This is a genomic window from Halomonas sp. E14, from assembly GCF_052568415.1.
Map to the genome: position 1 here is coordinate 2,076,070 of NZ_CP199423.1, position 115,343 is coordinate 2,191,412.

At 64.9% G+C, this 115,343-nt stretch carries 96 protein-coding genes and 1 pseudogene (2 of these 97 only partly in view); 41 read left to right on the forward strand and 56 right to left on the reverse strand.

Annotation, left to right across the window (positions count from 1 at the left end; genetic code table 11):
• Window positions 1-313, forward strand: partial view of an organoarsenical effux MFS transporter ArsJ gene (gene arsJ, locus ACT7B3_RS09745; protein ID WP_445157791.1) — the 3' portion only. It extends 896 nt beyond the left edge of the window; only the last 313 of its 1,209 coding nucleotides appear in the window; its start codon lies beyond the left edge, outside the window; it ends in the stop codon at window positions 311-313.
• Here the strand turns inward: arsJ and ACT7B3_RS09750 are convergent.
• Complete coding sequence (locus ACT7B3_RS09750) at window positions 285-959, reverse strand: TetR/AcrR family transcriptional regulator (protein ID WP_444679330.1); 675 nt, start codon at window positions 957-959, stop codon at window positions 285-287. The two genes, arsJ and ACT7B3_RS09750, sit on opposite strands and share 29 nt — an antisense overlap.
• Window positions 960-1,204: 245 nt before the next feature.
• Here ACT7B3_RS09750 and xdhA point away from each other — a divergent pair, with 245 nt between their 5' ends.
• The 4 genes from xdhA to guaD all read left to right on the forward strand — a co-directional run bounded on the left by xdhA (window position 1,205) and on the right by guaD (window position 7,505).
• Window positions 1,205-2,677 carry a xanthine dehydrogenase small subunit gene (gene xdhA / locus ACT7B3_RS09755; RefSeq protein ID WP_445157792.1) on the forward strand — a complete coding sequence of 491 codons (1,473 nt, stop codon included), beginning with the start codon at window positions 1,205-1,207 and terminating at the stop codon, window positions 2,675-2,677.
• Window positions 2,661-5,141: a xanthine dehydrogenase molybdopterin binding subunit gene (gene xdhB, locus ACT7B3_RS09760; protein WP_445157793.1), complete on the forward strand. Its 2,481-nt coding sequence runs from the start codon at window positions 2,661-2,663 to the stop codon at window positions 5,139-5,141. Before xdhA ends, xdhB begins: the two co-directional genes overlap by 17 nt.
• A complete protein-coding gene (gene xdhC / locus ACT7B3_RS09765; protein ID WP_445157794.1) occupies window positions 5,141-6,004 on the forward strand; it encodes a xanthine dehydrogenase accessory protein XdhC in 864 nt (287 codons plus the stop codon). The genes xdhB and xdhC overlap by 1 nt, the downstream gene beginning before the upstream one ends.
• A gap of 178 nt (window positions 6,005-6,182) precedes the next feature.
• Window positions 6,183-7,505, forward strand: coding sequence for a guanine deaminase (guaD, locus tag ACT7B3_RS09770; RefSeq protein ID WP_445157795.1), 1,323 nt, complete (start codon window positions 6,183-6,185; stop codon window positions 7,503-7,505).
• Between the two features lie 100 nt (window positions 7,506-7,605).
• On the opposite strand, the gene ACT7B3_RS09775 is transcribed toward guaD, so the two are convergent.
• Both ACT7B3_RS09775 and ACT7B3_RS09780 read right to left on the reverse strand, forming a co-directional pair.
• Window positions 7,606-8,094, reverse strand: a complete 489-nt coding sequence (locus tag ACT7B3_RS09775) for a hypothetical protein (protein WP_445157796.1) — start codon at window positions 8,092-8,094, stop codon at window positions 7,606-7,608.
• 280 nt (window positions 8,095-8,374) lie between these two features.
• The gene (locus ACT7B3_RS09780; RefSeq protein ID WP_445158866.1) at window positions 8,375-8,824 is read right to left on the reverse strand and encodes a GNAT family N-acetyltransferase; all 450 of its coding nucleotides are present in this window, start codon (window positions 8,822-8,824) and stop codon (window positions 8,375-8,377) included.
• A gap of 445 nt (window positions 8,825-9,269) precedes the next feature.
• On the opposite strand from ACT7B3_RS09780, the gene ACT7B3_RS09785 reads away from it, so the two are divergent.
• From ACT7B3_RS09785 to ACT7B3_RS09805, 5 genes and pseudogenes are all read left to right on the forward strand, one after another.
• Window positions 9,270-9,713, forward strand: a complete 444-nt coding sequence (locus ACT7B3_RS09785) for an SMEK domain-containing protein (protein WP_445157797.1) — start codon at window positions 9,270-9,272, stop codon at window positions 9,711-9,713.
• Window positions 9,714-9,846: 133 nt separating this feature from the next.
• On the forward strand, window positions 9,847-10,197 hold the full coding sequence (locus tag ACT7B3_RS09790) for a hypothetical protein (protein ID WP_445157798.1): 351 nt from the start codon (window positions 9,847-9,849) through the stop codon (window positions 10,195-10,197).
• 31 nt (window positions 10,198-10,228) lie between these two features.
• Window positions 10,229-10,465, forward strand: coding sequence for a helix-hairpin-helix domain-containing protein (locus ACT7B3_RS09795; protein WP_445157799.1), 237 nt, complete (start codon window positions 10,229-10,231; stop codon window positions 10,463-10,465).
• 200 nt (window positions 10,466-10,665) lie between these two features.
• Window positions 10,666-10,947, forward strand: a complete 282-nt coding sequence (locus tag ACT7B3_RS09800) for a hypothetical protein (RefSeq protein WP_445157800.1) — start codon at window positions 10,666-10,668, stop codon at window positions 10,945-10,947.
• Window positions 10,948-11,571: 624 nt separating this feature from the next.
• Window positions 11,572-11,805, forward strand: a pseudogene (locus ACT7B3_RS09805) (putative phage abortive infection protein); the annotation flags it as partial.
• Here the strand turns inward: ACT7B3_RS09805 and ACT7B3_RS09810 are convergent.
• A complete protein-coding gene (locus tag ACT7B3_RS09810) occupies window positions 11,719-14,469 on the reverse strand; it encodes a TrlF family AAA-like ATPase (RefSeq protein ID WP_445157801.1) in 2,751 nt (916 codons plus the stop codon). The pseudogene ACT7B3_RS09805 and the gene ACT7B3_RS09810 overlap by 87 nt on opposite strands.
• A 117-nt stretch (window positions 14,470-14,586) precedes the next feature.
• Entirely contained in the window at window positions 14,587-15,822 is a 1,236-nt protein-coding gene (locus ACT7B3_RS09815) for a hypothetical protein (RefSeq protein WP_445157802.1), read from the reverse strand.
• Between the two features lie 691 nt (window positions 15,823-16,513).
• Here ACT7B3_RS09815 and ACT7B3_RS09820 point away from each other — a divergent pair.
• The 3 genes from ACT7B3_RS09820 to ACT7B3_RS09830 all read left to right on the forward strand — a co-directional run bounded on the left by ACT7B3_RS09820 (window position 16,514) and on the right by ACT7B3_RS09830 (window position 20,942).
• Window positions 16,514-17,176, forward strand: coding sequence for a hypothetical protein (locus tag ACT7B3_RS09820; RefSeq protein WP_445157803.1), 663 nt, complete (start codon window positions 16,514-16,516; stop codon window positions 17,174-17,176).
• Window positions 17,177-17,184: 8 nt separating this feature from the next.
• The gene (locus ACT7B3_RS09825) at window positions 17,185-19,332 is read left to right on the forward strand and encodes a putative bifunctional diguanylate cyclase/phosphodiesterase (protein ID WP_445157804.1); all 2,148 of its coding nucleotides are present in this window, start codon (window positions 17,185-17,187) and stop codon (window positions 19,330-19,332) included.
• A 236-nt stretch (window positions 19,333-19,568) separates the two neighbouring features.
• Complete coding sequence (locus ACT7B3_RS09830; protein ID WP_445157805.1) at window positions 19,569-20,942, forward strand: NCS2 family permease; 1,374 nt, start codon at window positions 19,569-19,571, stop codon at window positions 20,940-20,942.
• A 49-nt stretch (window positions 20,943-20,991) separates the two neighbouring features.
• Here the strand turns inward: ACT7B3_RS09830 and ACT7B3_RS09835 are convergent, their stop codons facing one another.
• A complete protein-coding gene (locus tag ACT7B3_RS09835; RefSeq protein ID WP_444677596.1) occupies window positions 20,992-21,591 on the reverse strand; it encodes a sulfite oxidase heme-binding subunit YedZ in 600 nt (199 codons plus the stop codon).
• A gap of 31 nt (window positions 21,592-21,622) precedes the next feature.
• Complete coding sequence (gene msrP, locus ACT7B3_RS09840) at window positions 21,623-22,585, reverse strand: protein-methionine-sulfoxide reductase catalytic subunit MsrP (RefSeq protein WP_445157806.1); 963 nt, start codon at window positions 22,583-22,585, stop codon at window positions 21,623-21,625.
• A gap of 219 nt (window positions 22,586-22,804) precedes the next feature.
• Here msrP and ACT7B3_RS09845 point away from each other — a divergent pair, with 219 nt between their 5' ends.
• Window positions 22,805-23,809, forward strand: a complete 1,005-nt coding sequence (locus ACT7B3_RS09845; RefSeq protein WP_445157807.1) for a cytochrome-c peroxidase — start codon at window positions 22,805-22,807, stop codon at window positions 23,807-23,809.
• Window positions 23,810-23,887: 78 nt separating this feature from the next.
• On the opposite strand, the gene ACT7B3_RS09850 is transcribed toward ACT7B3_RS09845, so the two are convergent.
• From ACT7B3_RS09850 to ACT7B3_RS09875, 6 genes are all read right to left on the reverse strand, one after another.
• Window positions 23,888-24,883 (reverse strand): adenosine deaminase, encoded by a 996-nt coding sequence (locus tag ACT7B3_RS09850; RefSeq protein ID WP_445157808.1) that lies wholly within the window; start codon window positions 24,881-24,883, stop codon window positions 23,888-23,890.
• A gap of 42 nt (window positions 24,884-24,925) precedes the next feature.
• Window positions 24,926-26,644 carry a thiol reductant ABC exporter subunit CydC gene (gene cydC, locus ACT7B3_RS09855; protein WP_445157809.1) on the reverse strand — a complete coding sequence of 573 codons (1,719 nt, stop codon included), beginning with the start codon at window positions 26,642-26,644 and terminating at the stop codon, window positions 24,926-24,928.
• The gene (gene cydD / locus ACT7B3_RS09860; protein ID WP_445157810.1) at window positions 26,631-28,319 is read right to left on the reverse strand and encodes a thiol reductant ABC exporter subunit CydD; all 1,689 of its coding nucleotides are present in this window, start codon (window positions 28,317-28,319) and stop codon (window positions 26,631-26,633) included. Before cydD ends, cydC begins: the two co-directional genes overlap by 14 nt.
• A 3-nt stretch (window positions 28,320-28,322) precedes the next feature.
• Window positions 28,323-29,333 (reverse strand): cytochrome d ubiquinol oxidase subunit II, encoded by a 1,011-nt coding sequence (cydB, locus tag ACT7B3_RS09865; protein ID WP_445157811.1) that lies wholly within the window; start codon window positions 29,331-29,333, stop codon window positions 28,323-28,325.
• A gap of 3 nt (window positions 29,334-29,336) precedes the next feature.
• The gene (locus ACT7B3_RS09870; RefSeq protein WP_445157812.1) at window positions 29,337-30,749 is read right to left on the reverse strand and encodes a cytochrome ubiquinol oxidase subunit I; all 1,413 of its coding nucleotides are present in this window, start codon (window positions 30,747-30,749) and stop codon (window positions 29,337-29,339) included.
• Window positions 30,750-31,057: 308 nt separating this feature from the next.
• Entirely contained in the window at window positions 31,058-32,044 is a 987-nt protein-coding gene (locus tag ACT7B3_RS09875) for a calcium/sodium antiporter (protein ID WP_445157813.1), read from the reverse strand.
• Window positions 32,045-32,209: 165 nt separating this feature from the next.
• Between ACT7B3_RS09875 and ACT7B3_RS09880 the strand changes: the two genes are divergently transcribed.
• From ACT7B3_RS09880 to ACT7B3_RS09935, 12 genes are all read left to right on the forward strand, one after another.
• Window positions 32,210-33,550, forward strand: coding sequence for a PqiA/YebS family transporter subunit (locus ACT7B3_RS09880; protein ID WP_445157814.1), 1,341 nt, complete (start codon window positions 32,210-32,212; stop codon window positions 33,548-33,550).
• The gene (pqiB, locus tag ACT7B3_RS09885; RefSeq protein WP_445157815.1) at window positions 33,551-35,227 is read left to right on the forward strand and encodes an intermembrane transport protein PqiB; all 1,677 of its coding nucleotides are present in this window, start codon (window positions 33,551-33,553) and stop codon (window positions 35,225-35,227) included.
• An 87-nt stretch (window positions 35,228-35,314) separates the two neighbouring features.
• The gene (locus ACT7B3_RS09890; protein WP_445157816.1) at window positions 35,315-35,899 is read left to right on the forward strand and encodes a PqiC family protein; all 585 of its coding nucleotides are present in this window, start codon (window positions 35,315-35,317) and stop codon (window positions 35,897-35,899) included.
• A 172-nt stretch (window positions 35,900-36,071) separates the two neighbouring features.
• Window positions 36,072-37,379 carry a DEAD/DEAH box helicase gene (locus ACT7B3_RS09895; RefSeq protein ID WP_444677587.1) on the forward strand — a complete coding sequence of 436 codons (1,308 nt, stop codon included), beginning with the start codon at window positions 36,072-36,074 and terminating at the stop codon, window positions 37,377-37,379.
• Window positions 37,380-37,496: 117 nt separating this feature from the next.
• Entirely contained in the window at window positions 37,497-38,039 is a 543-nt protein-coding gene (locus tag ACT7B3_RS09900) for a hypothetical protein (RefSeq protein ID WP_445157817.1), read from the forward strand.
• Window positions 38,032-39,243, forward strand: coding sequence for an MFS transporter (locus ACT7B3_RS09905; RefSeq protein WP_445157818.1), 1,212 nt, complete (start codon window positions 38,032-38,034; stop codon window positions 39,241-39,243). The genes ACT7B3_RS09900 and ACT7B3_RS09905 overlap by 8 nt, the downstream gene beginning before the upstream one ends.
• A 243-nt stretch (window positions 39,244-39,486) precedes the next feature.
• Window positions 39,487-40,203 carry an ABC transporter ATP-binding protein gene (locus ACT7B3_RS09910; RefSeq protein WP_445157819.1) on the forward strand — a complete coding sequence of 239 codons (717 nt, stop codon included), beginning with the start codon at window positions 39,487-39,489 and terminating at the stop codon, window positions 40,201-40,203.
• A 4-nt stretch (window positions 40,204-40,207) separates the two neighbouring features.
• Window positions 40,208-42,571: an ABC transporter permease gene (locus tag ACT7B3_RS09915; RefSeq protein WP_445157820.1), complete on the forward strand. Its 2,364-nt coding sequence runs from the start codon at window positions 40,208-40,210 to the stop codon at window positions 42,569-42,571.
• Between the two features lie 15 nt (window positions 42,572-42,586).
• Window positions 42,587-43,789 carry an efflux RND transporter periplasmic adaptor subunit gene (locus tag ACT7B3_RS09920; RefSeq protein WP_445157821.1) on the forward strand — a complete coding sequence of 401 codons (1,203 nt, stop codon included), beginning with the start codon at window positions 42,587-42,589 and terminating at the stop codon, window positions 43,787-43,789.
• A gap of 77 nt (window positions 43,790-43,866) precedes the next feature.
• On the forward strand, window positions 43,867-44,919 hold the full coding sequence (locus ACT7B3_RS09925; protein WP_444677580.1) for an asparaginase: 1,053 nt from the start codon (window positions 43,867-43,869) through the stop codon (window positions 44,917-44,919).
• 92 nt (window positions 44,920-45,011) lie between these two features.
• Window positions 45,012-45,248 carry a DUF2789 domain-containing protein gene (locus ACT7B3_RS09930; RefSeq protein WP_445157822.1) on the forward strand — a complete coding sequence of 79 codons (237 nt, stop codon included), beginning with the start codon at window positions 45,012-45,014 and terminating at the stop codon, window positions 45,246-45,248.
• Window positions 45,249-45,394: 146 nt separating this feature from the next.
• Window positions 45,395-46,936 carry a sensor domain-containing diguanylate cyclase gene (locus ACT7B3_RS09935; RefSeq protein WP_445157823.1) on the forward strand — a complete coding sequence of 514 codons (1,542 nt, stop codon included), beginning with the start codon at window positions 45,395-45,397 and terminating at the stop codon, window positions 46,934-46,936.
• Window positions 46,937-47,021: 85 nt separating this feature from the next.
• Here the strand turns inward: ACT7B3_RS09935 and trhP are convergent, their stop codons facing one another.
• Window positions 47,022-48,437: a prephenate-dependent tRNA uridine(34) hydroxylase TrhP gene (trhP, locus tag ACT7B3_RS09940; protein WP_445157824.1), complete on the reverse strand. Its 1,416-nt coding sequence runs from the start codon at window positions 48,435-48,437 to the stop codon at window positions 47,022-47,024.
• 225 nt (window positions 48,438-48,662) lie between these two features.
• Between trhP and queC the strand changes: the two genes are divergently transcribed.
• The 4 genes from queC to ACT7B3_RS09960 are packed head-to-tail and all read left to right on the forward strand — an operon-like array spanning window position 48,663 to window position 51,164.
• Window positions 48,663-49,373 carry a 7-cyano-7-deazaguanine synthase QueC gene (gene queC / locus ACT7B3_RS09945; RefSeq protein ID WP_445157825.1) on the forward strand — a complete coding sequence of 237 codons (711 nt, stop codon included), beginning with the start codon at window positions 48,663-48,665 and terminating at the stop codon, window positions 49,371-49,373.
• The gene (gene queE / locus ACT7B3_RS09950; protein WP_444677576.1) at window positions 49,373-50,017 is read left to right on the forward strand and encodes a 7-carboxy-7-deazaguanine synthase; all 645 of its coding nucleotides are present in this window, start codon (window positions 49,373-49,375) and stop codon (window positions 50,015-50,017) included. Before queC ends, queE begins: the two co-directional genes overlap by 1 nt.
• Window positions 50,017-50,862 carry a 6-carboxytetrahydropterin synthase gene (locus ACT7B3_RS09955; protein ID WP_445157826.1) on the forward strand — a complete coding sequence of 282 codons (846 nt, stop codon included), beginning with the start codon at window positions 50,017-50,019 and terminating at the stop codon, window positions 50,860-50,862. Before queE ends, ACT7B3_RS09955 begins: the two co-directional genes overlap by 1 nt.
• Window positions 50,859-51,164 carry a YkgJ family cysteine cluster protein gene (locus ACT7B3_RS09960; protein WP_445157827.1) on the forward strand — a complete coding sequence of 102 codons (306 nt, stop codon included), beginning with the start codon at window positions 50,859-50,861 and terminating at the stop codon, window positions 51,162-51,164. Before ACT7B3_RS09955 ends, ACT7B3_RS09960 begins: the two co-directional genes overlap by 4 nt.
• A gap of 60 nt (window positions 51,165-51,224) precedes the next feature.
• Here the strand turns inward: ACT7B3_RS09960 and ACT7B3_RS09965 are convergent, their stop codons facing one another.
• Genes ACT7B3_RS09965 through ACT7B3_RS09975 form a run of 3 tightly spaced genes read right to left on the reverse strand, consistent with a single transcriptional unit; the run spans window position 51,225 to window position 56,322 of the window.
• Window positions 51,225-55,163, reverse strand: coding sequence for an AAA family ATPase (locus ACT7B3_RS09965; protein WP_445158867.1), 3,939 nt, complete (start codon window positions 55,161-55,163; stop codon window positions 51,225-51,227).
• A 31-nt stretch (window positions 55,164-55,194) separates the two neighbouring features.
• Window positions 55,195-55,830, reverse strand: coding sequence for a tRNA-(ms[2]io[6]A)-hydroxylase (locus ACT7B3_RS09970; RefSeq protein WP_445157828.1), 636 nt, complete (start codon window positions 55,828-55,830; stop codon window positions 55,195-55,197).
• Between the two features lie 51 nt (window positions 55,831-55,881).
• Entirely contained in the window at window positions 55,882-56,322 is a 441-nt protein-coding gene (locus ACT7B3_RS09975; protein ID WP_445157829.1) for a DUF1289 domain-containing protein, read from the reverse strand.
• Window positions 56,323-56,592: 270 nt separating this feature from the next.
• Between ACT7B3_RS09975 and acnB the strand changes: the two genes are divergently transcribed.
• The 4 genes from acnB (at window position 56,593) to ACT7B3_RS09995 (ending at window position 62,759) form a co-directional block, all read left to right on the forward strand.
• Entirely contained in the window at window positions 56,593-59,196 is a 2,604-nt protein-coding gene (gene acnB / locus ACT7B3_RS09980) for a bifunctional aconitate hydratase 2/2-methylisocitrate dehydratase (protein ID WP_445157830.1), read from the forward strand.
• Between the two features lie 382 nt (window positions 59,197-59,578).
• Window positions 59,579-60,181, forward strand: coding sequence for a porin family protein (locus ACT7B3_RS09985; RefSeq protein ID WP_445157831.1), 603 nt, complete (start codon window positions 59,579-59,581; stop codon window positions 60,179-60,181).
• A 121-nt stretch (window positions 60,182-60,302) separates the two neighbouring features.
• Window positions 60,303-60,791: a ribonuclease E activity regulator RraA gene (rraA, locus tag ACT7B3_RS09990; RefSeq protein WP_444677569.1), complete on the forward strand. Its 489-nt coding sequence runs from the start codon at window positions 60,303-60,305 to the stop codon at window positions 60,789-60,791.
• Window positions 60,792-60,863: 72 nt separating this feature from the next.
• Entirely contained in the window at window positions 60,864-62,759 is a 1,896-nt protein-coding gene (locus tag ACT7B3_RS09995) for a glycerophosphodiester phosphodiesterase family protein (RefSeq protein ID WP_445157832.1), read from the forward strand.
• 12 nt (window positions 62,760-62,771) lie between these two features.
• Here ACT7B3_RS09995 and ggt read toward each other — a convergent pair whose 3' ends face one another.
• A complete protein-coding gene (gene ggt / locus ACT7B3_RS10000; RefSeq protein WP_445157833.1) occupies window positions 62,772-64,601 on the reverse strand; it encodes a gamma-glutamyltransferase in 1,830 nt (609 codons plus the stop codon).
• A 103-nt stretch (window positions 64,602-64,704) separates the two neighbouring features.
• Entirely contained in the window at window positions 64,705-67,089 is a 2,385-nt protein-coding gene (gene ppsA, locus ACT7B3_RS10005; protein ID WP_445157834.1) for a phosphoenolpyruvate synthase, read from the reverse strand.
• A 257-nt stretch (window positions 67,090-67,346) separates the two neighbouring features.
• Here ppsA and ppsR point away from each other — a divergent pair, with 257 nt between their 5' ends.
• Complete coding sequence (gene ppsR / locus ACT7B3_RS10010; RefSeq protein WP_444677565.1) at window positions 67,347-68,180, forward strand: posphoenolpyruvate synthetase regulatory kinase/phosphorylase PpsR; 834 nt, start codon at window positions 67,347-67,349, stop codon at window positions 68,178-68,180.
• Window positions 68,181-68,182: 2 nt separating this feature from the next.
• On the opposite strand, the gene ACT7B3_RS10015 is transcribed toward ppsR, so the two are convergent.
• From ACT7B3_RS10015 to ACT7B3_RS10045, 7 genes are all read right to left on the reverse strand, one after another.
• Window positions 68,183-69,547: an O-antigen ligase family protein gene (locus ACT7B3_RS10015; protein WP_445157835.1), complete on the reverse strand. Its 1,365-nt coding sequence runs from the start codon at window positions 69,545-69,547 to the stop codon at window positions 68,183-68,185.
• A gap of 203 nt (window positions 69,548-69,750) precedes the next feature.
• On the reverse strand, window positions 69,751-70,956 hold the full coding sequence (locus ACT7B3_RS10020) for a CaiB/BaiF CoA transferase family protein (protein ID WP_445157836.1): 1,206 nt from the start codon (window positions 70,954-70,956) through the stop codon (window positions 69,751-69,753).
• 23 nt (window positions 70,957-70,979) lie between these two features.
• Window positions 70,980-72,161, reverse strand: coding sequence for an acyl-CoA dehydrogenase (locus tag ACT7B3_RS10025; protein WP_445157837.1), 1,182 nt, complete (start codon window positions 72,159-72,161; stop codon window positions 70,980-70,982).
• Between the two features lie 133 nt (window positions 72,162-72,294).
• Window positions 72,295-73,671, reverse strand: coding sequence for an MATE family efflux transporter (locus ACT7B3_RS10030; protein ID WP_445157838.1), 1,377 nt, complete (start codon window positions 73,669-73,671; stop codon window positions 72,295-72,297).
• Between the two features lie 69 nt (window positions 73,672-73,740).
• Complete coding sequence (gene mmsB, locus ACT7B3_RS10035; protein WP_445157839.1) at window positions 73,741-74,652, reverse strand: 3-hydroxyisobutyrate dehydrogenase; 912 nt, start codon at window positions 74,650-74,652, stop codon at window positions 73,741-73,743.
• A 65-nt stretch (window positions 74,653-74,717) separates the two neighbouring features.
• A complete protein-coding gene (locus ACT7B3_RS10040; protein WP_445157840.1) occupies window positions 74,718-75,854 on the reverse strand; it encodes an enoyl-CoA hydratase/isomerase family protein in 1,137 nt (378 codons plus the stop codon).
• Between the two features lie 32 nt (window positions 75,855-75,886).
• Window positions 75,887-77,053 carry an acyl-CoA dehydrogenase family protein gene (locus ACT7B3_RS10045; protein WP_444677516.1) on the reverse strand — a complete coding sequence of 389 codons (1,167 nt, stop codon included), beginning with the start codon at window positions 77,051-77,053 and terminating at the stop codon, window positions 75,887-75,889.
• 225 nt (window positions 77,054-77,278) lie between these two features.
• On the opposite strand from ACT7B3_RS10045, the gene ACT7B3_RS10050 reads away from it, so the two are divergent.
• The 3 genes from ACT7B3_RS10050 to ACT7B3_RS10060 all read left to right on the forward strand — a co-directional run bounded on the left by ACT7B3_RS10050 (window position 77,279) and on the right by ACT7B3_RS10060 (window position 80,980).
• Complete coding sequence (locus ACT7B3_RS10050; protein WP_444677515.1) at window positions 77,279-77,722, forward strand: MerR family transcriptional regulator; 444 nt, start codon at window positions 77,279-77,281, stop codon at window positions 77,720-77,722.
• Between the two features lie 92 nt (window positions 77,723-77,814).
• Window positions 77,815-79,503 carry an AMP-binding protein gene (locus ACT7B3_RS10055; protein WP_445157841.1) on the forward strand — a complete coding sequence of 563 codons (1,689 nt, stop codon included), beginning with the start codon at window positions 77,815-77,817 and terminating at the stop codon, window positions 79,501-79,503.
• Between the two features lie 130 nt (window positions 79,504-79,633).
• Entirely contained in the window at window positions 79,634-80,980 is a 1,347-nt protein-coding gene (locus ACT7B3_RS10060) for an aspartate aminotransferase family protein (protein WP_445157842.1), read from the forward strand.
• 72 nt (window positions 80,981-81,052) lie between these two features.
• Here the strand turns inward: ACT7B3_RS10060 and ACT7B3_RS10065 are convergent, their stop codons facing one another.
• The 4 genes from ACT7B3_RS10065 to ACT7B3_RS10080 form a co-directional block, all read right to left on the reverse strand.
• Window positions 81,053-81,631 carry a hypoxanthine-guanine phosphoribosyltransferase gene (locus ACT7B3_RS10065; RefSeq protein WP_445157843.1) on the reverse strand — a complete coding sequence of 193 codons (579 nt, stop codon included), beginning with the start codon at window positions 81,629-81,631 and terminating at the stop codon, window positions 81,053-81,055.
• 47 nt (window positions 81,632-81,678) lie between these two features.
• The gene (gene nagZ, locus ACT7B3_RS10070) at window positions 81,679-82,692 is read right to left on the reverse strand and encodes a beta-N-acetylhexosaminidase (RefSeq protein WP_445157844.1); all 1,014 of its coding nucleotides are present in this window, start codon (window positions 82,690-82,692) and stop codon (window positions 81,679-81,681) included.
• Window positions 82,693-82,800: 108 nt separating this feature from the next.
• Window positions 82,801-83,334: a L,D-transpeptidase family protein gene (locus tag ACT7B3_RS10075; protein WP_445157845.1), complete on the reverse strand. Its 534-nt coding sequence runs from the start codon at window positions 83,332-83,334 to the stop codon at window positions 82,801-82,803.
• 1 nt (window position 83,335) lies between these two features.
• A complete protein-coding gene (locus tag ACT7B3_RS10080) occupies window positions 83,336-84,004 on the reverse strand; it encodes a TetR/AcrR family transcriptional regulator (RefSeq protein WP_444677512.1) in 669 nt (222 codons plus the stop codon).
• A gap of 245 nt (window positions 84,005-84,249) precedes the next feature.
• On the opposite strand from ACT7B3_RS10080, the gene lexA reads away from it, so the two are divergent.
• Together lexA and dinB are read left to right on the forward strand one after the other, a co-directional pair.
• A complete protein-coding gene (lexA, locus tag ACT7B3_RS10085) occupies window positions 84,250-84,900 on the forward strand; it encodes a transcriptional repressor LexA (protein ID WP_445157846.1) in 651 nt (216 codons plus the stop codon).
• A 38-nt stretch (window positions 84,901-84,938) separates the two neighbouring features.
• The gene (dinB, locus tag ACT7B3_RS10090) at window positions 84,939-85,997 is read left to right on the forward strand and encodes a DNA polymerase IV (protein ID WP_445157847.1); all 1,059 of its coding nucleotides are present in this window, start codon (window positions 84,939-84,941) and stop codon (window positions 85,995-85,997) included.
• Between the two features lie 62 nt (window positions 85,998-86,059).
• On the opposite strand, the gene ACT7B3_RS10095 is transcribed toward dinB, so the two are convergent.
• Both ACT7B3_RS10095 and purU read right to left on the reverse strand, forming a co-directional pair.
• A complete protein-coding gene (locus ACT7B3_RS10095; RefSeq protein WP_445157848.1) occupies window positions 86,060-86,731 on the reverse strand; it encodes an energy-coupling factor ABC transporter permease in 672 nt (223 codons plus the stop codon).
• Between the two features lie 24 nt (window positions 86,732-86,755).
• A complete protein-coding gene (gene purU / locus ACT7B3_RS10100; protein ID WP_444677509.1) occupies window positions 86,756-87,610 on the reverse strand; it encodes a formyltetrahydrofolate deformylase in 855 nt (284 codons plus the stop codon).
• A gap of 231 nt (window positions 87,611-87,841) precedes the next feature.
• Between purU and ACT7B3_RS10105 the strand changes: the two genes are divergently transcribed.
• Complete coding sequence (locus ACT7B3_RS10105) at window positions 87,842-89,422, forward strand: ribonuclease J (protein WP_445157849.1); 1,581 nt, start codon at window positions 87,842-87,844, stop codon at window positions 89,420-89,422.
• Window positions 89,423-89,508: 86 nt separating this feature from the next.
• Here ACT7B3_RS10105 and ACT7B3_RS10110 read toward each other — a convergent pair whose 3' ends face one another.
• The 24 genes from ACT7B3_RS10110 to fliD all read right to left on the reverse strand — a co-directional run.
• On the reverse strand, window positions 89,509-90,210 hold the full coding sequence (locus ACT7B3_RS10110; RefSeq protein ID WP_445157850.1) for an RNA polymerase sigma factor FliA: 702 nt from the start codon (window positions 90,208-90,210) through the stop codon (window positions 89,509-89,511).
• A gap of 65 nt (window positions 90,211-90,275) precedes the next feature.
• The gene (locus ACT7B3_RS10115; protein WP_445157851.1) at window positions 90,276-90,686 is read right to left on the reverse strand and encodes a flagellar protein FlhE; all 411 of its coding nucleotides are present in this window, start codon (window positions 90,684-90,686) and stop codon (window positions 90,276-90,278) included.
• Window positions 90,683-91,261: a hypothetical protein gene (locus ACT7B3_RS10120; protein ID WP_445157852.1), complete on the reverse strand. Its 579-nt coding sequence runs from the start codon at window positions 91,259-91,261 to the stop codon at window positions 90,683-90,685. The genes ACT7B3_RS10115 and ACT7B3_RS10120 overlap by 4 nt, the downstream gene beginning before the upstream one ends.
• Complete coding sequence (flhF, locus tag ACT7B3_RS10125; protein ID WP_445158868.1) at window positions 91,262-93,511, reverse strand: flagellar biosynthesis protein FlhF; 2,250 nt, start codon at window positions 93,509-93,511, stop codon at window positions 91,262-91,264.
• A 12-nt stretch (window positions 93,512-93,523) separates the two neighbouring features.
• Window positions 93,524-95,605, reverse strand: coding sequence for a flagellar biosynthesis protein FlhA (gene flhA / locus ACT7B3_RS10130; protein ID WP_444677502.1), 2,082 nt, complete (start codon window positions 95,603-95,605; stop codon window positions 93,524-93,526).
• Complete coding sequence (gene flhB / locus ACT7B3_RS10135; RefSeq protein ID WP_445157853.1) at window positions 95,602-96,798, reverse strand: flagellar biosynthesis protein FlhB; 1,197 nt, start codon at window positions 96,796-96,798, stop codon at window positions 95,602-95,604. The genes flhA and flhB overlap by 4 nt, the downstream gene beginning before the upstream one ends.
• A gap of 192 nt (window positions 96,799-96,990) precedes the next feature.
• Entirely contained in the window at window positions 96,991-97,683 is a 693-nt protein-coding gene (gene cheZ / locus ACT7B3_RS10140) for a protein phosphatase CheZ (RefSeq protein WP_444677501.1), read from the reverse strand.
• Window positions 97,684-97,720: 37 nt separating this feature from the next.
• The gene (cheY, locus tag ACT7B3_RS10145; protein ID WP_444677500.1) at window positions 97,721-98,110 is read right to left on the reverse strand and encodes a chemotaxis response regulator CheY; all 390 of its coding nucleotides are present in this window, start codon (window positions 98,108-98,110) and stop codon (window positions 97,721-97,723) included.
• A gap of 62 nt (window positions 98,111-98,172) precedes the next feature.
• Window positions 98,173-99,879 (reverse strand): methyl-accepting chemotaxis protein, encoded by a 1,707-nt coding sequence (locus tag ACT7B3_RS10150; RefSeq protein WP_445157854.1) that lies wholly within the window; start codon window positions 99,877-99,879, stop codon window positions 98,173-98,175.
• A gap of 50 nt (window positions 99,880-99,929) precedes the next feature.
• The gene (locus ACT7B3_RS10155; RefSeq protein ID WP_445157855.1) at window positions 99,930-100,991 is read right to left on the reverse strand and encodes a protein-glutamate methylesterase/protein-glutamine glutaminase; all 1,062 of its coding nucleotides are present in this window, start codon (window positions 100,989-100,991) and stop codon (window positions 99,930-99,932) included.
• A gap of 178 nt (window positions 100,992-101,169) precedes the next feature.
• A complete protein-coding gene (locus ACT7B3_RS10160; protein WP_445157856.1) occupies window positions 101,170-102,036 on the reverse strand; it encodes a CheR family methyltransferase in 867 nt (288 codons plus the stop codon).
• A complete protein-coding gene (locus ACT7B3_RS10165; RefSeq protein WP_445157857.1) occupies window positions 102,033-104,216 on the reverse strand; it encodes a methyl-accepting chemotaxis protein in 2,184 nt (727 codons plus the stop codon). The genes ACT7B3_RS10160 and ACT7B3_RS10165 overlap by 4 nt, the downstream gene beginning before the upstream one ends.
• A gap of 133 nt (window positions 104,217-104,349) precedes the next feature.
• Entirely contained in the window at window positions 104,350-105,687 is a 1,338-nt protein-coding gene (locus ACT7B3_RS10170; protein ID WP_445158869.1) for a methyl-accepting chemotaxis protein, read from the reverse strand.
• 65 nt (window positions 105,688-105,752) lie between these two features.
• The gene (locus tag ACT7B3_RS10175; protein WP_444677497.1) at window positions 105,753-106,247 is read right to left on the reverse strand and encodes a chemotaxis protein CheW; all 495 of its coding nucleotides are present in this window, start codon (window positions 106,245-106,247) and stop codon (window positions 105,753-105,755) included.
• Entirely contained in the window at window positions 106,244-108,316 is a 2,073-nt protein-coding gene (cheA, locus tag ACT7B3_RS10180) for a chemotaxis protein CheA (protein WP_445157858.1), read from the reverse strand. The genes ACT7B3_RS10175 and cheA overlap by 4 nt, the downstream gene beginning before the upstream one ends.
• Before the next feature lie 40 nt (window positions 108,317-108,356).
• Complete coding sequence (gene motB / locus ACT7B3_RS10185) at window positions 108,357-109,304, reverse strand: flagellar motor protein MotB (protein ID WP_445157859.1); 948 nt, start codon at window positions 109,302-109,304, stop codon at window positions 108,357-108,359.
• A complete protein-coding gene (gene motA / locus ACT7B3_RS10190; protein ID WP_444677495.1) occupies window positions 109,301-110,173 on the reverse strand; it encodes a flagellar motor stator protein MotA in 873 nt (290 codons plus the stop codon). The genes motB and motA overlap by 4 nt, the downstream gene beginning before the upstream one ends.
• 172 nt (window positions 110,174-110,345) lie before the next feature.
• On the reverse strand, window positions 110,346-110,924 hold the full coding sequence (gene flhC / locus ACT7B3_RS10195; protein WP_445157860.1) for a flagellar transcriptional regulator FlhC: 579 nt from the start codon (window positions 110,922-110,924) through the stop codon (window positions 110,346-110,348).
• Window positions 110,925-110,927: 3 nt separating this feature from the next.
• The gene (flhD, locus tag ACT7B3_RS10200) at window positions 110,928-111,254 is read right to left on the reverse strand and encodes a flagellar transcriptional regulator FlhD (RefSeq protein ID WP_444677494.1); all 327 of its coding nucleotides are present in this window, start codon (window positions 111,252-111,254) and stop codon (window positions 110,928-110,930) included.
• Between the two features lie 321 nt (window positions 111,255-111,575).
• A complete protein-coding gene (locus ACT7B3_RS10205; RefSeq protein ID WP_445157861.1) occupies window positions 111,576-111,863 on the reverse strand; it encodes an EscU/YscU/HrcU family type III secretion system export apparatus switch protein in 288 nt (95 codons plus the stop codon).
• The gene (gene fliK / locus ACT7B3_RS10210) at window positions 111,856-113,154 is read right to left on the reverse strand and encodes a flagellar hook-length control protein FliK (protein WP_445157862.1); all 1,299 of its coding nucleotides are present in this window, start codon (window positions 113,152-113,154) and stop codon (window positions 111,856-111,858) included. Before fliK ends, ACT7B3_RS10205 begins: the two co-directional genes overlap by 8 nt.
• Window positions 113,151-113,534, reverse strand: a complete 384-nt coding sequence (locus ACT7B3_RS10215; RefSeq protein ID WP_445157863.1) for a flagellar protein FliT — start codon at window positions 113,532-113,534, stop codon at window positions 113,151-113,153. Before ACT7B3_RS10215 ends, fliK begins: the two co-directional genes overlap by 4 nt.
• A 1-nt stretch (window position 113,535) precedes the next feature.
• On the reverse strand, window positions 113,536-113,955 hold the full coding sequence (fliS, locus tag ACT7B3_RS10220; protein ID WP_444677489.1) for a flagellar export chaperone FliS: 420 nt from the start codon (window positions 113,953-113,955) through the stop codon (window positions 113,536-113,538).
• 58 nt (window positions 113,956-114,013) lie between these two features.
• Window positions 114,014-115,343 carry the 3' portion of a flagellar filament capping protein FliD gene (fliD, locus tag ACT7B3_RS10225; protein WP_445157864.1) on the reverse strand. Its footprint extends 98 nt past the window's final position, so the window shows 1,330 of its 1,428 coding nt (coding positions 99-1,428); its start codon lies off the right edge, out of view — the gene reads right to left on this strand; its stop codon occupies window positions 114,014-114,016.

A 115,343-nucleotide genomic window follows, 5' to 3' on the forward strand; every position in this document is an offset into this window, starting at 1 on the left:
GCTGATCGCGCTTGGCCTTCAGCAGCAGTGGCAGCCGCATGGGGTGCTGCTGGGCGGGCTGCTGCTGTTCGGGGCGGTGTTCGCGGTGAACTCCAGCCTGCATAGCTTCCTGATCGTGCGCATGGCGCGCTCGGACGGGGTCTCGCTGGACGTGGGCTTCTACTACATGGCCAACGCCATGGGCCGGCTGATCGGCACCCTGCTCTCCGGCTGGCTCTACATGACCGGCGGCCTCAGCGCCACGCTGTGGGTGTCGAGCGCCATGCTCATGGCGACGGTGGCGATCAGCCTGGCGTTGCCGAGGGAGGCTTGACCCCACACCCCTTGAGGATCACCTGGGTCAGGAACCGGGTGATCCGCTCCAGGTCGGCGTCACTGAGCTCCTCCTTTCCAGTGATGCCGAGCACCTGGGCCTGGAAGTCGGCGTAGTGCTGGGTGGCCGACCAGATCAGGAAGATCAGCCACACCGGATCGACCGGATCCATCAGGCCGCGCTCGGCCCACTGTTCGAAGACCTTGGCTCGGGTTTGCACCCACTCGCGCAGCCCACCGCGCAGGTAGTCCTGCAGGAACGGGGCGCCGCCGAGGATCTCCGCGGCGAAGAGGCGTGAACCTTCGGGGTGACGCTGCGAGAGTTCCATCTTGCTGCGAATGAAGGCTTCGAGCACCTCAGCCGGGTCATCCTCCACGCTGATATCGTCGAGCAGGGCGTTCCAGCGCGCCATCATGCGCTCCAGCAGCCGCACGTAGAGGCCCCGCTTGTTGCCCATGTAATAGAGCACGTTGGACTTGGGCAGCCCGGCCTCCTCGGCAATGGCCTGCACGCTGGCCCCGCGATAGCCGTACTGGGCGAAGACACGCTCGGCGGCTTCGAGTATCTCGCGCTCGTTGCGCTTGCGCGTGGCGCCGTTGCCATCGCTACCCGAACTGGGGCGGCACAGCGACTCGGTTTCAGACATATCGGACATCGGAACCTACCCTGGTGCGAAGGGAAGGCCAAAGAGTGCCTGAGCCCCTTCGCGCTGCCAATGGCGCTTTAGGAGAAAACGGGCGCGGCGCACCCCGACCAGGCAACCGGGTCTTGCAAAACAGTGGATCCTGGCCCAAGCTGATGACATCTTGACCACATGGTCAACACAAGACTTATTACGCTTCCCCGCAGGCCGTCAGGTCTAGAATCACAAGGTCAACAAGAGACAAGACGATGATCCACTTTCTGCTCAATGGGCAGCCACGCCAATGCGAGGCGCTGCCCGAAACCAGTGTGCTCGACCTGCTGCGCGAAACGCTCGGCGCTACCGGCACCAAGGAGGGCTGCGCCTCGGGCGACTGCGGCGCCTGCACGGTGGCCATCGGCGAACCCGGCCCCAATGGCGAGCTGCGCTATCACAGCGCTAACGCCTGCATCACGCCCGCGCACCAGCTCAACGGCCGCTACCTGGTCACCGTCGAGGGTCTTGCCCAGGGCGAAAAGCTGCATCCCGCCCAGGCCGCCATGGTCGCGTGTCACGGCAGCCAGTGCGGTTTCTGCACGCCGGGCATCGTGATGTCGCTGTTCACCCTGCACGAACAGCAGCGCCATACCCCCGCTCCCCTCACGCCGCAGCGCCTGGAAGCCGCGCTGGGCGGCAACCTGTGCCGCTGCACCGGTTATCGCCCGATCCGCGATGCCGCCCTGAGCATGAACCAGCATCCCGAGAATCGCCCGCTGTGGCTCGACGCCGCCGCAGAGACCCAGCCAGCAGAGCCCAAGAATGAGGCGAAGGCAGCCGATAACGACGCCGCCTTCCTGCAGCCCACCACGCTTGCAGCACTCACCGATTGCCTGAAGCGGCACCCCAAGGCGCGGCTCGTCGCCGGTGCCACCGACCTGTGGCTCGAATCGACCCAGCGCCTGGCGCGCTTCGAGCACGTCATCGACGTGACCCGGGTCGCCGAATTCAACGACATCGACGAGGCCACGCTGGAAGACGGCCGCAGCGGCTGGTGGATCGGCGCCGCCGTCACCTACTCGCGTCTCGAACCGCTGCTGGAAGCGCACTACGACGCCTTCGCCCACCTGCTGCACCGCCTCGGCTCCCAGCAGGTGCGCAACCGCGGCACCCTGGGCGGCAACGTCGCCAACGCCTCGCCCATCGGCGACACCCCGCCGGTGCTGCTGGCGCTGGGCTCGCGTCTGCGCCTGGTCGGCCCCGAGGGTGAGCGTGAATTGCCGCTGGACGACTTCTTCCTCGACTACAAGCGCACCGCGCTGCGCGAGGGCGAAGCCATTCGCGCGATCTTCCTGCCGCGCCCCGAGGCGGGCCAAACTCTCAAGGTGTGGAAGCTGTCCAAACGTCGTGAGGACGACATCTCGGCGGTGCTGGGCGCCTTCGCCTACCGCCTGGAGAACGGCGTGATGCGCGACGTGCGACTCGCCTTCGGCGGCATGGCGGCCATCCCCAAGCGGGCCGCCAATGCGGAAGCGGCCCTGAAAGGCAAGGCGCCGGACCTGGCGGCCTTCCAGGCGGCTCGCGAGGCCCTGTCGAACGACTTCCAGCCCATGAGCGACGTGCGTGGCAGCGCTCACTACCGCCGGCTCTCCGCCGCTAACCTGCTCGAGCGCCTGCGCCTTTCGATCGCCCAGGCCGACACCGACAGCCCCCGGGAGGTGATGCTCCATGCGTACGCTCACTAAGCTGAAGAAAAATGCCGACGACATGAGCGCGGACTCCGCCGTGGCGCGCGAGGAGCTCGAAGGCCGCATCAAAGGTGCCGCACCACTGGCCCGTGACACCGTCACGCCGGGTACGCATCCGCACTCTCGTGCCCACGAGAGCGCCATCAAGCACGTGACCGGCCGCGCCGCCTATATCGACGATCTCAAGGCGCCGGCCGATGCCCTGCACGTGGCGCTGGCGCTCTCGCCCGTGGCCCATGGCCGCCTGACCCGGCTCGATCTGGACAAGGTTCGCAGCATGCCGGGCGTGGTCGACGTGGTCGGCTTCCACGACGTGCCGGGACACACCGATATCGGCCCCGTGTTCCCGGGCGATCCGATCTTCGTCGAGGATGAGATCAGCTACGTCGGCCAGGTGCTGTTCGCCGTGGCCGCCGAGAGCCATCGCGCCGCCCGCGAGGCGGTGAACGCGGCCTTGGCCCAGGGCATCGCCGAGATCGACGAGCAGCCAGCCTGCCTCGATCCGGTGGCTGCCGCCGAGCGCGGCGAGTTCGTGCGCCCCACCCACGTGCAACAGAGCGGCGATTGGGAACAGGCCCTGGCCAGCGCCGCCCACGTGGTCGAGGCGGAGCAGTTCGTCGGCGGTCAGGAGCACTTCTATCTGGAAGGCCAGGCCTGCCTGGTGCAGCCCACCGAAGACGAAGGCGTGATTGTGCACACCTCCAACCAGCACCCCAGCGAAACCCAGAAGCTGGTGGCCGAGGTGCTGGGCATTCCGTTCCACGCCGTGACCGTGGAAGTGCGCCGCATGGGCGGCGGCTTCGGCGGCAAGGAAACCCAGGCCTCGCCCTGGGCCTGCATCGCCGCGCTGATCGCCCGGCGCACCGGCCGTACCACCCGCGTGCGCCTGCCCCGCGCCGACGACATGCGCGCTACCGGCAAGCGCCACCCGTTCCACAACCGCTACCGCCTCGGCGTGGATGAGCAGGGCGTGATCCAGGGCGGCGAGATCACCGTGATCGGCGACTGCGGCTACTCCCCCGACCTCTCGGACGCCATCGTCGACCGCGCCATGTTCCACAGCGACAACGCCTACTCCCTGGGCGAAGCCCGGGTGACCGGCCACCGCGCCCGCACCCACACCGCCTCCAACACCGCCTTCCGCGGCTTCGGCGGCCCCCAGGGCATGATGGTGATCGAGGCGGCGATGGACGACATCGCCCGGCGCATCGGCGAAGACCCGCTCACGGTGCGCAAGCGCAACTTCTACCGCCACGGCCGGCAGACCACCCACTACGGCCAGCAAGTGGATCAGATCAAGCTGCTGCGCGAGCTGGTCGAGCAGTTGGAAACCAGCAGCGAGTACTGGGCACGGCGGCGTGCCATCACCGAGTTCAACGCCGAGAGCCCGATCATCAAGCGCGGCCTGGCGCTGACCCCGGTGAAGTTCGGCATCTCCTTCACCGCCAAGCACCTCAACCAGGCCGGCGCCCTGCTGCACGTCTATACCGACGGCAGCGTGATGATCAATCACGGCGGCACCGAGATGGGCCAGGGCCTGCACACCAAGATCTGCCAGGTGGTGGCCCGCGAGCTGGGGCTCGACGTCGACGAGGTGCGCATCACCGCTACCCGTACCGACAAGGTGCCCAACACCTCGCCCACCGCGGCCTCCAGCGGCGCCGACCTCAACGGGCAGGCCGCCCGCGACGCCTGCGTGAAGCTCAAGCAGCGCCTGTTCGACTTCGCCCACGAGCACCTCTACAAGGATCAGGGCCTCGACCGCGAAGAGATGCGCATGGAAGCCGGCCACCTGGTGGCGGGCCACGGCGAGAGCGAGCGCAGCATTCCCTGGGGCGAGCTGGTCCAGTCCGCTTACCTCAACCGCATCTCGCTCTCCGAGAAGGGCTTCTACGCCACGCCGCTGATCCACTATGACCGTAACGTCGGCCAGGGCCGCCCCTTCTACTACTACGCCTTCGGCGCCGCTGTGGCCGAGGTCAGCGTCGACACCCTCAGCGGCGAGTATCAGGTCGACCGGGTCGACATCCTGCACGACGTGGGCGACTCACTGAACCCGGCCATCGACATCGGCCAGGTGGAGGGCGGCTTCATTCAGGGCATGGGCTGGCTGACCAGCGAGGAGCTGAAGTGGAACGAGGCCGGCCGGCTGATCTCCGACGGTCCCGCCACCTACAAGATCCCGACCTACGGCGATCTGCCGCCGGTGTTCAACGTCAAGCTGATGGAGGGCCACCCCAACTCCATGGCCAGCATCTACCGCTCCAAGGCGGTAGGCGAGCCGCCCTTCATGCTCGGCATGGCGGTGTGGTCGGCGCTGCGCGACGCCCTGGCCAGCCTGGCCGACTACGCCGAAGCGCCGCGACTCGACACCCCGGCCACGCCGGAGCGGGTGCTGCTGGCCGCCGAGGAGCTGCGCAGCCGCTACGACAGCGCGCAGCTGGAACGAGGCGCGCCGTAATGAACGCGCCACGGCCCACTCCCTGGCACGAAGCGCTGCACCGGCTGCAGCGCGAGGGGCTGCCCCACGCGCTGGCCACCGTGGTGACCAGCGCCGGCTCCACGCCCCGCGAGCCCGGCGCGCGCATGGTGATCAGCGAGAGCGACGTGTTCGACACCCTGGGTGGCGGCACCTTCGAGTTCCAGGTGATCGACGCCGCCCGCGAGAAGCTGGCACAGGGCGAAGCCGGCATGAGCCTCGAAGCCTTCGCCCTGGGCGGGCGCAGCGGCCAGTGCTGCGGCGGCTTCGTCAACGTGCTGCTGGAGGTGTTCCCCGGCAGCGCGGCTACGCTTGCCATCTTCGGTGCCGGCCACGTCGGCAACGAACTGGTACGCCTGGCCGCCCCGCTGCCCTGGCGTGTGCTGTGGCACGATAGCCGTGAGGGCGTATTCCCGGCCTGGACCACGGAACAACCACGCCTGGCCTGCCGTCACGCGCCGGATCCGCAGGCCGCTGTGGCGGCGCTCCCGGCAGGCAGCCACGCGCTGGTGCTGACCCACGATCACGCCGAGGATCGGGTACTCGTCGACGCCCTGCTCCAGCGGGACGACATCGCCTCCATCGGCCTGATCGGCTCCAAGAGCAAGTGGGCCAGCTTCCGTTCGCGGCTCACCGACGCCGGCCACGACGACGCGGCCCTGCCCCGGGTGCGCTGCCCCATCGGCCTGGCCAGAGGCCCGGATGGCGAACCGATCAGAGGCGGCGACAAGACGCCCTACGCCATCGCCATCGCCGCCCTGGCCGAACTGCTGCCGATGGTGGGCAATGCCGAACGCGCCGATCAACGCGGCCTGGCGCCGGCAGAACTGCGTGCCCTGTTCTAACAAACCGGTGCAAACAAATTTCCTGACCACGACGCTGGCTATCGGGCGCCGGGGGCAGGCCGAAGAGGAGGTCATTTGCCATGGATGGCAAATGTAGCGTCCAGGGAAGGATTCACAGCGCCTCCTCGCAGGCCTGCCGCCGGAACAGCCCGATGATTGCAATAAAAGAGCCCCAAACATGACGAGCAACGAATCCCGCGTGATACGCGCCGAACTGCTGAGCTTCGATGCCGACCCCGGCGAAGGCGACAGCCCCGCCGAAGGCAGCGTGCGTCACTACGCCGACGGCGCGCTGTGGCTGGAGAACGGCCGCATCAAGGCCATCGACGACTACGCAGCGCTGGCGCCACGCCTGCCCCAAGGCATCGAGACGGTGGATCATCGCGGCAAGCTGGTGATGCCCGGCTTCATCGACAGCCACGTGCACTACGTGCAGTTGGAGATCATGGCCTCCTACGGGCGTCAGCTGCTGGACTGGCTGAACGAGTACACCTTCCCCGAAGAGTGCGGCTTCGCCCAGCGCGAGCGGGCCGAGGTGATCTCCAACGCCTTCCTCGACGAGATGCTGCGGGTCGGCACCACCACCGCTCAGGTGTTCTGCTCCAGCCACCCCACCTCGGTGGAAGCCTTCTTCTCGGCCTGCCGCGAACGCGACCTGCGCATGCTGGCCGGCAAGGTGCTGATGGATCGCAACGCCCCCGAGGCGCTGTGCGACGACACCTACGGCGGCATTCGCGACACCGAACTGCTCATCGGCGAGTGGCACGGCAGAGGGCGCCTGGGCTACAGCCTGACCCCGCGCTTCGCCCCGACCTCCACCCGCCAGCAGCTCGACGCCACCGGCGGCCTGCTGCGCAACGACCCGAGCCTGTGGCTGCAGACCCACCTCTCCGAGAACCCCGGCGAACTCGACTGGGTGGCCGAACTGTTCCCCGAGAGCCGCGACTATCTCGAAGTCTACGAGCAGTCCGGGCTGGTCGGCCCGCGCAGCACCTTCGCCCACGGCATCCACCTCGACCAGGAGATGCGTTGCAGGCTGGCCGAGCGCGGCGCCAATATCGCCTTCTGCCCCAGCTCCAACATGTTCCTCGGCAGCGGCCTGTTCGACCGCCTGGCGGCACGCGAGGTCGGCCTCAACATCACCTACGCCAGCGACATCGGCGGCGGCACCGATCTCTCCGGCCTCGCCACGCTCAAGGCCGGCTATCAGGTAGGCCAACTGCGCGGCCAGCCGCTCACCGCCTGGCAAGGCCTATACGGCCTCACCCTGGGCAACGCCAAGGCGCTCTCGCTGGATGACAAGATCGGCCGCCTCGCCCCCGGCATGGAAGCCGACTTCGTCGTCATCGACCCCGACGGCTCACCGCTGCTTGGGCGACGTCACGCCCGTTGCAAAACCCTCGGCGAGCGCCTGTTCGCCCTGATGATGCTGGGCGACGACCGCAGCATTCTAGAGACCTGGGCCAGCGGACGCTGCCAGCACCAGCGCGACCAAGCCTGAAACGAAAATGGCGAGCGGTCCTCAGAATTCATGAGGACCACTCGCCACGATTTGAAATTCAGATGTAAAACCCAGCTTTGAAACCCACTGCTTCGAAGGCTCACCCCTCCCGCCGTACCTCCTCGCTATCCGGATCGAAGACCCAGCGCTCGCCACCCACCCGGAAAAGCAGCTCTCCGTTTCTCCATGCCAGCGCCTCGTAGATGCGCTCCTCGGGTGCCAGCTCGTCATGCTCGGGGCTGCGCACCGGCATGGCACTCTCCTCCACCGTTTCACCCAGCCGCTCAGCATCGACCACCGTCAGCGTGCGACCGCCCGCAGGGCCTTCCTGCACGAAAACCACCCGCCGCGAATCATCGCTCCACGGCCCAATGGTGATGTTGCCGCCGTACTGGAACGCAGCCGGCCTTGGCTGCCGCGCTTCCCCTCGTACAAGCCAGCCGGCACTGTGCGCCGCCCCCGTGGTGACCACGGCTAGCCAGACACCATCCGGCGAAACCGAGGCTTCCCGGAAGCGCTCCGCAGCACCAAACTCAGCCTGTTGATCCGCGCGAATGGTGCCCGGCACATCTTCCATGCTGAGCAGCACGGACCCATCCGCCGCACGGATCTCCTCGTCGCCTACCTCAAGCGGAGCAAGCGCCGCTTCGGATTCAGAGGTATCGGATGTTTCGGTCGTCGGCGGTGGTTCGCCATTCCCCGGCGACGGACAGCCGCTGAGCATGAGAGCAGCGGTTGCGATTGAGAGAACGAACGGGAGCCTACGTAGCGACATGAAGCCTCCTGATGCTGAATTGAATGCTTCATCTGCACGGTAGTGTAGGTGCTTGCGTACACCTGTAAGCCTTTGCGCCGGTTTTCAGCCGCTTCTAAGCACTAACCTCATCTATGTAGATGGTCATAAACACACTGTTCGGATCTTCCAGGTAGTCGCCAAATGGCGCACATGGAGCAAAGCCAAATGAAGCGTATAGCGCCCTTGCAGGCTGGAAGTACTCCATCGACCCTGTCTCTAAGCTAAGTTGACTATAACCGCTTGATTTTGCCTCACGCATCATGTGCGAAAGTAGGCGCGACGCAACGCCCCGACGCAGGTAGGGCTTTGCGGTCTTCATGGACTTTATCTCGGCGTGAGTTTGTGAAAGGCGCTTGAGTGCCCCAATACCGGCGAGCTCCGCCCCATCCCACATCGCCCAAAGGGTAACGTCCGGGCCACGTAGCCCATCGAGATCGAGTGCGTGACGGCTCTCCGGAGGAGCCGTCGGCGCCATTGACTCGAGGTGCTCTCGTATTAGCTCGATAACTTCTTGACTTCGCACGTCATCAACACGGATGACCAAGGTTGGTTCCTCGTGGGATTGAGGCTTAGCGCTGCCTAAGATAGTTCTGTACTGATATTCGATGCCTATATAATTGATTATTTAATGAGTTTTCTAGCAAACGATCCTTAAGGCCGAGTACCAACGATCAAGCCGTGCGGCGCAAACAAAGCGCAGCGTAGTTTTCGTCCTAACAAGCGCCTTGTTAGCCATTTGCCTCGCCCATGAACAGATCAATGTTTTCACCAAATGCTTCAGCCTCGTAGAATTCGAAATCCTCATACTTTCGCGAAAGCTAATTTGGCTCAAGGTTTTCGAATAGTGCATACTTTTCCGCGAGAGGTTTTAATTTATCTCCCCTCACGAAAGTGCACGGTGACCGATTTTCCGCCGCTTCGCGGCTCCAAACCGGCGCGTGAGCCGGGCGTAATATTCAAGGGGAAGCATGATCACGCGCGGACATCTCATCGGCAAAATTGTTGACGGACTAACCTCCATTTCTCAGCAGGTATCTACTCGGTGCCAACTGGGGCTTACAGACCTCAATCGCTATCCTGAGGATTTATTTAAGGACTATCTCAATGAGGCTCTGGCACTCTCGTTAGTGAATCTAAATGATGAAAGAAGTAATGAGCCGGGCCTAGATCTCGGCGATGAAGTGCCTTCTGTGGCTTTCCAGGTTACATCTACTAAGACCGCTCAGAAGGTCAACAAGACTCTTAAGACAACGTCAAAAAATCAGTTTGATGAAATTAACGTACTTGTTATCGGGAAAAAGCAAACATCGTATCAGTTGGGCCAATCGCTTATTCAAAGTCTTGCGTTCACGGAGGAAAATATTTGGGATATCGGTGATCTATGTAAAAAGACTATATCACCTTCCGCCTGATCGCTTGCAGGCACTTTACGAGCTAGTCCGCCGTAACTTGGCAAGAGTCCGAATCTAACTTGAGATACCTGACGAAGATGGCAATTTTTCTACGTCAATCGATTCCTATATTGAAAACATTCCGACACCACAAATGTCAGACTTCAAAAAGTATCAGGCCTATCAAAAGGAATGCGCAGAGGAATTCGAGCACTCGGCCAAAGAGGTAAAGGAGCATTTTCGGAAGTTTTTAAGGGAGCTTTCTAAGTTGCCTAGAACAATTCGAGAGTTTTATGCATTTCTGCTTGGACGCAGAGAAATGGATGATAAGAAGACCCCAAGTGGGTCTGGTCTTTATGAAAACTTTTGGTTTAACTACAACAAGCTTAAGCGGGTCTGCCGGTTTCCTGACTTGGACGATGAAGTGGTTTTGCTCAGGGAGCATGGGTTCGTAGATGTTGCTGCGCCCGAAAAATTACTCGCTGCGCTCCCAATTTTTCGGTGAGCAAAGCGTTATGTGGCTTAAGGGGGGCGGTATGGCATTCAGCGAGTCAGAAAAAAACGCTCTACTCGAAGTGAAGGGTGTTGGGCCTGCAGTAGTTAAACGTTTTGAGGAAATAGGGATAGATTCTTTTTATGAGTTGGCAAACTATGGGCCAAAAGAAATTTTTGAAAGAGTGGCGTCTATGTTCAGGACAACATGCTGGAAGAATAGCCCTCAAGCCTTGTCGGCGGTAAAGGCCGCAATAGAAAGGGCAAGGCTAGGTTTGTAGATGGCGGTGCGCTCACATAACAACGGCTGTGTCGTCCCTTCGGGGCTGGGACGGCCTTTCCGCCGCTTCGCGGCTACAAGTCCGCCCCAAAGCCGGGCGTTATGCGTACGAGCTTTGTACAGCCTTGAAATCTTCGAGTACCGTCCCCATGACAGAGCCTTAGGCGTCAATTCTGAGGCCTAAGGAACTGGAGTGGTCCAATGAAGAATCCCTTTGAAACTCAACAAACCCGCGCGAGGAAAGAGTTTAATGCTCTCGGTCGTGCAGAGAAAAATGGCATCACTGATGCGGAGCTTGTCAAGGAGATGACAGCAGACATGGCAAATCCTGACTCTGCTGAATCCATCATGCAAGCAGCTGCAGCTGTGATGTACATGAGAGGAGTGAAAGGCGGAGAGACTCCTATCACAGAAGCGACTAACCGTTGCATTAAGCGTAAAAGAAAAGCAGAGAAAGCTGGCTTGGTCGTTAATCCGGCCTAAGCTTTCTCAAACTTGAAAGCCCTGACATCTGGCTAATTTGAGTCAGGGCTTTTTGGGGACACGCTTCGTGCTCAGGGCATAACAAGTTAAAGCACGCGGGTATGGTAAAGCTGTCACCTTTTTGTTCCATAAAAGCCGCCAACTTCACCAAGCCGGTGTTTAAGGCGTTAAATGGCCAATATGAACATCGAAGCACTTAGGCGAACGTTGCAGGCATGGATCAATAGTGATTTTGTCTAAGGCGGGCTATCAGTGGAGCCCGGATGGTATGTTTTGTGGGGGGAAGATGAAACTGAAGAGTTCAACAGAAATTACCAGCTATCTCAGTATGCTCCATGGTTCAATCTTCGGCGGTGATGGCGGCTAGCAGAGCATAATAAATCCATTAAGCTGCAGAGTTTCGAGAATGGGCTTTCATTATGATTTCTCTGCGCCACGAAATAGTCAATGGAATAAATCTTAGCGTTAAAGGCGAAGTAAGATCGTCTGGACGAGACTGCTTGAGAGTTTTCTGCGAAAGATTATTAAAAGAATTCGCGCCAGCGTTGAGGGGCGATAATTAAAATTACAAAGACGCCCTTCTTTCTGGATATGCAAATTTTATGAAAAGCGCGTCATGAGTTAGATCGCTATTTAAGTAATATTTATCGGATACTGAAGTTTATAGAGAAAAGTGACGCCCCAAGAAAATCGGAATATTCAGGAATTCTTCGTGCTCAGTTATCCAATCCAGAGCTGGCCTTGTTATTCTATAGCAGTCGATTGTTAGCATTAAACATTGAACATTCGTTTGTATCGTTGTTGGAGTGCAGTTTCCCCCCCTTCCATAATTTCGCAAACATTCTTCCTGACCGTTGATTCTTGCAATGCACCAGTTGCTACTGGGTTTATTTGGCCTCTATCTTCTAGCGCAACAACATACTCTGAATCACCGTTTACCACTATATTAGGGTTGTGAGTTACGACAATTATTTGTCTCTCTGATTTGTTTTCATGTAGCTTCGAAACAATCAGACTAGTAATGAGACCGTTATCAAGATCATCTTCAGGCTGGTCTAAAACTAGAGGTTCAGTCCCATATGACAACAAAAACGACAATATGGCCGAAGCCTTTTGGCCAGCTGAACCTTGCGACACATCTTTAAACCTATTACCATCATTAAATTTTATGGTTAATCTATCTTCAGGGAACCAAGTATTTATTTGGTCAAAGATTTGTGGTTGTAAATTAGACAAAAATTCAGAAAATCTTTTCCCAATCTTTGTGCCTTGAATTTCCCCAGTCGTATAATTTGATACCTGGACTTTAAATTCATGAATTTTAGACAACCACGGCTCTAGACCATTTGAATCTTCATCCCCTGTAGTATGGGCCAATTCTTTATTCAGGTTGTAAAGGAAACCAGATTCGCGCTCCAAATCAAAAATATCTGCAGAAAATGCGCTATCTGAGCGCCCAACAACGCTTCTAAATGATTCTTCGATTTGATCTACATCTGAAAAAGGTGCCAAATCAACCTTAATAGACGAGTTACCGGCAATGTTTTGTCTCAAAAATTCTAATCGGCTTTTGGTTAGCTTTTTTCTACACCCAATTATTTCTTGATATGCCGAATTTATTAAAGAGTCTACTTCTGTTAATTGATAACTTACCAAGTCAATATTTTTTAGAGAATTTATAATGGTGTCTCGTTCATCAATTAGCTTTGCATAATCTGAAGGACTCTCAACCCCTTCTCTGCGCAAAGCATCAATTAGCTCATAATATTTATTATTAGCTTCAATATGGAGCTTGTTGAAGCCGGATTCACTATACCAGCCTTTGAATTGGTTTAGTTCATGTTCGAGTGAGACTGCGGCTTTCTCAATAATTTCTTTGAAATATAAAACTGAACTATTCAGGCTCTGTAATTTGGAAAGCAATTCTGCTTCTCTTGAATTTTGAATATCAAACGCACTTTCATCTATTGATGGAACAACAGTAGCGTTAGATGTCGACTCAACTTGGCGCTTTAAATTTTCGATACTCGTTTCATATTGAGAAACGATCTTTCTCTTCTCGCTATATGTTTGATAGCTAGTAAGAATTCCTGTATGACCAGATTTCTCTATTGCTTTTATCTTCTGCTCGACATCCGAAAGCTGTCCTAATAGCACATTTTTATTTGCCAACTTTGACTGCAGCTCTCTTTTTTGGCTGCACAAAGTTTGGAAATGGGATTTTTTTTCAGACCATTCCATTTTCCATTGCTGGAAACCGACGGTTGATGATTCATCAATTAACCGAAGAAGAGTGTTGGGTTTTTTAGCCAAATCGAATATTTGCTTCTGGCTGAATATCTTTATTGGGAATCGTGAGTGGGCTTCTCCCTCTTCTTGAACCCATTGCTGGCCATCATAACGAGAGATTGAAACACTCTCATTTTCCTTCGTCCAAATCAGTAAGTAATGAACTCCATCTCTAGTATAAATACAACTGATTTTCGTATTTGCGAGCATTACTCCTTCAGAGTCTCGGGATGCCGATATTTTAGTAAAACTTTCGAAAGACCTTCGTATCTCATTGTTTTGACTTAATTCATATAAGTCTCTCGCTCTATCCATACCTAATCTTATAAATTCAAGGACAGAGGACTTTCCACTACCACGCCCACCAATAATTGAATTTAACCATGGGTTAAATTCAACTGTTAGAGGGTTCGATCGTCCTGCATATTTGGCATTTTCTATAGTTACAGAACGTAAAAGCGTATTGGAAGAAGTATTTGGATTTTTTATTTCATTGTCTGAACGAATTATGGAAGATGAACCATCAACCAAGGCAAGCTTTAGCCCCTCTATAGAAGGGGTAGACATTTTCACCCATGTATAAGCTCTACCAATATCATTAGGGTGGTGAGCATCCGAGCCAATAACTGAAGGCAAATCCATACATAAATTTGTATATCTTGATAGAGGCGCGTCATCTCGTTCTTGGTCAGGAAAAATTATCTCAACTGCATTTGCATTCTCACAGACTTGCCTAATTGTATGAGAAGAATACTGCTGACAAAGTCCAGCTTTCATATCAATATGAGCTGGAACAGCAACACCACCTGCTGATATTATTTCTCTTATTACATTTTCAGCACTTTCTTCTGCTACTGAATCGCTATCCCCTTTTGTCCCTCGAAACTTCGACGCTCCGACAACGGCATTAATATCCGCTGATGTAACATGAGGATCAAAAATCCCCAAAACGTGTATATTTGAACTAGCAGTAATCTCAACACCAGGGAATACAAAAATTGAGTGACCTTCAGCTCTTAAGATTTCTGCGGCATCTTTGAGCCCATCAATCCAGTCACCCGAATTATGATCTGTAACTGCGACACACTCTATTCCCTTAGAGATATAATCCAGCAGCCATTCTCTAGGGGTCTTGGATGTTTTTAAACCACTGTCTGATTTACCATAATCAAAAGAAGCTGGTGTATGCGTGTGGAAATCGAACTTCCACCATCTTGCCCCGACAAATGCCATTATTTACATCCTTCCGTTCGATGTTATCTAGAGAGTGCTAACGCCAGCGTAACCCGCAAAGCCTGGAGTGCCCGAAGGGCACGGAATGGTTTGACGGGTTCACGCACTCGTTAGGTTTCACCATGATATGGCTAGCTCTTCACCAATAAGGTGTCTCTCAATCTCGCTTTGTAGCGGCCGGCGAATCTGCCATATCCGCTCGCGAATCGCTTTTTCAATTTCCTCTGGGCTATCAGGCGCTCTAGTCTTGCCGGCGCGGACCTCCCAAGAGAAGCACTGATACGGCGCAAAAACAATTTCATGCCGGCCGGGTCTGGACCTTACCAATCGCGGAGCGTCATCGGTGCCTACGTCCCCCTTCACCGTCACTCTGGCGTTCGATAAGGTGTCAGCGTCATAGGTAACAGTGACTCGAACCCTCGTTCCCTCGGCGATCTCGAAATCGCTGATACGCCAGGGAATTTCCGATCCAATCTTTTGAAGCAGCGCAAAAAAATTCCCCTCGACACCTCTATCCCTAATCGCGTCAAGTCGTTGCCTGTGATTCTTAACCGCGCTCAAGAAGTCTTCATCATTGAAGAAATCTGCGTCAATCACGATTCCGTGGCCGCTTCCGATGTGCTGCGACAGATCCTCTTCGTAAATCCGAAACGCTTCCTCTGGATCGGTTGAGCGGAGCATCTTCTGCATCGCTTCCAGAATTTCCTCAGCGTCAAAGACGATTCGTTGAAGCTTTTTCTTCTCGTCAAAAAAAGCCTTGCCGATATCCGAGTAATGATTGTCCAACGGAAGAAGCAAATCATGCTCGATTTGATCTGGACTGATCTTGACGTAACTGGTCGCACCTAGAAATCTACGGTTGGCAAGAAAATCCGCATTCTTTAGCGCATGATCGATGCGATCAAGTGCGCGGGTGTAGTCAAGGATTTCATGATTGCTTGAATCAAGAACAACTGACGCCTTAAGCTGGAACTTCGCCCTTCCTGACTTAAACTTCTCTGTCGCCATCTTTAAAAAGTCGTCGGACGAAAGCAGAAAACTTCTTGAGCTCGATTCCCTTCCAGTAAAGACGAGAAGAAAGAACTCTTTGTAGGCGTGCCCGTCCGCGTCGCAAAGATAGTCCTTGAATATAGAAAGGTACGTACTTCCATCCTGCACGTACTTAACCTGAACTACACCGAGCTTTGGAGGGGAACGGTCCATGAAATTTCGATCAGTAATACGACGCTGAATCAGATAGTCTGCACCATGAATGTCCACTGACCGCTCCAGCACCCAGAACCGCTCTAAAAGAAAGGCTCTCGCGCGTGCTTCACCGAGCACGCCGTTTTCCATTGAATTCAGTCCCGACATGGCAGCAACCCGCCCCCCATTAAACCTAACAGTGATTGGACTGCGCGTCCTGATATTGGATGAACACCCCTGCGTGTTCAATAAAATTATCTGACGCGCTTCATTTCTTCCAATTCATTGATTTTTCTTGAGCCGAAGTATAGCTCGGCCACCTATGCAGAATTCGCGTGCGCGCGCGATTTGTCGGAGCCAGTATACTGTATGCAGAATTTCTTATCTAAAGAAGTCAAATATAAAACTCGCATACCTGACCCCAAGCTCAGGAAGGTGAAAACGCTTTGCATGTAGGGGTTACGACGCGCGAACCGAGAAGAGCTGCGATGTAACGTATGTGCGCTGAACAAAAGCTTAGTTGGAGTACGTAGTCGCCGGACTGACCACGAACTCCAGTCACGCTACCGCCCTGCTGGCAAAACGGATGATGTTTCCCATCATCCCTAATGCGGCATCCCTGAGTACGTCTTGGTTACGTAAGCCATCTTCTGCGGCTTTTTTACCCAACGTAACCGAGAGAAACGTTGAGGGCAACGCCAACCAAAGCACGACACCAAGTCAGCACTATTGGCGCAAGTGCATCCGGCCATTAACTTGATCTAGATCAAGAAACCTCGTTGCCTATACCTAAGGTGGCTAGTGAGTATTAGATTTCTCATGCATATTGCATCATTACAAACGATAACCAGGGTCGTCCGTGCTCCCTCTGATCGCTCTGTTTCGACAGCCGTTGCTCTATTGCCGCCTGCCTTTGGCGTGCCTGCTGTGGCTTGCCAGCCTGTTCACCTGGGCGGATGAGCACGTGGCAGTCGAGCCCAGCGCCGAGCTGTTGGCTTCCCTGCACCAGGGCGGCTACGTGTTCTACATGCGCCATGGACCGACGGACACGACTCTTCCCGACCGGGTACCGGTCGACTTCGACGACTGCGCTACCCAGCGGCCCCTGAGCGACGAGGGCCGTGAACTCATGGCGACTGTCGCCGAGCACATGGCGCGGCACGCCTGGCCCATCGAGGAGCCCGTTCTCGTCACCCCCTTCTGCCGAACGCAGGAGACCGCGCGGATCCTGTTCCCGAACAAGCCCCAGCAGATCGATAAGCTGCTGCGCTATACCGCCGCGATGACGGACGACGAGAAGCGGCCTGTCATCGTGCATACCGGCAAGGCTCTCTCGCTGCCGGTCGAGGGCAGCGCCAACCGCATGATCGTGGCCCATGGCCCCAACCTGGCCGACCTGATGGATTACTTCCCAGCCGAAGGCACCCTGGTGATCTTCTCGCCGCTGGGTGAGGCGGGCTATCGCTACCGTGCCAGCATTCCACCGGAGCTGTGGCCATCGCTGGCCGACCAAGCACCGTAAGGTTGCCCATGAAGTCGAACCGTCCGCTCATCTGGATCTTTCTTCTGCCCACTCTGGTGGTGCTGATCCCTGCCCTGCTGTTCGGTCTTGCTGCGGTGCAGGTGCTCAAGGAGAGGATGAGTCAGAACCACGCCATACAGTCGGCGGACATCGCCGCTCTGCTGCAGGCCGCCAACTACACCCAGAGCCTGGACGAGCTACATCAGGGCGTAGTGGACATGCTGCAGCAGGCCGACCGGGGCGAGCTGTCGGCGCTTGCCAGCTATCGGCTGCATTCGCACTTCGTCAACGAGCTTGCCACCCTGGGCGGGCAGATACAGACGTTGACCGAAACGCCGCTGATGATCGATTTGAACCACGGCAGTGCCCAACATTTGCGCGAGGCCTTCGAGGGCTATCGGCGCTTCATCATCATGGCCGGCGACATCGCCACCGTGGATGCCACCCGGGCCCGACATTACCTGGACGAGGCACAGCATGAATTTCTGCGCTTCTCCATGCTCACGGGGCACCTTTCGTCCAAGCTGGCGCAGCGCAGCGGCGATCGCACCAGCGATGCCTATCAGGACACGCTTGGGCACTTCAACACGCTGCTGCTGTTTGGCGCGGCGATACTGGCCCTGATGCTGGTCGCCGCCTTTTACTCCGCCCGTATCCTGAATCGTCACCTGTTGATCATCGCCGAAGGGCTGCTCGCGCTTTCTCGTTTCCAGCGTGAAGTTCCCGAGCTGCCTGACGTTCAGCGCCTGGCCGAGCGAGGACGGAGTCAACTACAGCAGCTTGCCCTGGCGGTGCTGCGGCTGCGTGAAAGCGAGGCACGCCGACTGGTGGCCGAACGCAAGGCGCACCAGCTGACCCATTTCGATGGCCTGACGGAACTGCCCAACTGGCGCTTGATGAGCGAGCATCTCGCCCATTCACTTCAGCAGTGCCAGCGTACCGGGGAGTACGGAGCGCTGATCTATCTGGATCTCGATCTCTTCCAGCAGATCAACGACAGCTACGGCCATCGTGCCGGCGACCGCTTGCTGCGCGAGGTTGCCCAGCGACTGCGCACCTTCCAGCAGGAGGGGGTTATGGTCGGGCGGCTGGGCGGCGATGAGTTTCTCCTCATCATCGACTCCCTGCCCAAGCAGCCGGACAAGGCGGCCAATCTGGCGGAAGAGCTGGCCGACCGAATCCGGATCATCGTGGCCGAGCCCTACTCCATCGATGGGCTTCAGCACTTCCTCTCGGCAAGCCAGGGCGTGGCGATGTTCGACGGCTCGAGCGACGTCGAGACCCTGTTCAAACTGGCAGATGCCGCCTGTCACCATGCCAAGGTTGCCGGTCGTAACACCATTTGCTTCCATGACGATGCCACCCAGGCCCTCATGGAAGCGCGTAACGAAACCAGACGTGATCTGCGCTTAGCCTTGCAGCGTGGCGAGTTCCGCCTCGTCTATCAGCTTCAGTACGACGCCGATCGTCGGCCACTGGGGGCCGAAACGCTGATCCGTTGGCAGCACCCGTCTCGTGGCATGGTGTCGCCGGCGGAGTTCATCCCGCTGGCCGAGGAGAGTGGCCTGATCGTACCCCTTGGCGATTGGGTGCTAGAACAGGCGTGTCGGCAGCTGGTGGCCTGGCAGCAGCAAGCGACTACGGCGCATTTGACCCTGGCCGTAAACGTCAGCGCCCGCCAGTTCAAGGAGCCGGATTTCGTCGAGCGTATTCAGCGGGTACTCACCGCCACTGGCGCCAATTCCCACCGCTTGAAGCTGGAGCTGACGGAGAGCAGCCTGCTGGACGACGTCGAGGCCGGAATCGACAAGATGCGGCGCTTGAAGCGTCTCGGCATCCGGTTCGCCCTGGACGACTTCGGCACCGGCTACTCTTCGCTGCAGTACCTCAAACGGCTACCGCTGGATCAGATCAAGATCGACCAGAGCTTCGTCAACGACCTGCTGCTGAGCGGCGATGACATGGCCATCGTGCGGACCATCATCGCCATGGGGGTATCCCTGCAGCTCGAGGTGGTGGCCGAAGGCGTGGAAACCGGCCACCAGCTCGACTGGCTCATCGCGGCGGGCTGTCACGTGTTCCAGGGCTATTTCTTCTGCAAGCCGCTTCCCGTCGAGCAGCTCGTGTTGCCGCTCGTTCCGACCGCAGTGAACTGAGCCCCGGTCAGCGTTCCGCCCTCTTTCCAGCACTCCCCCTCCTCGTTGCCCAATTCAGCGCTTTCCTCCGAGCGTTGCTCTTCAAGGCATCGCCTGCGACAGCCCTACGACGTTAGTCGGCACCACCTGTCCAACCGGTCAGACATTGGCTAGGCTGAGGGTCGCGCATACCTGACCACCCGGTCAAATTCATGCCCGACGACAACGACGACATACCAACAACAATGGACGCTGCAATGGAACCGACCTCCCTGACAGACAAGGTGACGCCTCAACCGCGTGCGAACGAACTGGCGCGGGCGCGCTGGCTGGATGCCTACTTCGGCGTGACCCGGCGCGGCTCGACGCTCAGGACCGAGATCCTAGCCGGCATCGCCACCTTCCTGGCTTCGATGTACATCATCGTGGTCAACCCGGCGATTCTCTCCGACGCCGGCATCCCCTTCTCGGCGGCGCTGTCCGCCACCGTGCTGATCAGTTTCATGAGCAGCCTGGCCATGGGCCTGTATGCCCGCAACCCGATTCTGGTGGCGCCGGGCATGGGCATGAACGCGCTGTTCACTTACACCCTGGTGCAAGGCGCCGGGCTTTCCTGGGAAGTGGCACTGGGCTGCGTGTTCTGGTCCGGCGTGCTGTTCGCCACCCTGGCGATGTTCAACGTGCGCGAAGCGATCATCAATGCGATTCCGCCTTCGCTGCGCTATGCCATCACCTGCGGCATCGGTCTGTTCATCACCTTCATCGGCTTCAAGAACGCCGGTTTCATCGTCGGCAGCGACGCCACCCTGGTCACCCTGGGCAGCATGGACGCCTCGCTGATCACCTTCTTCATCGGCATGATGGCCACCGCCATCCTGGTGATCATGCGCTTCAACGGCGCGCTGATCCTGGGCATTGCGCTGACCACCCTGCTGGCCACGCCCATGGGGCGGATGTGGGGCGGCGACGTGGTGGTGGAGTGGAGCGGTATCGCCGCCTGGCCCGACTTCAGCGCGGTGATGCAGGTGGATATCTGGGGCGCGCTCAAGGTCGCCTACCTGCCGTTCATCTTCGTCATGCTGTTCACCAACTTCTTCGATGCGCTGTCGTGCTTCATGGCGCTCTCCGAGTCCGCCGATCTCAAGGACAAGGACGGCAATCCGCGCAACCTCAAGCGCTCCATGACCGTGGACGCCTTCGCCTCGATGATCGCCGCACCGCTGGGCACCAGCGCGGCGCAAACCTTCATCGAGTCCGGCGCCGGCGTGGCCCAGGGCGGGCGTACCGGCCTGGTGGCGGTCACCATCGCCCTGCTGTTCCTGCCGTTCCTGTTCCTCTCGCCGCTGCTGTCGCTGGTGCCCGGCATCGCCACCGCACCGGCCCTGGTGCTGGTCGGGCTGTTCATGCTGGCGCCGGTGAGCAAGATCGACTGGACGCAGTTCGAGCAGGCGTTCCCGGCCTTTCTGGCGATCATCCTGATGCCGCTGACCTACTCGATCACCCTGGGCATCGCCTTCGGTTTCCTGAGCTTCGTGTTGATCAAGCTGGCCACCGGCAAGCTCTACGACATCAAGCCGGCGATGTGGGTCTCGGCTGCGCTTAGCGTGGTGATGCTGGTTACTACGCACTAAGGGACTGAGCCTAAGAGACGAAGGGTGCGGGCACTTGCCCGCACCCTTTTCATTGGCGATGGATGGCGGCGTCGATGAGCCGGAACAGCACCAGCGCCGCCAGCGCGGCGGCGAAAAGCGTCGGCAGCAGGTAGTCGGCGCGGGTCAGGATCCAGAAATGCACCACGCCAAGCGCCGCCGCCACATAGACCAGGCGATGCAGCCAGTGCCAGGCCGTCCAGCCCATGGCCTTCCGCACACGTGCGAAGGAAGTAACAGCCAGGGGTACCAGTAGCAGCAGCGCAGCCACGCCGTAGCGAATGTAGGGCAGCTCGACCATTTCACGGCGAATCCACGGCCAGTCCCAATACTGGTCCAGCCCCATCCAGGCCAGCATGTGGGCCACCAACCAGAAGAAGGCCCACAGGCCGATCTGGCGGCGGGCTACCATGAAGCCGACCCAGCCGGTGAAGCGAAAGGCCGGGCTGAAGGCGATCGTGGCCAGCAGCAGGGTCAGCCCCGTCTTGCCGGTGAAGTGCACCACCGCCTCACCGGGCACGGCGCCCAGGTCTCCGTAGAACCATTGCCACCCCAGCCAGAGTGCCGGCAAGGCCCCGATGGCCAGCACCAGCAGACGAAAGATGGTGATGCGCGCGCGCCCGCTCAGCATGAGCTGACTCCACGCGAAGCTCGTCGTTTCATCAGTAGTGCTCACTCAGGTCCATGCCGGCGTAGAGCGACGCCACCTGCTCGCCGTAGCCATTGAACATCAGCGTTTGACGTCGCCCGCTCTCGCCGATCCTGCGCTCGCGGGCCTGAGACCAGCGTGGATGGTCAACCTGCGGATTGACGTTGGCATAGAAGCCATACTCGGCGGGGTTCTGCGCCACCCACGAAGGCGTGGGGCGTTCCTCCACCAGGGCGATGCGCACGATCGACTTGATGCTCTTGAAGCCGTATTTCCACGGCACCACCAGGCGGATCGGCGCACCGCTCTGGTTGGGCAGGACTTCGCCGTAGAGGCCGACGGCCAGCAGCGTGAGGGGATGCATCGCCTCGTCGATGCGCAAGGCTTCGCGATAGGGCCACTCGATGATGGAGCGGCGCTGGCCGCGCAGGTTGTCGGGGTCGTGGATCGATTCGAACACCACGTAGCGGGCGCGCGAGGTCGGCTCGTGGCGTTTGAGCAGGGCCGCCAGCGGAAAACCGATCCAGGGCACTACCTTCGACCACGCCTCGACGCAGCGCAGGCGGTAGATGCGCTCCTCCAGGTCCTGGTGCTTCAGCACATCCTCGAGGGCAAAGGTACCTGCCTTGTCCACTTCCCCTTCGATGGTCAGCGACCAGGGGTCGGTGACGAGCCGGTGCGCGAAGGTCTCGGGGTCGCGCTTGCCGGTGCCGAACTCGTAGAAGTTGTTATAGGTGGTGATGTCACGCAGCGAGGTCAAGGGCTCTCCGTTTGCCAGCGATACGCTGGGCAAGTCAGCGGCAAGGCTGGCCTGCAGCCCGTCGCGCCAGGCGCTGGCGGAAGGCGACCAAGCCAGCCCCGGCAGGGCCGCCGCCATCCCCAGGGCCGCCCCATGACGCAAGAAACGACGGCGTGACTCGAACAGCGCCCTGGGAGTCACTTCCGACTCGGGAATCCTCGGGTAACGATAGCGCACGGTACGGGCCTCCTCTGGCAGAGACAGAACAGGGAACACGAAAATCAGCGTAGTACAAGGGTTATGCAAACAAGCGTTATAAATACCGAAAGACATTTTGACACAGCTCAAACCCCACCCTATTCCGAGCATTCCACTTGGTTGATATGCGTCAAGCCAAAACCCTAAGCTTGCAGGGCAACAAGACCCTTATGCCTTAACTCCTGCTGGAGATTCGCCATGATTCAACACGCTCTTGCTCGACCGGCCCGTCTCGTCGCCGCAGTCTCTCTGGGCGCCGCGCTTGCGGTTTCGAGCGGCGTGGCTGCCGATGATGGCCTCGGTGACTATCGCGACCGCTTCGAACCGCTGCCCCACCTTCCGCCCATTCCGGCACACAACTCCTTGACCGAGGAGAAAGTGCAGCTTGGCAACATGCTGTTCTTCGAGCCGCGAATCTCCTCCAGCGGCGTCATTAGCTGTGCCACCTGCCACAACCCGGCGCTGGGCTGGAGCGACCGCATTCCGCGCGCTACCGGCCACGACGGCCAAATCGGCGACCGCAATACCCCCACCGTGCTGAACTCCGGCTTCCTCAACGCACAGTTCTGGGACGGCCGCGAGCCCGATCTCGAGGGCCAGGCGCTGGGTCCGATCCAGGCAGATATCGAAATGGCCATGGACCTCGATGCAGCCCTGGAGCGGCTCGAAGGCTTCGAGCTTTACCAGGAGAAATTCGCCGAGGCCTTCCCCGGTGAAGAGAATCCGATCAACAAGGAGAACCTGGCTCAGGCACTGGCCAGCTTCCAGCGCACGTTGAACACGCCGAATTCCCCGTTCGATCGCTACCTGCAGGGTGACATGGCGGCGCTCAACGACCAGGAGAAGCGCGGCATGCAGGCCTTCGTCGACACCGGCTGCATCGCCTGCCACAGCGGCCCGGCGCTCACCGACAGCAACTTCTGGGCGATTCAGGTGCCCGGCTCCACCGATGTGGGTCGCTTCGACGTGACCGGTGACGAAGCCGACATGTACAAGTTCCGCACCCCGACCCTGCGCAACGTGGGCGTGACCTACCCGTACATGAACAACGGCGCCACCGAGACGCTGGAAGAAGCCGTGGCCATCATGGGTCGCGAGATGCTGAACCGTGAGTTCGAGGACGATACTATCGCTGATATCACCGCCTTCCTGCACACCCTGACCGGCAAGATGCCCGAGTTCGAAGTGCCGGCGCTGCCTTAGGCTGGCCCAGTCGCAGGGACATTTGAAGGGAACAACAATAACGACACGCCCCCGGCACTCGCCGGGGGTATTTCGTTGTCAGACGCTGCTGGCCAGCTGGCGATGCAGCTCAAGGCGGCGCCTGTCGCTTATGAAGGCCGCCTCGATAGCCGTGCCGGCCAGCTGCACGAAGACCTCACGCGACCAGCCGAAGGCTTCGTGGCAGGCAAGGAAATTGGCCAGCATGCCGCCACCGAAGTAGGCGGGGTCGTCGGAGTTGAGCGTCACGCGCAGCCCGGCGTCAAGCAGCTGCGGCAGCGGGTGGGACGCGAGATCCTGCACAACCTTTAGGCGCACGTTGGAAAGTGGGCACACCGTGAGCACCACGCCCTCGTCACGCAGCCGGTTCACCAGTGCCGGATCCTCCAGACAGCGTACCCCATGGTCGATGCGACACACCTCGAGCAGATCGAGCGCTTCGCGGATATATTCCGGCGGCCCCTCCTCCCCGGCATGGGCCACCCGGGGAATGCCCAGCATCTTCGCGCGCCGGAACACTTCGGTGAATTTCGACGGCGGGTGACCCCGTTCGGCGCTGTCCAGACCCACGGCATCGAGCAGCTCCCAGTAGGGGGCCGCTCGTTCCAGCACCGCCATGGCCGCCTCGGCGGGCCGGTCGCGCAGGAACGCCATGATCATGGCGGTCGACATGCCCAGCTCGCGCTCGACCTCACGGCAGGCCAGGCCAAGCCCTTCCATCACCGTTTCCAGTTCGACGCCGCGGGCCAGGTGTGCCTGGGGGTCGAAGTGCATCTCCACATGCACCACGCCGTCGGCATGGGCACGGCGAAAGTAATCCATCGCCAGGTCATGGAAATCCTCTGCGCTCCTGAGCACACTCATGCCCTGGTAATAGAGATCGAGGAACCCCTGCAGGTCGTCGAATTCGTAGGCCGCCTTTACCGCCTCGACAGAATCGTAGGGCAGCGTGACACCATTGCGCTCCGCCAAGGTAAACATCAGTTCCGGCTCGAGCGAGCCTTCGATATGCAGGTGCAGCTCCGCCTTGGGCAGCCGCTGGAGGAAATCGCGCATGAGGTCACCTCGTTGCCGGTTTTCTTGTCATCCTGAGACATATCAGCGATTTGCGCAAACGGTCAGCTTTCCTGCCAGCAGGCGCACCTCGCGGTCGATACCGGGCGGGTCGATGCCGCCCGCACCGCGCTGATGGACCAGGTAGAGCACGGTTCGCCCCGTTAGCCAGGTATCCAGGTGCAGCGCCAGCCGCGCCGCGGTGGCGGCATCCAGGCCGGCGAACGGCTCATCGAGAATCACCAGCCCCGGGTCGCGCAGCCACAGCCGCGCCAGCGCCAGGCGCCTGGCCTGCCCGCCGGAAAGCGCGCGCCCACCCTCGCCTACCGGGGTCTCGAGCCCGGCCGGCAGTTCACGGGCCCATGCCGCCAGGTCCACCCACTCCAGCGCCTGCCACAGGCGGGCTGTGTCCGCCTCGGGCGCCGCCAGCCGCAGGTTGGCGGCCAGGCTGTCCTGGAACAGGTCGATACGCTGATCGAGCACCGCCACCCGCGCCCTCAGGTCGGGCTCCGCCACCCGCTCCAGCGCCACGCCCCCCAGCGTGATCGCACCTTTGGTAGGCGGCAGGCGCCGCGTGACGAGCGCGGCCAGGCTCGACTTGCCGGCACCCGAGGTGCCGGTCACGGCCACGCGTTCGCCTGCCGCTATCGCCAGGTCGATGCCCTGCAGCGCTGGCTCCAGGGCATCCTGATAATGCAGCGCAACGCCATCGAGCCCGAGTGCCAGAGGCCCTTGCGGCAAGGGCGAGTATGAGGCTTGGCCCTGCCGTGGCGCCGCCCGCTCCAGCCGGTTGAGGCGCTCAGCGGCGCCATAGGTAGCACCCATTTGAGTGAAGGCGACAGGCAAGCCGGCCAGGGCCTCGCCCACGGCCAGCACGGCCAGCGGCACCATGACCATGACAGCACCGCTGATGGCCTGCTGCTGCCAGGCCAGGGCGGCCAGCCACAGGCACAGCAGCATGCACAGACCCACCATGGCATTGACCAGCGCCATGCCCAGCCCACCCCGCCACCCCAGCCGGGCCTGGTCCCGCTGCAGCTGCGCCTCCTGCGCCAGCAGCGCCTGGCCGTGATGTTGCCGCGCATCGTAGGCCTCGAGTTCGGCCTGCCCCTGCACATGCTCGATGGCGAGGCTGCGCAGGCGCTGCAAGTGCGACACCTGGCGCCGGCTGGGCGCCATGCCCCACCAGGCCTGCCCGGCCGTCAGCCACAGCCAGGTCGGCCCCAGCAGCAGCAGCACGGCAAGCCCGGCGGCGGGTACCCACAGCGCCACGAAACCCGCCAGCAGCAGCAGCGCCAGTAGCGCCACCGCCGGCGGTGCCAGCAGGCGCAGATAGAGCGCGTCCAGCGTATCGATGTCTGCCGTGAGCCGGTTGAGCCAGTCGCTGGCGCGCTGGCGCTGCAGGGTGCGCGCGTCCAGCCTCGCCAGGGCGGCAAACAGACGGCCGCGCAGATCGGCCAGCAGGCGCAGCACCGTATCGTGGTTGTAGAGGCGCTCCAGGTAGCGCGCCACGGTACGGGTCACGGCGAACAGGCGGATGCCGCCTCCCGGCACGTAGACGTCCAGCCGCGCGGCGAGGCCGGCGGCCAACGCCAGGCCGGTCAGGGCACTGGCGGTGATGAACCAGCCCGATAGCGCCAGCAGGGCGATGGCGGAAAACAGCGTCAAGGCCAGCAACAGCACCCCGACGGCAAGGCGCCGACGGCGCTGTGCCAGCAGGCGCAGCCAGGGCGCCAGCGTGGTCGAGAGCCTAGGGTCCGCCATGGCCATCCTCCTGGCGCGGCAGCAGCCGGCCGGCCTCGAGCATGAGGTGCCGCGTCGCCAGGCCTTGCAGCGCCGGGTGGTGGCTGGCCACGACCAGCGTACGCCCGCGCCGGCGCAGCTCGGCGAGCGATGCAATCACCTGCGCCTGGGTGGCGTCGTCAAGGCTGGCCGTGGGCTCGTCGAGCAGCACCAGCGGCGCGTTGGACAGAAACACCCGCGCCAGCGCCAGGCGCTGGGCCTGGCCGCCCGACAGCCCGACGCCGCGCTCGCCTAGCGGCGTGGCCATGCCGTGCGGCAATGCCGCCACCAGCGGGCCGAGGCCGACCAGCGCCAAAGCGTCGCGCAACTGGGACTCGCTTGCATCGGGCGCTGCCAGGCGCAGGTTGTCGGCCAGGCTGCCGTGGATGAGCAGCGGGCGCTGGTCCATCCACGCCAGCGTCAAGCCGGTGCGCGCCTGGCGCTGGCCTTGGTTCGGCGTCACGAAGCCGGCCATCACCTGCAGCAGCGCCGACTTTCCGGCGCCCGAGGGGCCGGTGAGAAGCAGGCATTCGCCCTCCTGTATCACCAGGCTGAGCGGGCCAAGCACGCGCCCCCGTCCCGGATGCTCCAGCGTGATCTCGCTGAGTCTCAGCAGCGGACCCGGGGCGGCCAGCGTCACCGCGGCGGCAGGATTCGCCCTGGGGGTCTCGTTGAGGAAGGCCAGCAGCCCATCCGCGGCTCCGAGCGCAGCCGCCCGGTCATGATAGTGCTGGGCCAGGGTGCGCAGCGGCTGGAAGAACTCTGGCGCCAGCAGCAGCACCAGCAGGCCGCTGAACAGCGTCAGCGCCTCCGAGGGGCCGTAGTCGATGTAGCCCAGCAGCCCGAAGCCGACGTAGATCGCCACCACCGCGATGGCGACCGAGGCGAAGAACTCGAGCACCGCGGAAGAGAGAAAGGCGACGCGCAGCGTGCGCATGCTCAGGCGTCGGTAGTGATCGGCGGCCAGGTGCACGTCCGCGGTCGCCTCGCGGGTGCGATGGAAGAGCTGCAGCGTGGCAATGCCGCGCACCCGGTCGAGGAAATGACCTGCCAGCCGGCTGACCGCGGCGAACTGGTCGCGATTCAGACGCTCGGCCCCCATGCCGACCAAGGCCATGAACAGCGGAATCAGCGGCGCCGACAGCAGCAGGAACAGCGCCGCCAGCCAGTCGAGCCAGAACACCACGGCTAGAATCAGCAATGGAATGGCCACGGCCAGGCGAAGCTGGGGCAGGAAGCGCGCGAAATAGCCGTCCAGCGCCTCCACCTGCTCCACCAGCTGGCTGGCCAGGCTCGCCGAGTGGCGCTCGCCGGCACGCACCGGGCCCAGCGCCGCGAGATGCGCCAGCAGTTCACACCGCACCGCGTGACGAATGCGCAGGCTGGCCTGCTGGCCGGCTACCTCCTGTCCCCACTGGGCCAGGGCACGTACCAGCAGCAGCGAGACGATAGCCAGGAAGGCCCCGCTCAGCGAGGCAAGCTCGGCGCCATCGACCAGCAGCCGGCTGATGATCCAGGCCAGCCAGGCCAGCTGGGCGACCGTGGCCGCCCCGGCCGCCACCCCGCCCAGCCAGGCCAGCGCCAGCCAGCCCTGCTGCTTGGCGCCGTGCGCGGCAAGCCAGCCGCGCGGGGTGCGCTTCCCCGGTGATTCGCCCATGCGCTAGTGATAGCCTTCGCCGGCCCTCACCTTGCCGCGGAACACCCAATACGACCAGAACGTGTAGCCCAGCACGAAGGGCAGCACGAACAGCACCCCGATCAGCAGGAACAGCTGCGATTCTGGCGCCGAGGCGGCATCCCAGATGGTGTAGTTGGGCGGCACGATCCAGGGCCACTTGCTGACCACCAGCCCAAGGTAGGTGAACAGGAACATACCCAGCGTAGCCATGAACGGCAGCAGCTCGCGCTGGCGGCGCACCGACCAGAACACGCCGAACATGCATAGCAGGGTCAGGGCGGGGAGGATCCAGATCACGTGAAGGTGTCCGAACCAACGCTCCCATACCACATCGTTCACCAGCGGTGTCCATACGCTGATGATGGCGAAGATCACCAGCACCGCGATCAGCAGCGGCGTGGTCAGCTTGTAGGCCCAGGCCTGAATGTAGCCCTCCGACTTGAGGATCAGCCAGGTGGTGCCCAGCAGCGCATAGCCGAACATGATGCCGATACCGGTCAGCACTGTGAACGGCGTCAGCCAGTCGAAGGCGCCGCCGACGAAGACGCCGTTCTGGGTCTCGAAGCCCTGGATATACGTGCCGACCACGGCCCCCTGGGCAAAGGCGGCCACCGCCGAGCCGCCGCTGAAAGCAAGGTTCCACAGGCGCCGGTTGCGCCGGTCGCGCCGCGACTTGAAGCGCAGCTCGAAGGCCACCCCGCGAAACACCAGCCCCGCCACCATCAGGAACACGCCGATATAGAGCGCCGGCAAAAACACGGTGTAGACCAGCGGAAAGGCCGCCAGCAGCCCGGCACCGCCCAGTACCAGCCAGGTCTCGTTGCCATCCCACACCGGCGCGACCGTGTTCATCATCACATCGCGGGCATCCTCGTCCGGGGCGAACGGGAAGAGGATGCCAAGGCCCAGGTCGAAGCCGTCCATCAGCACGTACATCATGATGCCGAAGCCGATGATCAGCGCCCAGATCAGGGAGAGGTCGAACATTTCCATGGCTCAGCCCTCGCTCTTGGCAGGATTGTCGTCAAACGGCGTATGCGTGGCGGAGAAGGGCCGCTTGGGTGTCTCGAAGTCGTCGACCATCTTCTCCTCGTCCTTGGGCTGCATGCCGTAGCGAATGACGCGGGTCAGGTAGTAGGTGCCGGCATAGAAGATGATGGCGTAAACGCTGATGTAGCCGATCAAGGTGAACAGCGCCATGCCGCCGGTCAGCGAGGGCGTGACCCCTTCGGCGTGCGTCATGATGCCGTACACCAGCCACGGCGCCCGCCCCGACTCGGTGGTGATCCACCCTGCCAGCACGGCAATGAACGGCGTGACCGACATCAGCCGCAGCGTCTGCAGATAGCGGCGCGAGTGATAGAGCCTGCCGCCGCGGCGCAAGTAGAGCCCCACCAGCGAGACCGCAATCATCAGGAAGCCGATGCCGATCATCGTCCGGAAGGACCAGAACACCAGGGCCACCGGCGGCTGCTCCTCGGGTGGCGCCTCGAGTATCCCGGGTACCTCCCCGTACAGCTCATGGGTAAGGATCAGGCTTGCGGCGTAGGGAATGCCGATCTCGAAGCGGTTCTGCTGGGCGGCCTGGTCCGGCCAGGCGAAGACCAGGAAGGGCGCCCCCTGCTTGGTCTCCCAGTTGCCCTCCATGGCCGCCAGCTTGGTCGGCTGGTACTCCAGGGTATTGAGGCCATGCAGGTCACCGACGAAGGCCTGGGTCGGGGTCAGTACCAGCAGCATCCACAGGCACATGGAGAGCGCCTTGCGGTTGGCCTCGACGTCCCGGCCGATCATCAGGTACCAGGCGCTGACGCCCGCCACCACGAAGCCGCCGGTGATGAACGACGCCATTGCCATGTGCGCGAAGCGGTAGGGGAACGACGGGTTGAAGATCGCTTCCATCCACGAGGTGACGCGGAAGCTGCCATCGATGAAGTCGACCCCCGCCGGCGTGTGCATCCAGCTGTTGGCCGCCAGGATCCAGAAAGTCGAAATGAAGGTCCCCAGTGCCACCATGGAGGCGGCGAACAGGTGCACCCCTTGCGGCACGCGCCCGCGACCGAACAGCAGCACGCCGAGGAAGGCCGCCTCGAGGAAAAAGGCGGTGACCACCTCATAGCTCAACAGCGGACCAATGAAGTTGGCGCTGGCCTGAGAGAAGTTGCTCCAGTTGGTGCCGAACTGGAACGACATCACGATCCCCGATACCACCCCCATACCGAAGGCCACGGCGAACACCTTGGTCCACAGGTAAGCCAGGCGGTCCCAAGCGGGATTCTGCGTCTTGTAGAAGAGCGCATGCAGCACGGTGATGTAGGACGCCAGGCCGATGGTGAAGACGGGAAAGATGGCGTGGAACGATACGACAAAGGCGAATTGCAAGCGGGACAGGAGTAGGGGATCAAGCTCCATGACGTAATGCCTCTTGGCTGCCTAAGAGTTCACGTCCAAAGGGATGCGGGCGCACACATACAGGGGTGCATTGTTATGCCTGCGGCAGCGCTGCAAAGCGCTGCCGTGACGCATTCCTCCTCGGCACTTGGGTAGAGCCTAGAACAGAGCGCTATGCAAGGGATAGCTGATATACAAAACCCTACAATACGCTACCCAAACCAGGCTCCGAGACTACCGTGTCTTGTGCTTGTGATGTGCTTGAGCCGATCAAGCCTACTAGAGCGAAGCGCTCACGTCCTGTTATGACCTGTGACGTGTTGTCGCGTTCAACCCCCGCCAGGCCCTTGCAGCACCAGCCACACCATGTACAGCAGATAACTCACGAAGCCCAGCAGCAGCGCCCCGCCCTCCCAGCGGTTGATGCGCCCGGGGCGCCCTCGCCAGCCCAGGGCGAAAACCACCATCAGCGCCGTCATGACGGCCATGACGCTCCAGTCGCGCAGCAGCACCTCGCTGCCCACCTGGATCGGCTGGATCACCGCGGCCAGCCCGACCACCCCCAGGGTGTTGAACAGGTTGGAGCCCACCACATTGCCGACCACCAGGTCGTGCTCGTTGCGCCGCAGTGCGCTGAACGAGGAGGCCAGCTCGGGCAGCGAAGTGCCAATGGCCACCACCGTCAAGCCTATGATCAGGTCGCTCACGCCCAACCCCTGGGCAATCGCCACCGCGCCCCACACCAGGATGCGGGAACTCAGCACCAGCAGCGCCAGCCCTACCAGGGTCCAGACGATCCCTGCCCGCAGCGACATCGGCTTGGCATCAAGGCTCTCCTCGGTCTCGTCGGCCAGTGCATCGGGGCCGGAACGGCGCGCCTGGTGAATGCTGAGCGCGATGATACCGGCCAGCAGCAGCAGCAGCAGGCTGCCTTCCAGCCGGCCGATCATTCCTCCCCACATCAGCAGCGCGGAGAGCAGGGTGACCCCAGCCAGCAGCGGCAGCTCGCGGCGGATCACGCCCGAATGCACGGCCAGGGGTGACAGCAGCGCCATGAGGCCGAGAATTAGCCCGATGTTGGCGATATTGGAGCCATAGCCATTGCCCAGCGCCAGGCCCGGGTTGCCCTGGCCGGCGGCCAGGGCCGAAACCATCAGCTCAGGCGCCGACGTGCCGAAACCGATCACCAGCATGCCGACCAGCAGCGGTGAAACGCCCAGCAGGCGCGACGTAGCCGCGGCCCCGTCGACAAAGCGCTCGGCGCTCCAGACAAGCAGCACCAGACCCACTGCCACGGCCAGAAAGGGAAGCCACATGGTATTTCCTCGGGAACATTCAGGGGCGAATGTTTGTATATGGTAGGCGCGCCGTCAACGTGTCACACTTCAAGAAGGCGAGGAATGCCACACCTGACTGGGTCGCGTAACTCAAGTTTTTGGCATCCCAGCCATCACTTCCTTGGTTCGCAGGTACTATCGCTCGTGTCGAGGTCCACTTTCAACAGCTCCCCCCATGCGGCAACATCGCCGCCTGGTCGGGCACCTGCACAACGGCACAGCCGGCGACGTCTGCGCGCCTGCCATGAATGCGACCTGCTGGTGAAGCTGCCGCCACTGCGACCCGGAGAGCAGGCCAGCTGCCCGCGCTGTAGCCACACCCTGGTCAGCCGCCACCGACGACCGGCTCAGCGCAGCATGGCGCTGGCCCTCGCCGCCCTGATAGCACTGCTGCTGGCCGTGTCGTTTCCTTTCGTCAGCTTCAGCGTTGGCGGCTTCGGCAACCGCATCGAGCTCACCCAGACCGCCACCACCCTGATCGGTTTTCACCAACCGGTGGTCGCTATCGCCGTGATCCTGACCATCGCCGTACTGCCCGCCGTGTACCTGCTGGGCGTGATCTGGCTGCAGCTCGGCTTGCTGCAGCGCCGCCCGCTGCCGGCCAGTCGCGCCATCGCCCGCTCGCTCGCCCACCTCAACCCATGGATGATGGCCGATGTCTTCATCATCGGTGCGCTGGTCAGCCTGATCAAGATCGCCGGCATGGCGCAGATCGAATTGGGTATCGCCTTCTGGGCCTTCTGCGCCTTCGCCCTGCTGCTGCTGTTCACCATGCAGTCGATCGACGCCGACTGGATGTGGTTCTCGCTTGCCGGCGAGCCCCGGGCCCCGCAAGGCGCCCGCACCGGAGTCACTGCCGCCGAACAAGGCCTGACCGGCTGCCCTACCTGCGGCCTGGTCAATCGGCTCGACGCCGACGGGCATGGGCAGTGCGGACGCTGCGGCGAGCCCCTCCATACGCGCCTACCGCACAGCCTGCAGCGCACCTGGGCCTTGCTCGCGGCGGCCACGATCCTGTATATCCCGGCCAACGTCTACCCAATCATGACCACCACCAGCCTCGGCCATACCGCACCCTCCACCATCGTCGGCGGCGTGGTGGAGCTGATCCAGATGGGCTCCTGGCCCGTCGCCGCGGTCATCTTCGTGGCCAGCGTGATCGTCCCGGTCGGCAAGCTGGTTGCACTCGCCTGGCTGTGCCTGGTGGTAAAGCGCAGCAATGAACTCAACGCCACGAGCCGCACGCGGCTCTATCGCCTTACCGAATTCATCGGCCGCTGGTCGATGGTGGACGTCTTCGTCGTCGCCATCCTGGTCGCCTTGATACGGGCCGGCGCCCTGATGTCGATCACGCCCGGGCCCGCCGCCCTCGCCTTCGGTGCCGTGGTGGTGCTGACCATGCTGGCCGCCATGACTTTCGACCCGCGCCTGATCTGGGACTCGCCGCTGCCGCGCGAAGCCTCCTCCGTGCAAGGAACCCCCTGAATGAGTGCGTCACCTCGCGACCGAACCGACTCCCGCGACCTGCACCGGGCACGCGCCACGCCCCAGCGCCGCCTGTCGCCGATCTGGATCGTGCCGATCGTGGCCGTGCTGATCGGGCTCTGGCTGGTCTATGACAACTATCGCAGCCGCGGGCCACTGATCACCCTGACCATGAGCAACGCGGAGGGCATCGAGGCGGGCAGCACCCTGATCAAGACCCGCAACGTCGAGGTCGGTCGCGTCGCCAGCGTGCGCCTCTCCGATGACCTCAGCCATACGGTGATCACGGCGCGCATGGCCCCCGATACCGAGGCCATGCTCACCGAAGGCAGTCGCTTCTGGGTAGTCAAGCCGCGCATCGGCCGAGAGGGCATCAGCGGCCTTGGCACCGTGCTCTCGGGTGCCTACCTGCAGCTGGCGCCAGGGCCCGGCGAACCGGGCGTGCGTGACTTCCAGGTCAGCGACCTGCCCCCGGTGGCGCCCGCCGATGCCGCCGGGCTGCGCGTGAACCTGATCAGCCAGCTCGGCAATTCGCTGCGCCCCGGCGACCCGGTCTCCTACCAGGGCTATACGGTCGGCCGCGTGGAGGAGGTCAACTTCAACGCCGAGTCGCGCCGCATGCATCAGCGCATCTTCATCGAAAGCCCCTATGACCGCCTGGTAACCGACAGCACCCGCTTCTGGTCAGCCAGCGGCGTGGACCTGCGCCTGGACGCCAACGGCATCCGGGTCAACGTCGAGTCCCTGGAGGCCCTGCTGGGCGGCGGCGTCACCTTCGGCGTGCTGGAAGACCTGCCGCGCGGTGCTCCGGTAGAGAACGACGCCACCTTCAACCTCTACGCCGATGAAGACAGCGCCCGCCAGGGCACCTTCAACCGCTACCTCGAGTACGTGCTGCTGGTCGAGGACAGCGTGCGCGGCCTGGCCCGCGGCGCCCCAGTCGAGTTTCGCGGCGTACGCATCGGCACCGTCGCGGCCGTGCCCTGGCAGTTCACCGCCTCGCAGCCGGAAACCCGCAACGGCTTTGCCATTCCCGTGCTGATTCGCATCGAGCCCCAGCGGCTGGGGATCGAGAACCAGCAGGTCGACCTGCAAGAGTGGGACGAACGCTTCCTGCGCCTGTTCGGGGTCGGCCTGCGCGCCTCGCTGAAGTCGGGCAACCTGCTGACCGGCGCCATGTTCGTCGACGTCAACTTCCACCGCGACGAAGCCGACACCTACGTGGCCGAGACCTTCAGCGATCGCAGCGTCTTCCCCACCATTTCCGGTGGCTTTGCCCAGATCGAGGCCCAGGTCACCGCGCTGCTGGATAAGCTCAACGCGCTGGAGGTGGAACCGCTGCTGGCCGGGATCGAACGCAACCTGAACGCATCCGAGGCCATGCTGGATGAAGTGCGTCAGCTCAGCGGCTCGCTACACACACTGCTGGAGGACCCGGCCACCCGCAGCCTGCCCGGCAACCTGAACGCCACGCTGGCGGCGCTGCAGGAGACCCTGGCAGGGGTATCGCCCGACTCCAGCGGCTACCGCGAACTCACCGCGGCGGCCGAGCGGTTGGAACGGCTGATGCGCGACCTGCAGCCGGTGACACGAACGCTCAATGAGAACCCCCGTGCCCTGTTCTTCGACAGCCTGGACGCCGAAGATCCGCTGCCTAGGGCCCCGCGGCGCCCGTGAGCCATTCACTGAGCCATAGGAAGCAAGGAGAAATGCGATGACCCGATCCAGCGAAGGCTGTATTCGCCACCTTGAAGGAAGCAGCACATGAGGCCCATTCATTGGCTCAGCCTGGCAGCGGTCGCCCTGCTGAGCGGTTGCGCCAGCCCCTCTGCGCCTGCCGAACGCTTCATGCTGCCGGGCACCACCGCTACGGGCGTCGCCGCTGGCAATGTAGAGCAGGTGCTGGTCGTACAGCCGCCAAGGCTGGCGCACTACCTCGACGTCGACGGCATCGTGCTGCAGCTCGATGACATCACGCTGCATGCCGCCCGCCAGCACCTGTGGGCCGAGCCGCTGGGGCGTCAGCTCGAGCGCGGCCTGCGCGCACGCCTGGCCGAGCGTCTGCCCGAGACGCGCATCCTGCGCGACGACGGCGGCGCGGGGCAGCGCGGCGCCCTGCGCTTGCGCCTCGACGTGGATACCTTCCAGGGCCGCTACGACGGTGTAGCGGAGGCCGGCGGCCAATGGCAGATGCTCGATGACCAGGGCCAGGTGCTGGCAATGCAGCGCTTCCAGGTGCTGACCGAGCTAACCGATGACGGCTACCCCGCGCTGGTGCGCGCGTTGGGCCGCAGCTGGGACGGCGTCGCCGACGACATCGCCACGGCGCTGCGGCGCCTGCCCCGCTGAGGCGGGCGCCGCGGCAAAAAGCTGCAGCGCGAACAATAAGCTGGCATAATATCCAGACGCGGCGACTCGTGGTCCCTCCTGCCGCGCCCCTGAACCGATTTTTTTCACGCCTTGGCCCGGGACTGGTCATGGACTTTCCATGACAGGGCGAGGGCGTATCTGCGGAGACCGCATGACCTTTTCCGACCTCGGCCTGCGTGCCGAACTGCTCCGTGCCGTTGAGGCACAGGGCTATACCGTTCCGACCCCCATCCAGCGCCAGGCCATTCCCGCCGTTCTCAAGGGCGGCGACCTTCTGGCCAGCGCCCAGACCGGCACCGGCAAGACCGCCGGCTTCACCCTGCCGATGCTGCAGCGCCTTGCCGATGGCCCCCGCCCCGGCCCGCGCCAGGTACGCGCCCTGGTGCTCACGCCCACTCGTGAACTTGCCGCCCAGGTCGGCGAGAGCGTCGCCGACTACGGTCGCCACCTGACCCTGCGCAGCCACGTCATCTTCGGCGGCGTTGGCCAGCAGCCCCAGGTCGACGCCATCCGTCCCGGCCTGGATGTCCTCATCGCCACGCCGGGACGCCTGCTCGACCTGCATCAGCAGCGCCATGTCGACCTTTCCAAGGTCGAGATTTTGGTGCTCGACGAAGCCGATCGCATGCTCGACATGGGCTTCATCCACGACATCCGCAAGGTGCTACGGGTGCTGCCCGAGAAGCGCCAGAACCTGCTGTTCTCGGCGACCTTCTCCGACGAGATCCAGGCCCTGGCCGACCGCCTGCTGGATGCCCCGGAAAAGATCGAGGTGGCCCGCCGCAACACCACGGCCGAGACCGTCGACCAGTCGGTCTACCGGGTCGACCGGGAAAAGAAGCGCGAGCTGCTGGCCCATCTGATCAGCGAACACCGCTGGCACCAGGTGCTGGTCTTCACCCGCACCAAGCACGGCGCCAACCGCCTGGCCGAACAGCTCTCGAAGCAAGACATCCCGTCCATGGCCATCCATGGCAACAAGAGCCAGTCGGCCCGTACCCGAGCCCTGGGCGCCTTCAAGTCGGGCGAGCTTCAGGTGCTGGTGGCGACCGACATCGCGGCTCGCGGCCTGGATATCAGCGAACTGCCCTACGTGGTGAACTTCGAGCTACCCAACGTGGCCGAGGACTACGTGCACCGCATCGGCCGCACCGGCCGCGCCGGCAGCGAAGGTCAGGCGATCTCGCTGGTCTGCATCGACGAGCACGGGCTGCTGAAAGGCATCGAGCGGCTGATCAAGCGCGACCTGGACAAGCGCATCGAACCGGGCTTCGAGCCCGACCCGAACGCCAAGCCCGAACCGATCGAGAACGGACGCAACTCCCGCGGGCGCCGCAACGGCAACGGCGCCACTGCCGGCCAGGGCGCACGCCAGGGCCGCAGCGAGCGCAGTACCAACGACGGGGATGCCCGTGCCCCTCGCCGTCGGCGCAGTCGCGGACGCAGCCAGCGCGCTTGACCATGGCGCTTGGTTGCGGCACGCCGATATGGGAAGGTAGGCGGCTTATCGGTAAACGCTGAAGAAGGTGTCCGCCATGCAGGTGCTCGGATATGTCTCAGCCAAGGAGGGCGATTCATGTTGAGGTGGCTAACCGGAAAGCACCCCATTCCGGTCTGGGTGATCAAGCAGATTGATCGCGATCTGCTTCACCTGTGCGGCCAGGGCAGCGTGCTTCCCGAGACCAGACGCAGCGACGTGGTGGCCAGCCTTCACGAAGACCGCTACCAGGGTGCCGTGACGCTGGGCGGCAGCGGCCCGGTGCTCAATGCCCGGCTGTTCGCCGCCCTGGTGCCGGTGGAATCCCTAGCCCTGGAAACCCACGGCGAGGCCATGTGGCGCGGCAGCCGCTGGCTGGTATCCCAGGTACCCCAGCGCTGCTGGGCCTATGAGGGACGGCTGGTGGCCAAGCCGCCGCCCCCAGGGATCTCCGCACCGCTGGTCAGCGTGGAGGATGTCTCCGAGATCCGCCGCCAGGCCCAGGTTGCGGATGCCCGTGGCAACATCGCCTTTGCTCTACATGACGACGGGGAGCCCTCCCTGCTGGCGCCACGCGAGCCCACTGCGTCCCCAACCCGCCCATTCCCAGCCAAGCATGGAGATTGGCGCAATCATGACTGACGTGCGGCCCGACTCGCGGCGTATCCTGCTGTTCTTTTTCCTGATGGTGCTGGTCGGCCTCAATCTGCGCCCCGCCCTCTCCTCCATGGCGCCCCTGCTGCTGCGAATCCAGCAGGACACGGGGCTTACGCCGCTGGCGATCGGTGCACTGACGACCCTACCGGTGCTGTGCCTGGGCATCTTCGCTCCCCTCGCGCCTTGGCTGGCCAAGCGGCTCGGGGCGGAGAACACCCTGTCGCTGGCCCTCATCGCGCTCATTCTCGGCCTGCTGCTGCGCGGCGCCCCTTCCGTGCTCGCCCTGTTCGGCGGCATGGTGCTGGTGGGCGGCGCCATCGGCGTGGCCGGCACCCTGCTTCCCGCCCTGGTGAAGCGCGAGCTGCCGGCCGGCGCCGACCTCATGACCGGCGTCTACACCATGGCGCTGTGCCTCGGCGGCGCGCTGGGTGCCGGCCTGAGCATCCCCTTGGCCAACCTGCTGGGGTCCTGGCACCTCAGCCTGATGAGCTGGGCGCTGCTGGCGGCCATGGCGCTGCTGGCCTGGCGGCTCTTGATGCCGCGCACGCCGCAAGCCACCACGGCCGCCAGCAGCGCCGGTTCCATACGCGGCCTGCTGTCGCAGCCGCTGGCCTGGCAGGTCACACTGCTGATGGGCACGCAATCCTCGCTGGCCTACATCGTTTTCGGCTGGCTGCCTGCGCTGCTTCAGAAGCGCGGCTTCGGGGAGTCGGAAGCGGGCTGGTTGATGGGCGCCTCGGTCATGGTGCAGCTGATCTCAGCGCTGGGCGCTCCCTGGCTCGCCCGGCTGAGCCGCGACCAGCGACCGGCTCTGCTGCTGGTACTGGGCTGCATCGCCGCCGGCCTGTGGCTGCTGCTGCAGGGGCCGCTGGGCTGGCGCTGGGTCGGCGTTGTGTTGCTCGGGCTCGGCCAGGGGGGCAGCTTCAGCCTGGCCCTCAGCCTGATCGTGCTGCGCACGGCCAATTCGCGACTCGCCGGCAAGCTGTCGGGCCTGGCCCAGGGCGGCGGCTATACGCTTGCCGCCATGGGTCCGCTGGCCGTGGGTGTGCTGCTGCAACTCAATGCCGACCTCGGCGTGATCACCGCCGTACTGCTCGCGGTGGTTGCCGCCGCGGCGCTGCTGGCACTGTTTGCCGGCCGCAACCGCAGGCTCGACATCGACGACCAGGGGCGGCTGGTGACGCGCTAGGGGACCGACACCACGGACGCTTGGAGCGCTTGGAGCGCTTGGAGCGCTTGGAGCGCCACAGCCTGGCATGAGCTTCAGCCTGTCATCCACGCTGCGTTGATATAGGTCAACACCGACGGCCCGGCGCACCGTGCTAGGCTCAACACAAGCCTGGCTAGCGCGAAAATGGTCAGGCTCGAGCCTGGCCATCGGCAGATTTCGCCACGCCGCCACCGCCTTTCGGCACGACAACGCAGGGTCACCATGAGCGACACGCCAGTGCGGGTGTTCCAGGCCCGAGGCCTCAAGCGCTTTTATCGGATGGGCGACGTCACCATCCAGGCGCTGCGCGGCATCGACCTGGACCTGCATGCCGGAGAGCTGGTCGTGATGCTCGGCGCCTCGGGCTCGGGCAAGTCGACGCTGCTCAATATCCTGGGGGGACTCGACGTAGCCAGCGAAGGCAGCCTGCATTACCGGGAGCAGGCATTGACCCACGCCAGCCAGCGCCAGCTGACCGAATTTCGCCGCCACCATGTTGGCTTCGTCTTCCAGTTCTACAACCTCATCTCCAGCCTCACGGCACGCGAGAACGTCGCCATCGTCACCGATATCAGCCGCGATCCGCTGCCTCCCGAGGAGGCCCTTGCCATGGTGGGCCTCGAGCAGCGCCTCGACCACTTCCCCTCGCAGCTCTCCGGCGGGGAGCAGCAGCGGGTGGCCATAGCCCGTGCCATCGCCAAACGCCCGGCGGTCCTTCTCTGCGACGAACCCACCGGCGCCCTCGATTCGCGCACCGGCATCCGCGTGCTCGAAGTGCTCGAAGCGATCAACCGCACCACCGGCACCACCTTGGCGATCATCACCCACAACGAGGTGATCGGCGACATGGCCGACCGGGTCATTCGCTTGCGCGATGGCAAGATCGACGCCATGCATGCCAATGCCTTGCGCCGCCCGCCGGCCACGCTGCGCTGGTGAGCCAATGGCGACCCTGCACCGCAAGCTGCTGCGCGACCTGCTGCGCCTGAAGGGCCAGGCCCTCGCCATCGCTGCGGTGATCGCCAGCGGGGTGATGACCCTGGTGCTCTCGGCGACGACCCTGGAGTCGCTGACCCGCGCCCAGGAACGCTTCTACGCCGAGTACCACTATGCCGACCTGTTCGTCGACGTGAAGCGGGCGCCGCTGCGGCTGGTGGAGGAGCTGGCAACCCTGGAGGGAGTCAGCCGCGTGCTGCCCCGTGTGCGTGCACCGCTGCGCCTGAACGTGGCCGGCTTCGACGAGCCGATACGCGGCCTGGCCCTGTCGATCCCGGATGGGCGTCAGCCGCTGCTCAACCGGCTGCACCTGCTGGCCGGCAGCCTGCCGGAAGCCGGGCGTGCCGACCAGGCGGTGGTAAGCGACGCCTTTGCCCGCGCTCACCGCCTGCAGCCGGACGATACGCTCGTCGCGATCATCGACGGGCGCTACGCGCGCCTGCAGATCAGCGGCATCGCGCGCAGCCCGGAAGTGATCTACCAGGCAGCACCTACCGATCTGCTGCCCGACTACCTGCGCTACGCCACGCTGTGGCTGAACGAACGCGCCTTGGCCCAGGCCTTCGGCATGGACGGCGCCTTCAACCAACTGCTGGTCAGCGTTCAGCCCGGGGCCGATGTGGCCAGCGTCAGCGACCGGCTCGACGGGCTGCTGGACCGCTACGGCTCCACCGGCACCCAGACCCGGCACGACCAGCAGTCGCACCGTTTCCTCGAGGAGGAACTCAGCCAGCAGCGTGCCCAGGCCACCATCCTGCCCGCGATCTTCCTGACCGTATCGGCATTTCTGCTGCATGTCGTGATGGGTCGCATCATTCTCACCCAGCGCGAACCGCTTGCCATGCTCAAGGCCTTCGGCTACCGCAACCACGAGCTGGCGCTTCACTACGGGCTGCTGGCGGGCCTGATCGAGGCGCTGGGGTGGGCGCTAGGTGTTGCGCTCGGCGCCTGGGCGGCCAGCGGGCTCGCCGGGCTCTACGCCGACTATTTCCGCTTCCCCGCCATGCCTTTTCGCGTGCCCCCCTGGGCGCTGGCGCTCTCCTTTCTCGTCGCCGGCCTGGCCGCCCTGGCAGGCACCTGGCAAGCGGTGTGGCGCGCCGTACGAGAGCCGCCGGCCGAGGCAATGCGCCCACCTACCCCCCAGCACTTCCAGCGCACCTGGCTCGAGCGCTCGCGGGCCGGCGCACTGCTCAGCAACGAGGCGCGCATCGTGCTGCGCCACCTGCTGCGCCACCCGGGCAAAGCTCTGCTCTCGACCCTCGGCATCGCCCTGTCCGCCGGCCTGCTGCTGATGGGGGCCTACCAGCTAAGCGCGGTGGAACGCATGCTCGACCTGCAGTATGGCAAGGTGCTGCGCATGGACATGGAGCTCACCTTCAGCGACCCCACCGCCAGCCGTGCCGTAGGGGAACTGCATCACCTGCCGGGCGTGCTCGCCGTGGAGCCGTGGCGACGGGTCGCCGTGACCCTGCGCCACGAGCACCGTCACTACCGTACAGCGCTGCTCGGGCTACCGGCCGAGCCTGCGCTACGCCAGGTACTTGACCGCCAGGGCCGCCCCCAGCCGCTGCCGCACGACGGCCTGATGCTGACGCGCTTTCTCGCCGAACAGCTCGGCCTTGAGCTCGGCGATACCATCGAGGTAGAGGTGATGGAGGGGCGCCGCCAGCGTCTCAGCCTTCCGCTTGCGGCCATGGTGGATGAACCCATCGGAGTCGGCGCCTACCTGCCGCTGCCACGTCTCAATGCGCTGCTGGGCGAAGGGCCGACGCTCAGCGGGGTCTGGCTGCTGGTCGACAGCCGCGAGCGTGACGCTCTCAACGACGCCCTGCAGGCGATGCCGCGTGTGGCCGCCATCGGCGTACTGGCCGATGCCGAGCGCGGCATTCGCGAGTACATGGACGAGACCGTGCTCACCTTTGCCATGATCTTCGTTGCGCTGGCCGGCTCCATCGCCTTCGGCGTGGTATACAACAATGCGCGAATCGCCTTTGCCGAACGCGCGCACGAACTGGCCACGCTGCGAGTGCTGGGCTACACCCGCGGGGAGGTGTCGCGCATCCTGCTCGGTGAAATCGCCTTGCTCACCCTGGCCGCCATTCCGCTTGGCTGGCTTATCGGTGCAGGCTTTGCCCTGCTGCTCAACCAGGCCTTCAGCAACGACCTGTTTCGCATTCCCCTGGTCCTGACCCCCTACGCGTTCGGCTTTGCCGCCCTCGGCGTCATCGCCGCCTCGGGCATCGTAGCGCTACTGGTGGTACGGCGCCTGGGGCGGCTCGACATGCTTGGCGCCTTGAAAGCCGTCGAATAACGAGGAGTGCACCCCATGAATCGCTGGATTCCCCGCCTCGGTCTCACCCTCGTGACGATAAGCCTGGTCGCGCTGCTTGCCTGGGCACTATGGCCTACGGCCGTGCCCGTCACCACGGCTACCGTCGCCGCGGGGCGCTTTACCGAATCGGTAAGAGAAGAGGGCCGCACCCGGCTGCGCGACACCTGGCATGTCTCGGCACCGATCGCCGGCTTCCTGCAGCGCGTCACGCTCGAGGTCGGTGACCCCGTGGAAGCCGACGAGACCCTGTTTCGACTGGAACCAAGTCCGGTTCCGGCGCTGGATGCGCGCACCCGCCAACAGGCAGAGGACAGCCTTCAGGCGGCCCAGGCACGGTTGCGCACCGCCGAGGCCAACCTGGACACCGTGCGGGCCGACCGCCGCTTTGCCGAAGCGGAGTTCCGCCGCTACCAACAGCTGCATTCGCGCAACCTGGTCTCGACGGCCGAACTCGAGCAGCGGCGTAACCAGCGCGACCGCCTGGTGGCACTTGAAAACGCTGCCTCGTCGGGCGTCGAAGTGGCGCGCTTCGAAGCGGAGAGCGCACGCGCCCTGCTCGACGTCGCCAGCGGCCAGCGGATCGCCCCCGGCGATATTCCGGAGCTCGAGGTCCGGGCCCCTGTCTCGGGCATCGTACTGTCCCGCTATCGCTGCTGCGAAGGCAGCGTCGCCGCCGGCGAACCCATCCTCGAGCTTGGCCGCCCCAGCGACCTCGAAATCCAGGTGGACCTGCTCTCCATGGACGCCGTACGCCTGCGGCCCGGCATGCCGGTGCGGCTCACCGGCTGGGGCGGCGACGCCCTGGACGGCCAGGTGCGCCGAGTCGAACCGGCCGGATTCACGCGTATTTCGGCGCTCGGGGTCGACGAGCAAAGAGTTCCGGTCATCGTCGACTTCGAAGCGGACTTCACCCCGCAGGCGCATGGGCTTGGCAGCGGCTTTCGCATCGAGGCAGAGTTCGTGCTGTGGGAAGCCGACGGTATTCTCCAGGTACCCACCAGCGCCTTGTTCCGCCACCAAGGAGAATGGCATGTCTTCGCCATCGATCAAGGGCGCGCCTGGCGCCGCGCCGTGGTAATCGGTCGCCGCCAGGGACTGGTCACCCAGGTGTTGTCAGGCCTCGAGCCCGGCGAGCTGATCGTCAACCACCCTGGCGAGCGGGTCGACGACGGGGTGCGCGTCGCCCGTCAGGATTGAACGCAAGCGGGATGAGCCGAGGCGCCAGCACGGGTATCATGGCCGCCTCCCACTCCTTCAGGCACGAGGAAAGCCCCATGGCACCGCCCAGCACTCCCGGTCGCACTCTTCTGGTTCTCTACGCCGGCGGTACGCTGGGCATGCTTCCAAGCGCCCAGGGGCTTGTCCCCGGCAGCGACATCGAGGCCAGGCTGCGGCGAGCGCTGGCGACCCTGCCACCTTCACGCCAGGCGGCGCTGCCCGACTTCACCGTGCACGAGATGCCGCACCCCATCGACTCCAGCGCCGCCACGCCGTTGGACTGGCGCCGCCTCGGCGACGTCGTCGCTAAGGCGGTGGGAGACTATGCCGGCGTGGTGGTTTTGCACGGCACCGATACCCTGGCATGGACGGCGGCGAGCCTGGCCTACCAGTTACAGGGGCTCGACCGCCCCGTCGTAGTCACCGGCGCCATGCAGCCGCTTGAAGCCGAGGGCAGCGACGCCCGCGACAACGTGGAACTGGCGCTGCGGTTCGCCGGGCAGCCCCGGTTGCAGGAGGTGGCCGTGGCCTTTGCCGGTCGGCTGATGCGCGGCGTGCGCACCCGCAAGCTGCACAGCCAGGCCCCCGACGCCTTTGCGAGTCCCAACTACCCGCTGCTAGGCGAACGCGTCGGCGAAGATGCGGTGCTCTACCCCGGCCGCGGCCTGGAAGCGCAGCAGCGCGGTGCACCCCGCTTCGAACAGCCGGACTACGCCCCGCTTGCCCAGGGCGGCGTAGTGCGCATTGCCCTATGGCCAGGCATCCAGGCGTGGCAGCTGGCCGCCTGGCTGGGAGAAGCGCGGGTACAGGGCGCCCTACTGGAAGTGTGGGGAGGGGGCAATATAGCGCCCGACGAAGCGCTGCTCGGCGTGCTGGCGCAGGCCACGGGCGAAGGCAAGCTGCTTGCCGCCGTCAGCCAGTGCCCGGTCGGCGGTATTGCGCCAGGCCATTATGCCGCCGGCCAAGGCCTGCGACAGGCCGGGGTAATGTCGGCCGACGACATGACGCCCGAGGCGGCCATGACCAAGCTGATCCATCTGCTTGCCCAGCCCCTGCCCACGGAAGAGCGGCGCCGACGCTTCCTCACGCCCCTGGTGGGCGAGCGTTGAAACTAACGTTTGACGCCTCGCCCCCGAGCGTGGCGCAATGCCCTTCGTCAAGGTCTACGTTAATGGCATGCCGACTTGCAAGGAGCGATCACATGGAACAACCCGTGCATCGATTCAGCGAACTCTTCGAGCAGCTGGGCCTCCCCTCCGACGCAGCATCCATCCAGACCTTTATTGAGCAACATGCCCCCCTGCCGGATACGCTGGCGATCTACCAGGCCTCGTTTTGGAACCGGGCCCAGGCCGACTTCCTGCATGCCGCTCTCGAGGAAGACGCCGACTGGGCAGAGGTCGTCGATCACCTCGACGCCTCCTTGAGAAAACGCTAGCCAATCAGTCACTCGCGCGGTTTCGTTCTGATAGGATAGGGCGCGGGGATAGGATAGCGTGCGGGGGTAGCTCGTAAACCACATGGACAGAAACCATCATGTCGTTCGATAGGACGTCGTCCGCTCCAGCGGCCCAACAGGGAAATGTGCCCACCGACCTGCCCCCCCTGCCGGAAGGCCTGCGCGAGCGGCTGTTGCACTGCCGCAGCCTGCCCAGCCTGCCCGCCGCCGCGCTCAGGGTGATCATGATCGCCCGCTCTCCAGAACCCTGCCTGACCGACTTCGCCAAGGCGATCGAACAGGACCCTGCGCTGACGCTGCGTCTGATCGGCCTGGCCAACAGCGCGCTCTATGCCAGGGGTGGAAGCCCGGTGGCCACCAGCCGCGATGCCGTGTCGCGAATCGGGCTCGATGCCACCCTAGCTACCGCCATGAGCTTCGGTCTGCCCCGCACCCATTCGGGGCCGCTGGAGTACGACTACTTCTGCCAGCGCGCCATCATTGCCGCCACGGCCGCCCAGCAGCTGGCCCAATCGCTCTGCCCCGGCGACGCCGGTTCGCTGTTCACCGCCGCGCTGCTGCAGGATATCGGCATCCTCGCCTTCGAAGCGATTGATGGCGACAGCTATGCCGAACACATCCCCGGGCTGCGCGACCACGCAGCTCTGCGCGACGCCGAACAGCTGCGCTATGGCTGCGACCACAGCGTGGTGGGCGCCTGGCTTGCGGCCAGTTGGGGCGTGCCTCTTTCCCTGGCCGTTGCCATCCACGAAAGCCACGGCCCACTGCGAGACGGCGACCCCAGGCGCCTGTGCCTACGCCTTTCAGGACTGATCGCCGACTTCTGGCTCTCTCACGAAGCTGCCGGCCGGCTGAGCAAGCTCATGCGTCGCCTGGCCGCCCTGGAAACACTCGATATCGCCATGCTGGTCTCGGTGGTGCAGGCGCTGGAGCAGCGCCTGCCCACCATGGCTCGGCTGTTTGAGATCACCGCGCCCCCCGAGCGCGACAGCACGCTGCTGCTGGCGGAAGCCAAGGAGCTGCTGTTCCAGCAGAACCTTAACCTCAGCACGCGCCTTGCCGAACAGCAGCAGGAGCTGGAGACGCTGCAGGCCCGCCATGCCGAAATGGACGAGCAGCAGCGCCTCGATCACCTGACCCGGCTGGCCAACCGCGCCTGGCTCGAGCAGGAGCTGACGCGTCAGTTCGACTGCGCCAGGCGGTGCGCGCACCCGCTGTCGCTGATGTTCATCGACCTCGACCACTTCAAGCGCATCAATGATCGCTACGGCCACCGCTTCGGCGATGAAGTCCTGGTACGCTTCGCCACGGCCCTGGCGTCCATGGTGCGGGAGCATGACCTCGCCGGTCGCTATGGCGGAGAAGAGTTCCTCATCATCATGCCCAACACCCGGCACGGCCAGGCGACCGCACTAGCCAATCGCATTCGCCACTACCTGGCCACCCAGCCGCTGGCCAAACCGGAAGGCGAGCCGCTGTGCGTGACCGCCTCCATCGGCATCGCCTCGCTGGACGAAGGGCGTGGCTTCCTCGACGCCAAGGCCATGATCGACGCTGCCGACCAGGCCATGTATGGCATCAAGCACAGCGGGCGCAACGGCGTGGGTCACCATGCGGGTTCCGCCCCGCCACTGTCGGACACGCCGGCCCCCGGCACGTCTCCCTAGTGCTACTTAGATACGACGGGACAGACACGACGGGCGGCCACTGGCCGCCCGCATTTCATAAGCATATGTTCATCGAAACGTTTCGCTAGCCCCGCAGGTCTCGCATCAGCAGGGCAAACTCGATGCGCTCAGGCGCAATGGCCTCGCCGGGCACCGGAATGCGCACTACGTGGCCCGAGCCGGGCGCGACCTGCACGGCCTCGCCCTGCTTGTTCTCGATATGTTCGAGGGTGAAGCGCCGGTTGCCACCGGGCAGCATCAACTCCACGCCGTCACCTACCTCGAAGCGATTCTTGACCTCGACTTCCAGCACACCTCGTCCCGAATCGTAGCCGATCACCTCGCCGACGAACTGCTGGTGCACGCCCACTGAATTGCCACGCTCGTAGTTCTGATACTCGTCGTGGACGTGGCGACGGTAGAAGCCCTCGGTGTAGCCACGGTTCGCCAGGTTGTCGAGCTCGTCCATCAAGCGCATGTCGAAGGGGCGCCCGGCCACGGCGTCGTCGATGGCGCGGCGGTAGACCTGTGCGGTGCGTGCCACGTAGTAGTGCGACTTGGTGCGACCCTCTATCTTCAGCGAGGTCACGCCCATCTCGGTGAGCCGGGGCACATGCTGCACGGCGCGCAGGTCCTTCGAGTTCATGATGTAGGTGCCATGCTCGTCTTCAAACACCGGCATCAGCTCGCCGGGGCGAGTGGCATCCTCGATCAGCGCAGAGAGCTCGTCCTGCCCTTCCACGCCGCCGGCCGTCGCGGTGCTGTAGTTCGCGCTGCCGCTGCCCGATGCAATCAGGCCGCCCTGGCCCGGCGTCCACACGCCGCTTCCCGCATGAGCCGCCGCGGAGTTGGCCGGCACCAGGTCGCCGGTCTCGTCCTGGGCTGCGGCCACGGTGTTGTACTGCCAGCGGCAGGCGTTGGTGCAGGTGCCCTGGTTAGGGTCGCGGTGGTTGAAGTAGCCGGAAAGCAGGCAGCGGCCCGAGTAGGCGATGCACAGCGCACCGTGCACGAAGGTTTCGATCTCGAGATCGGGGCATTCGGCGCGAATCTCGGCAATCTCCTCAAGCGACAGCTCCCGCGACAGGATGATGCGGCTGATCCCCTGCGCCTGCCAGAATCTGGCCGCCGCCCAGTTGACCACGTTGGACTGCACCGACAGGTGGATCACCTGCTCGGGCCAGCGCTCGCGCACCATCATGATCAGCCCCGGGTCGGACATGATCAGCGCATCCGGCCCGGCCTCGATCACCGGCTCCATGTCGCGCAGGTAGGTCTTGAGCTTGCTGTTGTGCGGCGCGATGTTTGACGCCACGTAGAACTGCTTGCCCCGCTCGTGGGCATAGGCGATGCCGCGATGCAAATTGTCGATCTTGAAGTCGTTATTGCGCACACGCAGGGAGTAGCGCGGCTGGCCGGCATAGACGGCGTCGGCACCATAGGCAAAGGCATAGCGCATGTTCTTGAACGTCCCCGCCGGGGAGAGCAATTCGGGAGCTTTCATGGGTCACCGTTGTCAGGACGATGGCACGCTCGGCACTTCTGGGGTGGCGTATGCGCTCGGCAACGTCAGGAAGCGCCCTGGTGCAGGCAAGAGGGGCGAAAAGTCTAGCAACTACGGCAGAGCCTGGCCAGCCTTCGCCCCAGCCGGTAGACTGGCCGCGCCGGACCGGATCCCGGTGCCTCGCCCAGGCGAGACCTGACAAATTCTCCGCGACAGAGCCCCAGCATGAGCCAACCGCACTCCCCCGCCACCGTGGTGATCTACTCCGGCGGCATGGACTCCTATACCGTGCTTCACCGCGCCCTGCGCGAAGGACTCGCGGTGTCCGCCCTTTCCTTCGATTATGGCCAGCGCCACGCCCGCGAACTGGAGGTAGCCAAACGCGTTTGCGGCAGGCTCGGCGTCGCCCATCAGGTTATCGACATCCGCGCCATTCACGGCCTGGTCGACGGCTCAGCGCTGACCGACCCCAGCCGCGAGCTGCCCGACGGCGAATACGGCGAGGAGAACCTCACCGCCACCGTGGTGCCCAACCGCAACATGATCCTGCTCTCGCTGGCCATCGCCAAGGCGGTGAACATCGGGGCGTGCCGCGTCGACTACGGCGCCCACGGCGGCGATCACGTGCTCTACCCCGACTGCCGGCCCGCCTTCGTCGAGGCGATGAATGCCGTGGCGGCCATCGCCAATTTCGAACGCGTCGAGATCCACGCTCCCTACCTGCGTTCGACCAAGGCCGAGATCCTGGCCGACGGCCTGGCCATGGGCCTCGACTACGCCGACACCTGGACCTGCTACCGCGGCGACCCCTTGGCCTGCGGGCGCTGCGGCAGCTGCCGCGAGCGCCTGGCCGCCTTCGCCGCCAACGGGGTGGTCGACCCGCTGGCGTATGCCAGCGATGCTCCGCGCCCCGATGTCGCCGAGGACGACGCCTGATGTACCACGTCAAAGAAGCCTTCTACACGCTGCAGGGGGAAGGGGCGCAAACCGGGCGCGCCAGCGTGTTCTGCCGCTTCACCGGCTGCAATCTCTGGTCGGGACGCGAGGCGGACCGGGAACGCGCCGCCTGTCGTTTCTGCGACACCGACTTCATCGGCACCGACGGTCAGAACGGCGGCCGCTTTGCCAGCGCCACGGCACTGGCCGAGCACCTCACGGCGCTGTGGCCCAGCGCCTGCGGCGTCGCCACGCCCTACGTGGTCTTCACCGGAGGCGAGCCGCTGCTGCAGCTCGACGCCCCGCTCATTGCCGCCATGCATGCCCGAGGCTTCGACGTGGCGGTAGAAACCAACGGCACCCTGCCCGCACCAGCGGGCATCGACTGGCTCTGCGTAAGCCCCAAGGGCGATGCACCGCTGGCCCTGAGTTCGGGCGATGAGCTCAAGCTGGTCTACCCCCAGCGGCAGGCACCGCCCGAGCGCTTCGCGGAGCTGGAGTTCAAGCACTTCTTCCTGCAGCCCATGGACAACCCCGCCGCACCGGGCTCCCGCGAACACCTGGAAGCCACCCTGGCCTACTGCCTGGCGCATCCGCAGTGGCGCCTTTCGCTGCAGACCCACAAGATCACGGGGATCGACTGATGACGCTATTCGTCAACCGGCTGAGCCAGCTCGACGCGTCGCTGTGGTGCCCGCAACGCGGGCTGATCGGTGTCAGTTGGCTGGTCGATGTCGAGCTGGATGGTGAGCTCGGTGAGGACGGCATGCTGTTCGACTTCGGCCTGGTCAAGCCGTGGATCAAGTCGCGCCTCGATGCCGGTGCCGATCACACCCTGCTGGTGCCGAGCCATGCGCCCGGGGTCACCATCAGCGAATGTAGCGAAGGGCTCAGCGTTCGCACGCTGCTGCCCTACCCCATGGAGGTGCGCGCGCCGCGGCAGGCTTTTACCCTACTGCCCTGGGCGGAGATCACCCCGCTGCGGTTCGCCAGCTTCCTGAGCCGCGAACTGATGAAGCGCCCTCCTTCCCGGGTCAGCGACCTGCGCCTGCGGCTGCGCGAGGAGACCATCGAGGGCGCCGTCTACACCTATAGCCACGGCCTCAAGCGACACGCCGGCAACTGTCAGCGCATCGCCCATGGCCATCGCTCGCGGCTGCATATCTGGCAGCGCGGCGAACGCTGCCCTGCCCTTGAGGCTCGCTGGGCAACTTGGCTAAATGATCGCTACTTGATCGACCAGGCGGACTTGGCGCCCCAGGCCGAGCAGGAGTGCCGCCACAGCCTGACCAGCCGCTATCGTGCCGAACAGGGTCGCTTCCATCTGCGCCTGCCCATGGAACGCTGCATCGTGATGGACGTTCCCACCACGGTCGAACACATCGCCGCCTGGCTGGCCCGCCGGATCGCCGAGGAGACCGGCAGCGCGACGCGGGTCCAGGCCTTCGAAGGTATCGACAAGGGCGCCATTGCCGAGCACAAGCCATGACCTTCGTTAGCACCGCCCAGGTCGAGTCTGGCGAGTCGTACGCCACTGTACCAGGCTGCCGCCCCGGCTGCGGCGCCTGCTGCATCGCGCCCTCGATCAGCTCGCCCATCCCTGGCATGCCGTCTGGCAAACCCGCCGGCATGCGCTGCCTGCAGCTCGATGCCGATAACCTGTGCCGACTGTTCGGCGCCCCAGAGCGGCCCGAGGTGTGCCGCCGTTTCGACTATGACGCCGAACTGTGTGGCACCAGCCAGGGCGATGCCATGCAGCGCATTGCCCTGCTGGAAGCCGACACCCGGTAAGCCACGGCGGCGCCGATTGACCTTCGCCAGGATAGGCATTCGGCGAGGCGTATCCTTCGACTAGGAGCCGTCCACCGTCAGCCGCCCTTCTGCACCCACCGCCAAGACCTCGCGCCGATCCAGCAGCATGCGCCAGCGCACCAGCACAGGCGCATCGCTGTGGCTGACGCCGTTCAGCAGACGCCGGAGCTGCTCGCGGGCCTGTTCGTCATGCTCGTCCACCAGGGTCAGCCAGGCCTCCAGCGCGCACAGCTCCTGGTGCAGGTTGTCGTGCTGGCGGGAGCACTCCAGAGCCTGCTCCACCAGCCGGCGCACCTCGTCACGCGAGCGCCCAAGGCGGTGCCGCACCTGGGCCAGCTGCACCGCCAGCTCCGGCACGAACAGCGTGCTGCGCTCGCGGGCGATCAGCAGCGATTGATCCAGGTAGTCCTCGGCGCGCACCAGCTCGCCCAGGGCGACGCAGGCGTCGCTGAACCACAGGATCGGCCGGTGGTAGCGATCCCTGCCGGTGATCTCGCCCAACTCCTCGACCGCCAGCTCGACCAGCGCCAGGCCGTCACGGTCACCCGACAGGGCCCGGCGCCAGCCGAGGATGCCCTGGGCCGACACTTGCCACAAATGCAGGTCCGGCGTTTCAGTCAGCGTCACGGCCTGCTCGGCGCGCCGTGCCGCCAGGTGGACGTGACCGAGCTGGCGATAGAGCGCCGCCGCGAACAGCAGGGCCATGGCCAGCGAGCTGGGGTGGCCGATCCGTTCGGCCAGGCGAATGGCCGCCTCGACCTGCTGCTCGGCGCGCCGATAGTCGCCGCGCAGGCAGACGGCCCAGCCCTGGAAGCAGGCGGCTGCGACCTGGGGATGCTCCGAGAACGGCAGCCATTCGATCATCATCGGCTGCTCCAGCGGCGCGATCTCGTCGAGGTGATCAAACGCCTGGCCGATGCGCCCGGCCCAGTATTCACAGTTGGCACGCGCATAGTCCGCCAGCCGGCGATAGCGAGGGTCTTCCAGACGGCTGGCGATGGCGGCCAGGCTGGCGGCCAGCGAGAACGCATCGGCATGGGCATGGCGCTGGCTGCAGCCGACCCATAGCCCCCACTTGACCAGAAAGGCCTGTTCCAGATCCTCGGCCTCCTCGGCCTGGCAGCCTTCGTGCTGCACCAGCAGCTCGCGGGCACGCACGAAGCTTTCGTGGGCCGTGGGCGAGCCATGGCCTTCCAGGGCGAAGGCGGCCTGGCCGCGCACCGTCAGCAGGCTGATCTCGCGTTCGGCCTGGTCCTCCACGTGGCGCAGGCTGGCCAGGCCGAAGTCGGCCATCTTCAGCGCCGTGCGGTTGGCGCTCACCTTCAGCGCTTCGCGTGCCGCCAGTTCGAAGTAGCGCGCGCCGCGCGCGTAGTGTCCGCTGCGCCGCAGATGCGTGGCAAAGTCGCCCGGATGGCGGCTGATCCAGGCCGGGAAGCGCTCCTCGATCAGGCTCACCACCTGGCGGTGGATACGCACCCGAACGTCGCGCGGGCAGGAGAGATAGGCCGCTTCCTGCAGCAAGAGGTGGCTGAACTGGAACTCGCGGCTGTTACCCTCACCGCCGGCGGGCTCGATGATTTCGAGCCGACGCATCTGCTCCAGGGCACGGTTGAGCGAGGCCATTTCCCAGCCGCTGCACTCGGCGAGGAAATCGAGCCGGAAACGCCGGCCCAGAACGGCGGCAACATGGGCGACCTCGCGATCACCGTCGAGCTGGTCGATGCGCCCCGCCAGCAGTCCCAGCAGCCCCCGAGGCAGTTCATCGAGGTGCACGCTGCGCCCCTCGCGACGATCCATCTCCAGGCGGCGGCAGATCTCCTGCATGTAAAGCGGCACGCCGTCGCAGCGCTCGATGATCTGGCCGCGCAGCCGTGGGCTCAGGTGCAGCCGATAGCGCCTGGCCAGCTGCGACAACAGCCGCGACGACTGCATGGCGTCGAGATGTCCCAGCGAGAGCTGCTGATCCCAGTGCAGCCGCGTCGGCAGCGCTTCGCGCCCATGATGGCTGGCCACCAGCAGGAAGGCACAGTTGATCGGCAGCCGCGCCTGCAGCCCGGCCAGTACTCGGAACGAGGGCTCGTCGAGCCACTGCAGGTCGTCGATCATCAGCACCAGAGTGCGCTCCATCGCCTGGCGCTCGATCACCCGGCACAGCAGCGCCACGACCAGTTCGGCGGCCTCGCCGCTCTTGGCCAGCCGCGACACCTCAGGCGTCTCGCGCACGCCGAGCGCCTCTTCCAGCAGTGCAAACTGCTCCTCGCTCAGGGAAAGCTCGGCCGACTCCTGCAGCAGCCCACGCAGGCGCTTGCTGTTCAGCTCACCGCCCAGCCGCCAGCGCAGCAGCGTGCGCGCCACGCCATAGGGCTCCAGCACCGAGAGCCGCGTGGTGGGTTGCCAGCAGATGGCGGCATCACGGCTCAGCTCCAACTGGCGGAAGCCGACCATCAGGGCCGACTTGCCCATGCCCGAGGCGCCGCGCACCAGTACACTCTGGCGCAGGCCGATGCCCGCCCTCGCCAGGGCGTCGCGCAGCGTGCGCAGCGGCCCTTCGCGTCCCACCAGGCTCGGCGGCATGGCGTCGCGGCCACCTTCGTTGTGACCCAGCACCAGGGCACGCAGGCGCACCCGGCCATCGCTCGCCACCAGCCGCGATGAAAGGCGCGGCTGCAGGTCCAGCGCTGGCGGCATGTGCTGGCTGGCCTCCTGGGAGATCACCAGCTCGCTGCCCTCGGCGGCGCTCATCAATTCCAGCGAGCCCTGGGTTACCTGGCCCAGCGGGTCGACCAATTGCCGCTCAGGCAGGTACACCACCCGTCCGCTGTTGAGACCGGCCGCCAGTTCAATGCGCGGTGGCTCCTCGGCACCGGACCAATGGCGGGCCACCTCGTCGGGCAGCACACGACGGCAGTGCTCGTAGAGGGCCACCAGCTCGGCCAACTGGTGCGCCGGCCCATGGGTACCGAAGCAGGCCAGGCCCAACCCCCCGGTGGCACCCGGCAGCCAGAAGCCGCCCAGGTGATGACACTGCTGCTCGAGCCAGCGCATCAGCTCGATCTGCAGCGCCAAACAGGCGCGGGTCTCGTCGCGCGCGGAGAAATCCCCCTTCACCCGCAGGCGGATGGCCATCACCGAAAGCTGGCGCTGCTCGATCTCATCTTCGCGCAGCGGCGAGCTGCCTGCTGCCAGGGTGCGCGAGAAGGCCCCCTGGGGCGAGAGGCGCTGCAGGTCTGGGCTGCCGTCGGACCAGTGGCGCGCCAGTTGGAGGAACACCGGTTCCGGCTGCTGACCGGAGAGCGCCAGCAGCTGCAGGTAGGCGTTGTACTGCTCGTGGGCGGCCGCCAGCTGGCCCTGCTCGGCCAACTGGCGAACCAGGCGCTCGTGGAACGGGCCGTAGCCGGAAAAGCGGCTGACCAGCGCCTGCAGCAGGTCGACGGGCACGTCGTCGTGCTGGTCCAGCACCTCTTCGGCGAAGCGGATCACCCGCTGCCGCCATTCGTTGCGCAACTGCACCAGCCAGCGCTGGAACTCCGTGCACGCGGGCAGCTGCAGTTCCTCGACCAGATCGCCGCGATAGCGCTTGAGCAGCTTCTCCAGGGTCGCAACATCGCTCGGCGCGTCGAGCAGCTGCTGCAGCTCGTGGAGGTCGAAGCGCCAATTGTCGGGCTTGCGAAAGGCGATGGTCTGGCGCGACACCACCAGCACACGCTCCGCCTCTTCGCCCAGCGATTGCCGCAGGCAGTGCAGGGCGTGGCGCAGGTTGGTGCGTCCGGAGGACAGGCCCTGGTCGGGCCACAGCAGTTCCGCCAGGCTCGCCCGATTGACGGGCTGGGTGTGCAGCAGCAGATAGACCAGCAAGGCCTTGACCTTGTCGTAGCTGAACTGCGTCAGTAGGTCATCGCCGAGCATGAGGGAAAACTGGCCGAACAGCGCCAGGTGGTCCCAGTCGCTGTCAGGTTTCTCTACGGTAGCGTCCTGCATCATGTAACCCTGCGTGGCGAGGGTGGCACCCTCAGACGGGTACACCACTATGGAAACGAAACGCCTCATCCGGCGCGACGATCAGTTCAGCTTCCCGCTCAGCGAAAAAGGCTACCCGGTCGTCGATAGGCTCAGCTGCGACGTGTCGCGCCAACATTATGTAATCTTCGTAATGACGCCCTTCCGACTTAACCAGAGAGCGATAGAACTTGGCAAGCTCGTCGTCCAGGTGCGGTATCAGGCGGGCGAAGCGCTCGCAGCTGCGGGCTTCGATGAAGGCGCCGATAATAAGAATATCGACGAGCCGCTCGGGTTCTTGAGGCCGAAGATGCCTGCGCAGTCCTTCGGCATAGCGCGAGGCGCTCAGGTGGCGGTAGGCAATGCCGCGCGCCTCCATCAGTTTGACCACCTGCTCAAAATGCAGCAGCTCCTCGCGGGCCAGCTGGGACATCTTGGTCAGCAGCAGCGGCTGGTCGACGTAGCGATAAAGCAGGCTCATGGCCGTCGAGGCGGCTTTCTTCTCGCACTGGGCGTGGTCGATCAGCAACAGCTCCGGATTGTCCAGCGCCCAGGCCACCCAGGCATCCGGCGTGGGGCAGGCAAGAAAGGCAAGCAGATCCGCCGGTAGCAGGGAATCGCGACTCATCATATCCGGGGTGTCGTGCATAGGGTCTCACTCGGTTCAGGCAACGAGGCAGAGAGGGCGCAGCCGGACCTGTCAGCGGATCGGGCCAGGCGAGCCTTGACGCAAGGCTTCCTGCAACAAGGCCTCGCTCAGGCGCTCGTGCAGCTCGACGATGCTCCAGCTCGCGGCGTCTCCCCGGGCCTGCAGGCCATAGCGGGACAGCGTCTGCATCCGACCGCGCCCGACCCGCAGCAGTTCGATGGCTCGGGAAAGCGGCGGCTGTTCGGGCCGAAAGCGCACTCGGTGTTGCGTCATCTGCGCCGTGAGGCGCTCGGCATCGACGATACGCAGGTACCTCGCCGCCACCTGCTCGCGCAGCCCATCCAGCTCGAGCATGCGGGCACTGCGCTGCTCGCTGGTCATGGCAAACCAGCCGACGATATCGGCATCGCTACGCTGGCACCCGCGACAGATCGGATCGCCCAGGGTCGTCGAGCAGAGCCCGACGCAGGGTGAGGAAACACGCTCGCTCATGGCATCACCGCGCCCTTCTGCTTCGTACTTTTTCATGGGCAACCTATGTTAACGCGGGGCGCGGGCGGAGGCACGCTGTAGCCGAGCAACATCGCGACGACCAAAGTTCAAGGCAGCGGAACCGGGGCCCAACTTAACATTGTCGACAGTTTGCCGTAGAATCGCGCCACCCAGTGACTACGGTTGTTTCCCCAACCAAAGCGGTAATTTCGCGGATGTTCATCGCCGTATCGCGCCGCTTTGGGCAACACACCAGATGAGGGCCCCAACGTGCTTGAAGCCTATCGCCAACATGTCGAAGAACGCGCCGCCGAGGGCGTCCCGCCGAAGCCCCTGAATGCCGAACAAGCCGCCGCGCTGGTCGAGCTGCTGAAGGCCCCGCCCGCTGGCGAAGAGGAATTCATCCTTGACCTGCTGACCAATCGCATTCCCCCGGGCGTCGACGAAGCCGCCTATGTGAAGGCCGGTTTCCTCACCGCCATCGCCAAGGGCGAGGCAGCGTCTCCGCTGGTCGACAAGGTGCACGCTGTCAAGCTGCTGGGCACCATGCAGGGCGGCTACAACATCGCCACCCTGGTCGAGCTGCTCGACAACGAGGCGCTGGCCAAGGAAGCCGGTGAGCAGCTCAAGCACACCCTGCTGATGTTCGACGCCTTCCACGACGTGGAAGAGCGCGCCAAGAACGGCAACGCCGTGGCCAAGGACGTCATGCAGTCCTGGGCCGAGGCCGAGTGGTTCCTGTCCAAGCCGGCACTGGCCGAGAAGATCACCCTCACCGTGTTCAAGGTGCCGGGCGAAACCAACACCGACGATCTTTCCCCCGCGCCCGACGCCTGGTCGCGCCCCGACATCCCGCTGCACGCCAACGCCATGCTCAAGAACGAGCGCGAAGGCATCGTGCCCGAAGTGCCCGGCACCACCGGCCCGCTCAAGCAGATCGAAGAGGTGAAGGCCAAGGGCTTCCCGGTCGCCTACGTGGGCGACGTGGTCGGCACCGGCTCCTCGCGCAAGTCGGCCACCAACTCCGTTCTGTGGTTCTTCGGCGACGACATCCCCAACGTGCCCAACAAGCGCGCCGGCGGCTTCTGCTTCGGCGGCAAGATCGCGCCGATCTTCTTCAACACCATGGAAGATGCCGGTGCCCTGCCCGTCGAAATGGATGTCTCCAAGCTCGAAATGGGCGACGTGATCGACGTCTACCCCTACGAGGGCAAGGTGTGCAAGCACGGCACCGATGAGGTGCTGACCACCTTCGAACTCAAGACCCAGGTGATCCTCGACGAGGTGCGCGCCGGCGGACGCATCCCGCTGATCATCGGTCGCGGCCTGACCGGCAAGGCACGCGAGTCGCTGGGCCTGCCCCAGTCGGACGTGTTCCGCCTGCCCGAACAGCCCAAGGACACCGGCAAGGGCTTCACCCTGGCCCAGAAGATGGTCGGCAAGGCCTGCGGCATGGAGGGCGTGCGCCCGGGCATGTACTGCGAGCCGAAGATGACCACCGTGGGCTCCCAGGACACCACCGGCCCGATGACCCGCGACGAGCTGAAGGACCTGGCGTGCCTGGGCTTCCAGGCCGAGCTGGTGATGCAGTCGTTCTGCCACACCGCCGCTTACCCGAAGCCGGTCGACGTGGAAACTCACCACACTCTGCCCGACTTCATCATGAATCGCGGCGGCGTTTCGCTGCGTCCGGGCGACGGCATCATCCACAGCTGGCTCAACCGTATGCTGCTGCCCGACACCGTGGGCACCGGCGGCGACTCGCACACCCGCTTCCCGCTGGGCATCTCCTTCCCGGCCGGCTCGGGCCTCGTCGCCTTCGCCGCCGCCACCGGCGTGATGCCGCTGGACATGCCGGAGTCGGTGCTGGTGCGCTTCAAGGGCAAGCGCCAGCCGGGCGTCACCCTGCGTGACCTGGTCCACGCCATCCCCTACTACGCCATCAAGCAGGGGCTGCTGACCGTGGCCAAGGCGGGCAAGAAGAATGCCTTCTCCGGCCGCGTGCTGGAGATCGAAGGGCTCGAGGATCTCACCGTCGAGCAGGCCTTCGAGCTCTCCGACGCCTCCGCCGAGCGCAGCGCCGCGGGCTGCACCATCACGCTGTCCGAGGAGAGCGTGGCCGAGTACCTGAAGTCCAACATCACCCTGCTCAAGTGGATGATTGCCAACGGCTACGGCGACAAGCGCACCATCTCGCGCCGCATCCAGGGCATGGAGGAGTGGCTGGCCAACCCGAGCCTGATGCGTGCCGACGCCGACGCCGAGTACGCCGAGGTGATCGAGATCGACCTCGAGGAGCTCAAGGAGCCGGTACTCTGCGCGCCGAACGACCCGGACGACGCCCGCCTGCTGTCCGAAGTGGCCGGCGAGAAGATCGACGAAGTCTTCATCGGCTCGTGCATGACCAACATCGGCCACTTCCGCGCCGCGGGCAAACTGCTCGAGAAGCAGCCGGCCGGCAGCCTGAAGACCCGCCTGTGGCTGGCACCGCCGACCAAGATGGACCAGCACCAGCTGACCGAGGAAGGCTACTACGGCATCTACGGCCGCGCCGGCGCACGCATGGAAATGCCGGGCTGCTCGCTGTGCATGGGTAACCAGGCCCGCGTTGCCGCCAAGAGCACCGTGGTCTCGACCTCCACCCGCAACTTCCCCAACCGCCTGGGCGACGGCGCCAACGTCTACCTGGCCTCGGCGGAGCTGGCGGCGGTGGCCGCGGTGGAAGGCCGCCTGCCCAGCGTCGAGGAGTACCAGCGCTACATGGGCGAATTCGACGCCATGGCCGGCGAGATCTATCGTTACATGAACTTCCATGAGATCGAGGAGTATCAGAACGCCGCTTCCAACGTGATCCCGGTCGCTCAGGAAGCCTGAAACCCGATCTTGATTGAATCAAGCTCGACTCCGATGCTCGCAACATCGTAGGCGCCTGGCCTCCAGGCGCCGGAGCCGATGAACGAAGCGCCCTCTCGCAGGGCGCTTTTTTTGGTTCTATACAGGGCACGTTATTGTTTTCCTTCCGGACCCGACGTGGGCGGTTTCGCCCGCTGTCGCTCGGCCCACTACCTTTGGTTACGCGCCCCGGCTTGAGCGGCCAGCGCCGCCCGGCTAACTTTAAATAACCAGCATGAGCATGAATAACAGTGACATGAATGACAGCGTCATAAATGACAGAATCATAAATGACAGCGACATGGGCTCATGCAAAAAACGAAAAGGGACATTTCGTCAGCAAAGGGATTCAAGGAGCATGCTCATGACCATTCGCCTCTTGCTCACCGCTTCATTTACCTGCGCTGCCCTGGTGGCGGCCGGCAGCGCCATGGCCGGCTCACCCCACGAGCGCTACGCCTACCTGGGCCTGGGCACCGGCTTCAGCTCACTGGAGAACGACCGCGCTGAGGTAGACAACTTCATCGAGAGCGGGGCGCGTCATTTCAGCATCGATGACAACGACAACGCCTGGAAAGGGTTTGCCGGGTATCAATTCAACCGCTATGTGGCGGCAGAGATCTTCTATGCCGACCTTGGCCGCGTGCAGCTGCGCGGACGCGATGGCGGCAGCGCCGATCTCGACTCCACGGCGTACGGCGCCAGCCTGGTGGGCCAGCTTCCGGTTACCTCCTGGTTTACCCCCTTCGCCAAGGTCGGGGCGGCCAGTTGGGACACGACGGTCACCGGCAACTTAGGCGATGAAAGCCTGGAGCTGCGCGATCAGGATGGCTTCGACCCCGTCTACGGGCTCGGCGCCCAGTTCAATTTTCACCCGGTGATGCTGCGCGCCGAGTACGAGCGCTACGATTTCGACAGCGACTACACCATCGATTCCTTTACCGCGTCCGTAGGATTGCGCTTCTAGCCCATCACCCCACGCCACCGACGCCGTCACCACGGCGTCGTCCTGCGACGAATCGACGAGCGCCGGGCCCGCTGAGCGTGTGGCATCATGCCAGCACCCTTCAACGGCAAGGAGCCCGGCAATGAGCGCCATCATCACGCCCGATATCTGCGATGCCCACCCCGAGGTCAAGGTCCTCGATCCAATCTTCGTCAACTACGGTGGCCGCGAGGCCTTCTGCGGCCCGGTGCGCACCGTCAAGTGCTTCGAGGACAACTCGCTGGTCAAGGAGGCGGTCGCCGAGCCCGGCGAAGGCGCCGTGCTGGTCGTGGATGCCGGGGGCTCACAGCGCTGCGCCATGCTGGGCGACATGCTCGCCGAGCAGGCCGCCGACAACGGCTGGGCCGGCGTGGTGATGTACGGCTGCGTGCGCGACGTGGACGTTCTGGCCGACACGGATCTCGGCGTGCAGGCCTTGGGCTCGCATCCGCGCAAGAGCGACAAGCGCGGCGAGGGCCAGCGCGACGTGGCAGTCACCTTTGCCGGCGTGACCCTGCGTCCGGGCCAGTGGCTGTATGCCGACAACAACGGCATCGTGGTAGCCGAGGAGCGCCTCGCCCTGGAAGGCTGAGTCCAAGCTGTGAGCGAGGGGGTGGCACCCGCCCCCTTGCCTGCGAGAGGCGCTCGGTGCCACCCTAAAGGCATGACATTTCATCCGCTTTCGCCATCGACCCTGGGCCTGGAGCTGTTGCGCAGCCTGCGCGAACACGTCCGACCGCTGCTGGCCTACCACCTGTTCTTCACCCTGCTCGCCTCCAGCCTGCTGCTGCCAGCCATCGCCTGGACGCTGACCGGTCTGCTTGCTCGCTTCGACCGCCCCGTGGTCACCAATGCCGAGCTGCTCTCGCTGCTGCTCAGCCCGGCGGGCCTGCTCTGGTCCCTGGCGGCCATCGCCCTGGTGTTTCTCGTCCTGTACCTGCAGCAGGCCGGGATGATCCTGGTGGCGGTGAAGCGTCGCGACAACCACTACCGGCTGGCCTTCATCGCGCTGTGGCAAAGCCTGCGACGCCTGCCCGCGCTTGCCGGACTGATCGTGCTGCAGGTGGGCAGCCATCTGCTCCTGCTCGTACCGGTAGTGGTGCTGCTCGGCTGGCTCTACGAACTGATCGTTGGCGGGCTCGACCCCTACTATGTCATGCGCATGCGCCCGGCCGCGCTGTGGTACTACCTCGGCGTGGCGGTACCGCTCGGCCTCGGCTGGGCGGCGCTGGCCGGCGGGCTCTATGTGCGCTGGATTCTGGCGCTGCCGGTAGCAGTGCTGGAAGCCCTCCCGCCACTGGCCGCCCTGCGCCGCAGCGGCGAACTCACTCGCGGCCAGCGCGGCAAGGTCGCGCTGGTAGTGCTCTCGCTGCTGTTGCTGATCCTTGCCCTGCCCTTCGGCGCCGGCCTGCTGTTCGACCGCATCGTGACACCTATGCTGTGGTGGCTGCCGGAACGCAACGCGGTGCTGATTCCTGCCATGCTGGCCTACGTGACCGGCTACGTGCTGGTCACCCTGGCCATCACCTTCGTCGGCATCGCCGCCAATGCCCTGCTCTCGGCGTGCCTGTACCTGCACCTGGCCCACCGCGAGCCGCGCCCTGCTCCGCCGCCGCCCGATGCTCACCCGGGCCGACTCGCCTGGGGCATCGAACTGGCCGTGTTAGTGTTCGCACTCAGCCAGGCGTGGTTGATCGTCAACAGCTTCGAGCTGCGCGACGAGGTGACCAACATAGCCCACCGCGGCAGCTCCATGGCCGCGCCCGAGAACACCCTGCCCGCCATCGAACAGGCCATTCGCGATGGCGCCGACTACGTCGAGATCGATGCACGGCTGACCGCTGACGGGGCGGTAGTGCTGTATCACGACCGCAGCCTGCAGCGGCTGACCGGCGACCCGCGCAACGTGCGCGACGTGCCGCTGGCCGAGCTTCGTGAGTTCGACGTAGGTAGCTGGTTTGGCGACGCCTTCGTGGGCGAGCGGATCGCTACGCTCGATGAAGCACTGGCCGCGGTACGCGGGCGAAGCGCGCTGATGATCGACCTCAAGCCCGACCCCGGCGCCGAGGCCGCGCTGGTCGAGGGCGTGCTCGCCGCGCTGCACCGCGAAAGCGAGGCGCGACAAGCCTGCCTGACACGCGGCGAGGCAGCGCAGCTTGCCTCTCGCTGCGGTGACCCCGACGTGGTCGGCGAAACCCGCCTCGCCATCATGTCACCGGCCGTGGTGGACATGATCAAGGCGCAGGAGCCGGAGCTGCGCGTGACGCTGCTGGCCCAGCTAGTGATGCCGGGCACGCTGGATCGTCGCCGCTTCGATGCCCTGGGGCTGCGCCACAATCGCATCAGCGAAAACGAGATCCGCCTGGCCCGCCAGCTCGGCTACGAAGTGCACGCCTGGACGGTGAACGACCGGGCGCGCATGTCGCAGCTGATCGACCTCGGCGTCGACGCCATCATCACCGACTACCCGGACCACCTCGCCGAGCTGCTCGATGAACGACGCGAGCTCAGCGATGGCGCCCTACTGCTGGTCAAGCTGCGCAACTGGCTTCGGCGGTGAGGCGCAAAGGCGTCAATCGCCCATCACCACGCCTTCACGGCGCGGATCGGCCCCGCCGAAGAAGCCCTCTTCGGTACGCTGGATGGCCTGCAGCCCGCTGGTCAGCTCACGCTCGCTGACCTCATGACCGCGTGCATTGAGCGCGTCGATGAGCTCTGCCGGGAAGCGACCCTCTTCCACATAGGCCGGACCGCCCAGGGTGATGGCATGGGGCAGGTTCAGGGCTTCCTGGGCATTGAGCCCCCAGTCGAGCATCGCCACCAGGGTCTTGGCGGTGTAGTGGATGATGGCAGCTCCGCCCGGAGAGCCCAGGCTAGCGACCAGTTCATCACTCTCGCGGTCGAACACCAGCGTCGGGCTCATGCTCGAGCGCGGCCGCTTGCCGGGCTCCACGCGGTTGGCGATGGGCGTGCCGTCGGCATCCAGCGGGCGGAACGAGAAGTCGGTCAGCTCGTTGTTGAGCAGATAGCCTCCCGCCAGGCCGGTACCGCCGTCGGCCAGCATGCGCGATCCAAAGGCCGCCTCGATGGTCGTGGTCATGGCCACGGCGTTGCCCTCCTCGTCGATCACGCTGATGTGGCTGGTACCGTATTCCGGTTGGGCCGGCTGAATGGCCCAGGCCGCATCCTGCCCGCTGGGCCGGCCAGGCTTGGCAGCGTCGGGGCCCATGCTCTCCTCGCCGATCAGCTCGGCGCGGCTGGCCAGGTAGGAGGGATTGAGCAGGCTTTCCCAACTGCCACCGGGGGGATCGACGAAGTCCGGATCGGCGATGTACATGCCACGATCGGCAAAGGCCAGCCGCGAGGCCTCAAGGAACTGGTGCAGCCACTCTTCGCTGGGGTGGTCGTCGACCAACACTTCGTCCACCCCGGGCAAGTGCTCGAGCATGCCGAGGATCTGCATGATGGTGAGATGGCCCGACGAAGGCGGCGGAAAACCGCAGACCCGGTAGGCCTGCCAGTCGGTACACAGCGGGGCGCGCTCCTTGGCCACGTAGGTGGCCATGTCCTCCAGGCTGATGGCGCCGGGCCGACGCGGGTGGTTCTGCACGCGCTGCACGAGATCCTCGGCAATCGCTCCGGTGTGCATCGCCTTGCTGCCATGCTCGGCGATTTCACGCAGCACGGCGCCGAGCGCCGGATTGCGAAGCTGTGCCCCAGCCGCCAGCGGCTCACCCTGGTCATCGTAGTAGAAGGCACCGCCCAGCGGATCGTCGCGCAGCCGTTCTTCGGCCGCCAGGCTGGTATGGAGCCGCGGGCTAACCTCGAAGCCCTCCTCGGCCAGGGTGATCGCCGGGATGAACAGCTCCCGCCAGGGCAGCTTGCCGTGACGCTCGTGGGCCATCTCCAGCATACGCACCGTGCCAGGCACACCAACCGAGAGGCCACTGGCGGCGGCTTCGAGGAACGCCAGGGGCTCGCCGTCGCCATCGAGGAACAGCGATTCACGTACGGCCCTTGGCGCCGTTTCGCGGCCATCGTAGGCTGCCACGTCACTGCCGTCGTAATGCATCAGGAAGGCACCGCCGCCGATGCCACTCGACTGCGGCTCGACCAGGGTCAGCACCATCTGCACGGCGATGGCGGCATCCACCGCCGAGCCGCCTGCCTTGAGAATCTGGTAGCCCGCGTCGGTGGCAAGAGGATTGGCGGCGGCCACGGCAAAGCGCTCGGTGGCCCAGCCCGGTTTGTCGGTGAAGCCCGAGGCGGTTTCGGGGGCGATGGCGGGAGCTTCGTACTGAAAGGTGACGTCGGCTTGCGCCAACCAGGGCAAACCCACTATGACGAGAGACGTAGCGCTGGCTAGCCAGCGACGGCGAAATGAAACTGAACGGTGGTCCATCAGAAGTCCCTCGGTAACTCCATGTAAGAGGCTATAGCATAGGCGAAAAAAAGCCCGGTTGACGACCGCCAACCGGGCGACTATGTAAAACTGCGTAACCGAATTAGCCGAGGGTTTCGCCGGCGAGCATGAACCAGGTCTCCAGCACCGCATCAGGGTTCAGCGAGACGGAATCAATTCCCTGCTCCATCAACCACTTGGCGAGATCCGGGTGGTCGGACGGCCCCTGGCCGCAGATGCCGATGTACTTACCCTGGGCACGGCAGGCTTGGATCGCCATGGCCAACAGTTTTTTAACGGCCGGGTTTCGCTCGTCGAACAGGTGCGCCACGATGCCCGAGTCGCGATCCAGTCCCAGGGTAAGCTGGGTCAGGTCGTTGGAGCCGATGGAGAAGCCGTCGAAGTACTCAAGGAACTCGTCGGCCAGCAGCGCGTTGGCCGGCAGCTCGCACATCATGATCACCTTGAGCCCCTTGACGCCGCGCTCGAGGCCATTGGCGGCGAGCAGCTCCACCACTTCCCGCGCTTCTTCGGTGGTGCGCACGAACGGCACCATGATCTCAACGTTATCGAGGCCCATTTCGTCGCGCACCCGCTTGAGCGCCTGGCACTCCAGCTCGAAGCAGGGGCGGAAGGCATCGGAGATATAGCGTGACGCCCCGCGGAAGCCGAGCATCGGGTTCTCTTCGCCCGGCTCGTAGAGCTTGCCGCCGATCAGGTTCTCGTACTCGTTGGACTTGAAGTCCGACAAGCGCACGATCACCCGCTCGGGATGGAAGGCGGCCGCCAGCGTGGCGATGCCCTCGACCAGCTTGTCGACGTAGAAGCTCACCGGGTCGGCGTAGCCGGCCGTGCGAAGGTCGATGGTCTGCTGCAGCTCCAGCGGCAGGGTGTCGTATTCCAGCAGCGCCTTGGGGTGCACGCCGATCATGCGGTTGATGATGAACTCCAGGCGCGCCAGGCCAACACCGGCATGGGGCAGCCCGGCGAAGCTGAAGGCGCGGTCGGGGTTGCCGACGTTCATCATGATCTTGAAGGGGATTTCCGGCATGGCATCGACGCTGGTCACGCGGCGGTCGAACTCCAGCAGGCCCTCGTAGACATGCCCGGTGTCACCTTCGGCACAGGAGACAGTGACATCGCGGCCATCCTCGAGCAGCTCGGTGGCATCGCCGCAGCCGACCACGGCCGGAATGCCGAGTTCACGCGCGATGATCGCCGCATGGCAGGTACGCCCGCCGCGATTGGTGACGATGGCCGAAGCGCGCTTCATGATCGGCTCCCAGTCGGGGTCGGTCATGTCGGTCACCAGCACGTCGCCCGGCTTGACCTTATCCATCTCCTCGGGCGAGAACACCAGCTTCACCGCACCACGGCCGATACGCTGGCCGATGGCCCGGCCAGCCACCAAGGTGCGCCCCTTCTCCTTGAGGTGGAAGCGCTCCAGCTTGCCGCCCTCCAACTGGGAAACCACGGTTTCCGGCCGCGCCTGGACGATATAGAGCTCGCCGTCGTCGCCATCCAGCGCCCACTCGATATCCATCGGGCGAGCGTAGTGCTGCTCGATGGTCATGGCCTGGCGCGCCAGTGCCATGACCTGATCGTCGTTGATACAGAAGCGGCCGCGATCCTTCAACGGCACGTTGACGGTGGACACCGACTTGCCCGCGCTGGCGTCTTCGCCATAGACCATCTTGATCAGCTTGGAGCCGAGGTTGCGGCGCAGTACTGCCGGGCGCCCGGCCGCCAGGGTAGGCTTGTGGACGTAGAATTCGTCGGGGTTGACCGAACCCTGCACCACCGTCTCGCCCAGGCCCCAGGAGGCGGTGACAAACACCGCATCGGGATAGCCCGACTCGGTATCAAGGGTGAACATGACGCCGGAAGCGCCGGTTTCCGAGCGCACCATCTTCTGGATGCCGGCCGATAGCGCCACGTTCTCATGGGCGTAGCCGCGGTGGACGCGGTAGGAGATGGCGCGGTCGTTGAACAGCGAGGCGAACACCTCGTGAACGGCACGCTTGACGTTGTCGAAGCCTTCGATGTTGAGGAAGGTTTCCTGCTGACCGGCGAAGGAGGCATCGGGCAGGTCTTCCGCGGTCGCCGAGCTGCGCACCGCCACCTTGAGATTGGGATGCTGGCTGGCCAGCGCCTCGTAGGCCGAGCGCAGGTGCGCCTCGAACGCAGGGGGCAGCGGTGTATCGATGACCCACTGGCGGATCTCGGCGCCGACGCGTGCAAGTTCCGTCACGTCATCAACGTCTAGCCTGGAAAGGGCCTGGTTGATGCGCTCGTTCAGCCCTTCGTGAGCGAGGAATTCACGGTAGGCATGGGCAGTCGTGGCAAAGCCGCCGGGTACGGTGACACCGGCGTCCGACAGGTTGGAGATCATCTCGCCCAGCGAGGCATTCTTGCCACCCACGCGCTCCACGTCATCCATGCCGAGTTGGTCGAACCACAGGATGTAATCTTCTACATTACCTTCCACAAATCCCCCTTGACCTTGCCATGGCCTTGATCGTCGATGCCTGAGTGACAGGCAAGAAATACAATGCTCGTCACCTTACCCGCCTGCGTCCATATTCGCCATTGGTCTAACATCGAAGTCAGTGGAGGATTTTTACAACAGTCGCCCGTTTTGCTGCGTTTCTGTAGTTTGCCGGGGCATTCGCCGCCTCCCTTCCTTGCCCCGGGCCCCGGCAGGCTGGAAAATATGCCCCACGACGCCAAAGGAAATCGCCCATCATGCCCCGCACCGCCTTCTTCATCTCCGACGGCACCGGCATCACCGCCGAGAGCCTCGGCCGCAGCCTGCTGGCCCAGTTCGAGAACATCGAACTGCGCATGCTGACCAAGCCATACATCGATACGCTCGAGAAGGCGCGTGCGCTGGTCGACATCATCGAATCCACCGCCCAGCGGGACGGCGAGCAGCCGATCATCATCGATACCATCGTCGACGAGTCGATCCGCGAAGTGATTCGCAGCGCTACCGGCTTCAAGGTCGACATCTTCTCGACCTTCCTCAAGCCGCTGGAGCAGGAGCTGGGCAGCCATTCCAGCTACAGCGTGGGGCGCACCCACTCGATCGGCCAGGACGAAGTCTACATGGACCGCATCCACTCCGTGCACTTCGCCCTGGACAATGACGACGGCGCAAGAACACACCAGTACAGTCAGGCCGACGTGATCCTGATCGGCGTGTCACGCTGCGGCAAGACGCCCACCTCGCTCTACCTGGCGCTGCAGTTCGGCATCCGTGCGGCCAACTATCCGCTGACCGAAGACGACCTCGACGAAGACGGCGTGCTCAAGCTGCCCAAGGCCCTGGCCCAGTACCGCCACAAGCTGTTCGGCTTGACCATCGACCCGAGGCGCCTGGCCGCCATTCGCCACGAACGGCGGCCCAACAGCCGCTACAGTTCGCTCGACCAGTGCACTCAGGAAGTGGAACAGGCGGAGGGGCTCTATCGGCAGATGCACATCCCCTTTATCGATACCACGCGCTTCTCCATCGAGGAGATCTCCACCCGGATGATCGCCGAAACCGGCCTGAGCCGCCGCTTCTCGCCCCGCTGAGCTCAGGCAGGCGGCACGCCGGGCTGCACTGCGGCCCGGCATAGCCCTTCGTAGCGGTGCAATACCGCCCAGCACACCACGCACAGCCCCAGGTAGCCACTGAGCCCACGCGCGTCGCGCAGCATCGACTGGGTGAGGCCGAAATCAATGAAGGCCACTACCACCATGACCCCGGCCGCCCCGAGCACCCGCACGCCGGGGTCGACGTGCGCAGCGTTCAGGCGCCGCCAGAAAAGCACGAAGGGCGCGCCGTAGAGCAGCAGCAGCGTAGCCAGGCCCAGGCTGCCACGCCGGGCCGCCGTATCGATGAGGTCGCTGTGCAGCTGGTCGTAGCGCGCAATGCCCGGATGGAAGCTGCCCGCTTCCACCCACTGGTCCCGCTGACGCTGCAGCCGCTCCTCGCCCCAGCCCACCAGCGGCCGTTCTGCGAACAGCGCCACCCCCGCCCGCCACATTTCCAGACGCGCGCCGATGGAACCACGGCGTGAATCCTCCTGCCAATACTGCTGCGCGTTGACGACTGCCTTCTGCAAGCGATCGACCACGCCACTCTGTGGCAGCAGTGCTACGGCGAGCAGCAGGCCCACCAGCGTGGCCGCGATGGCGTTGAGGGTACGCGGCGGCACCAGCGGACGTGCGGCGCGATATACCAGCAGCAACATCAGCGGTGCCGCCATCCAGCCGCCGCGGGTGCCGGACAGCAGCGAACCGAGCATTCCCGCCACGCCCGCCAGCATGGCCCCGGCCAACAGTAGCGGACGACGGTATTCGCGGTGGCGTATCAGCCAGAGCGCCCCGAGCAGCGCCAGACCACCCAGCAATAGTGACAGGTTGCCGAAGGGAATGGCGTTCATGCCATTGCTGGCACGAGCCTTGCCTAGCACGAGACGCTCATGCATGGCGATACTGCCGGCCCCCAGCGCACCACAGCTCACGGCCAGCCATAGCAGCCGCGGGCCCGGCGTGAACGTCCTGAGCGCCACCAGCAGCAGGCAGGCCAGCAAGGGCCAAAGCGGCAGCAGCACGCCTTCGCTCCCGCGGCCCACCGGCCAATGGCCCGAGCGCCAGACGTCCAGCCACCAGAGCCCCCCGTAGGCAGCGAGTGCCATTAGCAGCAGGCCATCCTCGCGGTCGAGTTCTAGCGGGATGTCGCCATGAGCCCATGCCCACACCGCCAATGGCAGCAGGGTGGCCGCCGCCAGCAGTGGAAAAGTCGCATAGGCGGAAGGCAACACAAGAAGAAAGGCCAGGAAAGCAAAAACCCAGCCCCCCGCCAACAGGCGCGACCATTCGATCCTGGGAACGGCGGAATTGGAGGAAACGGGCAGGAAATCTTCCCACCAGAGAGAGCGATCGACAGCAGCCATGACGTACCTGGTAAGGACCCGAGACAGGAAAGAACGTAGCGCTCCCTGCTGCCGTTCGGGCGCAGCATATCATGGGTTCAGACCAGGACGGGCATGCCAGTGGCAGGCGGGAAAACTCACTCCCCTGGCCATGCCGTAAGCATGCCCTGGCGCGGTCCAAATTGCTGCCCGACAAGCGACTGGTGTTTCACGCCGCAACCCTATCAGCGCACCACGCCCTCACGACGCAGCCGAGCGATATCAGCGGCGCTAAGCCCCATCTCGGCGAGTATCGTATCGCTGTCCTGGCCCAGCCGGGGCGGCGCGACGTCACTGACAGCAGCCTGGCGGTCGAAGCGCAGCGGGCAGGCGACCTGCGGCACGTCGAGGTCGCCGCGCCTAAGGGTGCGACGCATTTCACGATGCTTCACCTGCGGGTCGTCGAAGACCTCGCTGAGGGTATTGATCGGCCCGGCAGGGATGCCACGGGCCTCGAGCTCGGCCAGCCAGTCGTCACGCCGGCGCGTGAGCAGCACGGCCTGTACCATCGGTACCAGCACATCACGGTTACCAACGCGCGCCGCGTTGGTCGCATAGGCCGGGTCGATGGCCCACTCAGGATGCCCGAGCAGCTCGGCCAACCGCGCAAACTGGCCGTCGTTACCGACGGTGAGCACAAGGTGGCCATCGGCGCAGGCAAATGCCTGGTAAGGCACGATGTTGGGATGGGCATTGCCATGTCGCTGGGGCGAGACACCGCTGACCAGCGTATTGAGCGCCTGGTTGGCCAGCGCCGCCACCTGCACGTCCAGCAGCGCCACGTCCACATGCCGCCCTTCCCCGGTGCGCTCGCGTTCATGCAGCGCGGAAAGCACGCCGATGGTGGCGTAGAGCCCGGTCATCACGTCGGTAATCGCCACCCCGGTCTTCATCGGCATGCCGTCGGGCTCGCCGCCGATGCTCATCAGTCCACCCATGGCCTGGATCATGAAGTCGTAGCCGGCGCGGTGGGCATAGGGGCCATCCTGGCCGAAGCCGGTGATGGAGCAGCCGATCAGCCTGGGGTTCAAGGCCTTGAGGCTGGCGTAGTCGAGCCCATACTTGGCCAGGCCGCCCACCTTGAAGTTCTCGAGCACGATATCGGCCCCTTCGGCGAGCCGGCGTACCAGCGCCTGGCCTGGCTCGGTGGCGATATCGAGGGCCAGCGACTGCTTGCCGCGATTGGCGCACAGGTAGTAGGCCGCCACCCGTTCGGCGTCATCGTCGCCGGCCAGCCACGGCGGGCCCCAGCCACGAGTGTCGTCGCCGCGCTCGGGGTGCTCGATCTTGATCACCCGCGCCCCCAGGTCGGCGAGCAGCTGGCCGGCCCAGGGGCCGGCCAGCACGCGCGACATGTCGAGCACCACGATACCGTCGAGCGGTCCGCTCATGGTTGCACTCCTTGTCGCCCGGTTCAGTTGACGAATGACTGGATGCCGGTCTGGGCACGGCCGAGGATCAAGGCGTGCACGTCGTGGGTACCCTCGTAGGTGTTCACCGCCTCGAGGTTCATCACATGGCGAATCACATGGTACTCGTCGGCAATGCCGTTGCCACCGTGCATGTCACGCGCCACACGAGCGATATCCAGGGCCTTGCCGCAGTTGTTGCGCTTGATCAGCGAGATGGCTTCCGGCACCAGCTGGCCCGCGTCGATCATGCGGCCGACCCGCAGCGCGGCCTGGAGGCCCAGGGCGATCTCGGTCTGCATGTCGGCCAGCTTCTTCTGGATCAACTGATTGGCGGCCAGCGGGCGGCCGAACTGCTTGCGGTCCAGGGTGTACTGGCGCGCGGCGTGCCAGCATGCCTCGGCGGCGCCCATGCTGCCCCAGGCGATGCCGAAGCGGGCCCGGTTGAGGCACGAGAACGGGCCCTTGAGGCCGGTCACGCCCGGCAGGCGCTGCTCGTCGGAAACTTCTACATCCTGCATGGCGATCTGGCCGGTGATGGAGGCGCGCAGGCTGAACTTGCCCTCGATCTTGGGTGCCGAAAGCCCCTTCATGCCCTTCTCGAGAATGAAGCCGTTGATCACGCCCGCGTCGTCCTTGGCCCACACCACGAAGACGTCGGCGATCGGCGAGTTGGTGATCCAGCTCTTGGTGCCATTGAGCCGCCAGCCATTCTCGGTGCGGGTGGCGCGGGTGGTCATGCCGCCGGGATCAGAGCCGTGGTCCGGCTCGGTGAGGCCGAAGCAGCCAACCCACTCGCCCGTTGCCAGCTTGGGCAGGTACTTTTCGCGCTGGGCTTCGCTGCCGAAGGCGTGGATCGGGTACATCACCAGGCTCGACTGCACGCTCATGGCGCTGCGGTAGCCAGAGTCGACTCGCTCCACCTCGCGGGCGATCAGACCGTAGCTGACGTAGTTCATGCCGGCACAGCCGTAGCCGTCGATGGTGGCACCGAGCAGACCCAGCTCGCCCATCTCGTTCATGATCTCGCGGTCGAAATGCTCGTGGCGGTTGGCCTCGAGCACGCGCGGCAGCAGCTTCTCCTGGCAGTAGTCGTGAGCGGTCTGGTGGACCATGCGCTCGTCTTCGTCGAGCTGGTCGATCAGGCGGAACGGGTCTTCCCAAGTAACGGGGGTGATCTGAGTCATCGCGGCTCTCCTGGTGGAATTTCTACATTTTGAACGAATGTAGACCAACGCCACTTCAATGCCAACCCCTCGCACACCTTTTTCTGCCCTTCTTTACGCTTCCAACCCGCCAGGCTGCCTCAAACCTGCGCCTTCAACCAAGGCGCACGCCATCGAGGCGCCGGTGAAGGAGGCGCCACGCCACCAGGCCCACCAGCACGTTGGCCACGAACAAGCCGATGAATACGCCTTGCGGCCCGCCCAGCGTGCCGCCCAGCCAGGCCAGCGGAACCGTGAGCAGGAACAAGCGAATCACCGAGAGGCGCATCGCCCGGCCAGGTTCATGCAGGGCATTGAGCGACGAAACTGCCAGTATCACCACGCCCTGCGCACCCAGCCCCAGCGGTACCCACCACAGGAAGCTGCGCAGCACCTCGCCCATGGCCGCACCGTCCGCGTAGCTTGCCACCAGCCACGGGGCAAGGGCCTGCAGCAGCAGCCAGATCAGCAGCTGCCAGGCCAGCACGAAGGCGAAGCAGCCGACGATGGCGCGGCGCACCCGCTCATGCTGTCCCGCGCCGTGGTTCTGACTGACAAGGGGTGGCAGGGTCATGGAAAGCGCCAGCACGCCAATCTGAGCAATGGCATCGATACGCGTGCCCACGCCATAGCCCGCCACCGCATGATGACCATGTTCCGCCACGATGCGCGTCACCAGCGCCACGGCCAGCGGCGTGAATACGCTGGTGACGGCGGCCGGTATGGCAATGCGCGACAGCTCGCGCCACGAGGCCAGCAGCCCGCCCAGGGTGAGGTGGCGCAGGTCGAGGCAGTCACGCAGCTCACGCTGAAAGAACAGCGCCGCCGTCATGGCGCCCCAGCTCAATACCGTGGCCAACGCGGCACCCTGCACACCCAGTGCAGGAAACGGGCCCACACCGAAGATCAGCAGCCAGTCGAGCAGGCCATTGAGCAATGCCGCCACCGCCATCATCAGCCCGGGGATCAGCGTATTGCCCTGTGCGCGCAGCACGCTATTGAGCACCCGCGGCACGATCACCGCCGCCGCGCCCAGGTACCAGATGCCCATGTAGTCGCGCACATGAGGCATCAGCGCGGCATCGGCCCCCAGCAGGCGAAACAATGGCTCAAGCGTGGCCAACCCCAGCACGCTCAGCATTACGCCGACCGCCAGCGCCAGCAGGGCGGCATCGGTCGCGCGCCGCCGCACGGTTTCGATATCCCCCTGGCCCAGGCGCCGCGCCACGACCGCCGAGGTGCCGATCCCCAGGCCAATCGCCAGGCTGATGACGGCAAATACCACCGGGAAGGTAAAGGACACTGCCGCCAGCGGTGCCGTGCCCAGCCGAGCAATGAACCAGGCATCCACCAGGTTGAAGCTCAGCATCGCCACCATGCCGCCGGCCACCGGCAGACTCTTGCGCCAAAGGGTCAGGGCAATGGGGCCTTCGAGAAGCTCGCGGCGCAGAGGGCGCTGGGGGGCGCGCCCGGCATTGAGGGGGTTGGTCATGAAGCCTCGGCGAGCAGAAACGGGCACTGGATTGTGCCCGTTTCGATTGCACCTGCCAAAACGCCTTGGCTAAGTGCGCTCAGGGGCTTCACCCGCTCGGTAGAGCTTCTGGATGCTGGAGAAATCCAGCCCGCCGTTGCCTTGGGCGGCATGCAGGGCGAATAGGTTGCGCGCCTGGGAGCCCATCGGCACCGCGGCCTTGCTGCCCAGCGCCAGCTCCCAGGCCAGGCCCAGGTCCTTGGCCATCAGGTCGGTGAAGAACCCGCCCTGGTAGTCGCGTGAGGCGGCGGAGCCTTCCATCACCCCGGGCCAGGGGTTGTAGACGTTGAGCGCCCAGTTGCCCCCGCTACTCTGCTTCATGATCTCGGAGAGCACCCCCGGTTCAAGCCCGTTCTTGACCCCCAGCGCCAGGGCTTCCGCCGTGCCGCTCATGAGGATGCCAAGCAGCATGTTGTTGCAGATCTTGGCCACCTGCCCCGCGCCGATCTCGCCGGCGTGGAAGATGTTCTTGCCCATGGCTTCCAGCACCGGGCGCGCCTGCTCGAAGCCGGCCTGGCTGCCGCCGACGATGAAGGTCAGGGTGCCGGCCTGGGCGCCGCCTACCCCGCCCGAAACCGGCGCATCGAGGTAGGTCAGCCCGCGCTCGGCGGCCGCCGCACCTACGCTGCGCGCATCGTCCGGCGAGATGGTGGAGGCATCGATGATCAGCGGCTTGCCTTCGAGGGCGTCGAACAGCCCCGGGGAGTCGTCACGGCCCAGATAGAGTCGGCGCACATGCTGCCCGGCAGGCAGCATGGAGATGATGACCTCGGCGCCGTTGACGGCGCTCTGGGCGCTGGCGCAGGCGTGGGCTCCGGCCTCCTCCAGGCGCTTCATGGCGGCATCGACCAGATCGAAGACACTGACGTCGTGACCGGCCTTGACCAGGTTGATGGCCATGGGCGCCCCCATGTTACCCAGGCCGATAAAGGCGATTTTCATGCAAGCTGCTCCTGTTTGTCGTTGTCGAAGTTCCATTGGCAGGGATGCGCGGCGGATGCGCCGACCTATCCAAGGTCGCGCAGCGGGTGCTCGTCATCGCGCCAAAGCGGCACCATCATCGCCTGCAGGTCGGCCTCGGGCACGCTGGCCACGTCGGCATGCCGCCAGCGCGGGTTCTTGTCCTTGTCGATGAGCAGGGCGCGCACGCCTTCGGCGATGTCGCCCTCGCGGCAGCACTGAACGGAGAGGTTCAGCTCGTCACGGAAAGCCTCGGCCAGGCTGGTGTGACGATGGCGCTCCAGCATGCGCCAGACCAGGTGGGCACTCAGCGGGCTGCCAACGGCCAGGCGCTCGCGGTTGGCACGCAGCCAGGCGTCGTCGCGGTCATCAGCAAGAATCGCCTCCACCGCCTGGGTCACATCGGCCGTGCCCACCAGACGCTGCAGGTGGTCGAGGTGCGACCACACCTGGCCGGAGGGCGCGTGCGAGCGATCCTCGAACGCTGCAAGCGCGCTGCTCACCCCGGCGCGCAGTTCTTGCGCGCTGCGCTTGCCGTAATCCGCGCCGGCCAGGGCATCGAGCAGCGCGGTTCGCCGTTCGCGCGGTACGAAATGGTCGGCCATGCCCAGGTCCAGCGCATCGCGGGCATTGAGCTGGGCGCCGGTCAGCCCCAGGTAGGCGCCCACGCCGCGCGGCATGCGGTTAAGAAACCAACTGGCGCCGATGTCCGGGTACAGGCCGATGGAGATCTCGGGCATGGCGATGCGGCTGGTCTCGGCCACTATGCGGTGGGAAGCCCCGGCCATCAGGCCCAGGCCACCGCCCATGACGATACCGTCGCCCCAGACGAGGATCGGCTTGGGGTAGGTATGGATGCGGTAGTCGAGCCGATATTCCGTGGTGAAATAGGTTTCAGCGAACAGGCTGTCGCGCCCGCTGCCGCGATTGTCGCCCTCCTCGGTCATGGAGCGATAGAGAGCCACGATATCGCCGCCGGCGCAGAAGGCTTTCTCGCCCGCGCCTTCCAGCCATACCGCAACAATACTGCGGTCGACCGCCCAGGCGTCGAGCTTGGCCGCCAGCTGCCGGGCCATGTCCAGCGACAGCGCATTGAGCGACTTCGGGGCGTTGAGGGTCGCCACACCCACCCGACCACCGTCGGAGGTGGAAAGCTCATCGAAGATGACCGCCAGATCCGTCATGCGTTTGTTCTCTCCCGATTGGTTTGCCCGCATCATTGCAGCGCTTCGATCACACCATCGGCCAGCAGGCGGCGCGCCACGATGACGCGCATGATTTCGTTGGTGCCTTCAAGTATCTGGTGCACGCGAGTATCGCGCACCAGGCGCTCCAGCGGGTACTCCTTGATATAGCCATAACCACCGTGGAGTTGCAGCGCCTCGTTGCACACCTGGAAGCCTATGTCGGTGGCATGTCGCTTGGCCATGGCACAGTAGGCGGTGGCCTCGGGGTCGCCCTGGTCGAGCCGCCAGGCGGCATGACGTACCATCAGGCGCGCTGCGGTAAGCTCCGTGGCCATGTCGGCCATCTTGAACTGCAGCGCCTGAAAGTGCGACAGCTCGCGGCCAAACTGCTTGCGGTCGGCCAGGTAGTTGCGCGCCAGGGTCAGGGCCTGCTGGGCCGCCCCCAGCGAACAGCTGGCAATATTGAGCCGGCCGCCGTCTAGCCCCTTCATGGCGAAGCGGAACCCCTCGCCTTCGTTGCCCAGGCGGTTGCTCACCGGCACCCGGACATTGTCAAAACTGATCAGCCGCGTCGGCTGGCTCTTCCAGCCCATCTTCTCTTCGTTCTTGCCGTAGCTGATGCCCTCGGCATCGGCCGGCACCACAAACGCGGAAACTCCTGCAGCGCCGCTGTTCGGCTCACCGGTACGCGCCATCACCACCAGTACCTGGGTAGCGCCGGCGCCAGAAATGAACATCTTGGAGCCGCTGATTAGGTAGTCGTCGCCCTCGCGCACGGCGCGGGTGCGCAGGCTGGCGGCATCGGAGCCGGCACCGGGCTCGGTCAGGCAGTAGGAGCCCAGCAACTCGCCCGTCACCATGGCCGGCACGTACTGCTCGCGCAGCGCCTCGTCGCCCCAGGAGGCAATCATCCAGGTGACCATGTTGTGAATGGTCAGGTAGGCCGTGGTGGCGATGCAGCCCTGCGACAGCTGTTCGAAGATGAGCGAAGCGTCGAGCCGGGTGAGGCCCAGCCCGCCGTACTCCTCGGGGGTATAGATGCCGAGAAAGCCAGTCTCGCCGGCGCGCCGAATCACGTCCACGGGGAAATGGGACTGCGCGTCCCAGTCGGCGGCATGCTCGGCAAGCTCGGCCTTGGCAAAGTCCGCTGCCGCCTGGACCAGCGCCCGCTGGTCGTCGTTCAGGGAAAAATCCATCGTGGTGTCCTCTTGTAGTTGGTGATGGGCGCAATCGACGAACCCAAAGACAAGGCGGCTCGCGTCGCGGGAGAGCCCCGCAATGCCGACCAACCTAGCACTTGCTAGGTTTTAGCGCATACCTCCCTTGGTCGACAACCACTTTACGTTAACGTCAACGTCGTCTAGTGTTGCAGGCAGTTGGAGGGAGCCCGCGTCGCGGCCCGACTAGACAGGAAGACAATGATGACAACAACAGAGCCGGAAACCAGGCCAACAGTCAATGGCAGCCATCCTCTCCCTCGCCAGCGCCGGAACTACTCCATCGGTGAGCTGGCCAAGATGTTCGAGGTTACCCCGCGCACCATTCGCTTCTATGAGCAGGAAGGCCTGCTGGCGCCCGAGCGGCGCGGCCAGACACGTATCTATCACGAGAAGGACCGAGTCCGCCTGAAGCTGACGCTGCGCGGCAAGCGACTGGGCTTCTCGCTCGCCGAGATTCGCGAAGTCATCGAGATGTACGATGCCATGCCCGACGGCAACTGGCGGCAGCTGCAGCGGCTGTTGGAAATTCTGGCCGACAAGCGCGCCAACATGGAGCGCCAGCTCGAGGATATTCGCCTGATGCAACGTGAGCTCGACGACGTGGAAGCACGCGCTCGGGACGTCCTCGAGCGACTTCGCCGCTAGCCATACGTTTGCCATTTTCCGCGCCACTGTCTCAACAGCTATCGCAACAACTATTCGCAACAACAACTTGCTACAACACGATGGGTATCACGATGACACGCCAACACGTCCTCAACAGCTATGTCAGCGGCATCAGCGACACGCCGCTGAAAGGAGAAACCATCGGTGATTGCTTCGACGCCACCGTCGCCCGCTTTCCCGACGGCGATGCCCTGCTGAGCCTGCACCAGGGCCTGCGCTACACCTGGAAGGAGCTGCAGCAGACTGTCAACCAGGCGGCGCGCGCCCTGCTGGCCCTGGGTGTAAGGAAAGGCGACCGGGTCGGCATCTGGTCGCCCAACTGCGCCGAGTGGACCATTACCCAGTTTGCCACGGCGAAGATCGGCGCCATCCTGGTCAACATCAACCCCAGCTATCGCACCCACGAGCTGGAGTACGCGCTGAAGCAGTCGGGCACCTCAACGCTGATCCTGCAGGGCAAGTTCAAGACCTCCGACTACGTGGCCACGTTGGCAGAGCTGGCGCCGGAGCTGCGCGACGGCGCCCCGTCCACCTTCTCGGCGGCCAAGCTGCCCGAACTCAAGCGCGTGGTATGCCTCGACGCCGAGCGTGCGTTGACCGGCATGTTCAGCTGGCAGAGCCTGCTGGCGCATGCCGACGAGGTTTCCGAAGAGCACCTGGCCGAGATCCAGGCCACGCTGCAGTTCGACGAGCCGATCAACATCCAGTACACCTCGGGCACCACCGGCGCGCCCAAGGGCGCCACCCTGTCGCACCACAACATCCTCAACAACGGCTTCTTCGTCGCCCGCACCATGGGCTTCACCGAGAAGGACCGCCTGGTAATCCCGGTGCCGCTGTATCACTGCTTCGGTATGGTGATGGGCAACCTGGGCTGCGTGACCCACGGCGCCACCATGATCTACCCGGGCGACGGCTTCGACCCGGAAGCAACGCTCAAGGCGGTATCGGACGAAAAGGCCACCGCGCTCTACGGCGTACCGACCATGTTCATCGCCGAGCTGGAGCACCCCAATTTCGCCCAGTACGACCTCTCCACCCTGCGCACCGGCATCATGGCCGGTTCGATCTGCCCCATCGAAGTGATGCGCAAGGTGATCGACAAGATGAACATGCAGGACGTTACCATCTGCTACGGCATGACCGAGACCAGCCCGGTCAGCACCCAGACCCAGACCGATGCTCCGCTCGACAAGCGCGTGACCACGGTGGGCACCATTCACCCCCACCTGGAGGTGAAGCTGGTCAGCCCCGAAACCGGCGCGGTGGTGCCGCGCGGCGAGACCGGCGAACTGTGCACCCGCGGCTACAGCGTGATGCTGGGCTACTGGAACAACGAGGAAGCCACCGCCAAGTCGATCGACAGCGCCGGCTGGATGCACACCGGCGACCTGGCCACGATGGACGAAGAGGGCTACATCGCCATCGTCGGGCGCATCAAGGACATGATCATCCGCGGCGGCGAGAACATTTACCCGCGCGAGATCGAGGACTTCCTCTACACCCACCCGGCCGTGTCCGACGTGCAGGTCATCGGCGTGCCCGATGAAAAGTACGGAGAGGAAGTGATGGCGTGGGTGAAGCTGGCCGAAGGCCAGAAGCTCAACGCCGACGAGCTAAAGGAATTCTGCAAGGGCAAGATCGCCCACTACAAGATCCCCCGCTACGTGAAGTTCGTCGATGAGTTCCCGATGACTGTCACCGGCAAGATCCAGAAGTTCAAGATGCGCGAGGAAGCGACCCACGAGCTGGGCCTGTAATCCCGCGTCATCCCGTCGGCTTGACCCAGAGCGCCCCTGCCCAGGCAGGGGCGCTCTGGTTTCGTTTGGCGCCCACTCGATATAGGCTGTAGCAAGATATTCAACACTCGTTGCCAATGGAAGGTGTGCCATGTCACAACCACAACAGCCCAAGACAGCCGCCGGATTGAGCCAAGCACAGCTGGACGCCTACTGGATGCCCTATACCGGCAATCGCCAGTTCAAGCGCGATCCACGCATCATCGTGAGTGCCCAAGGCAGCTATTTCACCGATGCCGCGGGTCGGCGCATTTTCGACGGGCTCTCCGGCCTGTGGACCTGTGGTGCCGGCCACTGTCGGCCGGAGATCACCGAGGCCGTGACGCGTCAGCTCCAGCAGCTGGACTATTCACCGGCCTTCCAGTTCGGCCACCCCAAGGCCTTTGAGCTGGCCCACCGGATTCGCGGCCTGATGCCCCAGGGGCTCGACCATGTGTTCTACACCGGCTCCGGTTCGGAGAGCGCCGATACCGCACTGAAGATCGCCCGCGCCTACTGGCGCAAGAAAGGCAAGCCAAGCAAGACCAAGCTGATCGGCCGCGCCAAGGGCTATCACGGGGTCAACTTCGGCGGTATCAGCCTGGGCGGCATCGGCGCCAACCGCACACTGTTCGGCCAGGGCATCGACGCCGACCATCTGCCCCATACCCTGCTCAAGGAGAACGCCTTCACCAGAGGCATGCCCGAGCGCGGCGCCGAGCGGGCCGAGGAGCTGCAAGAGCTGATCGCGCTGCACGACGCCTCGAACATCGCCGCGGTGATCGTCGAGCCGTTGGCCGGCTCGGCCGGGGTGATTCCTCCGCCCCAGGGCTACCTGCAGCGACTGCGCGAGATCTGCGATCAGCACGATATCCTGCTGATCTTCGACGAGGTGATCACCGGCTTCGGCCGCATGGGCGCCATGACCGGCGCCGAGGCGTTCGGCGTGGTGCCGGACATCCTCAACGTGGCCAAGCAGCTGACCAACGGCGCGGTACCCATGGGCGCGGTGATCGTGCGGGGTGAGATCTACCAGACCTTCATGGAACAGGGCGGCCCCGACTACATGCTCGAACTGCCCCACGGCTACACCTACTCCGGGCATCCGGTGGCCTGTGCCGCGGCGCTGGCCGCACTCGACGTGCTCGAGAACGACCGCCTGATCGAGCGCGTGCGCGAGATGAGCCCGGTCTTCGAGGAGACCCTGCATGGGCTCAAGGGCACCCGCCATATCAGCGATATTCGCAACTACGGACTGGCCGGGGCGCTGCAGATCGAGCCCTACCCCGGCGAGCCGGCCCGCCGTCCCTTCGAGATCGCCATGAAATGCTGGGAGAAAGGCTTCTACGTGCGCTACGGCGGCGACACCATCCAGCTCGGGCTGCCCTTCATCGTCGAGCGCGACGAGATCGACCGCCTGGTCAATGCGCTGGGCGACGCCATCGGCGAGCTGGACTGAGCGCCCACGCCGCTAAAACGCCACAAGCCAGGCGATAGACGCCTGGCTCGTGCAGTCTGGCTGGACGCCGAGCTACAAACCCTTGGGGGCAAAGATCCCCGGCGCGTTGCGCCAGTAGCCCTTGTAGTCCATACCGAAGCCGAACACGTAGCGATCCACCACTTCGAGGCTGCAGTAGTCGGCCTTGAGGCCCGGCACCGCCTTGCGGTCGTGCCGCTTGTCCACCAGCACAGCGGTGGAGATGCTCGCTGCACCCGCCTCGCGGCAGTAGGCAAGAATAGCGGCAAGCGTTGCCCCCTCGTCGAGGATATCGTCGACGATCACCACATGGCGACCCGCCATGGGAATTTCCGGCGACACGCGCCAGAACAGCTCGCCGCCACGCAGGCCGCCGCGATAGCGGGTTGCGTGAAGGTAGTCCACCTCCAGCGGGAAGCCGAGCCGGGTCAGCAGGTGCCCGGTGGTGATTAGCCCACCGTTCATCACGCAGTAGAAGACGGGCAACTTGTCACCCAGGTCGGCGGTAATCTCGGCGGCCATGCGATCCAGCGCTCGCTCGACCTCTTGCTGGGAGATCAGGCAGTCGGCGGTCTCCATGACATCGCGCATGGTCGCCAGGGATTGATGAAAATCGGCTTCGAGTTTCGGCATGTGGGGTGTCAACACCAATGGCAAAGGGATAACGGAAATTGCGAGGCTCAGCTACCGGCCAGGGCTTCGAGGCGGGCATGCACGCGGCGCCAGCGCCCCAGCGCCTCCAGGGCATCGAGCTCCGGGCGGGCACGCCCATAGCGCAAGCGCGCCGCGGGGCGGGTGGTTCGCCCGTGGCAGGCCTCCAGCGCCTCCAGCGCCGCCGCGCGGTCGTTGCAGACCAGCACCATGTCGCAGCCGGCCTCGAGCGCCGCCAGGGCGCGCTCGCCGGGCTGGCCGGCGTATTCGGCACCGGCCATGCCCAGGTCGTCAGAAAAGAGCGTGCCCTTGAAACCGAGATTGTCACGCAGCATGTTTAGCCAGCTCGGCGAGAAACCGGCCGGCCGGGGATCGAAAGCGGGATAGACCACGTGCGCTGGCATGACGCCGTCGAGGCGAATGGCCAGTTGGGCGAAAGGCACCAGGTCGTGCTGGCGCAGCGCCTCCAGCGGCCGCTCGTCGACGGGCAGTTCCAGGTGGGAGTCGGCGGCCACGCCACCATGACCGGGATAGTGCTTGCCCACCGCGGCCATGCCCGCTTCGTGCAGGCCGGCAATGAAGGCGCCCGCCATGGCGGCCACCGCCTGCGGGTCGGATGAAAAGCTGCGATCACCGATCACGCCGGAGATGCCGGTGTCCACGTCGAGCACGGGGGCAAAGCTGAAATCGAGGCCGCAGGCGGCCATCTCCATGCCGAGCAGCCAGCCGGCATCCAGGCACAGCCGTAGGGTATCCTCGGGTGCCGCGGCGTAGTCACGGCCAAGCTTGCCCATGGGCGGCAGGCGCGTCACGCCTTCGCGCAGTCGCTGCACCCGCCCACCCTCCTGGTCGATGGTCAGCAGCAGCTCGGGGCGCAGGGCGCGGATCGTTGCGCACAGTTCACGCACCTGGCGGGCGTCGACGACATTGCGGGAAAACAGGATCACCCCGCCGACTTCGGGGCGCAGCAGCAGCTCACGCTCCTCTCCCGTCAGTTCGGTGCCTTGCAGGTCCAGGATCACCGGACCGAGAGTCTGCGTCATGATCGGATTCCTTGGGCCAGAAGGAGGGTGATTCTAGACGAAAGTCGGCGATGACGACAGCCGCCGACCCGGCGGCAGGCGCAAAGACTGCGCCAGGTCAACCGAGCTTCAGGCCTTGGACGGCAACGCGTGCAGCCATACCGGGGTTCCCGGTGGTGCCAGGGCGAACACGCGCAGCAGCGCTTCATCGCGCAGTCGCACGCAGCCATGCGAGCGAGGCACGCCCATGGGCTGGTCGGGCGGAGTACCGTGGAGATAGATGTAGCGCCGCTGGGAGTCGACCGCCCCGCCGCGGTTGCTGCCGCTTTCCAGCCCGCACAGCCAGAGGATGCGGGTCAGGATCCAGTCGCGCCCGGGATGCGCCGCAGCCAGCTCGGCGGAATAGGTCTCGCCGGTGGGCCTGCGACCGCGAAACACCGCACCCACCGGCTGGTCGCCACCGATCGCCGCGCGCACATAGTGCCACCCCAGCGGGGTCTGGCCGCTGCCCTCCTGCTGCCCCGTTCCTGCCAGGGCCGTCGAGACGGGCCAAGCTTCCAGGCGCTGCTCGCCACGCCAGCAAATGAGCTGCTGACGCGTCACGTCGATTTCGAGCCACACCCCCTCGGCGGGGGGAAGTTCGGCAAGCCGTGGCGTACGCACTTCAGCTCGCCTTGGCCGGCTGCAAGGCGGGCGGAGGCGGCAGCGGTGCATTCATGGCGGCCACCACCACAGGGCGCAGGCGGCGAATCAGGTCGCGCACGGTAACGTGCTCGTCATAATCCTTCTCGGCGATATCGCGCAGGGCATCAAGCCCCGACAGGGTGAAGATCACCGTGCCCAGCATGAAATGCAGCCGCCAGAAGCGCTCACCGTCGGGCAGCTCGGGCGTGGCCCGCCGCACCAGGTCGGTGAACCGCGTGAAGACGCTACCGTACTCATCCTGGATATAGCGCCGCAGGTGACCCTGCGCCTGGCTGTAGGCAAGCCCCAGCAGCTTCATGAAGACCTTGAGGCTGTGCTTCTCGGCCGGCACCTCCAGCACGGTACGCGCCATGGTTTCCAGCAGCTCCTCGAGCGGAATCACGCCGCCTGAATGGCGCTGCTCGAGCTCATCCAGGGCATGGTGGAAACGCACCGTAAACGGGTCCAGGTAGCGCGCGAAGACCGCCTGGATCAGCGCCTTCTTGGAGCCGAAGTGATAGTTGACCGCCGCCAGGTTGACGCGCGCCTTGCTGGTAATAGTGCGCAGCGAGGTTTCGGCGAACCCGCGCTCGGCAAACAGCACTTCGGCGGTATCGAGGATGCGTGTGACGGTATCGGTTTGAGCCATGGGCGCGACCTGCCAGAAACAGTTGTTTTAAACATTACAAAAGTCTACGGCAATGCCTTCAATCTCTCAATGTCTATCCTTCCCATCTCGTTTAAAACGCTGCATGAGAACGCTGCTGGCTAGGAAACCGTTTTTTACTGGATAGACTTCCATGCTGTATACTTGAACAATACGCCATGCTCGGACCGCCTCGCCGGTCGGGCCAACGCCAGACCTCTACCGCCAGACCTCTACCGGGAGCGCTCATGACCCGCCCGCTTACGCCGCGCCAGCAGAATGTCTATGACTTCATCGTCAAGACGATGAACGAGTTTGGCTACCCGCCGACCCGCGCCGAGATCGCCAAGGCGCTGGGGTTTCGCTCGCCCAACGCCGCCGAAGAGCACCTGCGCGCACTCGAACGCAAGGGCGTGATCCGGGTGATCCGCGGCACCTCGCGGGGCATTCGCCTGCCGCTTCAGGAAAGCGAGCCCAGCACCGGCGCCTCCCCCGCCAACGAGGGCCTGCCCATCATCGGTGAAGTCGCGGCCGGCAGCCCCATCCTGGCGGCAGAGCACATCGACCGCTACTGCCCGCTTCCCCCGGACTATTTCACCCCTCGCGCCGACTATCTGCTGCGGGTGCGCGGGCTTTCGATGAAGGAGATCGGCATCCTCGAAGGCGACCTGCTCGCCGTGCATCGCACGGAGCGGGTACGCGACGGGCAGATCGTGGTGGCCCGGCTGGACGACGAAGTCACCGTGAAGCGCTTCCATCGCAGCGGCTACCGGGTCGTGCTGGCCGCCGAGAATGCCGACTTCGCGCCCATCGAGATCGACCTGCGTCACCAGGCGCTGGAGATCGAAGGCATCGGCGTCGGTGTCATTCGCGGCGGCAGCGGCCAGGCGCTCGGCTAAGCGCCGGCTGCGCCCGGCAGCGAGTTTCGTCACTTCGGATGAACCGCAAGATTCTGCATGCCGACTGCGACTGCTTCTATGCCGCGGTGGAAATGCGCGACAACCCCGCGCTTCGCGAAGTGCCGCTGGCGATCGGCGGTAGCGTCGAAGGACGCGGGGTGATCGCCACCTGCAACTACCCGGCGCGCGCCTTCGGCATCCATTCCGCCATGCCCACCGCCAGGGCCCTGCGCCTGTGCCCCCAGTTGACCCTGCTGCGCGGCGATTTCGAGCGCTATCGCGAGGCGTCGCGCCAGATCCAGGCCATCTTCCACGAGCTGACGCCCTGGGTGGAGCCGCTGTCGCTCGACGAAGCCTTTCTCGACGTCACCGAGGTGGCACGTTTTTCAGGCAGCGCTACCTGGATGGCGCGCTGGCTGAAGGAGGAGTGCCTCAGGCGCGTGGGGATCACCGTTTCGGTGGGCGCGGCACCGTCGAAGTTCCTGGCCAAGATCGCCAGCGACTGGGAGAAGCCCGACGGCCTGACGGTCATCGCTCCCAGCCAGGTCGACGAGTTCGTGCAAGCGCTCCCGGTGACCAAGCTTCCCGGCGTTGGCCCAGCCACGGCCAAGCGCCTGCAGGCGATGGCGATCGCCACCTGCGACGAGCTGCAGCGAGTGCCGCTGGAGTACCTGCTGCAGGAGTTCGGCAAGTATGGCAAGCGCCTGTACGAGCTGGCCCGGGGTATCGACGACCGGCCGGTTCGCATTGAACGCGAGCGCAAGTCCGTCAGCGTGGAAACCACTTTTGCCACTGACCTACCCGACCTGGACCACTGCCACCGCGAGCTGGCGCCGCTGTGCGAGCGTCTCGAGGCCAGGCTGGCGCGCCACGGCAACCCGCCCATCGCGGGCACCTTCGTCAAGGTGCGCTTCGATGACTTCTCGCTGACCACGCTCGACGCCCGCGGCGGCTGGCCGTGCCTGGCCACCTATGCTGCGCTGATGGCGCAGGCCTGGGCCAGGCGTGAACGGCCCGTGCGCCTGCTTGGCGTAGGCGTAAGGCTGGTGCCGGACGATGCGCGGCGCCAGCTCACCCTGCCGTTGGCGGAAACCTGAGCCCCACCCGGCATCGACTGAGCCCTACTGGGTCGAATCAGCCTTACGGGGGTCGAGCAAGCTTACTTGGTATCGATGTAGCGGTGTCGGTCGAAGGTCGCCACCCAGCTGGGGTGATAGACCATCAGGCAGCTGAGCAGCATGCCGGTAAGGAAGGCTTCCGACGGCATCAGCAGCGGCAGGAACAGCATGTATTCGCGAGCCAGATGGATCGCCTCGGGGTCCGTCGCCCCCAGCATGATGAGCGCCACACCCGCCAGCCCGGTGCCCAGCGTGGCCAGGGCGGCGCCGAAGAAGCCGCAGAGAAACAGGAACACCATCAAGTTGTCCGGAAGGTAGCGATCCACCAGGCGCCACACGGATACCACGATCGTCACCGGGATCACGCCGGTCAGCAGCACATTCACGCCCAGGAGCTGCCACTCCGCCTTGCCGAGTGCCACCAGCGCCAGGTTGGCGGCCAGGTTGGTCAGAAGCGCCAGAGGCGCCTTGAAGAGCAGCGTCAGCAAGGCCGTGAGCATGAGGTGCAGGGTCAACCACTCGACCGACTGGGCCCGCAGCTGCCACAGCAGCACCACGATCAGCGTGGCGGCCAGCCAGCGGTGCTGCAGGCCGCGATCGTCGAGCAGCGCCCGCCATGGCCGCTGCGCCAGGGCCAGCAGCAAGGTGGCGAGGGACACGGCCCCGCACGCCAACAGCAGCCAGGGTGCCAGGATCAGTGCGGAGAACGACATCGGCAGCGCTTCCCTTGCGAAGGGTCAGGCAAAGACGACGGTCTTGTTGCCATGGATGATGACCCGGTCCTCGAGATGCCAGCGTAGCCCGCGCGCCAGCACCGCCTTCTCCACGTCGCGTCCGAAGCGCACCAGGTCCTGAGGCGTGTGGCAGTGGCTGACGCGATGGATATCCTGTTCGATGATCGGTCCGGCATCGAGTTCCTCGGTCACGTAGTGGCAGGTCGCACCGATCAGCTTCACGCCACGCGCATAGGCCTGGTGATAGGGACGCGCTCCGACGAAGGAGGGCAGGAAGCTATGGTGGATGTTGATCACCCGGCCGGCATAGCGCTGGCACAGGCGGGGCGGCAGGATCTGCATGTAGCGCGCCAGCACGATAACGTCGGCCTGCAGCGCTTCGACCTGCCGCTCGACCTCGGCAAAGGCGGAGGACTTGTCGTCCGGCACAACCGGAACGCAGTGATAGGGCAAGCCATGCCACTCCACCAGGCCGCGCATGTCGTCGTGATTGGAGATCACCCCCACCACATCGCCATCGAGCTCGCCCGCCGTCCAGCGGTAGAGCAGGTCCACCAGGCAGTGCGACTCACGCGACACCATGATCACCACGCGCGGCCGCCGCCGGGTATCGCGCAGCGCCCAGGTCATGTCGAACTCGCGGGCGACCGGTGCGAAGGCGCTCTCCAGCTCCTCGGCGGTCATGCCGATGGAGTCGGCCAGGATCTCGTAGCGCATGAAGAAACGCCCTGCTTCCAGGTCGGAATGCTGGCTGGCTTCGGTGATGGAACCACCGTGGCCGGCGATGAAGCCGGAAACACGCGCCACGATGCCGCGGCGGTCGGGGCAGGAGACGACAAGACGATAGAAATGGGACATGGGAACCGTAGACGACATAGCGATAAGTGGGTGCGCATTGTAGCGAACTGGACCGCACGGAACACGCCCGTATCGCCGAACGTGCATTGTGATGGGTCGGGCCGTTCCCGTATAGTGAAGGCAACTTTGTCCGGTCCTGATTTGCCGATGCTCTCTTCTCGCGCCACCATTCGTCCTCGACAACACCTACCGCTGTATTTTCTGCCGCTGGGCGGCTGCGGCGAAATAGGCATGAACCTGAGCCTATATGGCCATGGCGGTGAGTGGATCGCGATCGACTGCGGCATGATGATCCGCCAGGACCTGCCCGACAGCCCGCTGCAGGTGCCCAGCCTCGACACGCCTGCCGCGCTCGGCATCACGCCTTTGGCGCTGTTCATCACCCACGGCCATGAAGATCATATCGGCGCGGCGGCCTGGCTGTGGCCCAAGTGGCAGTGCCCGATCTACGCCACGCCGCTGGCCGCCGGGCTGCTGCGCAACAAGTTCACCGAGCGCGCCCTGGCCACCGAGGCCATTCGGGTGATCGAACCCGGAGAAGCCATGGAGAGCGGCCCCTTCACGCTGCGCTACCTGCCGCTGACCCATTCGATTCCGGAAAGCTGTGCGCTGCTGATTGCCGCGGGCAACCGTCGCGTGCTGCACACCGGTGACTGGAAGCTCGACCCCGAGCCCTTGATCGGCCACTCCGTCAAGGGCTCGCTGTTTCGCGCCCTGGCGCCGGTCGACCTGGTCGTGGGCGACTCCACCAACGCCCCCCTCCCCGGCCATTCGCGCAGTGAAGGCGAGGTGGCCAGGGCGCTGGAGCAGCGCCTGGCCCAGTGCGCCGGGCGGGTGGTGGTGACCTGCTTTGCCAGCAACCTGGCCCGGGTGCTGGCCATTGCCCTGGCAGCCGAGCGCTGCGGGCGTCGCGTCAGCCTGATGGGGCGCGCCATGGAACGCATGGTGGCCACCGCCCGCGGCCTTGGCTACCTCGACGACATGCCGCCTCTGGTGCCGGTCAGCGACCTGGGCTACCTGCCGCCCGAAGAAGTGCTGGTAATTGCCACCGGCAGCCAGGGCGAGCCGCGCGCCGCGCTCAGCCGCATGGCCAACGGCCGCCACCACAGCCTGGAGCTGGGGGTCGGCGACACCGTGATCTTCTCGGCCAAGGCGATCCCCGGCAACGAGCCGCAGATCGAGCGGCTCAAGCACGGCCTTGCGCGTCTAAGCGTGACGATCTGGGATGAATTCAACCATCCGGAGCTGCATGCCTCGGGCCATCCGTCGCAGGAGGAGCTGCGCACCTTCTACGGCTGGCTGCAGCCTCGCCTGCTACTGCCCGTGCATGGCGAACACACCCATCAGGAAGCACACCGCCAGCTGGCGGCGTCGCTGGGTATCGAGGCTCCCCTGTCGCCGGTCAACGGCGACCTGATTCGCTTCGACGCCGACGGGCTGACCCTGGAGTCGCGCCACCCGCAGCGCCCCTGCATCGTCAATCAAAACGCCATCACTCCGCTGCCCGGCCTGTCGGAGCGCGGCTCCTCACGCCACGGCACCCTCTACCTGGCGATACCCGTGGCCGCCTCGAGCCCCGGCTGGACCCGCATCGGCCGGCTGATGCTGGATCGCCACGGGGTTGGCGCGCTGGATGAGGAGAGTTTCGTCGATTGGCTGGACGAGCAGCTGGAGACGATCGAGGCCGACAGCCTGGCCAGGCTGCGCCTCGCGCTGCAGCCGCTGATCACCGCCTGGCTGGCGGAGCACCTGCGCCACCTGCCGGACGTCCATCTCCAGCTGATGGCGGTAGAGCCACCGGGCCTGCGCTGACCGGGTGGTGGGTAACCGGCCAAGGTCTGCTCGGTCATGGCGCTTACGGGCAACAGGCAACGCAGGGGAGAGACGGAAAGGCAGCGCTAGTCGTCGGCCAGGCGCGCTCTTAAGCGGCTGACCGCCTGGCTGTGCAGTTGGCACACCCGCGACTCGGTGACCCCCATCACCACGCCGATCTCCTTCAGGTTCATCTCTTCCTGATAGTAGAGCGCCATCAGCAGCTTCTCCCGCTCCGGCAGCGCCTCGATGCCCTTGACCAGCTGGGCACGCTTCTGCTCGTCGACCAGCTGGTGGTAGGGCGTGTCCCGCGAGGTATCCTCCATGCCGGGCTCTACCCCCTCGGCCAGCAGCACCTCGAAGGGCAGCAGGTGGCCGCTGTTGGTGTCGCTGAGCAGCTGGCGATAGGTCTCAAGCTCCATATCCAGCTCGTGGGCGATCTCGTGCTCTTCCGCCGCCCTGCCCAGCCGCTGCTCGAGGCGGCGCACCGCCTCGTCCAGCGTGCGCGCATTGCGCCGCACGCTGCGCGGCAGCCAGTCACGGCCGCGCAGCTCATCCAGCATGGCGCCACGAATGCGCTGGTTGGCGAACGTGGCGAAGGTGGCGCCCTGCGAGGCGTCATAGCGCCCCATGGCCTCCAACAGGCCGACGGTGCCGGCCTGAATCAGGTCATCCAGTTCCACGTTGGCCGGCAGGCGTACCTGCAGGGCCAGCGCCTGGCGCCTGACCAGCGGCAGGTACTCTTCCAGCATGTCCGTCTGTGCGATCTTGCCTCGTGCTGTGTACATGTCCTTGCTCCCGCGGCCGTCAGCCCTCTTCCACGGTAGGATTGCTGAGAATCCGATGGCACCCGTCAGCGCCGCTCATGATCGACGATGACCTGTAAGCCCTGCAGGGTGGCGATGCGTTGCCGCGCATCCTGCAGGGAAAAGTGAAAATGCAGCGCGGCGTCGGCGGGCAGTCCGGCCAGGGCCTCGCTGTGCCCGCGCGCCCCAGGCAGGCGCATGCAGGTATCCGGGTGACACAGCCAGGCATCGACCGCCGCTCCCGGCGGGGCCTGGTACTGCCAGCCGATCCGGCGAATCACCTGGCCCTGCGCCAGGGCAGGGCTCGGCGGCTGCAGCGCGGCCGAAGCGATCTGGCGATCGGCCATGGCCACCTGCACCGCTGGTGCCGTGGCCACCCAGCTTCCCGCCGCCTGGACGCTCGACGCCTGGGCGGCAACCAGCCCCACAAGTGCAGCAAGGACGAGGCGGCGGCTCATCGCGCCAGCACCAGCAGGTCGACATCGAGATAGCTTGCCGCCACATGGCGCAGGTTCATCAACAGTCCCTTGCGACCCACGTGAGGGGGGTGCACGGCCAGCAGGCGCTGCGGCCCGCCCTGCTCCACCACCTGGCGCAGCTGGCGAAACGCGCGGCGAAAGGCGTCAAGATCGTCCTCGACCCACAGCGCCCAGTGCGGCTGCTCCATGGCCAGCACCGGCAGGTGCGGGCTGGTAACGGGCAGCGCTACGATGCGCCAGCTGGCCGGATCGCCCACCCAGCGTCGCCCCTCCTTCGCCCAGGCTTCGAGCAGCTGGGTGACCCGCTCGGTCTGGCCCACCGAGGCGCCGGGCAGCCCGAGCACCATCAGGGTACGCACCGCACCGGCCGATGGCGGCGCGACGCGCATGGGCGCAGTGGCTGGCGTGGACGGCGCAGGACGCGCCTTGGCCGGCGCCCCCCCGCCTTCGGTCGCCAGCTGCAGCAATGCCTCGGCGATGTGCATCGGGCACTCCCCCGCTGGCGCCGAGGACGAGACCCATTCGCGCAGGCCCGCGGCCTGATCGGTTCCCATCTAGCCTGTCTCCCTCTCGCCAAATCCCAGTTGTCGAATCGCATCGCGGATCAGGAACAGCTGTACCAGGGCGCCAAGCAGGGCGCTATCGCGGCGTCGCTGACGCCCACCGGCCAGCCCCAGCAGTTCGGCACGCAGGTCGCGTGCCGAGTCATCTTCGACTAGGTCCAGCTGAAGGGCCACGGTGGCCAAGCCGCCCGCCAGCAGCAGCCGCAGATCGGCACGCACCTCGCCGAGTTCGGCCGGCGTCAGCTGCTGCCAGGCACGCCGGGCCAGCTGGGGCAGCGCATCGCTCTGCAGCTGGGTCACCAGCAGCGGCTCCAGGTCGTTGCCCAGGCGGGCCGGCGCCAGCCAAAAGCGCCGGGCCAGCAGCTGGTCGTTCTCGCCATCGCGCAGCTCACCCAGCCAGGCCTGGGCCGTTAGCTCGTCGCCGCGGCGCCCGCTGCCCTTCAGCGCCAGCGTCACCGGTAGCCGAGCCAAGTGCAGGCGGCAAGGCGCCCCGCGATAGCGGCTGTCTCTTTGCGCCATCGGCTCCCCCAACCCGGCAAGTGCCGCAAGCGGCTGCTTTTCGCCCGCGTAGACGACGCGCTGCCCCCCACGCACCAGGCTGCACCAGGCCAGGCCTTCGCGTTCCAGCCAGGCACCGGCTTCGGCATCCGGCAGGCCACGCAGCAGGTGCAGTGAAGCTCCCTGGGCGCGGGCAGCGGCCAGCCGAGCCTGCAGACCCGGCGGCTGGCGGTGCTGCAGCCAAGGCAGGGCCGACCAGGCACCATCGTGGTCGAGGGCCACATCCGGCATCGCCCAGGCCTCACCCGCCACCTTGGCCCGCTCGCTCCACATCACGCCCAACGGGTGCAGGGGCGAGGGCTTGGCACACAGCGCATCGAGGCGCTGCTGCTGCACCGAGGGCGGCAGGCCGAGCAGATCCCACCCCGCTTCCAGATGTTCGAAGCCGACCAGGCGACGACGCAGTTCACGCAGGATCACCGCAACCCGCCGGCCCTGGCTCAACAGGCCGTACTGGCGCGTGGCGGCGGGCGCCGCTGCCTGGCGGCTGCCCGCCCCCCGCACCGGGCGGCGCTGGCTCAGGGCCAGGTGCACCAGCGAGTCGGGGGCGGCCAGCGACATGTCTTCCGGCACACGCTGGCCGTGGGAGACGAACAGCAGCCGCAGCCCGTGACGCAGGATGATGTCCAGCACCGGCCCCAGTCGGCCCGCCTCATCCTGCTTGGTGATGATGCAGTCGGTGAGCTCCGCGCCGGCCGCCTGGGTAGCCTGACGGTAGCGCACGACCACTTCCTCAAGGGTTTCGGGCTGGCTGGCGGCGTTGAGCATCAGCACCAGGCGCACCGGCGTGCTGGCGCCGCGCAGGTGCGAGACTTGCTCGATCACGCGCTGGTCGCGCTGGCTCATGCCGACGGTGTCGATGATGACCCAGGACTTTCCGCGCATGCGTTCGAGCAAGTCGGACACCGGCTGGTCGGCGTTCAACGCATACATGGGCACATCGAGAAGGCGGGAGTAGATGCGCAGCTGCTCGTGCGCACCGATACGGAAACTGTCGGTGGTCACCAGCGCCACCGGGCGAGTACCGTGACGCTTGACGTAGCGTGCCGCCAGCTTGGCCGTGGTGGTGGTCTTGCCCACCCCGGTCGGCCCGATCAGCGCCACGATGCCGGCATGGTCGAGAAACTCTCCCTCGTTGCCCAGGGCATGCAGCCTTTGGACCAGCTGGCGCTGCAGCCAGGCCTGAACCTGGTCGTTCGCGGCACCATCCAGGGCCAGCTCCTCGGGCAGCGTGGAAACGAGCTCGGCCGCCAGCGCGGCGGCGAAGCCCGCCTCCTCTAGCTGGCGCGCAAGCGCGTCTCGGCACGTCTCTTGTTCCCCCGCCGGGCCCTGGCCGCGGGTCAGCAGCGCGCGCATGTCGCGCATTTCCTCGAGCAGCCGCGCGCTCATCGCCTCGAAGGCCTGGGCTGGGTCCTGGCCGGGCGATGTCGCTCCAGGCGACATCGCGCCGGGCTGAACCGTGCCCACCTGGGTCGAAGCACCCTGCGCCTGGCGCGGCGTCGCGGAGGCAGTCGACGTGGCGGGCCGCGCCGGGGCCTCCGGCTGAGGCGTACCCGATTCCGCCATGGCCAGGATCTCGACCCCCTGCTCGACGCGGCGATTGGCCAGGATCAGGGCTTCATCGCCCAGGGCCTCGCGCACCTGCCGCATCGCTTCCCGGCTGTTGGCTCCAACGAAACGCATCACACTCATGGTTTACCGCCCTCCTACCCAGGTCGAGACACGCAGCGTCCGGTCATCGGGAATTTCCGCTTGCGACATGACCACCAGATGACGCAGGCGACGGCGCAGGAAGCGCGCCAGCAGAGGGCGCAAGCTGTGCTGTACCACCATGACCGGCGGTTCGCCGCTCGCCTCGTGGCGCTCCAGCGCCTGCTCGGCCTGGCTCATCAGGGTCTCGGCCAGACCGGGCTCCAAGGCACCGTTGCCGTTCATGGCCTGCATCAGCACCTGCTCGAGCTGCGCCTCGAGGCCGATCACATTGAGCGTGTCCTGGCCGGAGAACCACTGCTGGGTGATCGAGCGGCCCAGCGCCATTCTCACCAGCGCCGTGAGTTCACTGGCATCCTTCTGCACCGGCGCGTACTCGGCCAGGCAGTCGAGGATGGTGCGCAGGTCGCGGATCGAGACCTCCTCTTCGAGCAGGTTCTGCAGGATACGCTGCAGCACAGTGAGGCTGAGCGACTTGGGCACCACGTCATCGACCAGCGACTTCTGCTCTTCGCCAAGCTTGTCGAGCAGCTTCTGCACCTCCTGGCGGCCGAGCATCTCACCGGCATGGCGGTGCAGCAGGTGGTTGAGATGGGTGGCAATGACGGTGCCGGCATCGACCACGGTGTAACCGTAGACCTGGGCATGCTCCCGCTGGCCGGCATCGATCCACACCGCCGGCAGGCCGAAGGCGGGGTCCGCGGTGGGCGTCCCCTGCAGCTGGCCGGTAACCTGCCCCGGGTCAATGGCAAGCCACTGGCCGGGATAGGCTTCGGCGCGCCCGATCTCCGCCCCCTTGAGTGAGATCACATAGGTATTGGCGCCCAGCTCGAGGTTGTCGCGGATATGCACCACCGCCGGCAGGAAACCGACCTCCTGGGCAAACTTCTTGCGCACGCTCTTGATGCGCCCCAGCAGCTCGCCCTCCTGGCGCTGGTCGACCAGCGGAATCAGCCGGTGGCCCACTTCCAGGCCCAGCGTATCGACCAGCTGCACGTCGTCCCAACTGGCCTCGGGGGCCACCGGCTGTGGCGGCGGCTCGGCGCCAATCTCCTGCTCCACCAGCCGCTGCTCCTTCTGCCGCGTCAGCATCCAGGCCAGCCCGGCCAGCAGCCCGGTGAAGATCAGGAACACCAGGTTGGGCATCCCGGGCACCAGGCCCAGCAGCCCCATGACCATCGCCGCCAGGATCATCACCTGCGGATTGACGAACAGCTGGCTGATCATCTGCTGGCCCACGTCCTGCTCGGTGTTGACCCGCGATACGGTCACACCTGCCGCGGTCGAGATCACCAGCGCGGGAATCTGCGCCACCAGGCCGTCGCCGATGGTCATCAGGGTATAGGTCTTGGCGGCATCGCCAAAGCCCATGCCGTGCTGCAGCATGCCGATCAGCAGGCCGCCGATCACGTTGACTACCATGATCACCAGGCCGGCCATGGCGTCGCCGCGCACGAACTTGCTGGCACCATCCATGGAGCCGTAGAAATCGGCCTCCTGGGCAACTTCGGCGCGGCGCTTGCGCGCGTCCTCCTCGCCGATAAGCCCGGCATTGAGGTCGGCATCGATGGCCATCTGCTTGCCCGGCATGGCGTCGAGCATGAAGCGTGCGCCCACCTCGGCGATACGCCCGGCCCCCTTGGTGATGACCATGAAGTTGATGATGACCAGGATCAGGAACACCACGAGGCCGACGGCGAAGTTGCCGCCCACCAGGAAGGTACCGAACGCCTCGATCACCTTGCCGGCGCTGTCGCCGCCCTGGTGGCCCTCCATCAGGATCACTCGCGTGGAGGCCACGTTGAGCGACAGGCGCAGCAGCGTGGTGAACAGCAGCACGGCCGGGAAGGCAGCGAAGTCCAGCGGCTTCTCGGTGAACATGCTGACCAGCAGCACCATGATCGCCAGCGCGATGTTGAAGGTGAACAGCAGGTCGAGCGCGAACGGCGGCAGCGGCAGGATCATCATGGCCAGGATCATGAGGATCAGGATCGGCCCGGCCAGCAGCTTCATGCGTACATCGCCCATCCAGTCACGGCGACCGATGAGATGGCTCAACGACTTCATTCTCGCGCCCCGCTAGTTGCCGCCGGCCCTTGGGGAGCATCCCCAGGCGGCGTGCCGCCCGCCGGCACATCCATGCTCGGCGGTATGGGCAAGTCTTCCGGCATCGGTGGCACTTCGCCTCCCTCCTTGGCCACATGCTTGAGGCGGAAGGCCCAGGCCAGCACCTCCGCCACGGCGGTATACAGGTCGAACGGGATCTCCTGGTCGAGATCCACGTGGTGGTACAGAGCACGCGCCAGCGGCGGGGCCTGCAGCAGCGGCACCCCCGCCTCCTGGCCGAGTTCGCGGATGCGCGCCGCCACCAGCTCAGTGCCCTTCGCCACCACGCGCGGAGCGCCCATGCGCTGCTCGTCATAGCGCAGGGCCACGGCATAATGGGTCGGGTTGGTAATGATCACGTCGGCCTCGGGTACCTTGCTCATCATGCGGTTGCGGGCCATCGCCTGCTGCTGGGAACGGATTCGCGCCTTGACGTGCGGATCGCCCTCCGACTCCTTGTGCTCACGCTTCACTTCCTCCTTGGACATGCGCAGCTTCTTGCTGTGGCTCCACAGTTGGTAGGGCACATCGATGAGGATCACCACCAGCAGAGTGAGCACCATCAGGCCGCAGGCCTGGGCTGCCATCATCAGCGCCCGGGCCAATGCCTGGGTGGTGGGCTGATCCATCAGCGACAGGTACTCGCCGCGATGAACATAGAGGTAGGCCATGCCGACACCGCCGATCAGCGTCGACTTGGCCACGGCCTTGAACAGCTCCACCAGCGCCTGGGTGCCGAACATGCGCTTCAGCCCCTTGAGGGGGTTGAGCTTCGACAGCTGGGGCTTGAGCGACTTGGCCGACATCAGCCAGCCGCCGAGCATCACCGGCGCCACCAGCGCCACCAGCGTCAGCAGCAGGAACAGCGGCAGCATGGTGATCAGGGTGCGCTGCCCCAGGTCGAGCACCTTCACCAGCATGGGGCCAGTTTCAAACGCCTGGCGGCGCTCGAACAGGAAGGCCTGCTCCATCACCAGTCCCAACTGGTCGTAGAGCATCGCGCCCATGGACCACATGCCCACCACCCCGCCAAGCAGCAGCATGAAGGTGGTCAATTCACGGGAGCGCGCCACCTGCCCCTCTTCCCGGGCCTTCTCCAGCCGGCGTGGCGTCGCCTCTTCCGTCTTTTCCTGATCGCTGCTTTCGTCGGCCATGGTTCCCGGACATTCCTCTGCACGGTGGCCATTGTGGCGTCTCGGGGCCGAGCGCCATACGCCAAAAAGCGCCGATGATCGTGGCTTTATCACCACGACCATCGGCGCCGAAGGCATATCTTGGCGCTGTGTTAACCGGCGTCAGCCCACGGTCGCGTGCCAGGCCGAATGGCCAGGCACGCGGCGGGCGGCCTAGAAGCCGAGCTGGTCCAGCAGGTCGTCTACCTGGTCCTGGCTGCTGACCACATCGGCCCCTTCGGGCTTGATCTGCGGGCCGTTGAGCAGATCCTCGCGCTTGCGTGCCTGGGACTCGCGCTGGTCGTTGGCCTGGCGCTGCATCTTCTCGCGCTCTTCGCCATCAGGCACGTTGTCGATCAGCACCTGCACCAGCTGGTTCTCGATCTCACGAATCACGTCCATCATCTTCTTGATGACCTGGCCCGTCAGATCCTGGAAATCCTGGGCCATCATGATCTCGAGCAGCTCCCGCTGGGTGGCCTGGGCCTTGTCCGGCACTTCGGTCAGGAAGGAGCGGGTCTCCTTGACCAGCTCCCGTGCCTCATCGAGCTCCTTGGGCGCGGCGAACCACTCGGCCCAGCGCTTGTCGAGCGCCTCGGCCTCGCTGCTGAGCTCGTCTTGCAGCGGCTGCGCCCGGTCGATGGCGTTCAGCGCCCGGTGCGCCGCCTGCTCGGTCATGCTGGCCACATAGTTGAGCCGGTCGCGAGCATCGGGAATCGCCTCGGCGGCCTTCTCGATCTCCTTGTCCAGCCCCAGCTCGCGCATGCTGTCTCGTAGCATGCGCGTCAACTGCCCAATGCGTTGGACCAGATCTTCGCCAGCGGCGCCGTGTAACTTACCCCCGGTGGGCTGCTCGTTTACGCTCATCTTGTTCACTCCTCTGCAAGCGGGCGCCCCGCCGGCTTCACTTGCCCAGTTTTTCGAAGATCTTGTTGAGTTTTTCTTCCAGCGTGGCGGCAGTGAACGGCTTGACGACGTAACCGCTGGCACCGGCCTGGGCGGCGGCGATGATGTTTTCCTTCTTGGCCTCGGCGGTCACCATCAGCACCGGCAGGTCCTTCAGGGCGGCATCGGCGCGAATCTGCTTGAGCATCTCGAGGCCATCCAGGTTCGGCATGTTCCAGTCCGACACGACGAACTCGAAGGAGCCGGAACGCAGCTTGTTCAGCGCCTCCTGTCCATCCTCCGCCTCTTCCACGTTGGTGTATCCCAGTTCCTTGAGCAGGCTCCGAACGATCCGGCGCATGGTCGGAAAATCGTCGACCACCAGAAAGCTCATGTTCTTGTCAGCCATCAGGTTTCCTCTTCTTTCGTCTTACAGGGTTGGACTGGCGGCAGCGCTGTTGCCGTCCTGCTTCAGAACGCTTCCCACTCCCCTTCCGCCGTGGCGGCGTCGCGCCTGCTGCGCGGCTTGGGGTCGATCTCGCGCGGTGCCGGTGGGCGTGCACCTTGGGTTGTCGGGCCTGCCAGGGCCGGCGCGTCGTGACGCCCGGCCGCATGCGATTCAACGGCCAGGCGGAACACCGCCACGGCCTGCTCCAGCCGGCTGGCCTGCTCCTCGAGCGAGGCCGCCGCCGCGGAAGCCTGCTGAACCAGCGCGGCATTCTGCTGGGTGACCTGGTCCATCTGGCCCACGGCCTGGCTGACCTGCTCGATGCCGTCGCTCTGTTCCTGGGAGGCCGCGGAAATTTCATCCATGATGTCGGTGACACGGCGCACCGAGACCACCACCTCTTCCATGGTCTGCCCCGCCTGCTGGGCCAGCACCGACCCTTCCTTGACCTGGGCCACGGAGCCCTCGATCAGCGTCTTGATCTCTTTGGCCGCCGTGGCGCTGCGGCTGGCCAGGTTGCGCACTTCACCCGCCACTACGGCGAAGCCACGTCCCTGCTCGCCGGCCCGCGCCGCCTCCACCGAGGCGTTCAACGCTAGGATATTGGTCTGGAAGGCGATGGAGTCGATCACGCTGGTGATATCACTGATCTTCTGCGAGCTGGACGAAATGGCGCTCATGGTCGCCACCACGCGGCCCACCACTTCGCCGCCGCGCTCGGCGGTGGTGGAAGCCTCCAGCGCCAGGCCGCTGGCCTGGCGGGAATTGTCCGCGTTCTGGCGAACCGTGGCGGTGATCTGCTCCATGCTCGCGGCAGTTTCCTCGAGCGAGGCGGCCTGTTGCTCGGTGCGCGAGGAGAGGTCGTTGTTACCGCTGGCGATCTCCCGCGTACCGACATGGATAGAGGCGCTGCTGTCGCGCACCTGGCCGACGATGCGCACCAGGCTCTGCTGCATGTTGCGCATGGCATTGAACAGCTTGCCGAGCTCGTTGCGGCTGCCCTCAGGGATACGCACGGTCAGGTCGGCCTTGGCGATGGTCTGCAGGTGCGTCACGGCGGAGTTGAGCGGGCCGATGACGGTAACCCGCAGCCCGGCATAGACCAGGCCCAGCACAACGATGGCCAGCACCAGCGCCGCCAGTTGAATCCATCCGAAGCGAGTAGCCTGGGCCTGGAAGGCGTCGGTCATCGCCTGGCCGGAATCGAAGCCAAAGAAGACAAAGGCGGTCATGCTCTCGTCCAGCGCCTGGCTCGGCGCCAGCAGGCTGTCGCGCAGGCTGCCGAAGCGCGGCGTGTTGAGCTGGTCGAGCGCCTCGTGCTGCTCGCGCGACAGCGCCAGGACGGCGCGGAAACTGTCGATGAGGGGCACGGCCAGGGCCTCGGCCGCCTCGGACTTGGGCGCCTCGATGAAGTTGTTGAGGCGCGCTTCCGCCCGCTGCAAGCGGTCGAGCGCCACGTCGAGCTGACGATTGGCCTCGGCCATGCGGCCCAGCATGATCTGGTTGGAGGCGATCTCGAGGCTGACCCGGGCCACGTTGAGCAGCGCATCGCCACGATTGATCTCATTGAGCTGCTGCATGCTGATGCGGTTCAGGTCGGCCATCACACGGTCGGCGTTGCGATCCGACAGCATGGACAGCGCCGCCACCAGGCTGATCAAGGCGGCAAAGCTGAGCAGTGCCGCGATCACGGTGACATGGATACTGAGATTGCGAACCAGGCGGTTCATGTCAGGAGCTCCCATTTTATCGAGACGTGAATTCGTCTTCTGCTCTTCCGTCAGACTCGCTGCGCCCGACCGGACGCCGCCACCAGCGCCATTAGGCGCTCGGGGATGTCGTGCAGGCTGACGACCTCACCGGCGCCACCCACGGCGATGGCCTCCCGCGGCATGCCGAACACCACGCAGCTCGCCTCGTCCTGGGCCAGGGTGGCCGAGCCGGCCTGGCGCATCTCGAGCAGGCCCGCTGCGCCATCCTTGCCCATGCCGGTTAGGATCACCCCGATGGCATTGCGGCCGGCCTGGGTGGCGGCCGAATGAAACAGCACGTCGACCGAGGGGCGGTGGCGATTCACCGGCGGCCCGTCGTCCAGGCGCGCCACGTAGTTGGCACCGCTGCGCGCCAGCTTCAGGTGCGCATCGCCCGGGGCGATGTAGGCGTGCCCCGGCAGCACGCGCTCACCGTCGCTCGCCTCTTTCACCGTCAGGCTGCACAGCCGGTTCAGGCGCTCGGCGAACGACCGCGTGAACCCACCCGGCATGTGCTGGGTGATGAGAATGGCGGGGCTGTTGGCCGGCAGCGGCTCCAGCACGGCACGAATCGCCTCGGTGCCCCCGGTGGAGGCACCGATGATGATCAGCTTTTCGCTCGACATCAGCGGCGCCTTGAGCTGCGGCCGGGGCGAAGCTTCGCTGTGGCGCACCTGGCGCGGCCGCGACTTGGCCGCGGCGCGGATCTTCTCGGCAATGTCGTTGGCGTACTCCAGCATGCCGCTGCGAATCCCCAGCGACGGCTTGGCCACGAAGTCCAGCGCGCCAAGTTCCAGCGCCCGCAGCGTCACCTCCGAGCCGGCCTGGGTCAGCGAGGAGACCATCAACACCGGCATGGGGCGCAGGCGCATCAGCCGTTCCAGGAAGTCGAGGCCGTCCATGCGCGGCATCTCGACGTCCAGGGTCAGTACGTCGGGGTTGTGCTGCTTGATGAGGTCGCGTGCCACCAGGGGGTCGGGGGCGACGGCCACCACCTCCATGTCCGGCTGCGAATTGATGATCTCGGTCAGCAGATCACGAATCAGCGCCGAATCATCAACGCACAGCACCTTGATCTTGTTCGATCCCAAGGCAAGGCCTCCTTGTTTGAGAATCGCTTGTCGCGGCCCAGGCCGACAATCCATAGGCACACCATCGGCCTGGGCGTAAAAAACTTTAATGTCCACGGGAGTTTTTGCTGGCTGCCCGAGCGCGCCCGTTCCATGCAGGCGAACGGCCAACCCTCGCTCAGCGAGGTTCGGGCGTCGCCTACGCCAGGGTGTAAACGGTCTGGCCGCGCAGGCGAACCACCTTGCTGATGTAGGAGAAGTTCTCCGAATGGCCGGCGAACAGCAGGCCGTCGGGCTTCAACAGCGGCGCGAAGCGCTCAAGGATTCGCGCCTGGGTCTGCTTGTCGAAATAGATCATCACGTTGCGGCAGAAAATGGCATCGAAGGGGCCCTTCACGGGCCACGTCGACGCCAGCAGGTTCATCGGCAGGAACTCGACCAGCGAGGCCACCTCAGGGCGCACCCGCGCCAGCCCCTCATGCGGACCGCGGCCCTTCTGGAAGAACTTCCTGATGCGCTCCTCCTCGAGCTTGCGCACCTGCTCGAGCGGATAGATCCCCGCCCGTGCCCGCGCCAGCGCCTCGGTGTCGATGTCGGTTGCCACCACCCTAGCGTCCGCGACCCGGGAGCCGAGCGCCTCGTGCAGCGTCATGGCGATCGAGTAGGGCTCTTCCCCGGTGGAGGCCGCCGCGCTCCACACCCGCACCGGCCCAGTGACCTTGCGTACGTGCTCGGCCAGCAGCGGGAAGTGGTGGGCCTCGCGGAAGAACGCGGTCAGGTTGGTGGTCAAGGCATTGGTGAAGGCTTCCCACTCACGGGCATCGGGCTGCTTGGCAAGCCGCGCCAGGTAGTCGCTGAAGCGCGTCATGCCGTGATGGCGCAAGCGCTTGGCCAGGCGGCTGTAGACCATTTCGCGCTTGTGCTCGGCCAGCACGATCCCGGCCCGCTGGTAGATCAGCTGGCGGATCTTGCCGAAATCCTCATCCGTCAGGATCAGGTCGCGCTCCAGCTGACCCAATCCCGACCATTGCCCGGCATCAGTGCCGGGCTCGTCTCGTGGCGTCAAAATGTTTCCCACTCCTCATCATTCACCCTGGCGGCCCTGGCCGGTGCTCGCCTGGCAGGAAGCGGATCCCCATGGCGGGACATGGCATGCTCCGCACCGGCACGGCTATCGCGCGCCGCCTCGGCGGGCGAAGCCAGTGCCTCGACCCGCTCCTGGCCCGCATCACGCAGGCGGAACGCACGAATGGCCTGCTCCAGCAGTTCGGCCTGGCGCCGCAGGTCGCTGGCCGCACGAGCGCTGTGCTGCACGCGCTCGGCGTTCTGCTGCGTGACCTGATCCATCTCGGTGATCGCCTGATTGATCTGGCCGATGCCGCTGCTCTGCTCTTCCGACGCCGCCGTGATCTCGCCCATGATGTCGTTGACTCGCGCCGACGCCGCGACCACCTCGGCCATGGCGCGCTCGGCACGCTCGACCTGGCTCGCCCCCTGCAGGATCTCGTCGGCCGAACCATCGATCAGGCGCCGAATCTCCTTGGCAGCCTCCGCGCTGCGTCCGGCCAGGTTGCGCACCTCGCCCGCCACCACGGCGAAGCCGCGCCCCTGCTCGCCGGCTCGCGCCGCCTCCACCGAGGCGTTGAGCGCCAGGATGTTGGTCTGGAACGCGATGGAGTCGATGACGTTGATGATCTGCTTCATCTTTTCGGCACCCGCCGTGATGCGCTGCATGGTCTCGACCACACCGTGCATCAGCTCACCGGTCTCCTGAACGCGCCCGGCGTTGTCGAGCGCAAGCCCGCTGGCCTGCCGGGCGTTGTCGGTGTTCTGGCGCACCGTGGCGGTCATCTCTTCCATGCTCGAGGCCGTCTGCTGCAGCGAGGCGGCCTGCTGCTCGGTGCGCGAGGAGAGGTCCTCGTTGCTCTGGGCGATGGCGCGGGTGGCGGGAGTGACCACGTCGATGCCCTTGCGAATGGTATCGGTGGTGCTGTAAAGGCTCTTGCGCATCGTATCCAGGGCACGCAACAGGGCGCCGATCTCGTCGTGGCGGCGCTGCGGCGAACTCACCGCCAGGTTGCCCGTCGCGATCTGCAGCGTGAAGGCTTCGGCCTCCCTCACCGGTCGTATGACGGCACGCAGCGTCCAGAAGCCCAGCAGAAACAGGAACAGGATGCTCCCCGCAACGGCGATGGCCTGGCCCATGAGCATGGCCAGCTGGCCGCGCTCGGCCTGCACGGCCAGCTGGTTAGCAAAGACCAGCTTGCCTTCGATCAGCACGTTGATACTTTGGCTGATGGCGTTGGCCTCGGGCCGCAGCACCTCGTTGTAGGCTTCGTAGGCGACGAAACCGCTGCCGTTGAGCAGCGCATCCATGGCCGGCTGGATGCCTTGTGCGATGGCTCTATCGAGCTGCCCCGACAGCTCGGCTACCGAGCCTTGCTGCGCTTCTTCGCCGGCAAGGAAGCGCTGCCAGGCGTCCTGCATCGTTTCGACGACCTCGTCGACCTCCTGCGCCAGGGCATCCATCTGCTCGGGGCGCAGCGAGCGCGGATTGCGCACCGGACGCTCGAGATCGATCATCAGCTGGCTCAGCAGCTGGTCGATACGCTGCAGGTTGGCGATGTCCTGCACCCCGTTGACGTTGAGTTGCTGGACCCGTTCGCCGGACACCTTGAGCCCGTAGAATCCGACGCCGCCGCTGAGCAGCAGCAGCAGCACCGGCACCACGGTCATGGTGATCAGCTTGGCGCGCAGGGTGCGCACATTGAGGCGTGCCAGCCAGCCCAGCGGGCCACGACGCACCAGGCGCCCCTGGTGAAGGGCCGTGCTGCCGCGGCCGTCGCGCAGCTGGCGGTAGGCCCGCTCCGCGGCGGCCACTTCCTCCGCAGTCGCGACCGTGCGCACCGAGGTGTAGCCATGGCACACCTTGCCCTCGAGGATCGGCGTCACCGTGGCATGCACCCAATAATGATCGCCGTTCTTGCGCCGGTTCTTGACCACACCCTGCCAGGTGCCGCCGCGCTTGATGGTCTGCCACAGATCCGCGAAGGCCTGCGCCGGCATGTCGGGATGGCGGATCAGGCGATGCGGCGCGCCGATCAGCTCATCGAGGTCGTAGCCGCTGACCTCGACAAAGGCCTTGTTGGCATAGGTGATGCGCCCTTCCAGATCCGAACGAGTGATGAGCAGATGCTGCTCGTCCAGCGAGTATTCGCGCTGTGTTACCGCCTGATGGTCACTCATTGTCTTGCCCCCCTGGCCAATGCCCCATGCGATGCCTGCGCGGCCGTGCAGCCGCAAGCAGGTCGCCTGCCGTTCTTGTTGTATCGTCTTGTCGTGCTGCCTTGTCGTTTCACCTTGGATGCAGTCGCCCGCTTCAGAACGAAGCCCAATCCTCTTCCTGGGCCTGGCGCCGGACGCCGCCGGACGCACCGGCTGCCGGCTCGCTGCGCCGGGATGCCGGCAGCGGGTCCTGTTCACGTGAGGGCAGCGCCGCCTTCGCCTCAGGACCGGCCGGCGTCGGCGAGGCCTGGCCCGCCAGGCGGAAGCGCAGCACCGCTTCGCGCAGGCGCGACGCCTCCGCCTCGAGCTGGGTCGCCGCCGTGGCCGCCTGCTCCACCAGCGCCGCATTCTGCTGCGTCACCTGATCCATCTGGGTCACCGCCTGGTTCACCTGACCGATGCCGTTGCTCTGCTCCTGCGAAGCCGAGGCGATCTCGTCCATGATGTCGCTGACGCGCTGCACGGCCGCGACGATCTCCCGCATGGTCTGGCCCGCCTTGTCGACCCGTGCGGTACCGACATCGACCTTTTCCAGCGACGCCTGGATCAGCGTGCGGATCTCCCCGGCCGCCCCCGCACTGCGCCCCGCCAGGTTGCGCACCTCCTGGGCCACCACCGCGAAGCCGCGGCCGTGCTCACCGGCCCGCGCTGCTTCTACCGAAGCGTTCAGGGCCAGGATGTTGGTCTGGAAGGCGATGCTGTCGATCACGCTGATGATGTCCGACATGCGGTGGGCACTGGCGTTGATGTCGTGCATGGTCGCCACCACCTCGCCGACGACCTCCCCCCCCTGGACGGCGGTACGCGACGCCTCGGCGGCAAGCTGGCTGGCCTGGCGTGCGTTGTCGGCGTTGTGCTCCACGGTCGAGGCCAGCTGCTCCATGCTGGAGGCGGTCTCGGCCAGGGAGGCGGCCTGCTGCTCGGTGCGCGAGGAGAGTTCGCCATTGCCCTCGGCGATGTCCTGGGCGCCCAGGAAGATGCCTTCGCTGCTGCGGCGCACCGTACCGACCGTGCTGGAAAGCCCTTCCTGCATGTGCTTGAGGGCGGTGAACAGGCGGCCGATCTCGTTGTTGCCGCGGTTCTCCACCGGCTGCGCGAGGTCGCCCCTGGCCAACCCTTCGAAATAGCCCACCAGCCGCGCCAGCGGCTGCAGTACGTTGGCGTTGATGCCCCACACCACGACCAGCATCACGCCGACCGACCCCGCCAGCACGGCCACGATGCCCAGGCGCATCCTGTCGGCCATGAGCGTAAACGACGCCAGATACGACGCGCCCGAGTCGCCGGCATGAGGCGCCATGGCGGTAACCGCCTCGCCGCCCAGCCTCAGCGCATAAAGCCCCAGCAAGCTGAGCGCCACGATCATGCCGCCGAAGAACAGCAGCACCAGAAACCAGCTGGCCCGTACGGTCAGGTTGTCAAGAAGCTTCATCATTTACCCATATTCCCCATATCGGCCTGCAACGCACTGAACACGCTGGGTTGCTTCGCCGCGCGTCAGTCGGCGACCTGTTCGACGAGTTCCATTTCATCGCTGGTTAGCAGCTTGTCGATGTCGACGATCACCAGCATGCGGTCGTCGAGGCTGCCAAGCCCGCTGAGGAAATCCGACGACAGGGTGACGCCGAATTCGGGCGCCGGCTTGATCTGGTCCGGCGACAGCGTCATCACGTCGGAAACCCCGTCGACGACGATGCCGACCACGCGATCCTCGACGTTGACCACGATCACCACGGTCTGACCGCCGTACTCGACCTTTTCTAGGTGGAACTTGATGCGCAGGTCGACGATCGGCACGATCACGCCGCGCAGGTTGGTCACGCCCTTGATGAAGTCCGGCGCGTTGGCGATCCGCGTGACGTTCTCATAGCCGCGAATCTCCTGCACCTTGAGGATATCCACGGCGTACTCTTCATCGCCCAGCGAGAACACCAGGAATTCACGATTGTGGGCTTCGGCCGCCACCAGGGCCGCGTCTGACGACTGTTTCATGGCGTTGTCTCCAGCGTTGTGTCGGATAGGGCTTCTATAGGGGTGAGGCTGCGCTCGGGCCGACGCTTCTCCTTCTTGGCCCGGCTCAGCCGGTGCAGGCCGGTAATGTCGAGGATCAGCGCCACGCTGCCATCGCCCAGGATGGTAGCGGCCGATACGCCCGGCACCTTGCGATAGTTGGTCTCGAGGTTCTTCACCACCACCTGCTGCTGGCCCACCAGGTCATCTACCAGCAGGGCGTAGCGCCGCCCTTCGCCCTGCACGATCACGGCGATGGTGTCGGTCAGCTCGGTCTTGGCCTGGGGCACGTCGAGCGCCTCGTGCACCGCCACGACCGGCAGGTACTCGTCGCGCACCTTGAGCACCACGTCGTCACCGGCCATGGCGTAGAGATCGCTTCGGGCCGGCTGCAGCGATTCGAGCACCGCCGACAGCGGCAGGATGAACATCTCGTTGCCGACCTTGATCGACATGCCGTCGAGGATGGCCAGGGTCAGCGGCAGCACGATACGGATGGTGGTGCCCTCTCCGGCACGCGACATGATCTGCACATGACCGCCCATGCCCTGGATGTTGCGCTTGACCACATCCATGCCGACGCCGCGGCCGGACACGTCCGTCACCTCCTTGGCGGTGGAGAAGCCAGGGGCGAAGATCAGCTGCCACACCTCGTCGTCGCTCATGGCATCCGAGACGGGCAGACCGCTTTCGCGCGCCTTGGCCAGCAGCTTGCCGCGATTGAGGCCGGCGCCATCGTCGATCACTTCGATGATGATATTGCCGCCCTGATGCTTGGCCGATAGCACCAGCTTGCCGGTGCGCGGCTTGCCCGACGCCTCACGCACCTCGGGCGGCTCGATGCCGTGGTCGAGGCTGTTGCGAACCAGGTGGGTCAAGGGGTCGATAATGCGCTCGGTGAGGCTCTTGTCGAGCTCGGTGGACTCGCCCTCGGTAACCAGCTCGATCTCCTTGCCCAGCTTGGCGGCGGTTTCACGCACCACGCGGGGGAAGCGGCTGAAGACGAAGTCCATTGGGATCATGCGGATCGACATGACCGCTTCCTGGAGGTCCCGCGCATTGCGCTGGAGCAGGCTCATGCCGTTCAGCAGGGCGCCGTCGGCGACGCCCTCCAGCTCACTGACCGTCTGATCGAGCATCGACTGGGTGATGATCAACTCACCCACCAGGTTGATGATCTGGTCGACCTTGTCGACGGAAACGCGAATCGAGGTGGACTCCCCGGCCCCCTTGGCCTTCGCCTTCGCCGGCGGCTTGGCCTTGGGCTCGGCCGCTGGCACCACCGCGGGCGCGGCCGGCGCAGGCTCGACGGCAGCGGCAGCCGGTGCGGATGCCGCCTCGGCAGGCGCCTGCGCCGGGCCAGCATCCGGGGCCGATACGATCTGCAGCTGGTCGGCATCGACGATGAAGCACATCACCGCCTCGATGTCGTCGTTGCTCACCGTGGAGACCAGCGTCACCTCGTAGCGCGCCTCATCGCCCCCCTGTGCCACCACGTCGCCGAGCTGGGCGAGCTCCTCGACCAGCAGCTGGCGATCCTTCTCGCGCACGTTGAGCAGCGCCACCACCCGCTGGCCCTGGACGACGGGCTCGGCTTGCGCCACCGGTGCAGCTACCGGCGGCGGCGCGACCGGCGCCGCAGCGCCCCCCTCCAGGTTCTGGCCGATCTCCTCCAGGGCGATGCGTTGCAGCGTCTGGCAGATACGCTCGAAGGCCTCCTGGTCGGGCTCGTCACCGTTGCGGTAGGCGTCTAACTGGTCGCTGAGCATATCCTTGGTTTCCAGAAAGGTGTCGACGATGTCCCGACGAAGCACGAGCTCGCCCTTGCGGGTGTGATCCAGCAGGTTCTCGAACAGGTGGGTGGTGCGCTGCAGCACCTCGAAGCCGAAGGTGCCCGCCCCTCCCTTGATGGAGTGCGCGGCACGAAAGATGGCGTTGAGCTGCTCGGTATCCGGCGCGTCGACGTCCAGCTCCAGCAGGTAGCGCTCCATGTCGGCCAGCAGCTCGTCGGCTTCCTCGAAGAAAGTGTCATAGAAATCCGTGATATCCATGCGCAGTCACCACCAAGTCAGTTTGTGTTCCACACGCCGCTCACTCGGCGCCGAGTGAGCGTCGCAGGCTTTCCGTGAATTGTTCCACCGGGGCCACGTTCACCTCGCCCTCGAGCCGGCTGCTCATCGGGCTGGGTACCCCCGGGCCTTCGAGGACGCTGGGGCGGCGAATGTATTCGGCAACCTCCGGCAGCAGCACCAGCAGCTCGATGCGGCGGTTGTCGGCATCGGCAGGGTCGGTGTCGGGCAGCGGTACGCGGTCGGCAAAACCCGAGACGCGCAGCAGCTTGCTCGAATCCAGCCCGCCCTGCACCAGCTCGCGGCGCGATGCATTGGCCCGGTCGCTGGAGAGCTCCCAGTTGCTGTAGCCGCGATAGCCGCCGACGAAGGGCACGCTATCGGTATGGCCGCTGATGCTGAGGTAGTTCGGCAAGTCGTTGAGCAACGGCGCGATGGTGCGCAGCAGGCTTCGCATGTACGGCGCCAGGCGATCGCTGCCCAGGTCGAACATGGGCCGATGTTCGGCATCGAGCAGCTGGATGCGCAGCCCTTCCGGGGTGAGATCGAAGCGCATCTGCTGGCGCAGCTCACGCAGCTCCGGGTCGGCGTTGATCGCCGCCTCGATGCGTCGCTGCAGGTCCATGAAGAAGCGCCGCTGCTGTTCGCTCGGCCGCGTGAACTCACGCGTATCGATACGCGCCCGCTCTCCGTCGCTGTGAGCCGGATCGGGACCGCCCCCGGGAATCACGCGGGTGCTGCCGGAGCGATCGCCACCGGTAATGGCGGTGGTCAGCGGCGTACTGAAATAGTCGGCCACCCCCTGGCGCTGCTCCTCGCTTGCCACCGACAGGATCCACATGACCAGGAACAGCGCCATCAGCGCCGTCATGAAGTCGGCCAGGGCGATCTTCCAGCTGCCGCCGTGGTGCGCGTGGACGATCTTCTTGCGCCGAATGACGATCGGACGCTTATCGCCGCCCGCACTCATTCGACTGCAGCACCCGACTTGGCATTACGCACGTACTCTTCCAGCTCGGTGAACCCCGGCCGCTCGGCGGTATGCAGCGCCTTGCGCCCGAATTCCACCGCCAGCTGCGGCGCGTAGCCGTGCAGGCTGGCCAGCAGCGTGATGCGTATGCACTGCAGCATCTTTTCCGCTTCCTTGATCTGGCGTTCGATGCTGCTGGCCACGGGATTGATGAAGCCGTAGCCCAACAGGATGCCGAGGAAGGTGCCAACCAGGGCGTGAGCAATCATCTCGCCCATCTGTTCCGGCCCGGCATCGGCGTAAGTCAGCGCCTTCACCACCCCCATGACCGCCGCCACGATGCCGAATGCCGGCATGGCGTCGCCCACCTTGGCAATGGCATCGGCAGGAATGTGCGCCTCCTGCTCGAAGGTCTCGATCTCGTGCAGCATCAGCTCGTCGATTTCCATCGGGTCCATGCCGCCGGCAACCATCAGGCGCAGGTAGTCGGTCAGGAAATTCATGATCATAGGGTCTTCCAGCACCTTGGGGTGCTCCTGGAAGAGCGCGCTGTCCTGGGGGCTGTCGATGTCGCGCTCGATGCCCAGCATGCCTTCACGGCGGATCTTGCTGAGCAGCTTGAACTGCACCGCCAGCAGCTCCATGTACATGTCCTTCTTGTACTTCTTGGTCCGCCTCAGCTTGGGAATGATCTTGAACGTGGCCACGATGGCCTTGCCGTTGTTGGCGGCGATGAAGGCCCCTACCCCGGCGCCGCCGATCATCAGCAGCTCGGTCGGCTGGTACAGGGGGCCAAGGAAGCCGCCCGCCAGCACGAAGCCGCCGAACACGCACAGAATGACGACGAGATACCCCAGAAGAATCAGCACAACCGATACCCTTTCATGGATGTGTGGCGACGATATGCTGGAGATATCGGCACGCCGGCTGTCGACTTGAGACTTTCACGAAAAAAAGCCGCTCCGGACGAACCGGAACGGCGTGCTGCTTTTTCAAGGGCTGTTTTTCAAGGAGTGTGGTCATTACCATGACCGCCTTGGATCAACCTACCCGGCGAACCAAGGGCGCCACTAGGTCGAGCCCTTCGCCCAGCTCCTGCTCGCGCCGCTTGCGCGTCTTGCCCGCTCGCGACGGCGGCATGCAGATCCCGCAGGCGTAGTCGTGTTCCGGCGAGTGTGCATGGGCGACGAAACGCCCCCCGCAGCAGGTACAGCTCGACAGCTGCAGCAGGTCGCTCTCGAAGAAGCGCACCAGCGTCCAGGCACGGGTGAGCCCCAGCACCGGCTCCACGCCGTCGAGGCTGACCTGCTCGTGGTAGAGGCGGTAGGCAGTGACGAAGGCCTGCATGCGTTCGCAGCCCTGGTTATCAAGCAGGCTGCGATAGATGTTATAGAACAGCGAAGCGTGCACGTTGGGCAGCCAGGTGATGAACCAGTCCGTCGAAAACGGCAGCATGCCCTTGGGCGGCGACATACCACGCACTTCCTTGAACAGCCGTATGAGGCGTGCACGGCTCAGGTCGGTTTCCGACTCCAGCACCTGCAGGCGCGCGCCAAGCTCGATCAGCTCGATAGCCAGCTGGACCTGCTGCATTTCCTCGACAAGACTCTTCTGCGCCATCGCTCAGCGCTCCCGAGCCGGTGACGAAGCGCCCTGCACCGCCATCAGCAGCGAAGCATGGAACTGGGCCAGACCGTTTTCCCGGGGATTGTCGACGACCTGGCGCAGCCTGTCGGCGCCTTCGAAGCCAAAATGACACAGCAGCTGATTGGTGCGGGCGAGGCGGGTCAGCTGGCTTGCGCTGAGCGACACCAGCAGGTCGGCGGTCTCTTCGTCGACCTTGAGGCGAAACATGGCCGCCGCGCGATCGTCATTCAGCAGCCGCTGAGCCAACAGAAGGTAAGCAAGGTTGAGCTCCTGGATCTCGTCCAGATAGTTCATGGCTTTCATTGACTGTTCCCTGCACGCGGCCTGGCGCGTGTCCTATCGTTTTGTCGTTACGTTCCGATGTTCACCGGTGGTAGAGCCCGTGAGCCAAGGGCTCATACCCGGGCATCATGCGGCGCCAACGGAATCGAAACGGATTGTGACGTTAAGAAACAGGAATTGCCAACCAGCCAAAAGCATCAGAACGCCCAGTCAACGTTCGACGTAGATCAATACTTTTTTATTAAGCCTGTAACCCGTTGGGTTTACGAGAGAAAAAAGCAACGCTGCACAATTGACAATCCGCGCGTCTCATGACCCAGGCGATTTTTTGGATACATTTTTTTACAAATCTTTACCTTTCTCACCCTGCTCCAGCTCGTAGACCCAAACCAGCAGCTCGGCAATGACCTGATACAGCAGCGGCGGTATTCGCTCATCCAGGTCGAGCCCCATCAGCAGCGACACCAGCTCCGGGGCGTCATGTACGTAGATTCCCTGGCGCTTCGCCTCCGCGAGGATCCGCTCCGCCATGTCGCCATAGCCCTTGGCCAGCACCCGCGGGGCATCGTCGCCCTCGCGATACGCCAGGGCAACCGCCTGACGTCGCCGCTCGGGTTTCGAATCAGCCATTTCCCCATTCCTCGCCGCGGCCTTCGCCCGACCTCTCGCCGCGCCGCACGTCGATCAGCACCCGAGTAAGGCCGACATCCTGCAGGCGCTGCTCCAGCAGGCCCGCTTCGCGTTCGAGTCTATCCCGCAAGGCAGTATCGAAAGCGCTCAGCTCTAGCCGCAGCTGCGTGCCCTGCAGCCACATCGCCACGCCGATATCGCCCAGGCTGGGCACGCGCAGCGTCATTTCGGAATGCCAGGCCTCGCCTCCCGGCTCGTCGCCGTCGTCCTGGTCTTTCTCCTCCTCGCGCCTGGCGCCCGGCGGCACGTTCACCACCAGCGCGAGAAAGATGCCGGCCCACACGTCCCCCTCCCAGCGCAGCACCGGCGTGACCAGCATTTCGAGCTGGTGGCGCACCAGCCCCTGCAGGCTTTCATGCACCGGCTCTGCGCCTCCTCGAACCCGGTGGGAAGCCTCAAGCGCTTCACGCCCCGCGGGCGGCTGAGCCTCCGTCGAGGCTAATCCTGGCTTGGCCCCGGGCTCGCCCCCCGGCATGCCCATCCGCGACGGAACCTCCAGCGGCCGGGCGGAAGACCGGCCGGAATCCAGCATGGCTCCCCCCTCACCCAGCCGTGACGCCTGTCGTGACGCCTCCAGCGTCGCCGTCGCCACCACAGCGGAAGGCGTCAGCGGAGCGCCCCCCGCCGGCGCTGTCACCTGCCCAAACGCGGCAGCGGTCTGGACGGTGGTGGCCTGCGCGGCGGCGGCCTGGGCGGCGGTCGCCACCGGAGTGAAGCGCAAGGTGCGCCACATCTGCGGCTCCTGCTCGAGCTGCTGGCGGCTCACCTCGCCGCGATACCAGCGCGACAGATGGGCCTCGTAGAACAGCCCGCTGTCCCGCACGCTGCCCTGCAGGCGCGCCGCCAGCGTAGCGGCCTGCGGGGGCTCACCCTCCCGCATCAGCGCCGCGGGGCTGGTCAACACGGAGGGCGGGGCGGGAAAGCGAATCAGCAAATCGGCGATGGTGCGCCCGGAAGGACTGAAGTGCGTCTGGGCGGAAGCCGGCGCATGGCCCCCGTCTGCTGCCGGGCGAGCGGCCATCTCGCGCTGGGGCGCAGCGGCGGCTCCCTGGGCGGGCAGTGGCGCAGGCCGCCGCCCTTCCAGCCGCGAGTCACTGTGCAGGGCGCGCGGCCCCTCGCCGGCCGCCACCGGCCGCACCGGCTCGTTGAGATCGCGAGGCGTGGGAATGTCGACGCGCTTGCCCAGCACCTGGTGCAGCAACGTATCCAATAGCGGCGTGATGCCGCTCACGGGGTTCCCGTACCGAACTTGTCGCTAGCGTCGACCACCACCGCCGCCTGCTTGCCGTAACTGCGATGCAGGTCGCGCTGGCGGCGGCCACTGTCCATCAGCCGACCCAGTTCGCTGCGACGCACCATCAGCTGCTCGCGAATGGCAAGGTCGTCGGTCAGGATGGCTTCCAGCAGTTCGGCCTTGCGTACCATGTCATCGACGCCAAGCGTCACCTCAACGTCGAGCTGCCGCAGCCGGTCGACAAGCTGCAGATAATCAGCCTGCTGCTCGATCAGCGCGTCCCAGTCGCCGGTCTCGGCCAGCACCAGCATGGCCGCCACCTGCTCCCTGAGGCGCCTATAACCATCGAGCACCACCCCGGCAGTGGACATGGCCATCTCAGCTCTGCGCTCCCGTGCCGCCAATCTCGCGCCAGGCCGAGGCGACATCTTCCAGCAGCCTTTCCGCCTGATCGAGGCTTTCCACGTCGTTGTGCAGGTTGGCCGCCAGCAGCAGGCGCGCCACATAATCGTAGAGCGAGCCGAGCCGCTCAGCGATCTCGCCGCCCTTCTCGGTATCAAGCGCCGCCGCCAGGCCGTTGTTGACGATATCGAGCGCCTTGGAGATGGCCTTGCCCTTCTCGGCGACATTGCCCGCCTGCAGGTGAATGCGCGCCGCCCGAATCGCGCCCTGGGCGCCATCGAACAGCATCACGATCAGCTGATGCGGGCTTGCGGACATCACGGCACTTTCCACACCAACGCGCGCATAGGCGCCGGCGCCACGGCCATAGTTGGCGGCTCCTCGCATGGCTGTCATGGCGAAACTCTCCTGTGGTTCTGGCTTCTTTTGCAGCGGCTCATACCGTCAGCAGCCGCTATTTCTTGCGCCCCAACTGGGCGTTCATGATGTCGAACTGCTGGAAAAGGTAGTCACTGACCTGATTCATGTTGGCGATCATGGCATCGAGCTGGCCAAACTGAACCCGATAGCGCTGGATCGTTTGCTCGATGCTGCGCTCCATGCGCTCGTAGCGATCCTTGAGCCCCGAAATACGCGATTCCAGGCCGCGCTTGGCGTTGTCCAGCAGGCCGCGGTCGCGCAGCACCTGATCCAGGGTATCGCCCAGCCTGCCGGCAAGCCCGCCCGACTTGTCTTCCCCGGCGAAGAACGCGGAGAGGGCCTGGGGGTCGCTGGCCACGATGCCGCTCATCTTCTGTTCGTCGAGTTTCAGCGTACCGTCGCGCTGCAGCGAAATGCCGATGTCCGACAGCATGCGAAACTGACCTTCCCCCACCCCGCCGCTGAGCACGCCGCGCAGACGCGACTCCACGGTACGCAGTGCGCCGTCGCCGAGCAGCTCGCCGGCTGCCCCGGTGTCGGCATTGAACATGGTCAACTCGCCGACCGTCTTGCGCAGGTCGTTGTAGGCCTTGACGAAACCACCCACCGCTTCGCGGATGGCCAGGGTGTTACGCTCCACTACCACCGTGGTCTTGCTGCCATCCCCCGTCACCTCTTCAAGGTCCAGCGTCACCCCCTGGATGGCGCCTTCCACGCGATTGGTCTGGCTGACGATGGCGATACCGTTCACCAGCAGGTTGGCATTGGCGGCGGCAACGGTCTGGCGCAGGCCGACATATTCCGCCGGGTATTCGTCGCCCTCTTCGCCGGGCGTAGGCGGCGCGAAGTCGAAGCGTGCATCGGTACCACCGCCCGCCAGCTCGAAGCGCATGCCGGTCACGGCGGCTTCGGTACCGGTCTTGGTGCTGGTCAGCACCAACCGGAAGGGATGCTCCGCGCTGCCATCGTTGACGATGGAGGCGCTGACGCCCCCCTTGGCCGCGTTGATCTGGTCACGAATATCCTTGAGCGAACTGTTCGCGGCAATCTTGATATCCAGCGGCGTATCCCGCCCGCCCAACTCAATCTTCAGGCTGCCGGCATCGAACCTGGCGGCCTCGGCGAACCCACCGGTCGCCAGGCTCTGCGCCCGCGCCAACGATTGCACCTTTACGTCGAAGCGCCCCGGCTGGGCTTCGCCGCTTGCCGCCGCCTTGACCCCGCTGCCGGTCACGTTGCTCGATACGCTCTGGAAGAACTTCGGGTCGTTGAGCTTGGCCGCCGACTCTTGCAGCTTGTTCAAGGCGCTCTGCAGCTTACCGTAGGCCGAGATCTTGGCCTGGTGGCTCTGCTGCTGCCGTTTG

Excerpts from the sequence above, each read along its gene's own strand:
- cydB (WP_445157811.1), bottom strand. The coding sequence starts at position 29,333 with ATGGAAATGTTCGACCTCTCCCTGATCTGGGCGCTGATCATCGGCTTC.
- ACT7B3_RS10105 (WP_445157849.1), top strand. The coding sequence starts at position 87,842 with ATGAACCTGAGCCTATATGGCCATGGCGGTGAGTGGATCGCGATCGAC.
- ACT7B3_RS09835 (WP_444677596.1), bottom strand. The coding sequence starts at position 21,591 with ATGCTGAGCGGGCGCGCGCGCATCACCATCTTTCGTCTGCTGGTGCTG.
- xdhB (WP_445157793.1), top strand. The coding sequence starts at position 2,661 with ATGCGTACGCTCACTAAGCTGAAGAAAAATGCCGACGACATGAGCGCG.
- queC (WP_445157825.1), top strand. The coding sequence starts at position 48,663 with ATGAGCCAACCGCACTCCCCCGCCACCGTGGTGATCTACTCCGGCGGC.
- ACT7B3_RS09925 (WP_444677580.1), top strand. The coding sequence starts at position 43,867 with ATGGCACCGCCCAGCACTCCCGGTCGCACTCTTCTGGTTCTCTACGCC.
- flhD (WP_444677494.1), bottom strand. The coding sequence starts at position 111,254 with ATGAAAGCCATGAACTATCTGGACGAGATCCAGGAGCTCAACCTTGCT.
- cheY (WP_444677500.1), bottom strand. The coding sequence starts at position 98,110 with ATGGCTGACAAGAACATGAGCTTTCTGGTGGTCGACGATTTTCCGACC.
- ACT7B3_RS09810 (WP_445157801.1), bottom strand. The coding sequence starts at position 14,469 with ATGGCATTTGTCGGGGCAAGATGGTGGAAGTTCGATTTCCACACGCAT.
- ACT7B3_RS09850 (WP_445157808.1), bottom strand. The coding sequence starts at position 24,883 with ATGCGCGATTTCCTCCAGCGGCTGCCCAAGGCGGAGCTGCACCTGCAT.
- ACT7B3_RS09895 (WP_444677587.1), top strand. The coding sequence starts at position 36,072 with ATGACCTTTTCCGACCTCGGCCTGCGTGCCGAACTGCTCCGTGCCGTT.
- ACT7B3_RS10215 (WP_445157863.1), bottom strand. The coding sequence starts at position 113,534 with ATGGCCATGTCCACTGCCGGGGTGGTGCTCGATGGTTATAGGCGCCTC.
- guaD (WP_445157795.1), top strand. The coding sequence starts at position 6,183 with ATGACGAGCAACGAATCCCGCGTGATACGCGCCGAACTGCTGAGCTTC.
- ACT7B3_RS09995 (WP_445157832.1), top strand. The coding sequence starts at position 60,864 with ATGACATTTCATCCGCTTTCGCCATCGACCCTGGGCCTGGAGCTGTTG.
- ACT7B3_RS09830 (WP_445157805.1), top strand. The coding sequence starts at position 19,569 with ATGGAACCGACCTCCCTGACAGACAAGGTGACGCCTCAACCGCGTGCG.
- ACT7B3_RS10060 (WP_445157842.1), top strand. The coding sequence starts at position 79,634 with ATGTCACAACCACAACAGCCCAAGACAGCCGCCGGATTGAGCCAAGCA.
- ACT7B3_RS10030 (WP_445157838.1), bottom strand. The coding sequence starts at position 73,671 with ATGACCAACCCCCTCAATGCCGGGCGCGCCCCCCAGCGCCCTCTGCGC.
- ACT7B3_RS10120 (WP_445157852.1), bottom strand. The coding sequence starts at position 91,261 with ATGGGAACCGATCAGGCCGCGGGCCTGCGCGAATGGGTCTCGTCCTCG.
- ACT7B3_RS10115 (WP_445157851.1), bottom strand. The coding sequence starts at position 90,686 with ATGAGCCGCCGCCTCGTCCTTGCTGCACTTGTGGGGCTGGTTGCCGCC.
- ACT7B3_RS09975 (WP_445157829.1), bottom strand. The coding sequence starts at position 56,322 with ATGAGCGAGCGTGTTTCCTCACCCTGCGTCGGGCTCTGCTCGACGACC.
- ACT7B3_RS09875 (WP_445157813.1), bottom strand. The coding sequence starts at position 32,044 with ATGTGGCTTCCCTTTCTGGCCGTGGCAGTGGGTCTGGTGCTGCTTGTC.
- ACT7B3_RS09970 (WP_445157828.1), bottom strand. The coding sequence starts at position 55,830 with ATGCACGACACCCCGGATATGATGAGTCGCGATTCCCTGCTACCGGCG.
- ACT7B3_RS10015 (WP_445157835.1), bottom strand. The coding sequence starts at position 69,547 with ATGGCTGCTGTCGATCGCTCTCTCTGGTGGGAAGATTTCCTGCCCGTT.
- ACT7B3_RS09955 (WP_445157826.1), top strand. The coding sequence starts at position 50,017 with ATGACGCTATTCGTCAACCGGCTGAGCCAGCTCGACGCGTCGCTGTGG.
- ACT7B3_RS10040 (WP_445157840.1), bottom strand. The coding sequence starts at position 75,854 with ATGACGGATCTGGCGGTCATCTTCGATGAGCTTTCCACCTCCGACGGT.
- xdhA (WP_445157792.1), top strand. The coding sequence starts at position 1,205 with ATGATCCACTTTCTGCTCAATGGGCAGCCACGCCAATGCGAGGCGCTG.
- ggt (WP_445157833.1), bottom strand. The coding sequence starts at position 64,601 with ATGGACCACCGTTCAGTTTCATTTCGCCGTCGCTGGCTAGCCAGCGCT.
- ACT7B3_RS09825 (WP_445157804.1), top strand. The coding sequence starts at position 17,185 with ATGAAGTCGAACCGTCCGCTCATCTGGATCTTTCTTCTGCCCACTCTG.
- ACT7B3_RS10110 (WP_445157850.1), bottom strand. The coding sequence starts at position 90,210 with ATGTACACAGCACGAGGCAAGATCGCACAGACGGACATGCTGGAAGAG.
- ACT7B3_RS10025 (WP_445157837.1), bottom strand. The coding sequence starts at position 72,161 with ATGACTCAGATCACCCCCGTTACTTGGGAAGACCCGTTCCGCCTGATC.
- ACT7B3_RS10065 (WP_445157843.1), bottom strand. The coding sequence starts at position 81,631 with ATGCCGAAACTCGAAGCCGATTTTCATCAATCCCTGGCGACCATGCGC.
- nagZ (WP_445157844.1), bottom strand. The coding sequence starts at position 82,692 with ATGACGCAGACTCTCGGTCCGGTGATCCTGGACCTGCAAGGCACCGAA.
- flhF (WP_445158868.1), bottom strand. The coding sequence starts at position 93,511 with ATGCGTTTCGTTGGAGCCAACAGCCGGGAAGCGATGCGGCAGGTGCGC.
- lexA (WP_445157846.1), top strand. The coding sequence starts at position 84,250 with ATGACCCGCCCGCTTACGCCGCGCCAGCAGAATGTCTATGACTTCATC.
- cheA (WP_445157858.1), bottom strand. The coding sequence starts at position 108,316 with ATGGATATCACGGATTTCTATGACACTTTCTTCGAGGAAGCCGACGAG.
- ppsR (WP_444677565.1), top strand. The coding sequence starts at position 67,347 with ATGCCCCGCACCGCCTTCTTCATCTCCGACGGCACCGGCATCACCGCC.
- ACT7B3_RS09915 (WP_445157820.1), top strand. The coding sequence starts at position 40,208 with ATGGCGACCCTGCACCGCAAGCTGCTGCGCGACCTGCTGCGCCTGAAG.
- ACT7B3_RS10055 (WP_445157841.1), top strand. The coding sequence starts at position 77,815 with ATGACACGCCAACACGTCCTCAACAGCTATGTCAGCGGCATCAGCGAC.
- xdhC (WP_445157794.1), top strand. The coding sequence starts at position 5,141 with ATGAACGCGCCACGGCCCACTCCCTGGCACGAAGCGCTGCACCGGCTG.
- ACT7B3_RS09900 (WP_445157817.1), top strand. The coding sequence starts at position 37,497 with ATGTTGAGGTGGCTAACCGGAAAGCACCCCATTCCGGTCTGGGTGATC.
- purU (WP_444677509.1), bottom strand. The coding sequence starts at position 87,610 with ATGTCCCATTTCTATCGTCTTGTCGTCTCCTGCCCCGACCGCCGCGGC.
- ACT7B3_RS10095 (WP_445157848.1), bottom strand. The coding sequence starts at position 86,731 with ATGTCGTTCTCCGCACTGATCCTGGCACCCTGGCTGCTGTTGGCGTGC.
- ACT7B3_RS09905 (WP_445157818.1), top strand. The coding sequence starts at position 38,032 with ATGACTGACGTGCGGCCCGACTCGCGGCGTATCCTGCTGTTCTTTTTC.
- mmsB (WP_445157839.1), bottom strand. The coding sequence starts at position 74,652 with ATGAAAATCGCCTTTATCGGCCTGGGTAACATGGGGGCGCCCATGGCC.
- fliS (WP_444677489.1), bottom strand. The coding sequence starts at position 113,955 with ATGACAGCCATGCGAGGAGCCGCCAACTATGGCCGTGGCGCCGGCGCC.
- ACT7B3_RS09985 (WP_445157831.1), top strand. The coding sequence starts at position 59,579 with ATGACCATTCGCCTCTTGCTCACCGCTTCATTTACCTGCGCTGCCCTG.
- ACT7B3_RS10020 (WP_445157836.1), bottom strand. The coding sequence starts at position 70,956 with ATGAGCGGACCGCTCGACGGTATCGTGGTGCTCGACATGTCGCGCGTG.
- ACT7B3_RS09800 (WP_445157800.1), top strand. The coding sequence starts at position 10,666 with ATGAAGAATCCCTTTGAAACTCAACAAACCCGCGCGAGGAAAGAGTTT.
- flhA (WP_444677502.1), bottom strand. The coding sequence starts at position 95,605 with ATGAAGTCGTTGAGCCATCTCATCGGTCGCCGTGACTGGATGGGCGAT.
- ACT7B3_RS09790 (WP_445157798.1), top strand. The coding sequence starts at position 9,847 with ATGTCAGACTTCAAAAAGTATCAGGCCTATCAAAAGGAATGCGCAGAG.
- ACT7B3_RS09960 (WP_445157827.1), top strand. The coding sequence starts at position 50,859 with ATGACCTTCGTTAGCACCGCCCAGGTCGAGTCTGGCGAGTCGTACGCC.
- ACT7B3_RS10080 (WP_444677512.1), bottom strand. The coding sequence starts at position 84,004 with ATGGCTCAAACCGATACCGTCACACGCATCCTCGATACCGCCGAAGTG.
- flhB (WP_445157853.1), bottom strand. The coding sequence starts at position 96,798 with ATGGCCGACGAAAGCAGCGATCAGGAAAAGACGGAAGAGGCGACGCCA.
- ACT7B3_RS10150 (WP_445157854.1), bottom strand. The coding sequence starts at position 99,879 with ATGAACCGCCTGGTTCGCAATCTCAGTATCCATGTCACCGTGATCGCG.
- ACT7B3_RS10170 (WP_445158869.1), bottom strand. The coding sequence starts at position 105,687 with ATGAAGCTTCTTGACAACCTGACCGTACGGGCCAGCTGGTTTCTGGTG.
- ACT7B3_RS09890 (WP_445157816.1), top strand. The coding sequence starts at position 35,315 with ATGAGGCCCATTCATTGGCTCAGCCTGGCAGCGGTCGCCCTGCTGAGC.
- ACT7B3_RS09785 (WP_445157797.1), top strand. The coding sequence starts at position 9,270 with ATGATCACGCGCGGACATCTCATCGGCAAAATTGTTGACGGACTAACC.
- ACT7B3_RS10165 (WP_445157857.1), bottom strand. The coding sequence starts at position 104,216 with ATGAGTGACCATCAGGCGGTAACACAGCGCGAATACTCGCTGGACGAG.
- ACT7B3_RS09815 (WP_445157802.1), bottom strand. The coding sequence starts at position 15,822 with ATGTCGGGACTGAATTCAATGGAAAACGGCGTGCTCGGTGAAGCACGC.
- motB (WP_445157859.1), bottom strand. The coding sequence starts at position 109,304 with ATGAGTGCGGGCGGCGATAAGCGTCCGATCGTCATTCGGCGCAAGAAG.
- ACT7B3_RS10205 (WP_445157861.1), bottom strand. The coding sequence starts at position 111,863 with ATGGCTGATTCGAAACCCGAGCGGCGACGTCAGGCGGTTGCCCTGGCG.
- cydC (WP_445157809.1), bottom strand. The coding sequence starts at position 26,644 with ATGGCGGACCCTAGGCTCTCGACCACGCTGGCGCCCTGGCTGCGCCTG.
- flhC (WP_445157860.1), bottom strand. The coding sequence starts at position 110,924 with ATGGCGCAGAAGAGTCTTGTCGAGGAAATGCAGCAGGTCCAGCTGGCT.
- queE (WP_444677576.1), top strand. The coding sequence starts at position 49,373 with ATGTACCACGTCAAAGAAGCCTTCTACACGCTGCAGGGGGAAGGGGCG.
- ACT7B3_RS09750 (WP_444679330.1), bottom strand. The coding sequence starts at position 959 with ATGTCTGAAACCGAGTCGCTGTGCCGCCCCAGTTCGGGTAGCGATGGC.
- ACT7B3_RS09870 (WP_445157812.1), bottom strand. The coding sequence starts at position 30,749 with ATGGAGCTTGATCCCCTACTCCTGTCCCGCTTGCAATTCGCCTTTGTC.
- trhP (WP_445157824.1), bottom strand. The coding sequence starts at position 48,437 with ATGAAAGCTCCCGAATTGCTCTCCCCGGCGGGGACGTTCAAGAACATG.
- ACT7B3_RS09930 (WP_445157822.1), top strand. The coding sequence starts at position 45,012 with ATGGAACAACCCGTGCATCGATTCAGCGAACTCTTCGAGCAGCTGGGC.
- cydD (WP_445157810.1), bottom strand. The coding sequence starts at position 28,319 with ATGGGCGAATCACCGGGGAAGCGCACCCCGCGCGGCTGGCTTGCCGCG.
- dinB (WP_445157847.1), top strand. The coding sequence starts at position 84,939 with ATGAACCGCAAGATTCTGCATGCCGACTGCGACTGCTTCTATGCCGCG.
- ACT7B3_RS09920 (WP_445157821.1), top strand. The coding sequence starts at position 42,587 with ATGAATCGCTGGATTCCCCGCCTCGGTCTCACCCTCGTGACGATAAGC.
- cheZ (WP_444677501.1), bottom strand. The coding sequence starts at position 97,683 with ATGAGCGTAAACGAGCAGCCCACCGGGGGTAAGTTACACGGCGCCGCT.
- ACT7B3_RS09795 (WP_445157799.1), top strand. The coding sequence starts at position 10,229 with ATGGCATTCAGCGAGTCAGAAAAAAACGCTCTACTCGAAGTGAAGGGT.
- ACT7B3_RS09910 (WP_445157819.1), top strand. The coding sequence starts at position 39,487 with ATGAGCGACACGCCAGTGCGGGTGTTCCAGGCCCGAGGCCTCAAGCGC.
- ACT7B3_RS10045 (WP_444677516.1), bottom strand. The coding sequence starts at position 77,053 with ATGGATTTTTCCCTGAACGACGACCAGCGGGCGCTGGTCCAGGCGGCA.
- ACT7B3_RS09965 (WP_445158867.1), bottom strand. The coding sequence starts at position 55,163 with ATGCAGGACGCTACCGTAGAGAAACCTGACAGCGACTGGGACCACCTG.
- pqiB (WP_445157815.1), top strand. The coding sequence starts at position 33,551 with ATGAGTGCGTCACCTCGCGACCGAACCGACTCCCGCGACCTGCACCGG.
- rraA (WP_444677569.1), top strand. The coding sequence starts at position 60,303 with ATGAGCGCCATCATCACGCCCGATATCTGCGATGCCCACCCCGAGGTC.
- ACT7B3_RS10050 (WP_444677515.1), top strand. The coding sequence starts at position 77,279 with ATGACAACAACAGAGCCGGAAACCAGGCCAACAGTCAATGGCAGCCAT.
- ACT7B3_RS10175 (WP_444677497.1), bottom strand. The coding sequence starts at position 106,247 with ATGAAACAGTCGTCAGACGCGGCCCTGGTGGCGGCCGAAGCCCACAAT.
- ACT7B3_RS09845 (WP_445157807.1), top strand. The coding sequence starts at position 22,805 with ATGATTCAACACGCTCTTGCTCGACCGGCCCGTCTCGTCGCCGCAGTC.